Annotated in this window: 103 protein-coding genes and 4 tRNA genes (2 of these 107 only partly in view); 57 read left to right on the forward strand and 50 right to left on the reverse strand. The window is 50.6% G+C overall.

The annotated features are described in order from the left end of the window. From CVV30_10320 to CVV30_10330, 3 genes are all read left to right on the forward strand, one after another. Positions 1 to 762: the 3' portion of an adenylosuccinate lyase gene (locus CVV30_10320; protein ID PKL68311.1), read on the forward strand. Its footprint begins 579 nt before the window's first position; 762 of the gene's 1341 nt are visible here — the last part of the coding sequence; its start codon lies off the left edge, out of view; the stop codon is at positions 760 to 762. A 170-nt stretch (positions 763 to 932) separates the two neighbouring features. After that, positions 933 to 2195, forward strand: a complete 1263-nt coding sequence (locus CVV30_10325; GenBank protein ID PKL68312.1) for a hypothetical protein — start codon at positions 933 to 935, stop codon at positions 2193 to 2195. 731 nt (positions 2196 to 2926) lie between these two features. Next, positions 2927 to 4276, forward strand: coding sequence for a hypothetical protein (locus CVV30_10330; GenBank protein ID PKL68313.1), 1350 nt, complete (start codon positions 2927 to 2929; stop codon positions 4274 to 4276). 23 nt (positions 4277 to 4299) lie between these two features. On the opposite strand, the gene CVV30_10335 is transcribed toward CVV30_10330, so the two are convergent. Both CVV30_10335 and CVV30_10340 read right to left on the reverse strand, forming a co-directional pair. Beyond that, a complete protein-coding gene (locus CVV30_10335) occupies positions 4300 to 6465 on the reverse strand; it encodes a hypothetical protein (GenBank protein ID PKL68314.1) in 2166 nt (721 codons plus the stop codon). Continuing rightward, positions 6462 to 7706 carry a hypothetical protein gene (locus CVV30_10340; GenBank protein ID PKL68315.1) on the reverse strand — a complete coding sequence of 415 codons (1245 nt, stop codon included), beginning with the start codon at positions 7704 to 7706 and terminating at the stop codon, positions 6462 to 6464. Before CVV30_10340 ends, CVV30_10335 begins: the two co-directional genes overlap by 4 nt. A gap of 61 nt (positions 7707 to 7767) precedes the next feature. Here CVV30_10340 and CVV30_10345 point away from each other — a divergent pair, with 61 nt between their 5' ends. Beyond that, positions 7768 to 7956, forward strand: coding sequence for a hypothetical protein (locus CVV30_10345; GenBank protein ID PKL68316.1), 189 nt, complete (start codon positions 7768 to 7770; stop codon positions 7954 to 7956). A 43-nt stretch (positions 7957 to 7999) separates the two neighbouring features. On the opposite strand, the gene CVV30_10350 is transcribed toward CVV30_10345, so the two are convergent. The 6 genes from CVV30_10350 to CVV30_10375 form a co-directional block, all read right to left on the reverse strand. Next, positions 8000 to 8536, reverse strand: a complete 537-nt coding sequence (locus tag CVV30_10350; GenBank protein ID PKL68317.1) for a hypothetical protein — start codon at positions 8534 to 8536, stop codon at positions 8000 to 8002. Positions 8537 to 9086: 550 nt separating this feature from the next. Further along, positions 9087 to 10919, reverse strand: a complete 1833-nt coding sequence (locus CVV30_10355; GenBank protein PKL68318.1) for a threonine--tRNA ligase — start codon at positions 10917 to 10919, stop codon at positions 9087 to 9089. A gap of 169 nt (positions 10920 to 11088) precedes the next feature. Beyond that, positions 11089 to 11643, reverse strand: coding sequence for a dCTP deaminase (locus CVV30_10360; GenBank protein ID PKL68319.1), 555 nt, complete (start codon positions 11641 to 11643; stop codon positions 11089 to 11091). 27 nt (positions 11644 to 11670) lie between these two features. After that, a complete protein-coding gene (locus CVV30_10365; protein PKL68320.1) occupies positions 11671 to 11877 on the reverse strand; it encodes a hypothetical protein in 207 nt (68 codons plus the stop codon). A gap of 625 nt (positions 11878 to 12502) precedes the next feature. Further along, the gene (locus CVV30_10370) at positions 12503 to 13246 is read right to left on the reverse strand and encodes an RNA methyltransferase (protein ID PKL68321.1); all 744 of its coding nucleotides are present in this window, start codon (positions 13244 to 13246) and stop codon (positions 12503 to 12505) included. A gap of 7 nt (positions 13247 to 13253) precedes the next feature. Next, positions 13254 to 13940: a geranylgeranylglyceryl/heptaprenylglyceryl phosphate synthase gene (locus CVV30_10375; GenBank protein ID PKL68529.1), complete on the reverse strand. Its 687-nt coding sequence runs from the start codon at positions 13938 to 13940 to the stop codon at positions 13254 to 13256. A gap of 136 nt (positions 13941 to 14076) precedes the next feature. On the opposite strand from CVV30_10375, the gene CVV30_10380 reads away from it, so the two are divergent. Both CVV30_10380 and CVV30_10385 read left to right on the forward strand, forming a co-directional pair. After that, entirely contained in the window at positions 14077 to 16968 is a 2892-nt protein-coding gene (locus CVV30_10380) for a hypothetical protein (protein ID PKL68322.1), read from the forward strand. A gap of 61 nt (positions 16969 to 17029) precedes the next feature. Then, complete coding sequence (locus tag CVV30_10385; protein PKL68323.1) at positions 17030 to 17398, forward strand: response regulator; 369 nt, start codon at positions 17030 to 17032, stop codon at positions 17396 to 17398. Between the two features lie 9 nt (positions 17399 to 17407). On the opposite strand, the gene CVV30_10390 is transcribed toward CVV30_10385, so the two are convergent. From CVV30_10390 to CVV30_10410, 5 genes are read right to left on the reverse strand one after another with little or no spacing between them, the layout of a single operon-like run. Then, a complete protein-coding gene (locus CVV30_10390) occupies positions 17408 to 20236 on the reverse strand; it encodes a DNA topoisomerase I (protein ID PKL68324.1) in 2829 nt (942 codons plus the stop codon). A 5-nt stretch (positions 20237 to 20241) separates the two neighbouring features. Continuing rightward, complete coding sequence (locus CVV30_10395) at positions 20242 to 21690, reverse strand: Asp-tRNA(Asn)/Glu-tRNA(Gln) amidotransferase GatCAB subunit B (GenBank protein ID PKL68325.1); 1449 nt, start codon at positions 21688 to 21690, stop codon at positions 20242 to 20244. Further along, positions 21691 to 22992, reverse strand: coding sequence for an Asp-tRNA(Asn)/Glu-tRNA(Gln) amidotransferase GatCAB subunit A (gene gatA, locus CVV30_10400; protein PKL68326.1), 1302 nt, complete (start codon positions 22990 to 22992; stop codon positions 21691 to 21693). Beyond that, positions 22992 to 23261, reverse strand: coding sequence for an Asp-tRNA(Asn)/Glu-tRNA(Gln) amidotransferase subunit GatC (locus CVV30_10405; GenBank protein PKL68327.1), 270 nt, complete (start codon positions 23259 to 23261; stop codon positions 22992 to 22994). The genes gatA and CVV30_10405 overlap by 1 nt, the downstream gene beginning before the upstream one ends. After that, the gene (locus CVV30_10410; GenBank protein PKL68328.1) at positions 23251 to 24255 is read right to left on the reverse strand and encodes an asparagine synthase; all 1005 of its coding nucleotides are present in this window, start codon (positions 24253 to 24255) and stop codon (positions 23251 to 23253) included. Before CVV30_10410 ends, CVV30_10405 begins: the two co-directional genes overlap by 11 nt. 199 nt (positions 24256 to 24454) lie before the next feature. Here CVV30_10410 and CVV30_10415 point away from each other — a divergent pair. Beyond that, positions 24455 to 24539, forward strand: a tRNA-Leu gene (locus tag CVV30_10415). Positions 24540 to 24729: 190 nt separating this feature from the next. Here CVV30_10415 and CVV30_10420 read toward each other — a convergent pair. From CVV30_10420 to CVV30_10430, 3 genes are all read right to left on the reverse strand, one after another. Continuing rightward, positions 24730 to 25254 (reverse strand): hypothetical protein, encoded by a 525-nt coding sequence (locus tag CVV30_10420; protein PKL68329.1) that lies wholly within the window; start codon positions 25252 to 25254, stop codon positions 24730 to 24732. A 220-nt stretch (positions 25255 to 25474) separates the two neighbouring features. Further along, on the reverse strand, positions 25475 to 25702 hold the full coding sequence (locus CVV30_10425) for a hypothetical protein (protein ID PKL68530.1): 228 nt from the start codon (positions 25700 to 25702) through the stop codon (positions 25475 to 25477). Positions 25703 to 25778: 76 nt separating this feature from the next. Continuing rightward, a complete protein-coding gene (locus CVV30_10430) occupies positions 25779 to 26522 on the reverse strand; it encodes a hypothetical protein (protein ID PKL68330.1) in 744 nt (247 codons plus the stop codon). A gap of 197 nt (positions 26523 to 26719) precedes the next feature. On the opposite strand from CVV30_10430, the gene CVV30_10435 reads away from it, so the two are divergent. The 5 genes from CVV30_10435 (at position 26720) to CVV30_10455 (ending at position 31391) form a co-directional block, all read left to right on the forward strand. After that, a complete protein-coding gene (locus CVV30_10435; protein PKL68331.1) occupies positions 26720 to 27982 on the forward strand; it encodes a dihydroorotase in 1263 nt (420 codons plus the stop codon). 275 nt (positions 27983 to 28257) lie between these two features. Then, positions 28258 to 28575, forward strand: coding sequence for a hypothetical protein (locus CVV30_10440; GenBank protein ID PKL68332.1), 318 nt, complete (start codon positions 28258 to 28260; stop codon positions 28573 to 28575). 194 nt (positions 28576 to 28769) lie between these two features. Further along, on the forward strand, positions 28770 to 30002 hold the full coding sequence (locus tag CVV30_10445; protein ID PKL68333.1) for a DNA primase: 1233 nt from the start codon (positions 28770 to 28772) through the stop codon (positions 30000 to 30002). Positions 30003 to 30059: 57 nt separating this feature from the next. Then, complete coding sequence (locus tag CVV30_10450) at positions 30060 to 30341, forward strand: metal-binding protein (protein PKL68334.1); 282 nt, start codon at positions 30060 to 30062, stop codon at positions 30339 to 30341. A 114-nt stretch (positions 30342 to 30455) separates the two neighbouring features. Continuing rightward, positions 30456 to 31391: an ornithine cyclodeaminase family protein gene (locus CVV30_10455; protein PKL68335.1), complete on the forward strand. Its 936-nt coding sequence runs from the start codon at positions 30456 to 30458 to the stop codon at positions 31389 to 31391. 21 nt (positions 31392 to 31412) lie between these two features. On the opposite strand, the gene CVV30_10460 is transcribed toward CVV30_10455, so the two are convergent. Beyond that, positions 31413 to 32879, reverse strand: a complete 1467-nt coding sequence (locus tag CVV30_10460) for a radical SAM protein (GenBank protein ID PKL68336.1) — start codon at positions 32877 to 32879, stop codon at positions 31413 to 31415. A gap of 91 nt (positions 32880 to 32970) precedes the next feature. Between CVV30_10460 and CVV30_10465 the strand changes: the two genes are divergently transcribed. From CVV30_10465 to argF, 4 genes are read left to right on the forward strand one after another with little or no spacing between them, the layout of a single operon-like run. Then, positions 32971 to 33525, forward strand: coding sequence for a hypothetical protein (locus CVV30_10465; protein PKL68337.1), 555 nt, complete (start codon positions 32971 to 32973; stop codon positions 33523 to 33525). Continuing rightward, positions 33519 to 34046 (forward strand): orotate phosphoribosyltransferase, encoded by a 528-nt coding sequence (locus CVV30_10470; GenBank protein ID PKL68338.1) that lies wholly within the window; start codon positions 33519 to 33521, stop codon positions 34044 to 34046. The genes CVV30_10465 and CVV30_10470 overlap by 7 nt, the downstream gene beginning before the upstream one ends. Positions 34047 to 34059: 13 nt before the next feature. Then, positions 34060 to 35352, forward strand: coding sequence for a phosphoribosylamine--glycine ligase (locus tag CVV30_10475; GenBank protein ID PKL68339.1), 1293 nt, complete (start codon positions 34060 to 34062; stop codon positions 35350 to 35352). Continuing rightward, entirely contained in the window at positions 35349 to 36260 is a 912-nt protein-coding gene (argF, locus tag CVV30_10480) for an ornithine carbamoyltransferase (protein ID PKL68340.1), read from the forward strand. Before CVV30_10475 ends, argF begins: the two co-directional genes overlap by 4 nt. A gap of 22 nt (positions 36261 to 36282) precedes the next feature. Here the strand turns inward: argF and CVV30_10485 are convergent, their stop codons facing one another. The 6 genes from CVV30_10485 to CVV30_10510 all read right to left on the reverse strand — a co-directional run bounded on the left by CVV30_10485 (position 36283) and on the right by CVV30_10510 (position 44481). Then, the gene (locus tag CVV30_10485) at positions 36283 to 36522 is read right to left on the reverse strand and encodes a hypothetical protein (protein PKL68341.1); all 240 of its coding nucleotides are present in this window, start codon (positions 36520 to 36522) and stop codon (positions 36283 to 36285) included. Positions 36523 to 36536: 14 nt separating this feature from the next. Further along, a complete protein-coding gene (locus CVV30_10490; protein PKL68342.1) occupies positions 36537 to 38036 on the reverse strand; it encodes a methanogenesis marker 14 protein in 1500 nt (499 codons plus the stop codon). Positions 38037 to 38235: 199 nt separating this feature from the next. Further along, a complete protein-coding gene (locus CVV30_10495; protein PKL68343.1) occupies positions 38236 to 39444 on the reverse strand; it encodes an argininosuccinate synthase in 1209 nt (402 codons plus the stop codon). 177 nt (positions 39445 to 39621) lie between these two features. After that, positions 39622 to 40125 carry a hypothetical protein gene (locus CVV30_10500; protein PKL68344.1) on the reverse strand — a complete coding sequence of 168 codons (504 nt, stop codon included), beginning with the start codon at positions 40123 to 40125 and terminating at the stop codon, positions 39622 to 39624. Between the two features lie 139 nt (positions 40126 to 40264). Beyond that, entirely contained in the window at positions 40265 to 43426 is a 3162-nt protein-coding gene (locus tag CVV30_10505) for a carbamoyl-phosphate synthase large subunit (GenBank protein PKL68345.1), read from the reverse strand. Continuing rightward, the gene (locus tag CVV30_10510) at positions 43426 to 44481 is read right to left on the reverse strand and encodes a carbamoyl phosphate synthase small subunit (protein ID PKL68531.1); all 1056 of its coding nucleotides are present in this window, start codon (positions 44479 to 44481) and stop codon (positions 43426 to 43428) included. The genes CVV30_10505 and CVV30_10510 overlap by 1 nt, the downstream gene beginning before the upstream one ends. Before the next feature lie 268 nt (positions 44482 to 44749). On the opposite strand from CVV30_10510, the gene CVV30_10515 reads away from it, so the two are divergent. The 4 genes from CVV30_10515 (at position 44750) to CVV30_10530 (ending at position 46677) form a co-directional block, all read left to right on the forward strand. After that, positions 44750 to 45247, forward strand: coding sequence for a ferritin (locus CVV30_10515; GenBank protein PKL68346.1), 498 nt, complete (start codon positions 44750 to 44752; stop codon positions 45245 to 45247). 211 nt (positions 45248 to 45458) lie between these two features. Then, the gene (locus CVV30_10520) at positions 45459 to 45737 is read left to right on the forward strand and encodes a glutaredoxin family protein (GenBank protein ID PKL68347.1); all 279 of its coding nucleotides are present in this window, start codon (positions 45459 to 45461) and stop codon (positions 45735 to 45737) included. After that, the gene (locus tag CVV30_10525) at positions 45738 to 46259 is read left to right on the forward strand and encodes a ferredoxin:glutaredoxin reductase (GenBank protein ID PKL68348.1); all 522 of its coding nucleotides are present in this window, start codon (positions 45738 to 45740) and stop codon (positions 46257 to 46259) included. It abuts the gene before it with no gap. A gap of 79 nt (positions 46260 to 46338) precedes the next feature. Continuing rightward, on the forward strand, positions 46339 to 46677 hold the full coding sequence (locus CVV30_10530; protein ID PKL68349.1) for a hypothetical protein: 339 nt from the start codon (positions 46339 to 46341) through the stop codon (positions 46675 to 46677). Between the two features lie 3 nt (positions 46678 to 46680). On the opposite strand, the gene CVV30_10535 is transcribed toward CVV30_10530, so the two are convergent. Continuing rightward, on the reverse strand, positions 46681 to 47262 hold the full coding sequence (locus tag CVV30_10535) for a carbonic anhydrase (protein ID PKL68350.1): 582 nt from the start codon (positions 47260 to 47262) through the stop codon (positions 46681 to 46683). Positions 47263 to 47884: 622 nt separating this feature from the next. Here CVV30_10535 and CVV30_10540 point away from each other — a divergent pair. The 8 genes from CVV30_10540 (at position 47885) to CVV30_10575 (ending at position 56497) form a co-directional block, all read left to right on the forward strand. Next, on the forward strand, positions 47885 to 48349 hold the full coding sequence (locus tag CVV30_10540) for an N-acetyltransferase (GenBank protein ID PKL68532.1): 465 nt from the start codon (positions 47885 to 47887) through the stop codon (positions 48347 to 48349). Positions 48350 to 48469: 120 nt separating this feature from the next. Then, complete coding sequence (locus CVV30_10545; protein PKL68351.1) at positions 48470 to 50416, forward strand: hydrogenase membrane subunit; 1947 nt, start codon at positions 48470 to 48472, stop codon at positions 50414 to 50416. After that, entirely contained in the window at positions 50413 to 51354 is a 942-nt protein-coding gene (locus CVV30_10550; protein PKL68352.1) for a hydrogenase, read from the forward strand. Before CVV30_10545 ends, CVV30_10550 begins: the two co-directional genes overlap by 4 nt. Beyond that, positions 51351 to 52046: a hydrogenase subunit gene (locus CVV30_10555; GenBank protein PKL68353.1), complete on the forward strand. Its 696-nt coding sequence runs from the start codon at positions 51351 to 51353 to the stop codon at positions 52044 to 52046. The genes CVV30_10550 and CVV30_10555 overlap by 4 nt, the downstream gene beginning before the upstream one ends. Then, entirely contained in the window at positions 52043 to 53524 is a 1482-nt protein-coding gene (locus CVV30_10560; GenBank protein PKL68354.1) for a hydrogenase membrane subunit, read from the forward strand. The genes CVV30_10555 and CVV30_10560 overlap by 4 nt, the downstream gene beginning before the upstream one ends. Further along, on the forward strand, positions 53524 to 55104 hold the full coding sequence (locus CVV30_10565) for a hydrogenase (protein ID PKL68355.1): 1581 nt from the start codon (positions 53524 to 53526) through the stop codon (positions 55102 to 55104). Before CVV30_10560 ends, CVV30_10565 begins: the two co-directional genes overlap by 1 nt. Before the next feature lie 11 nt (positions 55105 to 55115). Continuing rightward, positions 55116 to 55631 (forward strand): formate hydrogenlyase, encoded by a 516-nt coding sequence (locus CVV30_10570; GenBank protein PKL68356.1) that lies wholly within the window; start codon positions 55116 to 55118, stop codon positions 55629 to 55631. A gap of 86 nt (positions 55632 to 55717) precedes the next feature. Then, the gene (locus tag CVV30_10575; protein PKL68357.1) at positions 55718 to 56497 is read left to right on the forward strand and encodes an alpha/beta hydrolase; all 780 of its coding nucleotides are present in this window, start codon (positions 55718 to 55720) and stop codon (positions 56495 to 56497) included. A gap of 477 nt (positions 56498 to 56974) precedes the next feature. Here the strand turns inward: CVV30_10575 and CVV30_10580 are convergent, their stop codons facing one another. Then, entirely contained in the window at positions 56975 to 57490 is a 516-nt protein-coding gene (locus CVV30_10580; GenBank protein PKL68358.1) for a hypothetical protein, read from the reverse strand. Then, entirely contained in the window at positions 57480 to 58493 is a 1014-nt protein-coding gene (gene amrS / locus CVV30_10585; GenBank protein PKL68359.1) for an AmmeMemoRadiSam system radical SAM enzyme, read from the reverse strand. The genes CVV30_10580 and amrS overlap by 11 nt, the downstream gene beginning before the upstream one ends. 236 nt (positions 58494 to 58729) lie before the next feature. Between amrS and pyrH the strand changes: the two genes are divergently transcribed. The 3 genes from pyrH to CVV30_10600 all read left to right on the forward strand — a co-directional run bounded on the left by pyrH (position 58730) and on the right by CVV30_10600 (position 60230). Continuing rightward, positions 58730 to 59434 carry a UMP kinase gene (gene pyrH, locus CVV30_10590; protein ID PKL68360.1) on the forward strand — a complete coding sequence of 235 codons (705 nt, stop codon included), beginning with the start codon at positions 58730 to 58732 and terminating at the stop codon, positions 59432 to 59434. Positions 59435 to 59485: 51 nt separating this feature from the next. Next, positions 59486 to 59560 (forward strand) — tRNA-Pro (locus tag CVV30_10595). Between the two features lie 7 nt (positions 59561 to 59567). Continuing rightward, entirely contained in the window at positions 59568 to 60230 is a 663-nt protein-coding gene (locus CVV30_10600; protein ID PKL68361.1) for an endonuclease III, read from the forward strand. Between the two features lie 24 nt (positions 60231 to 60254). Here the strand turns inward: CVV30_10600 and CVV30_10605 are convergent, their stop codons facing one another. From CVV30_10605 to CVV30_10660, 12 genes are all read right to left on the reverse strand, one after another. Then, the gene (locus CVV30_10605) at positions 60255 to 61283 is read right to left on the reverse strand and encodes an anion permease (protein PKL68362.1); all 1029 of its coding nucleotides are present in this window, start codon (positions 61281 to 61283) and stop codon (positions 60255 to 60257) included. A 28-nt stretch (positions 61284 to 61311) separates the two neighbouring features. Continuing rightward, positions 61312 to 61941, reverse strand: a complete 630-nt coding sequence (locus CVV30_10610; protein PKL68363.1) for a DUF47 domain-containing protein — start codon at positions 61939 to 61941, stop codon at positions 61312 to 61314. Between the two features lie 59 nt (positions 61942 to 62000). Next, entirely contained in the window at positions 62001 to 63182 is a 1182-nt protein-coding gene (locus CVV30_10615) for a phosphate transporter (protein PKL68533.1), read from the reverse strand. Between the two features lie 5 nt (positions 63183 to 63187). After that, complete coding sequence (locus CVV30_10620; GenBank protein PKL68364.1) at positions 63188 to 63817, reverse strand: DUF47 domain-containing protein; 630 nt, start codon at positions 63815 to 63817, stop codon at positions 63188 to 63190. Between the two features lie 108 nt (positions 63818 to 63925). Next, a complete protein-coding gene (locus CVV30_10625) occupies positions 63926 to 64369 on the reverse strand; it encodes an N-acetyltransferase (GenBank protein PKL68534.1) in 444 nt (147 codons plus the stop codon). 86 nt (positions 64370 to 64455) lie between these two features. Continuing rightward, positions 64456 to 65856 (reverse strand): histidine kinase, encoded by a 1401-nt coding sequence (locus CVV30_10630; protein ID PKL68365.1) that lies wholly within the window; start codon positions 65854 to 65856, stop codon positions 64456 to 64458. 190 nt (positions 65857 to 66046) lie between these two features. Further along, positions 66047 to 67372 (reverse strand): hybrid sensor histidine kinase/response regulator, encoded by a 1326-nt coding sequence (locus tag CVV30_10635; GenBank protein PKL68366.1) that lies wholly within the window; start codon positions 67370 to 67372, stop codon positions 66047 to 66049. Positions 67373 to 67414: 42 nt separating this feature from the next. Beyond that, complete coding sequence (locus tag CVV30_10640; GenBank protein ID PKL68367.1) at positions 67415 to 69823, reverse strand: hybrid sensor histidine kinase/response regulator; 2409 nt, start codon at positions 69821 to 69823, stop codon at positions 67415 to 67417. Positions 69824 to 69835: 12 nt separating this feature from the next. Continuing rightward, positions 69836 to 72220, reverse strand: a complete 2385-nt coding sequence (locus CVV30_10645) for a methyl-accepting chemotaxis protein (GenBank protein PKL68368.1) — start codon at positions 72218 to 72220, stop codon at positions 69836 to 69838. A 149-nt stretch (positions 72221 to 72369) separates the two neighbouring features. Next, positions 72370 to 73359: a chemotaxis protein CheW gene (locus tag CVV30_10650; protein PKL68369.1), complete on the reverse strand. Its 990-nt coding sequence runs from the start codon at positions 73357 to 73359 to the stop codon at positions 72370 to 72372. 252 nt (positions 73360 to 73611) lie between these two features. Continuing rightward, positions 73612 to 73683, reverse strand: a tRNA-Ala gene (locus CVV30_10655). A 77-nt stretch (positions 73684 to 73760) separates the two neighbouring features. Continuing rightward, the gene (locus tag CVV30_10660) at positions 73761 to 74891 is read right to left on the reverse strand and encodes a nicotinate phosphoribosyltransferase (protein PKL68370.1); all 1131 of its coding nucleotides are present in this window, start codon (positions 74889 to 74891) and stop codon (positions 73761 to 73763) included. 166 nt (positions 74892 to 75057) lie between these two features. On the opposite strand from CVV30_10660, the gene CVV30_10665 reads away from it, so the two are divergent. After that, positions 75058 to 75729 (forward strand): 5'-methylthioadenosine phosphorylase, encoded by a 672-nt coding sequence (locus tag CVV30_10665; GenBank protein PKL68371.1) that lies wholly within the window; start codon positions 75058 to 75060, stop codon positions 75727 to 75729. A 17-nt stretch (positions 75730 to 75746) separates the two neighbouring features. Further along, positions 75747 to 77057, forward strand: a complete 1311-nt coding sequence (locus tag CVV30_10670) for an S-adenosylhomocysteine deaminase (protein ID PKL68372.1) — start codon at positions 75747 to 75749, stop codon at positions 77055 to 77057. A gap of 375 nt (positions 77058 to 77432) precedes the next feature. On the opposite strand, the gene CVV30_10675 is transcribed toward CVV30_10670, so the two are convergent. Both CVV30_10675 and CVV30_10680 read right to left on the reverse strand, forming a co-directional pair. Beyond that, a complete protein-coding gene (locus CVV30_10675; GenBank protein ID PKL68373.1) occupies positions 77433 to 78401 on the reverse strand; it encodes an ion transporter in 969 nt (322 codons plus the stop codon). 166 nt (positions 78402 to 78567) lie between these two features. After that, the gene (locus tag CVV30_10680) at positions 78568 to 80268 is read right to left on the reverse strand and encodes an AMP-binding protein (protein PKL68535.1); all 1701 of its coding nucleotides are present in this window, start codon (positions 80266 to 80268) and stop codon (positions 78568 to 78570) included. A 282-nt stretch (positions 80269 to 80550) separates the two neighbouring features. On the opposite strand from CVV30_10680, the gene CVV30_10685 reads away from it, so the two are divergent. Together CVV30_10685 and CVV30_10690 are read left to right on the forward strand one after the other, a co-directional pair. Then, positions 80551 to 80718: transfer RNA gene (locus tag CVV30_10685), tRNA-Trp, on the forward strand. Between the two features lie 203 nt (positions 80719 to 80921). After that, positions 80922 to 81713 (forward strand): oxidoreductase, encoded by a 792-nt coding sequence (locus CVV30_10690; protein ID PKL68374.1) that lies wholly within the window; start codon positions 80922 to 80924, stop codon positions 81711 to 81713. Positions 81714 to 81779: 66 nt separating this feature from the next. Here CVV30_10690 and CVV30_10695 read toward each other — a convergent pair whose 3' ends face one another. Next, complete coding sequence (locus CVV30_10695) at positions 81780 to 82178, reverse strand: 4-carboxymuconolactone decarboxylase (GenBank protein PKL68536.1); 399 nt, start codon at positions 82176 to 82178, stop codon at positions 81780 to 81782. Between the two features lie 610 nt (positions 82179 to 82788). On the opposite strand from CVV30_10695, the gene CVV30_10700 reads away from it, so the two are divergent. From CVV30_10700 to CVV30_10745, 10 genes are all read left to right on the forward strand, one after another. Beyond that, positions 82789 to 83121, forward strand: a complete 333-nt coding sequence (locus CVV30_10700) for a hypothetical protein (GenBank protein ID PKL68375.1) — start codon at positions 82789 to 82791, stop codon at positions 83119 to 83121. Between the two features lie 253 nt (positions 83122 to 83374). After that, positions 83375 to 83935, forward strand: coding sequence for an NADPH-flavin oxidoreductase (locus CVV30_10705; GenBank protein PKL68537.1), 561 nt, complete (start codon positions 83375 to 83377; stop codon positions 83933 to 83935). A gap of 411 nt (positions 83936 to 84346) precedes the next feature. After that, a complete protein-coding gene (locus CVV30_10710) occupies positions 84347 to 85930 on the forward strand; it encodes a hypothetical protein (protein ID PKL68376.1) in 1584 nt (527 codons plus the stop codon). A gap of 246 nt (positions 85931 to 86176) precedes the next feature. Continuing rightward, on the forward strand, positions 86177 to 87358 hold the full coding sequence (fae, locus tag CVV30_10715; GenBank protein PKL68377.1) for a formaldehyde-activating enzyme: 1182 nt from the start codon (positions 86177 to 86179) through the stop codon (positions 87356 to 87358). 202 nt (positions 87359 to 87560) lie between these two features. Beyond that, complete coding sequence (locus CVV30_10720) at positions 87561 to 88325, forward strand: hypothetical protein (protein PKL68378.1); 765 nt, start codon at positions 87561 to 87563, stop codon at positions 88323 to 88325. A gap of 307 nt (positions 88326 to 88632) precedes the next feature. Then, positions 88633 to 89442: an acetyltransferase gene (locus CVV30_10725; protein ID PKL68538.1), complete on the forward strand. Its 810-nt coding sequence runs from the start codon at positions 88633 to 88635 to the stop codon at positions 89440 to 89442. A 196-nt stretch (positions 89443 to 89638) separates the two neighbouring features. Beyond that, positions 89639 to 91396 carry a hypothetical protein gene (locus CVV30_10730; GenBank protein PKL68379.1) on the forward strand — a complete coding sequence of 586 codons (1758 nt, stop codon included), beginning with the start codon at positions 89639 to 89641 and terminating at the stop codon, positions 91394 to 91396. 56 nt (positions 91397 to 91452) lie between these two features. Beyond that, complete coding sequence (locus CVV30_10735) at positions 91453 to 92334, forward strand: rubrerythrin family protein (protein PKL68380.1); 882 nt, start codon at positions 91453 to 91455, stop codon at positions 92332 to 92334. A gap of 86 nt (positions 92335 to 92420) precedes the next feature. Next, a complete protein-coding gene (locus CVV30_10740) occupies positions 92421 to 93860 on the forward strand; it encodes an MFS transporter (protein ID PKL68381.1) in 1440 nt (479 codons plus the stop codon). A 162-nt stretch (positions 93861 to 94022) separates the two neighbouring features. After that, the gene (locus CVV30_10745; GenBank protein ID PKL68382.1) at positions 94023 to 96152 is read left to right on the forward strand and encodes a serine/threonine protein phosphatase; all 2130 of its coding nucleotides are present in this window, start codon (positions 94023 to 94025) and stop codon (positions 96150 to 96152) included. A 94-nt stretch (positions 96153 to 96246) separates the two neighbouring features. On the opposite strand, the gene CVV30_10750 is transcribed toward CVV30_10745, so the two are convergent. Beyond that, complete coding sequence (locus tag CVV30_10750; protein ID PKL68383.1) at positions 96247 to 96849, reverse strand: hypothetical protein; 603 nt, start codon at positions 96847 to 96849, stop codon at positions 96247 to 96249. Positions 96850 to 97046: 197 nt separating this feature from the next. Here CVV30_10750 and CVV30_10755 point away from each other — a divergent pair, with 197 nt between their 5' ends. Next, the gene (locus tag CVV30_10755) at positions 97047 to 98003 is read left to right on the forward strand and encodes a cation transporter (protein ID PKL68384.1); all 957 of its coding nucleotides are present in this window, start codon (positions 97047 to 97049) and stop codon (positions 98001 to 98003) included. A gap of 146 nt (positions 98004 to 98149) precedes the next feature. Then, positions 98150 to 98944 (forward strand): 4Fe-4S ferredoxin, encoded by a 795-nt coding sequence (locus tag CVV30_10760; protein ID PKL68385.1) that lies wholly within the window; start codon positions 98150 to 98152, stop codon positions 98942 to 98944. A 37-nt stretch (positions 98945 to 98981) separates the two neighbouring features. On the opposite strand, the gene CVV30_10765 is transcribed toward CVV30_10760, so the two are convergent. After that, positions 98982 to 100904 (reverse strand): peptidyl-arginine deiminase, encoded by a 1923-nt coding sequence (locus CVV30_10765; GenBank protein PKL68386.1) that lies wholly within the window; start codon positions 100902 to 100904, stop codon positions 98982 to 98984. 219 nt (positions 100905 to 101123) lie between these two features. Here CVV30_10765 and CVV30_10770 point away from each other — a divergent pair, with 219 nt between their 5' ends. The 4 genes from CVV30_10770 to CVV30_10785 all read left to right on the forward strand — a co-directional run bounded on the left by CVV30_10770 (position 101124) and on the right by CVV30_10785 (position 103399). Further along, complete coding sequence (locus tag CVV30_10770) at positions 101124 to 101468, forward strand: hypothetical protein (protein ID PKL68387.1); 345 nt, start codon at positions 101124 to 101126, stop codon at positions 101466 to 101468. 126 nt (positions 101469 to 101594) lie between these two features. Further along, complete coding sequence (locus tag CVV30_10775) at positions 101595 to 101819, forward strand: transcriptional regulator (protein PKL68388.1); 225 nt, start codon at positions 101595 to 101597, stop codon at positions 101817 to 101819. 379 nt (positions 101820 to 102198) lie between these two features. Beyond that, on the forward strand, positions 102199 to 102789 hold the full coding sequence (locus tag CVV30_10780; GenBank protein ID PKL68389.1) for a hypothetical protein: 591 nt from the start codon (positions 102199 to 102201) through the stop codon (positions 102787 to 102789). A gap of 97 nt (positions 102790 to 102886) precedes the next feature. Further along, positions 102887 to 103399 carry a hypothetical protein gene (locus tag CVV30_10785; protein ID PKL68390.1) on the forward strand — a complete coding sequence of 171 codons (513 nt, stop codon included), beginning with the start codon at positions 102887 to 102889 and terminating at the stop codon, positions 103397 to 103399. Between the two features lie 44 nt (positions 103400 to 103443). Here the strand turns inward: CVV30_10785 and CVV30_10790 are convergent, their stop codons facing one another. After that, a complete protein-coding gene (locus CVV30_10790; protein PKL68391.1) occupies positions 103444 to 104250 on the reverse strand; it encodes an SAM-dependent methyltransferase in 807 nt (268 codons plus the stop codon). A gap of 105 nt (positions 104251 to 104355) precedes the next feature. Between CVV30_10790 and CVV30_10795 the strand changes: the two genes are divergently transcribed. From CVV30_10795 to CVV30_10805, 3 genes are all read left to right on the forward strand, one after another. After that, a complete protein-coding gene (locus tag CVV30_10795; GenBank protein PKL68392.1) occupies positions 104356 to 105237 on the forward strand; it encodes a hypothetical protein in 882 nt (293 codons plus the stop codon). Then, the gene (locus CVV30_10800; GenBank protein ID PKL68393.1) at positions 105234 to 105830 is read left to right on the forward strand and encodes an FkbM family methyltransferase; all 597 of its coding nucleotides are present in this window, start codon (positions 105234 to 105236) and stop codon (positions 105828 to 105830) included. The genes CVV30_10795 and CVV30_10800 overlap by 4 nt, the downstream gene beginning before the upstream one ends. A gap of 83 nt (positions 105831 to 105913) precedes the next feature. After that, entirely contained in the window at positions 105914 to 106579 is a 666-nt protein-coding gene (locus CVV30_10805) for a nitroreductase (GenBank protein ID PKL68394.1), read from the forward strand. Positions 106580 to 106684: 105 nt separating this feature from the next. Here the strand turns inward: CVV30_10805 and CVV30_10810 are convergent, their stop codons facing one another. The 3 genes from CVV30_10810 to CVV30_10820 form a co-directional block, all read right to left on the reverse strand. Continuing rightward, a complete protein-coding gene (locus CVV30_10810) occupies positions 106685 to 106894 on the reverse strand; it encodes a hypothetical protein (GenBank protein PKL68395.1) in 210 nt (69 codons plus the stop codon). A gap of 94 nt (positions 106895 to 106988) precedes the next feature. Beyond that, complete coding sequence (locus CVV30_10815) at positions 106989 to 107951, reverse strand: hypothetical protein (GenBank protein ID PKL68396.1); 963 nt, start codon at positions 107949 to 107951, stop codon at positions 106989 to 106991. A gap of 51 nt (positions 107952 to 108002) precedes the next feature. Beyond that, positions 108003 to 108341, reverse strand: a complete 339-nt coding sequence (locus CVV30_10820) for a QacE family quaternary ammonium compound efflux SMR transporter (protein PKL68539.1) — start codon at positions 108339 to 108341, stop codon at positions 108003 to 108005. A 122-nt stretch (positions 108342 to 108463) separates the two neighbouring features. Here CVV30_10820 and CVV30_10825 point away from each other — a divergent pair, with 122 nt between their 5' ends. Further along, complete coding sequence (locus CVV30_10825; GenBank protein PKL68397.1) at positions 108464 to 109120, forward strand: DUF1211 domain-containing protein; 657 nt, start codon at positions 108464 to 108466, stop codon at positions 109118 to 109120. 251 nt (positions 109121 to 109371) lie between these two features. On the opposite strand, the gene CVV30_10830 is transcribed toward CVV30_10825, so the two are convergent. Continuing rightward, a complete protein-coding gene (locus CVV30_10830; GenBank protein PKL68398.1) occupies positions 109372 to 110034 on the reverse strand; it encodes a metal-dependent hydrolase in 663 nt (220 codons plus the stop codon). Positions 110035 to 110143: 109 nt separating this feature from the next. Continuing rightward, positions 110144 to 110752: a response regulator receiver protein gene (locus CVV30_10835; GenBank protein PKL68399.1), complete on the reverse strand. Its 609-nt coding sequence runs from the start codon at positions 110750 to 110752 to the stop codon at positions 110144 to 110146. A gap of 328 nt (positions 110753 to 111080) precedes the next feature. Between CVV30_10835 and glyS the strand changes: the two genes are divergently transcribed. Further along, positions 111081 to 112802, forward strand: a complete 1722-nt coding sequence (glyS, locus tag CVV30_10840; protein ID PKL68400.1) for a glycine--tRNA ligase — start codon at positions 111081 to 111083, stop codon at positions 112800 to 112802. A 164-nt stretch (positions 112803 to 112966) separates the two neighbouring features. On the opposite strand, the gene CVV30_10845 is transcribed toward glyS, so the two are convergent. Further along, positions 112967 to 113185 carry a hypothetical protein gene (locus tag CVV30_10845; protein ID PKL68401.1) on the reverse strand — a complete coding sequence of 73 codons (219 nt, stop codon included), beginning with the start codon at positions 113183 to 113185 and terminating at the stop codon, positions 112967 to 112969. A gap of 514 nt (positions 113186 to 113699) precedes the next feature. Between CVV30_10845 and CVV30_10850 the strand changes: the two genes are divergently transcribed. Beyond that, positions 113700 to 115343, forward strand: partial view of a Hef nuclease gene (locus CVV30_10850; GenBank protein PKL68402.1) — the 5' portion only. The gene runs 603 nt beyond the window's last position; the window shows 1644 of its 2247 coding nt (coding positions 1-1644); the start codon lies at positions 113700 to 113702; the stop codon falls past the right edge of the window.

Consider the following 115343-nt stretch of genomic DNA (forward strand, 5'->3'; position numbering starts at 1 on the left):
GCAGCGCTCGGGCCCAAGGGGATGGAAGTGCAGGCAACCATGATGGAGTATCTTGGCATGAGTTCGGTGGACGTCTCAAGCCAGGTGATCTCCCGCGACCGGTATGCAGAGTTCTTCATGTTCTGTGCAGGTGTCGCTACAACGCTTGACAAGATCGGTATCGAGATTCGCTCTCTCCAGCGAACCGAGATTGGCGAAGTCGAAGAGGCGTTTGGGGCAAAACAGGTAGGCTCCTCCACGATGCCGCACAAACGTAACCCCATCAAGAGCGAGCAGGTGTGCGGCCTTGCCCGCATTATCCGCTCGGCAGTAGAACCCGCGCTCCAGAACAATACCCTCTGGGATGAACGGGACTTGACCAATTCCTCCTGCGAGCGGGTACTCTTCCCTGAGGCATCAATCCTTACCGATCACTGCCTGCGGCTCATGACGGTTGTTCTTGATGGCCTTGTGATCAACCGTGCGGGAATCCGCAGGAACCTTGCCTTCCTCCACGGGATCAACATGGCCGAATCGGTTATGATCGAGCTCACCAAAAAGGGCATGACCCGGCAGGACTCCCACGAGCGGATCCGGATGGCGAGCATGCAGGCGCTTGCCGAGAACCGGCCTCTCGCCGATGTGCTGGGAGCCGATCCTGAAATCGTGCGGTACTGTTCAAAAAATGATATTGCAGCACTTCTTAACCCGGACGCTTACATCGGCACATCAGTCAGTCAGGTGGAACGCGTTATAGAAAAGCTCTCTCCGCTCAGCCTGTGAGTGCAGATTTCTCCATCCTTTTTTACCGGTCAGGGCAAAGTCTTTGGCCATTCGCCGGAGATGGATTGGGCAGCGAAAAGGCAACGGCAGGTTTTATTTGGTTTTACGTGATTTAGCGTCACAGAATCTAGTATCTTTATCTTCTTATACAATCAACATCGAAAATATCCATGGATCGGTATGCCTCATTTTCTCGTATCAATGTCTCCCATACTGATCTTGTACGAATGATTGTCATCTTGTCCCTGACGATCAGTTGTATTGTTATCACTGCCGTATCCCTCCGCGCAAACATCGGAACAATCTATGCCCAGCTCTTTTACTTTCCGATCCTCTATGCCACCTATTTCTACCCGAGACGGGGCCTCATCCTTGCCGGAGTTTGTGCCGTTGCCTATGAGATACTGGCCTATGATTACCTTTTCCCCGATACCGGCCTTTTGATCTACACAACCGGGCAGGCCGTGCTTTTCATCTGTATTTCAGCAGTTGTTGCACACTTTACAGAAAAAGTGAACAGAAGCGAAGCACGTTACCGGAGTATCTTTGAGACCTCGCTCCTGGGGATTGTCCTGTTTGACCAGAACAGCTTTGCAATCCGCATGACCAACAATTACCTGTCGCAGATGCTGGGGTATACACCGGAAGAATTTATTGGCATGACGTTTCCCCAGTTGTTCGCATCCAAAGAAGAGCAGCGCAAATTCTTTGAGTACCTGGGTTCGAGCGAGGATGTGAATAATTTTGAAACCCAGTTCGTTGGCAGGAACAAAGAACCACTCTGGGTTAATCTGTCGTGGCGACGGGTCAGTGACAATCAGGTGAGCTGCTCGGTGATCGATCTCAACAAACGTAAACTGGCTGAGCAGGCTGCAGAAGAAAATTATGCCCGTTACCAGCAGGTTACCGAACTCTCTGTACTTGATGCAGGGAAGATCCCGTTGAATTACTCGATTTTCTCTCCCGGGGAAATGATCCAGTCGATCATTGATGCAGGAGGATATGCCACAAAAGCGGACATAACGATTGATATTCCTCGCAATATCACGTTCGATGCGGATGCCGGTAAAATATCGACGGTAATTGAGTCTATGCTCTCAAATGCGGTCAACTATTCAAAACCCCCAAGAAAGATCCGGGTTTCGTATCAGTCCAGTGCTTCAGACAAGATGCACCGGATAGCGATCCAGGATAATGGGATTGGAATTACCAATACCCAGCTTGATGAGATTTTTGAACCTTTCCAGCTTCCGGATTCCGGCACTATCGTCAGGAAATATGATCGGATTGGACTCTCGTTATCCATTGCAAAAAAATACATCCAGATGCATGGCGGTTATATCAGTGTGGATAGTATCGTGAACCTGGGGAGCACGTTTACTATTCATCTTCCAAAAACCCGCAGTGTGGCGGGGAAAGGAAACGATGGGTAACTTTTTTGTTATTTTGATGGCTTGTTTATCCTCGACAGTTCCTTGAAAACACTCATTATTTTACCTGATTTTCATCATAATACGGAAATGTGGGAGACGGAAAATAGCGACTGCCTTAAAATTTTCTCTTCTTTTAAGGGGAAATTAGTCCGGATTCACCAGAGTGACAATTATTGATGGGCATTTTAGTTGCCACGATTTCATATGAAATGTCCAAAACAGTGTGATCCTTGCGATTGGTGCCGCATGGCAGAATCCCACCATGTTCATGTCAATTGCCAGAATTAAATAGCAACGATTTAATATTGTAAAACTATTTTTATTTTGTACTGGATATTTGAGAAACCAGAAATCTGCTCATCCAAATCTTACGTTTCTCTGGAGATCCAATAACTGAGATTTTCTAAAATGATCTGATAAACACCCAATGTCAATTCCTCCTCGCATGAACCCTGAAATATCAATCATTTCCTCTAGGGGAACCAGCATATTAGTCGATTGGATTAGTGAGATATGATTCTGCCGGTGAATTTCCCAAAAAAACGGGTAGTTGCCACCAATAATGGGGTTGCATTCCGAAGACTATTCCCGATCATCCGGATATTCACAGTCTTTATGGATTTCATAATCCATCCAATAATTATCTTTAAACGTCAGTTTTCAATTCGGCCAATTCTTTGTATAAACACCGGTATATGTTGCTTCTCTGCTGACCGTAAAGGAGATTCCCTATGGACCATGTGACAATTCTTGTCGTTGAAGATGAAGTGATTGTCAGCATGGACCTTTTGCACATCCTTGAAACGATGCACTATTCTCCACTGTGTGCTGTCAGGACCGGTGATGAAGCTGTCGTAAAAGCACGTGAAAAAAAACCTGACGTTGTTTTAATGGATATTAACATTCCCGGCACGATGGATGGGCTTGATGCAGCCGGGATTATCAGAGAAGAGCTGGGTATTCCGGTAATATTCGTCACTTCTTATTCAGATGATGCAATCATAGAGCAAGCCAAACACGTCAACCCTTACGGATATGTGATCAAACCCTTTACCGAGCGGAACCTGAAAGTTGCAATCGAGATCGCGTTATCCCGAAAAGCTGCTGAGCTGCAGGACAGGCTGTCGGAACCGCCGGCAATTCCCGCAGGACTGGCAGAGACTCCTGTCAGGACCGGATGCCCCCACTCCAGTCTTTCAGATATCCGCACTTTGTTTGTGAAGGGTTTTTTTCATGACGTTGCCCTCCTGATCTATAGTAATTCTGAGATTAAGGAGCAGGTCTTCGCCTCCTTTATTGAACGGAACCTCAAAACCCGGGGGGACCTTTTTTTTGCCTATTCTTTCTCAAGGGCCCACAGGAATTTTCTCTCCGAGATCCAGAACGGGAAGATCCGTGTCTGCCGGATTAAAGCTGGCGAACTCGCACCCTTAAGAGAAATTCTGTCGGACGTTCAAGCCTCTTCGGGAAGCGCATACCCGGTTCCCCTGAAGCTCCTTATCGATTTTTCAGAACGGTATGAACCTGAAGATATCCTGGCGGTTGTTGATCAGGTTATCGCAGTCCGGAAATCCGGCGTGCCGGTCTCGGGAATTATCGCGCTCGATTCAGGGATGACTGACGATATTCTGATAAAAGAACTCTCGGAGAAAATACCCGGCGTGGTAGCAGCAACCAGCTATGGGACGCTCATATCGTGTGCGGACCAGTCGTTTCCCCTTGAATCGCTCTCATTTCTCCCCCAGACTGTTGTTGATGAAACGGTTAAGAAGATTCTGGAACCGGTTGTTCTCTCCCTTTTGGAAAAGCCGATATCCGGGTATAATATCCTCAAGGAGATCCGGGGACGCTACAACCTGTCGGTTCCCAAGGCCCGGGTCTATACGCAGTTGTACGATCTCCAGAAGAAGGGATATCTTTCGGTAAGTACCATCGGGAAATCAAAAGTGTATTCCCCAACCGAGACCGGAAAGTTGCATATCCGCCAGAAGCTGGATGAGTTCAGGTCGGTATTCTATCATATTCTTGCAGAGATGGCAGACCAAAATGGCAGTTCAGGTTTCCCGAAACGAAAAGAGTGAAGTGAATTTTATTATCGTCACACTCACTCTTTCTTTTTAAGTCTCTTCTTGATATCAGATTTACGGTCGTACAGGATTATTCCGACTCCAAGTGCCAGCATGATCGTGAGTATTCCGATGACCAGGATGAGGTTGTCGGCAACAAATTTCCCGATAACTTCTGCAAGGTTCTGGATGACCCCGGGAGGCTGCTGTTGGGATGCAGGTGCCGTGGAAGCCGGGACCGTAGCCGGTGTCTGTGCCGCTGCAGACTGGTCTTTCAGGCTGACCAGGCTGAATGCGGATAAGCCCTTTGGCGATGTTGCCCGGAAGATAATGTTGCCAGCCTCATCGATCCCGGAATAATCCGTAGCAAGCAACTCTGAAGTTCCGTCATCTGCAATGTGGGCGATACCTATCGATTTAGTCCCGCCGTGGGTCATCACCCAGTCAGGAGAGATAGTCAGCATGACCGTTGCAGGGCCGGTGGTGACAAGAGCAGTCTTTTCCACGATAACGTTGTAGGCAATGTCCCCAACCTGTTTGTTGTTGTTCAGGGCTGCGGCCTGATATGCACTCCGCATATCCGGGTTTATGGTTTCTGAGATAGTTGTCGTGATGGCCGCGTTGTCGGGAACTGCGGCAAGCGGTGTATCAAGCGAGAAGGCGACCGAACCCGTGCTTAATGTTGCAGATACAGGGGTTGTACGTAACCCGATGCTCTTTATGGTTCCGGTTATCGCCCCGTTCTCTCTGACCGGTGTATCGCGTGTCTCCATGATGAGGGTAAAGCCGGGATGTCTGATGGTGATCAGGTTGTTCGTGACGGAGATTGTTGCACCGGATTTTTCTGTAAGCGCAGTTGCGAGGCGGATTTTCTGGGTGCCTGCAGGACCGGGTATAACGGTCAATCCGTCAACCGAAATGGGCTGCTTTGTTACCCCCGACTTCTGGAATGGAGCCAGGAAGAACTTGTTGATCTCCTGAATAACCGGGGCTAGTGCCTGCTGAACAGGACTGGAACGGCTCGTCAGGCCGCTGTCACTCCCACTATCACTGAAACTGCCGGTATTCGTCCCACCGCCGTTATTCCCTCCGCCACTACTCGTGGAAGCAACGGCGGTCATGCCAAAGGTCGAGAGCCCGTGGGGAGAGACCGCCTTGAAATAAGTAGTGGAGCCTGAATGGTGATCATAAGTCGTGCTGAGGGGTTCTTTTCTCCCATCATCCCCGAACCGGAAGATCTTTACGTTTCCAGTGCCTCCATTGGCTTCAACCCAGTCATCGGAAACGCCCAGATAAAGAGTGACACCGGCGCTGCCCAGGTTGGCATTGAGGGCCGCAGTGTTTGTGAATTCAACCGTATAGGCAACCGACTTGATATTGAGATTGCTGCTGGTTGCAGCAACCTGGAAAGCATTGGCAGCCGACGTTGTTGCGCCCTGGATGATATTCTGCTGGACTGCGACACCGGAGACCGGTTTGGTCAGGGCGACATCAATCTGAGCGCTGGCAGTCCCGAGATTCCCGCCAAGGTCCGCAGTAACCGGGGTTGTCGTCATTACCACGCTCTGGATGTTGTTGACACTATAGGTATTCGTACTAGAATCCGTAACGACATCTGTCCCGATATATTTCATTGAATCCCAGCCGGTTGCCGGGTTTGTAATTGTCATCGTCGTAGCATCTGTTTTCTGGGCGGTTGCGGAACCCGAAAGGGAGGATGTGCTGATGTTTACCTGCTGTGCACCGCTGGCTGTTGTTGCTGTGGAAACACCTGATACCGTGGTATCTGCGGTTTTGGATTCGACGGTTGTGCCGGTGGGACGAGTGGTTTTGAAGATGGTGTCGGTACTTGTTGTGGAGAGTCCGTCACTTGTGGTTGATTTCACTCGGTAATGGTATGTCGTGAATGACGAGAGACCGTCCAGCTGGACTAGGTGGGAACTGGACATTGTTGTATTTGTTTTGGTTAGACTATAACTGGTATCAAGACTGTAGCTGACAATGCTGTTTGAATCGCCGTTGGTTTTCCATGTAATGTTAGCGGTGTCGGACCCGATTCCTGTGGCAGATATATTAAAAGCGTCAAGGGGAACAGATCCGGAGATCATTACGTTTGCCGCGTCAGCGGGTGTCCAGAAAAGACCTGAAGTTAACCCGATTGAAAAGCAGAGAATAAATAAAAATAAAATTTTTTTTTCAATCATTTCTTTTTCCCGGTATGATATCCGGCCGCCAACACTGCGATGGCAAGTGAGATGAGGATTACTGTCAGAGGAAGTGGGGAACCCTTAGCAGTTGTTGCCACTGGTGCACTCACTGAGGCCGGACTACCGGTTGTTGAGGATGAGACCATAACTGCCCAGACACTCAGGTGATTTGTTGTCGTTGTCAGGATCATACCGGTTGAATCTACCTGTGTGGGCAGGATGACCCATGCATTCTGGGCGGCATCATAATATGAGAGTTTTAACTTTGAGACATCTCCTCCCGCAGCTGTGAGATCGTCTGCCGAGTATTTGACCTTGACCGTGGCGTCCTTGCTGAGCAAACCGGAGAGCCCGGTGATCTCAAAACTGGTTGCCCCCAGTTTTGCATTTGCCGGAGCTGCATGAAGTTTTTCATTGGAGTACGGTTTCAAGGTAACAACGGCATCTCCGAGTACCGCACCTTGCGGGAACGATACCGAGTACCGGCTATCCGGGGAAGTCAGGGTTCCTGCGCTTCCCGGTGTGAGCGTGATATTGGACTCGGTAATCGGAGGTACATAATTTGATTTTACCGTGAATGGGGTCATCTTCTCATCGAGAACCTTGCCGCTTGCGAGAAGGATCTTTGAATCTATTGTATAGGATCCTTGCTGAAGAGTTTTTGCATCTGGCTTCAATACATACTGTACTGTGTTCCCCGGTATAACGGCATATCCCGAGGGTGCCGTTGAACTGTTAGCGATAATATTACCCTTTAAATCAAGGATTTTTACTTGGTTAATCGGAGAAACGGCATAATAATTTCCGGTGTTTTTAAAAGAAGTCGTCACGCTAATCGGCTGGCCGACAACCACTTCTCCAACATCCACGGAGGTTATACTTCCAGTAATTGTGGGGGTCGTTCCGGAAATCGTGATTGCAACGGGGACTATTGCTGCCGTCGTCATCGTTTGCCCGATTTGCCCTTGTGCAGGGACAGCATAGATGTAAATCGATGCATATCTTCCTCCAGAACCCACATCTTTAGGAAGTGTGATTGTGGCTGTTACTTTTTCGGGGATACCTGGTTTGAGGTGAATCAGGGTCTTGTCAAGGGATATAAATGTCCGGGCAGAATAGGGGGTTGTATCACTTCTAGGATCAATGGTTGTATACGTCTGATCCAGATCCTGCCCCAGCCCCATCACTTCCACAGACACATCTGTGGGATTTTCGTTTTGTCCAATCCCGATTGTCATTCCGTGAGTTCCCGTTCCCCCGGCAGGAATACTTCCTATATACCTTGTTCCGGTAACCGTGATGGCTGATGTCGGTATAACACAAAAAACCATCAAAATACTGAGAATTGCTATCCATTTTGCTATTGAAACTCTGTCGCTGCGATTTACCATACACTACCTCTTAATGAATAATATAAAAAGATGTATTCTTAAGATTGTCGAAGAAAGATTCTCAAACATTTATCTATCATTAGTTGATCTCCATTAAGATAGGTGATATTTCTCGAAATCAAAAAAAAGTTGGAATATAATCAGGAGAGACCTGCCCCGTACGTAAATGTTATGGTGGCTGTATAATCGGAATGGGCAACATCAGCAAGCTTAACCACCTGCTTAATACCTAAATCAATATTCGTTGATGCAATATATCCGGTCCCTGAAAACAGTATCGTACCTGGAGTACCTGTTATGCTTGCATATTCGGTAATTTCACTACCCCCAGTAAAACCTTGAGTGGTCATCTCTTTTACCATTAGAGGCCATGTCAGGGTATCAGATCCGGATTTCAACTTTCCACCATCGGACCCATAGACCTTAACATTCCATGCAGCATCATTTGTGGTAAACAATAACGTAGCGGGTGTATCAGAAGTACTGGGTTCGATCACATTCACAGTAGTATTTAATAGGGCGGCGGGAAATGTAATTGAAGTATTTGCAATAGAAACTGTACCCGTTGAATCCAGTTGCGCATGAATTATAGAATTATCTGCCGCCATCACCGGCACAGCCATCGCGGCCAACGCAATGATCAACACGCTAAACAGAATTAATGATTTTGTTTTCATACTTTTTGCACTCCATTGATCTTTTGATCAATTCATAAAATAATTTCACAACTATTAAACCCGGGTCTATGGTTCAATTTTTGAACCAAGCATATATTTGGGAAAAACAGGCAGATTTTCCTGCAATCAATGCATTGTCTCGCGAAACCTGAACACTATTTTTCCGGCCATGTATCTGTTTTTTTCAGAAATTTTTAGAAAATGGAGAATTCATCTGGTCCTGGTTAAAATAAAATAACATAAATACTAATTCCTGAAAATCCCGCGACCCGGAAAATCCGGCCCGCAAATCCTATCAGGAATTCTGGAAATTCCTCCTTTATTGTACCCTATTTCCCATGCGCGTTTGTCCGGGGAAGACCGGCAGCATTTCCTCTTTTTGTACTCTCAGGACACTACCCTCCCGACCTTGAGAAAAATGGCTTGTCCTGATGGTGCTGAGGAAGCAAATCCTGAACATTCCGTTAACAGAGTATGTGAGACAGATAATATCGGGATATGTTGAAATGCACTCCTCAAAGAAGTGTCCATAATGAAAAAAAAAAGATAATCAGATATACCGGGCTTTCAGGGAAAGCTTACGGGGAGTATACAACGGGCGGAATGGTTTTCCATCAGTATCCTTTTTCACCGCTGCAATCAGGGCTTCGACTGAGAGCTGCTCCTTGAACGGTTTGTTGGGCTGGGATTTTTTCCGGACGGTGACGGTCAGGTTCTTGGATGCGATTTCCTCGTCACCGACTACAATGACATAGGGGACCCAGTCCATACCGGCTTCTCTGACCTTCTTTCCCATCGTCTCGTTCCGGTCATCAATATCGCACCGGACCTGTGCGGCGTTGATCATTGTTACCAGTTCTTCAGCAAACGCGATGTGCTTTTCGGTCACGGGTATGACCCGGACCTGCGTTGGTGAGAGCCACGTGGGGAGGGCGGGGACTTCCTGCGTGGAGATGTTTTCCAGGATTGCGCAGATAACCCGCTCGACACTGCCTGTTGGGGAGCAGTGGAGAATGGGGGGGTAGACGGGGGTCCCGTCTTCCTTGTGGTACTTGATAGCAAACCGGGTTGAGGATTCGACATCGATCTGGACGGTCGGGTTCTCGATCGGGCGCTTCTGGCCGTCGATTGCGGCGAGGTCGATCTTTGCTATCCAGTAGTGGACCCGGTCGGAGAGGATCTCGATGAGCATCGGGCAGTTGGATTCCTTTACAATCTTCTTGACCCATGCCTCGTGCTCGTCATAGAATGCCTTCGTGCACCGGAATGCGGCAACGAGCTCTGTCTCGAAGTCCCTGCCGGTCTGCCAGCCCATGGCAAGCTGCTCTTCAAAGCACGTGAGTGCCTGCGGCATGTCAAGGCAGAGCGAGTGCATGTCGGGCATCGTGAAGCACCGGAGGCGCTTTAAGCCGATGACTTCTCCCTTCTGTTCGTGGCGGAAGGAGTAGGTGGAGAGCTCGTACATCTTCATCGGGAGGTGGTTGGGCGAGATGTGCATGTCGCGCATGATCGAGAACATGCCAAAGCAGGCCGCGAACCGGAGCATCATGTCCCGGTTGTTGGACTTGAAGCGGTACTGGCGCTCGCCAAACTTTGCGGCGTGCTCCCAGATTGCCTTGTCGCCAAGGTCGTACATGACCGGGGTCTCGACCGGTGAACCGCCATAGTCCAGCACGAGCCGGAGCACGTAATCGGCAAGCAGGTCGCGGACGATCTTGCCTTTGGGCAGCCAGCGGAGGCAGCCGACATCGCTTGCGGGCTCGTAGTCCACGAGCTCCTTTGAGCGCATCAGGTCGACGTGGGCCGGGTCGCCGCCGACCGGGACAGCAACCCCGAGTTCCTTCTTGACCATGCAGCCAAAGGGCGTGTCGTTGAGGTACTCCTTGTAGTCGTGCTGCTTCCCGTCCGGGGTCAGAACGAACCAGTCGTGGGTAACTTCCTTCTTCTCCTTCTTGACCGTTATCTCTCCGGGAACAATCGTCTTGGAGAGCTCGGAGAGCGGGTGGCCCTTGCAGGAGAGTTTGAAGGATTTATACCAGCCAAAGGGTGCACGCTTGACGGCAAATCCTTCGCCTTCAAGACCTGTCTTGAGGGCCTTGAGCACGGTAACCGCAGTTTCCGGTGAGGAGAGATCGCTGGAGAGGTGGGCGTACGGGTATACAACGATCTTAGTGACGTTGACCTGTCCCGCCGTTTTCTTTACTTCAGCAATGGCCTGGAGGACAACGCCATCAAGGTCTTCTTCATCGATCGATTCCACGGCGCAGAAAACAGTGAGTGCTTCTTCTTCCCTGTCGGAAAGGACCGTGCACTCTTCGGCGATCTTTGTCTTCTTTTTAGCTTCGTATTCGATATAGTCAGAATGAATGAGAAGAAGTCGCATTAATTCATCTCCGATCCGAAATGATCATTCGTATAAAATGAGTTTTTATCGTATTTATAGTGGTTAACCCGATGCAGTTTTACCGGGATATAAAAAAAGCATTTCCTGAATTAAGGTAGGATGGTATCGTTCCAGTCCATGAGTATTTTCTGCGATTGCGGAAAATGGTTTATTTTTTCAGGTTCTCGTGATACCGCGAGAGGGTTGCCTGTCGCTGGTCGAGATATTTCGCATCGTATTTTTTGAAGTACGGTCTCTCCGCCCGCTCCGTAGTGTAAAAGACGAGTTGCCCGATGGGCATTCCTGCATACACTTTCACCGGCCGGGCATTCACATTCGCCATCTCAAGGGTAATGGTGCCCCGGAACCCGGCATCGATCCAGCCTCCGGTCTGGTGGAGGGTGACCCCGAGCCGGGCGATACTTGACTTTCCTTCAATCGTTGCAACGATGTTGTCGGGAAGCTCGATGGTCTCCAGTGTATCAGCAAGAATGAACTGGCCGGGATTCAGGATAAACGAGTCCGCGTGCACCTCTTCCACTTCGGATGTAACGCTGTCCTGGTTATACGGGTCGATCACGGCCTTGCCCGGCTTGTACCAGACAAAATGGTTGCCGAGCCGGATATCGAGAGAGTTGGGCTGCACGAGGGCGGGGTCGTACGGTTCAATCCGGATAAAGCCCCTGCTTATGCGGTCAAGGAGCTGCCAGTCCACAAGGATCATTGTGCTGATAGGATGGGATTTGATCGCTCATAAGAGATTCTGCGCACCGGGGTACTGGTGTACATTGGTGATTCTTCCTGAGTATCCGCTCTGGAATTTTGAAAAAGCGACTGTGTCATACCCGGAGGCGTGTTTTTGAAACCGTGCATTGAAGATCACCCATGGGCTCTCAAATTTCTCAACACCCGATTCCTTCGGGTTCATCTGCACCACAAAAATATCATGGTGGTGCAAAACTGATGTGCAGGATTCTGAATATGGTGCGGGCGTTACAGACTCGCAGGTTTGTTGTTCGCATGAATATTCCCAAAATTGCTGCCATTTTCAATCAAAGTCTGCTGAAATATTTTTCACCAGGGTCTGCCCGGAAAATTTCAATCATGGTCTGATTGATCGGTTACAGGATTTCAAACGCGATCATGATCGCGATGAAAAATTTTTCAAAAATTCGGGATGCGTGATTTTTCCGGGAAAAACACGAATGGTCCGAAATGTTCTCACCGGAGAAAAAAATCCAGTGTCAGTTGTACATCCGCGCCGCGGATAATTATCCGTGCCACGGTTACTTAACTGACACCTTATGATCGCGATTGAAATTTTTCATGCGGGGGTCGTGGGTCGATTGAAAATAAAAAATCAAGGTTTGATTGAAAATTTCCAGGCAAAGTGTGGTTAAAATGGTTTGAACAGGGTCTGGTTGAAACGTGATCTGAAGGGGCTAAGTGGTGCAGTGAGTGGTGCAGTACACGCAAAATGACGTATTTTTGGCAAGTGAAAAAGGTACGCTGGATTCGTGCACCCGTTTTGAGCGTGATCGCCAAAACTGCTTTACCGGAGTGTTCCGGGTAACATATTCGTCCTACTCATCATCCTCAAGATTCTGCCTTCCCGTCTTATCCCGGTCCAGCAGCGACGGGTCGATATGCCACTCGCTCCTGCGCAACAGGCCATGCAGGGTGCTCGCCTCGCGGATCGTCAGGTTCGTCCGTCCCAGGATCCGCCGGATCAGGATCATCGTGTTCTCGCGCTTGAACTCCGGATGATGGATCTCGTCGAGATACCGGTCTATATGCTGGTACAGGTGCGCCATGTCATTTGCAGGACAGAGGGTTATACTGGGCAGCGGCATGTTTGCAAGTTCATAGCAGACGACCCCTACGGCATGTGAGAGATTCAGGATCGGGTACTCCTCCGCAGTCGGGATCGTGCAGATCATATCGCTGCGCTTTACCTCTTCGTTATTGAGACCCCAGTTCTCCCGCCCGAAGAGGATCGAAATGCGCCCATCGGTGTCCTTGATCCGCTCACGGATCTCTTTGGGCGAATAAAACGGCATCCGCATGGCACGACAGACCGATTTGCTCACCGTGCCGGTGGCGGCAATGACAATATTGCTCCGGGCAAACACATCTTCAATCGTACAGACTTCCGCACCGTGGAGTACGTCAAACGCGTGCGATGCCCGGGCATCGGCTTCATTTCCCATCTTGCAGGGATTGATAAGTACGAGCCGGTGAAACCCGAAGTTCTTCATCACCCGTGCCGCAAATCCCACGTTACCTTCATAGATAGGCTCGACAAGGACGATATCAATCTCGGGCATAAAAAAATTACTGGATCGCGTCCACGGTTGCTTTCAAAACCGCTGCGCCCTGATCATAGACCGCATTGCCGACAACAATCGTATCGGCATATTTGCTCATCTGTGCCGCCTTCTCGGCAGAGTTAATGCCTCCGCCATAGTAAAGGATGGAATTATCAAGCGCTTCCGATGCAGCCTTCACAATATTTGGATCCCCGAACATTCCACTGTACTCGATATAGATTATCGGAAAATGGAAGTAATTGTCAGCAACTGCCGCGTAGGCTGCGACTTCTTCTGCTTTCAGGTCACAGACCGCCTTTGTAACCTTGCCTACGGAGGAATTCGGGTTGAGCACAATGTACGCTTCGGGAATAACCGCGTCCCAGGGAATATTCCTCTTCTGCTGCTGCACCCATGCCCGGTGTTTGCCCACAATCCACTGCACATCCGTTGAATTCAATACGCTGGGAACAAAAACATAGTCGATTCCCTGCACAAGGACTGCCTCAGGCCCTGCCGGCTCCATAACAAGGGGGAGATCATATGCCTTTACCTGTTTTTGTAATGCGGCAAGGTTCTCTTTCGTTACGTTGAGGGTGCCCGAGAGCATGAGGGCATCGGTACCGCTGGCAGCGATTGCATCTATGTCGCCCGGCCTCAGCTGTTTGTCAGGATCCAGTTTGGTCACATGCACCCAGTCTTTCCACTTCATCATAATTCACACACTATTTGTTGTGCTTCCCCATAAACCGGATGGCATTCTTTTCATGGTTACTATCCGGTAATAACCAGTCCGTGCCCAGGTTTAATCACAGAAATTGCAGTTTCTCATCTCTCTCCTTTCTTGAATGGTATACTATTTAAGCCATAAACTGAAACGGAAAACATACCCGACGATTCTTATGAACCTCCAGCAGAAAACCGCGCTCATTTTTATTGCTCTCCTGATCGTACTCATGACGCTGGTCAGCATTTTTTCATCGTTTGTGATACTTTCCAGTTATACCGATCTTGAACAGCAGTACACGGTAAAGGATCTCCAGCAGGCGGTGATAAGAATCGATGAGGAGGCCAACACCCTCTCAACAATAGTCTCGGACTGGGGGCCCTGGGATGACACCTACAGCTTTGTAGGAGGAACGAAACCCGATTTCATTAGATCTAATCTCGCTCCGGATACGTACAATAATCTCCGGGTAAATACCATCATTATCACGAACCGGAAGGGGGAAGTCGTCTATTCCGGTGCATATAATTTCAGCAGTGGGACCATGGTGCCTGTTCCGGGGGAACTCATGGCTCAGCTTGGTCCGGAAAACCCTCTCATGGATTTTACGAATCCCCGGAAAGCAACCCACGGTATTATACTGCTTGCCGATCACCCGATGATCATCGCATCCCGTCCCATTGTCAGAACGGATTATTCCGGTGAACCGCAGGGCGTTGTGATTATGGGTCGCTATCTTGACCCCCCGGAAGTGAGCCGCCTGGCGCAGCTTACCCGCCCCTCGCTCGAATTATTCCGAATGGATGACCCCACCCTCCCCCCGGCCCTGTCACGCAGCCTTCAGGAAATAAAACCCGGTGATGGTTGGATAATCCAGCCACTTGACCGGGACACCATAGCGGGTTATGCACTTATCAGTGATATCTATGGAAAGGATACTCTTATCCTTGGCATCAGTGATCCCCGCAGCATTTACCAGCAGGGTTTAACAACGACGTTTAGGTTCATCGGCATTATCCTCATTACCGGGCTTGTCTTTGGCCTGGTTGTAATGTTCCTGCTCGACCGGCTGGTGCTCTCCCGGATGAGTGCTCTTATGCTGCAGGTGCACGGTATCGGGAACAAAACACGAACATCAAACCGGGTGGAAATTGGTGGAGATGATGAGTTCTCGGGTCTTGCCGGAGAAATTAACCGGATGCTGGAGACTACCGAACAGGCACAACAGAAGGTCCAGGCAAGCGAGACACGGTTCAGGGAGTTGGCAGAACAGCTGCCGATGATCATTTTTGAAATGGATACAACCGGGAATCTTACCTATGTCAATAAAGCCGGTGTTGACCTGTTCGGTGTTACCGGACAAATTATCGCCGGAGGTATAAATGTACGGCGTTATTTATCCCCGGACAATATCCAGCAGATGGAGCGCGGACTTGCTGCTATTTTGACAGGTTCATCCTCATTGGGAGAAGTTTACTCATTACAGCGTTCCGATGGCACATTTATGAAGGCTATTGTCTTGACATCCCTCATTAAAAAGGAAGGTAAGATTACCGGCTTCCGTGGGATTGTTGTTGATGTCACTGAACGAACAAGGCTCGGTGAAGAACTTGAGGAAACCACAAAACTGCTTACCGGCATTCTGCATGCATCACCTGTAGGTTTTTTCCGGATGGATTCAGCCGGCATTGTCACCTTTGTGAATGAGACATTCACAAAAATTACCGGGATTTGGTTGGAAAAGATCCAAGGTAAACACTGGGGAGATTTCCTCCCGCAGGAAGAACGGGGTCGTGTGATGAGTGAAATTGGTCCGGCAACCCGGGAACACAGAACGTCCGGAGCTGAAGCACGGTACATCCACCCGGATGGAAATGCCTACTGGCTTTTTGCCCAGATCATGCCTCTGATCGATAAGCAGGGGAATCTTGATGGCTGGGTCGGTACCATCACGGATATCACTGACCAGAAACTTATCGGAGAGGCACTCAAGGATAGTGAGGAAAAATATCGTGCACTCACGGAAAACACCGTAGACATTCTCTTCTCTACGGATATGGATGGGATAATTACCTATGTCTCGCCGCAGGTCAACAAATATGGTTTCCTTGTGGAAGAGGTGATCGGGAAATCACTCGGTATTCTCATTCATCCCGGTGATATCCGGCGAGTGGAGAGCACGATGTCTCAGGAACTGGAAAAAGGTGCCCAGTTTGTTTCCCAGTTCAGGATCGTGGACAAATGGGAAACAATCTACTGGTTCGAGGAAAAGAGTTCCCTGCGGCTCGATATATCGGGAAACCCGGTGGGAATTTATGGGATCCTGCGGGATATCACTGAACGAAAACGGGTTGAAGATGCTATCGATATTGCTAATAAAAAACTGAACCTGATGAACCAGATCACCCGGCATGATATTCTCAACACCATCACCGGATTACTGGGGTGTGTCGATATGGCAAAAGCAACGAACTCTCCTGAAGAGCGGGAACTGTTCCTCAATGACATCAAGGATCTCACCCGGGTCATCCAGCGCCATATCACGTTTACCCGGGAGTACCAGGAAGTTGGTGTCCACTTCCCGCAATGGCAGAATATTGATATCATTCTTCACAATGTCCTGCAGAATTTCCAGAAGTCCGGGATCATCTTTTGCATAGAGTTCGAAAAAATTGAGATTTATGCGGATCCTTTACTGGAAAAAGTGTTTTATAACCTCGTTGATAATGCAATCCGGTATGGAGTAACGATCACATCAATTTCGATATATCCCCAGATTTCCGATAAGGGCCTCTCCCTTGTTTTTGAGGATAATGGTGTTGGTGTTGACATCGGACAAAAACTCGAGATCTTTAAACGCGGCGTTGGAAAGAATACCGGCATGGGCCTGTTCCTGACTGCAGAAATTCTGGCTATAACCGGTATAACCATTGAAGAAAACGGAATTTTCGGGAAGGGTGCCCGGTTCGAAATCTGTATCCCGAACGGCACCTGGCGGTTTCCCCGGGATTAAAAAAGGCGGTAAGCATATTATGCAGATACATTCTTAATCATATACAGGGAGCGGGATGTAAATGTCTGGTGAAAAGATCCTTATTGTTGAAGATGATGATATCATTGCACGGGTTGAAGACTGGCGGTTAAAAAACCTTGGCTACATTGTCTGCGGTCGGGCAGTCACCGGTACAGAGGCCGTGGAACTTGTGGCGAAACACAAGCCCGATCTCGTCCTGATGGATATTAACATACAGGGCCCTATCGATGGTATCGAAACAACAAAACTGATTAAAAAAGATTTCAACATTCCCGTTGTTTATGTTACATCCCACTCGGATGGTGCCACGATCGAACGGGCGAAGGATACAAACCCAGAAGGATTTATTATCAAACCTTTCGAGGATAACGATCTTCGCGTCGCCATTTCACTCGCTTTAAAAAAATAAGTATTGCTATCAGATCTGGATAATTGCTGTATCCTTCTTTTTCTGGATCGCTGCCTGAAAATCCTTTACTTTCTGTACGGTGATTCCCGAAGCAGCTGCCACGGTTCCTGCATCCGCCACAAGCAGGGTTGCGGCAGTGGTGATTCCCGCATGGGAGAGTTTTTCAATAACCGTATCAGTGATACCTTTGATCGCAAGCAGTTCTTTTTTGCCTTTTACTATTCTGAGTTTCGGCACCTTTTTGGGTTGTGGTTTGTTGAGGTAGGTGCAGACCATCTCCACATGTCGTTGCACTGTAGCTGGTGAAACACCTGCGAGTTTACTCAAGGCTTCAGGAGTGCGTTCACAGAACATCTCCGGTGTCATTATTCCCGCAGCAAGGTATTTTTTCAGGCTGACTGCGGGAATGCCGATCTCTTTGAGCACCTGGCCATAATACATGAGTTTTGATTCGGTGAGGATCAGTTCAGCCTCGCCATCACTTACCCCTGCTTTTTTCAATGTTGCAGTATCGGTGTGTGCAAGCCCGAACAATTCAGTAATGCCGAGTTCCTTTAAAGACGTAAGGATCTTTGCCGAACTGCGTCCTTTCCGGGGGATAATGCGCTCACGCAGGAATTTGCGGCATTCGGATCGGCGGCGCAGTTTATCGAGTACGGAACTGGCATCGCTGATGAGCTGTTGTGCTGCATCACGAGAAATATCGAGTTTTTTTGCCATCTGTTCGGGTGTGCTGCGTGCAATCTCCGCCACGGTATACACGTGCTTTGCCAGGATTTTTGTCGCGAGCAGATCAGTCATGGATGCGATCTCGGCTAGCGATTCCCTGTTGGAGTTGATCTGGTGGCAGAGCGGACAACCTATATCCCAGGGGCGGGCACCTTTCCGGATAAGACGGACAAAGTTGAGCTGGTGCTTTTCACAGATCTCATCCGTGCGGACGGCAAAACCCCACTGCGCATTGGGAAGGCCGATATTGAAGGTGCATTCGGGATACCGGGAACAGCCGATAAACTGTGCATTGCCCCGCATGTGCTTGATCGCAATAGTGCCGCCGCAGGCCGGGCATTTCCCGAGATTCATCTCTTCGGCAGTCCTGTCGCGGATATCATCGCCGATGATCTGCTCGTTTGCCTCGAGTTGATCGAATGCCTGGTGGAGCATTTTCTGCGATTCCTTGATCACATCTTCCCGGGTCCGGTTGCTCTCCTTGATCTGCTGCATGTGCGATTCGAGCGTCTGGGTCATATCGGGTTTTGTGATCATGTCCGCATGCTGCTCTAAGGATTCGATGACCGCCCTGCCGACAAGTGTAGGGCGTAGCGGGGTGCCTTCCACGTACTTGCGCGACACGAGTTTTGCGATCACTTCATGGCGGGTACTTTTGGTGCCAAGGCCGAGTTCTTCCATCATCTGGATCAGCTTGCTCTGGGTGAACCGTGCCGGTGGCTGGGTCTCTTTCTCATCGAGAGTAATTTTTTTGATAGGAAGATGTTCCCCGGTAACAAATTCCGGCAGGATCATCTCTTTTGCTTCGCTGAACGGGTAGACTGTATGCCAGCCGGGTTCGATGAGCTGCCCTCCGGTTGCTGTGTACTCTTCGCCTCCTGCGACAAAGAGGACTTTTAACGTCTTCCATTGTGCATCGGGAGAGAGTGTGGCAAGGAAGCGGCGGAGCACCAGTTCATAGATCCTGAATGCGTCGTCACCGATCGCCTCGCGGGTAGCCGGGCCGGCCGGGTGGATTGGGGGGTGATCGGTGGAGGATTTCTTCCCCCGCGTTGGAACTGCCCGGCGGTTTGCCATGGTCCATTCCACGTCTTTTTTAAATGGGGAGTTCCGGATATCTTTTAATATTCCATCCAGGTCCAAGGATGGGGGATAGACCGTATTGTCCGTCCTTGGGTAGGAGATATACCCGTTCATGTACAGGTCTTCGGCAATCCGCATTGCATTGGCTGCGGAAAACCCAAGGCGTGCGGCAGCAACGATGTAACTGGTAGTATCAAATGGCGAAGGTGCCCTGTCCTGCTTTGTCCCGGTTTTTATATCGGTGACCACGAGTGGTGCTTTTGTCCGGTCATGGGCGAGTTGCGCTTCGCCTTTTTCATGGAAACGCCCGTGGGTATGCCGGGTTTCAATGGCTTCGCCGCTTTTTTCGGTCAGGAGCGAGATCTGCCAGTATTTCTCCGGGACAAAGGCTTCGATCTCTTTCTCCCTGTCCACGATCATGGTCAATGTTGGGCTCTGTACCCGGCCCACCGAAAGAATATTCTGCCCGCCACGCCGTGCGGCAAGCGAGATGAACCGGGTAAGTGCTGCGCCCCACATGAGATCAATAGACTGCCGGGCCTCTCCTGCTGCAGCAAGGGCAAAATCGAGTTCCGTAGTATGAGAGAAAGCGTGTGTGAGTTCTTGTGCGGTGATCGCAGAGAAACGTGCCCGGTCAACAATAACTTTCGAGTTGACCGCACGGACGAGTTCGTAGGCTTCCTTTCCGATCAATTCCCCTTCGGTATCAAAATCCGTTGCAATGGTGATACGGTCTGCTTTTCGTGCCAGTTTCTGGAGGAGAGAGACGATCTTTCGTTCGGTGGGGATCTTGATCGTTTTTGCATCGATAAGGCTACGAGGTTTGAATTCTTCACTGCGCCAGTTACTGTATCCTGGAACGAAATCGATCTCGACCACGTGCCCCCGTAAACCAACGGTTGTGGTATCGCCGAAACTATACGTCGAAACGCCGGCATCCTTGCTTTCGACTATCCTCTTTCCATGACCGAGGATCTCTGCGATGCGGCGTGCAGAAATGTTCTTTTCAGCAACAATCAGGTGCACGGTGATTACCCCTCCCGCTTTGCTAACGCTTCGGTGAGGAGCCGGTTTAATTCGCCGGGATCTGCTTTTCCTCTTGTCTTTTTCATGACCTGCCCGACAAGGAAGTTAAGTGCCCCTCCCTTTCCTGCCCGGTAATCCTCAAGTGCCTTGGGATTTTCTGTGATGGCTTCTTCGATGGCGGCGAGGATCGCGCTGTTGTCTCCGGTGGTCTTTGCCAGGTTCAGACGCGTGATGATAGCCGCGGGTGTCTCAGTCGGCTCGTCTTTCAGACGCTGGTCGAGCATAACCCGGAGCACTTCGATACCGCTCTTATCGGTGATTGTCCCCTGTTTCAGGATACCGACAAGTTCAGTAATTCCTGCTGCATCCACCCGCTCAAGGCTCATGCTGCGATAATTCAGTTCGCCGATCAGGGTATCTGCAATCCAGGTGGCGGCAAGAGTCGAGAGTCCTTTGGGATCTGCGGCAACAACTTTTTCAAAGAAGTTTGCCAGTTTGAGTTCTCCGGTTAAGGTGCGGGCATGGTTTAAGGAGCAGCCATATTGTGCTATGAACCGTTCCCGGCGTGCATCGGGAAGTTCCGGCAGCACAATACCTGCCACCCAGGACTGCACGTGGAGCGGGCGAAGGTCCGGTTCGGGGAAGTAACGGTAGTCGTGTTCCTGCTCTTTGGAACGGGAGGACTGGGTGATACCTGTAGATTCTATGAAGTGCCGGGTCTCGCGCTCGATCCGCTGGCCCCGCCGGATCATATTCTTCTGACGGGTGACTTCATAGGTAAGGGCCTTTTCCACCCCTTTATATGAACTGATATTCTTGACTTCTACCCGCTCATGGCCTTTGATCGAGATGTTTGCATCCACTCGCAGCGATCCCTCTTTGTCGCTGTCAAAGACGCTGAGGTACTCGAGGGTGGCGCGGAGTTTGTTGAGGAATTTTCGTGCTTCCTTAGGAGAGCGCATATCCGGTTCGGATACTATCTCGATTAACGGGATGCCGGCCCGGTTATAATCCACGAGCGAATACTTGCCCCGCTCGGCATTGCCCATGTGAACGAGCCTGCCCGGGTCCTCTTCGACATGGATACGGGTGAGCTGGATACGCCGTTCTCCGCCTTCGTCACTCTCGATCTCAAGGTAGCCGCCTTCGGCGAGCGGCTTGTCGTACTGGGTGATCTGGTATGCCTTGTCAAGGTCCGGGTAGAAATAATTTTTCCGGGAAAACTCAGATTCGTGGAGAACGGTGCAGTTCAGTGCTTTTGCCACTTTCATTGCATACTCAATTGAACGCTTGTTGAGCACGGGCATTGCGCCGGGAAGCCCGAGACAGACCGGGCAGACATGCGTGTTTGGGCCATCGTCACGGTAATCGGTGGAGCAACCGCAGAAGAGCTTGCTCTTTGTGTCCAGCTGGCAGTGCACTTCGAGCCCGACAATCACCTGGTCTTCTGCCATTTAGTTCACCGCCTGTTCATAAGCAAATGCTGCATCGATCACGCGCTCGTCTTCGAATGGACGTCCCATGATCTGGAGTCCTACGGGCATATTGTCAACTTTTCCGCAAGGAACTGAGATAGCAGGGATGCCGGCAAGATTGGCCGGGACGGTCAGGATATCGGACAGGTACATGGAGAGCGGGTCGCTCTTCTCGCCGAGTCTGAACGCGATGGAGGGCATCGTAGGCCCTGCAATCAGGTCGACTTCGGAAAAGATCCGGGTGAAATCGGCTTTCACATTCTCGCGGGCAACCTGTGCTTTTGCATAGTATTTTCCGTAATATCCTGATGAGAGGGCAAATGTTCCCAGCATGATCCTGCGGCGCACTTCGGTGCCGAAACCGGCCCTGCGGACTTCCTTGTAGGCCTCGTGCCATGACTTCTTGGAATCTGCAGCCGGGCCATACCGCACACCATCGAACCGTGCGAGGTTGGAACTGGCTTCGCAGGTACAGGTGACATAGTATGCGGCAAGCGCAAACTTCATGGAGGGGATACTGCACGGCACCGTTGTTGCACCGAGTTCTTCGAGCCGGCTGATGGCTGTTCTGACAACCCCGGCAACCTTCGGGTCAACACCCTCGCCAAAATATTCTCCGGGGATGCCGATCTTTAATCCTTTTATGTCCGCGACCGGTGTATGGGTGTATGGTCGGTCATAACTGGTAGAATCGTGGCGGTCTTTGCCGGCAATGACTCCCATAAGGGTGGAAACGTCGCTTACCGTTTTTGCCATAGGGCCAATCTGTTCTAAGGAATTTGAGTATGCGATCAGGCCGAAGCGTGAAACCCGACCATAGGTTGGTTTCAGGCCGGTAATCCCACAAAATGCGGCCGGACAGCGGATGGAACCACCGGTATCTGTCCCAAGTGCCATCGGCACCATATTGCTGGCAACCGCTGCGGCACTGCCCCCTGAGGATCCCCCGGGTACACGACCGGTATCGCAGGGGTTAAGGGTGGGGCCAAACGCTGAGTTTTCGGTAGTTGTTCCCATCCCGAACTCGTCCATATTCGTTTTGCCTACGATGGCTGCACCAGCATTCCGGAGCAGTTCAACCGCGTGAGCATCATACGGGGGAATATACCCTTTGAGGATCTTTGAAGCACAGGTAGTCTCGATGCCCCGTGTCGATATATTGTCTTTCATTGCAACAGCAATTCCGGACAGTTTTCCTTTGCCGTAGGGTGCTTTTTTGCAGATCGTAAGAAACGCATGGTACCGGTCATCGGGTTCGAAGGTGAGTTCGTGAGATTCCACTACATCACCCGCGGTGCCTTGATGAACCCGTCTTCCTGTGCAGCTGCGTTTTTCAATACCTCATCCCGGGGAAGGGACGGCTCGACAACATCTTCGCGCATGATATTGGTGAGATCGCGCGTGATGGCGATGTCTCCTTTGACCAGATCGAGCACATCGAAATAGTCAAGAATTGCATTGAACTGGTGCGTAAAAGTGTCCAGTTCTCCGGTATTGATGCCGATATCGGCAAGTTCCGCAATATGTTCCACGTCTTTTTCAGTGACCATGTTCCACCCTGCTTATGTGGTTTATGTAATCTTGCACGGATGTTTTATAACCATTTTTTCGGGCAAGACTTGAGAGTTCCTTTGCAACCCCGCTCCCGTACTGCATGGCTTTCTTCTCGTACCAGGCGAGTTCCGGGCCGATGAAGCGTTCTGCAACCGTTCTTAAGGGAACCTTACGGCGAGTTCCCTGTACTTTTTCCGCAGCCGGGATCTTCCGTGCCGCGCGCACGACCCGCATATCCAGGTACGGCATGGAGAGGTACGTGCCATGCAGGGCAGCGATAGACTGGTCGCGCTCTGCCTGCTGTTCAAGACCGGCAAAGTCCCGGATAAGATCCGCTTCGAGAGTATTGGTCTCAAGATAGCGGGAATATCCTCCGAATATCTCATCCGCTGCCTGTCCGGTGATGATGCGATGGTAGCCGTGTTCGCCGGCCCAGCGCGTGATGAAATACTGGGTGAGGGCAATGCCGGTATTAACCGGGTCTTTCCTGGGAATGGTATCGATGACTAACGGAAGGGCTTCTGCGATCTCAGAACGTGGTATTTCTACCAGGGTGCAGGTCAGAATGAGCGTGTCTGCGGCATGCTGAGCCTGCCGGAGATCGTGCGATCCTGCAAGGCCGACTGCCACGCATTCGCGCCCGGCAAGGTGCGCAACAAGGGTCGAATCTACCCCTCCGGAAAGTGCGGTCACTCCTTCATCGCTGCGGAGTTTTACCGCAGTGACGATTGCATCTTCAAGTGGCATATCCTTAACGTCGGGAATAATCTGCCCGACCATCCCGCTCTCGCAGGTAAGTGTACCTTTGGGGCAGTTGCCCTGCATTACGCCGAAATGGTCCCGGGCCCGGCACCCGTACCCCTGGATAGAGAACTCCCCTCCACAACGGAGTATCTCGCGGGGGTGGTCCCGCAGGATTGTCTCAATATCGATGCGGCTGAGCCGGACTCCATTGAGTTCGATCCAACCGGCCAGTTCAGGTTCACTCATCGGTAACTCATCATTATATGGATGTTCACCTTCAAGAGCTCTTGCGTTTCTCCTCTCTATCTCCAGAGGTTTTTTTTCAGACCTAATCAGGATAAGGAAACATTGGACTATGGGGTATATTCGCCTGGCATGCCTTATGGACCTATAATACGGCAAACCTGCGATTCTTTTTTGACCTAGGCATCTAATACTATAAGGCGCGAGGGTAGCCAAGCTCGGCCAACGGCGCTGGACTTAAGATCCAGTCCCGCAGGGGTTCATGCGTTCGAATCGCATCCCTCGCATAAATTTAACTTTTCGTTATTCTTTTACACAAATCATATCCGTATTCAATCCGTTCTGTGAGCAAGGTGTTCAATGGGAATACCGGTCGTGTAAAAAGAGTGCTATGTTTTTGTAATGAAACAATCGGAGATACGGCTATCCAGAACAAGATGATCAAAAAGGTTAAGGAAAAATAACCCTTCTTCCTGTCTACCATTCCACAGAAGTAAGTGCCTTGACGATTGCATCGGCAAATGCCTGTGAAGCGGCTGGGCCGTTTGCGGTAATTATGCGCCCATCTTTGACTACGGGTGCGTTCGTCAGCACTGCGCCGCCAATCTTCATCTCCCTGAATGATGCGGGGCTTTCGTAATAGGTTGCCTTTTTCCCTTTCAGGATACCTGCACGCGCAAGCACTGCCGGTGCAAGGCATATGGCTGCAACAACCTTTCCGGACTGGTGGAAGAATTTCACAATTGGAGTGAGCAGATCATCATCCCAGAGATGTGTCTGGGAGCCAGATCCTCCGACAATCATCAGACCCTCATATCGTTTCGGATCTACCTCTTCAAAGGAAAGTGTTGCCGTGGTTTTCGCCCCCAGCATTCCTGTACAGGGTCCACGCCGTAGGGAAGCGATATCGAATTCGATACCAGCTTTCTGAAAACTGGCAACAGGAATGGTCAGTTCCTCATCTCTGAATTTTTCCGGTGCTATCGCAATGAGGATCTTCATAGTGTTCGAAATTACTTTTGTGCAGGTAACTGTATTAGCCCTTTGTTTTGCGAATGAACCGGATGTTGCAGGTTTGAAATAACCTGAAAAGGATTGAATTATCTTCCTTTGGAAAAATGCAATGCACCTGGAATAATAAAATCAGAAAATCAGGGTTTTAATCCCTTCGGGTGATCACGGAACCTTATGAACGGGCATCGGTAACCCCTTGCAGGGTGAATCAATCCAGGTTCTGCTCATTGGTTGTTATGATCGCAATGACCCGTCCGATACGACCATCTTTGATCCGCACTTTAATCCCGTGAGGATGCGTCAGGGAGTTGGTGAGGATGTCTTTAACAATGCCGCGGGTCTTCTTTCCACTTTGCTGATCTTCTTTTAAGATTATATCAACCACACAGCCGGGTTGAATAGCCTGACGGTTCCTTCCATTATTTTGGTTTGGCATTATCATGGCAGACTTTCTCTGACTTTTCAGGAATTTTGATGGGCGATTGGATTTATGGCGGAGATCAACAAAAAAATCATGGGGATGATGCTGGGACATTTTTCACGCCCAGGTTGCTTTGAAGCGTACCTTTCATTACTGTCCAGCCATGATTTTCACCAAACATCAGGACACTGATATCTGCATCATATTCATTGAATTGTGGCTCAAAGATCTTCCAGCTGTTCTTTCCGCTCAGGCTGGAAGCGATACTGACCGATGCATTCATCGGTGCCTGGTAATCTGCGTATACCGGAATTACGTACTGGTAACACAGGGGCTCTCCAACGGATTCGGTAGTAACAGCAGGGCAATTCACTTTCTTTATATCCTGAACCGGGCGGAACATCACTCCTCTTTCAACAGGTGTCTGGGTATCGATAACTGTTTTTGAATCCGTGGTTATTGAGAGCCTGATGGTATATGGATGGGAAGAACTGGTTTCTTTCGGGGGTATAATTGCCGGTGTTGTGATCTTTGCAAGTGTTGCTTTTCCGGTATCAAACAAGGTCACTTTCCAATCAGCGGGGCGACCATCAATCTCCTGTGCGCTGTATCGTGCCACAATAGGGGAATTTCCGGCAGGATCTGCCGGAACCGGAATGAAGAATGTCACATTGGTGAGGGGGGAATCTGTGGTGATTGTACAACTATAGTCATACGTGCTGGATAACGATGTCCGGTACGCCTGCTCCACAAATCCTGTATAGGACACACTGGCAACAAATGCTACCAGGAGAACGATAATCAATCCTAAGGTGATCCTGATGATTTTATCCATTTTTTACACAACCCTGTATCCGGCATGTGCACGGATATCTGCTTTTTAAGATCCTCTGAAGTGCTTCTGCCGGAATTATTCTAGGGGAGTATTGAGCTATTCAGATTGAATACCCTTCGCAGAAAAACCAATAAAAATGTGTCCTGTCAGGAGCAAAGATCATCATACCTTTATGGTTGTGAGAAAAAGTGAGTACTATGGCACCCCCTCCAACTCTTGTACTACAGAATGTCACCTTACCTTCAGGGCGTTTAGCGGATATTACCCTTGCCGGCGGGAAAGTTACCCATGTGGGGGCGTATAAGGGTTCTGCGGAACAGTGCGATTGTAAAGGATGTTTTGTGCTCCCTGCCGCTGTTGATATGCACGTGCATATGCGGGGTGGCGTGCAATCGGCCAAAGAGGACTGGGGGAGTGGAAGCATGAGCGCTATTGCAGGTGGAGTTACTGTTGTTGTTGACCAGCCCAATACCATCCCCTCCCTCACCTCGCCACATGCTCTGGCAGAGCGCGTTCAGGATGCAAAGAAACATTCTTACTGTAATTTTGCCATCAACAGCGGGGTAACTCCGGATACCCCTCTGGAAGCCATGTGGGATGCAGGAGCCATGGCATTTGGGGAGACCTTTCATGCCCCTTCCAGTTATGGCGATGCGATTGATGGAGTTGCACTGGAGTCGGCATTGGATCGCATTCAAAAACTGGGCGGGCTTGCAACCATCCATGCCGAACGTATCGGCGCTTCTCCCGATACCGATCTCATATCGCATGGTCTTGTTCGTTCTGCGTTGGGTGAAGCAGAAGCGGTTCATACTGTACAGTTCCTGAATCGCAGTGAATGCCGGCTTCATTTCTGCCATATGAGTTCCGTCCGTTCGATCGATGTAGTTACGGGTTCGGTTGAGGTAACTCCCCACCACCTGTTCCTTTCGCAGGAGCAGTTCGACAAAAATGATACCTTCGGGAAAGTTAATCCCCCTCTCCGAACGGAAATGGAACGAAAAGGGCTCTGGATTCGATGGGGACGAATCGATGTGATAGCATCCGATCATGCTCCCCACACGAAAGAAGATAAAATGCAGGATTTCTCCAGCGCCCCCTCAGGGATTCCGGGGGTCGAAACCATGGTGCCCCTGCTGCTCGCGCAGGTTGTTGCCAAAAAGATCGATCTGGCATCTGTTATTGACAAGACTTCGTATGCCCCCGCCCGGTTGCTGGGAATTCCCCGAGCAGGATTTGATGTCGGGGACCGGGCAGATTTTGCCATATACTCAAAAAAGCCTGAGCTGATACAGGGTGCATCACTGCACAGCAGGTGTGGGTGGACACCCTTTGAAGGACATAAGGCCCTTTTTCCCAAAATGGTGGTGATGAACGGTGCTGTTGCATATCTTGGAGGGGAATTCTTCCGTCAGGAACCAACATGGTTTGCGGGAAAAGGGTTCAATGGTACTCATTGACAAAAAATAGCTGATATCATTCATATCAATTATCAGATTTTATCTCATACCCAAGTGCTAAATATCATAAAACACGATGTATCTGATGCCGATACAGCGCAGCCATAGGTCCCCGGGTGATCGATTGACAAGCGTCTGGATGTGATCCATGGGACAACCCGGTTGCGCGACAGGCATACGCCCGGCAAGGGTTTAAACACAGGTGAAGAACGGCAGCAGCCACTGGTGATCCATGTGCGTTATTGCCGGGCAACATTCTTATCAGTAGTTTAACAATGCCCGATATTTCTGACGCTCTTTCATCAGAGCGAAACGGTACAATCATTTCTATCGATGTTACTGCGGGTGCCAGATCCGCATTGTTTCCTGCAGGTTATAATGAGTGGCGAAAAGCCATCGGCTGCCGGGTTACCGCTCCTGCATTGGAAGGAAAAGCGAACAAAGCCATCGTTACCCTGATTGCCGGATGCCTCGACTTGCCAGTATCTTCAATCAGTATCCAGTCCGGTGCAACGTCGTCACAGAAACGTGTGCTGGTTACTGGTATTGCCAAAAACGATCTTCTTTTACGGCTCACATCGGTCATCAAATGAGGCGACTGCCTTTTAAAAATGATCAATTGAAATTCGCTTTTTATTTACCCGGTCAGGCTGATCAACAGATGTACTGTTGACCAATTCTGGCAGTCGTTTAAAAGCATGCCCTTAAGTAATTTTACATGTTATATATATCTTATACCTATGATCAGGCATTTCATTTATCGCATGATACATGGGGGTGCGTTTACATGTATTCACCGGATACTACCAAGTACCTTATTCACATCAGCCTCACAGCAGAGGGGGTGGTCGAGAAACCCGATGTAGTTGGTGCCATTTTTGGGCAGACTGAAGGGTTACTCGGCGAAGACCTGGATCTGCGGGATCTTCAGAGAACAGGACGTGTCGGACGAATTGACGTCCAGATAACGAGCAAAAAAGGCGAGACAAAGGGAGAGATTCTGATCTCCTCCTCGCTCGACCGTGCGGAAACGGCAATCCTTGCCGCATCGTTAGAGACGATCGACCGCGTAGGTCCCTGCGTAGCGCATGTGGTTGTCGAATCCGTAGAGGATATTCGCGTCAGCAAGCGAAAGAAGATTGTCGAGCGGGCAAAAGTGCTGCTTATCGAGCGGTTTGATGATGGCACTATCGACAGTGATGAGTTGCTGGACGATGTCCGTGAATGTCTCCGTATGGAAAAGATTGGCTCTATTGGCGAAGAGAAAGTTCCTGCAGGTCCCAATGTGATGGAGTCAGATGCGATCATTGTCGTTGAAGGCCGGGCCGATGTATTGAATCTCCTTCGCTATGGTATAAAAAATGCCGTTGCTGTTGAAGGGACCAATATTCCCAAAACCGTTGTTGAGCTCTGCGAGAAAAAGACTGCTACTGCCTTTTTCGATGGAGACCGTGGCGGCGAATTAATCCTGCGGGAGCTCTTGCAGGTCGTTGACATAGATTTTGTTGCTTTCTCCCCCAAGGGAAAAAGTGTCGAGGATATGACCAGAAAAGAGGTCATCAAGACCCTGCGCAACAAGGTGCCGGTGGAATATGTGCGTGACCAGTACTTTGAAGATGCGGCTGAACTTCCGGCTGACCTCCGCATCACACGAGGGGGGGCGGATGAGACGGATGCTGCAGGTAAAAAGGCTCGTCATGCTTCCGCCTCAAAGCGCCCTTCTGACGGCACAAGTGGGCCTCTTACCCTGCGGGACCATATTGACGATGTTAAAGGTCATAGTCTTGCCCGGTTTCTTACCGATGATCTGACCGTTGTGAAAGAACTGCGCCCGGATGAAGTGGAAAAAGCGATAGAAACTCTTGATGGCACTGTCAGTGGTCTGGTTGTTGATCGCCCGGTGGACCAGAAACTGCTGGACCGGCTGGTCTGGAAAGGCCTTTCCTATGTGGCAGCAAAAGATTTCAAGGGTGTTATAAAACGGCCGTTATCAATCCAGTTAATGAAAATGGGTATGTAATGGCCACACAAATTTATTTATCCTGCACAAAACCATGTTACTGTCTGGAGTCATGGCATGCATAAAGAGGAACTGATCAATCTTCACAAAATGCTCGCTGAAGTCAAGGAGTATTTTGAAGAGATCAATCCTGAACTGAAATTTTCCCAATACACTTCATTAAAAATTACTCCTTCCCAGCAGCACAAGAGCAAAATGGAGCACAAGTACGCGATATTTGTACTAGGTACGGAAATTGCCAATGCGATGAAGGAAGTTGATTATACCTCCTCAAGCCGGATATCAGCACGCATGAAAGAACTTGCTGATAAGACGCTCAAAGAGATGGATGACGCTTAATTTTTAGTGCTTTTTTTACGTGCGATTTTATAGTGACCTGCGGAGACCATTCGCCATTTGTCGTTATCATACTGTGAAGAAATGTTAAAATCCCATCCCGGCGGATTATCGCACATGCAGTACTTCACGGATACCGAGAAATCTATCGATCTCAGGGAAGTAAACCAGGCGATTGAGACTGCATTTGCCGATCACGGGAGAGGTCGTGTCCAGATGCCCCCGAAAGTATACGTTACTCTTCCGGAAGGGGATTTCCGGACAATGCCTGCCTATCTCCCGTCTCTCTCTCTTGCCGGGGTAAAGATAGTCAATGTTCATACCGGAAATCCGTCACGCGGACTTCCGACTGTGATGGCCCTTACGGTGATTCTCGATATCGCAACCGGTGAGCCGGTCGCTATTCTCAATGCCACAAAACTCACCAATATGCGTACCGGTGCCGCGGGTGCAGTTGCAGCAAAATACCTGTCTCCCAAAAAGGAGATTGTCCTGGGTCTTATCGGTACCGGCAGGCAGGCTGAAGCACAATACCGTGCAATCTCCAAGGAGCTCGATATCAGTGAGATAAAATGCTGGAGCCGGAATTCCCTGCACGCGGAAAAATTTGCACAGTCAATCACTGATTATGCTGCACGCAGCGTATCGGTGGAAAAAGCCTGTGACTGTGATGTTCTTGTCACTACAACTCCCTCACGCGAACCGGTTATCAAGAGCGAGTGGGTGAAGGATGGAACCCATATCAATGCTATCGGTGCTGACGCACCGGGCAAACAGGAACTCGATCCTCTCCTGCTCAAACGAGGGCGGGTTTTTGTCGATGATATGGTCCAGGCCGTTCATTCCGGGGAAGTAAATGTTCCCATCAGCCGGGGAATTTTCTCTCCGGAAGAAATCGCAGGCACCCTGGGTGAAGTGGTTATCGGGAAGAAACAACGTGAGCGTCCGGACCAGATCACCCTATTCGATTCCACAGGTCTTGCAATCCAGGACCTTGCAATCGCGGCCATCGCAATGCGTAATGGAACGGTAATTGATCTCCCGTTTCTCTGATACTAAAAAAATAAGAAAATTTTATTCTTCAGGTTTTTTCGCGTATTTCTTCCAGACCTGTTCGCGATAGACCGGTCCACTGTTATAGGTGCAGAAGGGGATAAGTGTCCCATCGGGAGTTGCATAATGGATGCAGCACCGCTGGACCCGTTCGATATCATAATTGTACCGGTCCATAAAATGCATGGTACCGATGAACAGTGCGTTCCAGTGGAATTCCCGGAGTGCATCGAAGTTCTGCCCGATCAATGTCTTGCCGATAATCTTCCAGAACTCTGCCGTGCTGCCATTTTCTCCTTTCTGCACGGAGTCGTGCATGTTTTTGACCCCTTCGAGAAGTGCCTTGTATTTATTGATGGTACCGCCTTTCTTGATTGTCTCAGCCATCTGTCCGATGGATTCGAAAAAGCTTTCCACATCAACCATGCGGTTCACCGGAATAATGCCTGCTTCCTGCACAAAGACATAGGTTGCGGCACCACAGTGGGGGTGAGCAGTGAAACGTACCTGTGGTTTACCCGTGTACGCTTCAACCAGATCTGAAAACGGGAGCACACAGGGAATGGGATAAAAATCGTCTTTTTTGATGATACCCTGTGTCTGTTCTTCAATATCGGCCAGAACTTCAGGGATAGTAATGCGGGATTTCCTGATATCGTCATCACTTGCAGCACCGGTAAATGCAACCGGCTGGAAATTGACACCCCGGATAACCGATATGTTGTCAACAGCAAACCTGATAATATCGCCAATCTCATGATCGTTTTTGCCGCGTATAACCGTAGGTACCAGCACGATACCAAGTTTTACCCGCTTCAAATTCTCGACCGCTTTTAAATGAATTGCCAAAAATGGATTTGTTTTTTGGGTAACGCCGTCGAAATGCAGGTATACCGTGTTAAGCCCTGCATCCTTGAGTTCCTTTGCATATTCCGGTTCTTTCGCGAGTCGCACACCATTGGAAGCGATCTGGACCTGGGGAAAGCCAATCTCTCTTGCTTTCCTGATGATCTTCGCCAGATCATTTCTCATGGTTGGTTCTCCCCCGGAAAACTGGACTGCTGGGGCTGGGACCGGCTTCTGGTCTCTTAACATTACCAGCATCTTTACGATCTCATCAAAATCGGGTTCATAGATAAATCCGCAGGCGCGGGCATTTGCAAAACAGAATTCACAGTCCAGATTGCAACGGTTGGTGAGATCAATATTGGCCAGCAGGGTCTGGGAATGATGATTGTTACACAATCCACAGGATGATGGGCAGTTTTCAGAAGGTGCTGTATGCTGGGGATTTGCAACTCCGGTTCCTATGGCATTATACTTATCAAACCGGTGATACATCACAGGATCAGACCAGTAGATATTCCTGAACTTCCCGTGCTCCTTGCACGTTGAAACCAGCCAGATCTTTCCCTCATCTTCTACGATCTCTGCATCAACAACGATATTGCATATGGGGCAAAGACTTCGGGTCTTTTTTATTATCATTAATGTCCACCCGGTACTCACGTAACCAGATATCCCATTGTGAGTTACCTTAATGTTTTTATCTGCTCTTTATTAGAGGTATTGGGAGTGCATCACTATTAGCATCGATTTCTTCATAATACCGTTGCTTTCAGCGGTCTGGATTATGCTTCCTGCGTATATCCCTAATCCGATCGCCGCTCTTCTTGGAGGAGGCACTCCAGTTGATTTTGGAAGGAATTACTCTGATGGACGCAGGATATTTGGGGATGGTAAAACGTTCCGTGGCCTGTTTTTTGGCGTGCTTGCCGGTATAATCACGGGTTTGCTGCTCATGTGGCTCTCTGCGACATATCCCTTAACATTCCTGCCACAACACACCCTGGCATCGATATCACTTCTTGCTCTTGGGGCGTTGTTAGGTGATCTGGGTAAGAGTTTTCTCAAGCGCAGGATGGGAAAAGTGCGGGGTGAAAAGTGGCCGGTTGCAGATCAGCTTGACCTTGTTGCGGGTGCATTTATCTTAATGCTCCTGTTCGATCCCGGGTGGCTTTTTGCATACATTACCCTACCCATTCTTATCATCATCCTGATCCTAACCATTATTCTTCACCGGGCAGTCAATATTATCGGATATATAATGGGAGTCAAGGAGGTACCATGGTGAATTCTGTAGCAGATCTTCTCATACAGTACAAGGCAATTGAAATAGGAGATTTTACCCTTGCGAGCGGTGCAAAAAGCACCTACTATATTGATGTGAAAACTGCAGTTACGCATCCCGATCTGCTTACGATTATTGCAAAACTTATTGCACAATCGCATGAATTCGAGGTTGTTGCCGGCGTTGCTGTCGGGGGTGTTCCACTTGCGGTTGCAACGGCACTCTCAGCAAAAAAGCCCTATGCGATCATCCGGGCCGCAGAGAAAAGTCATGGAAAGAAAGAGATGATCATCGGGAACGTCCGGAATAAACGGGTCCTCCTGGTTGAAGATGTGACAACCTCCGGCGGGTCCGCGCTGTACGGTATTGAAACCCTTCGCGCAGCAGGGGCGCACGCGGACCGTGTCGTTACTGTTGTAGACCGGGAACAGGGGGCTGAAGCGATGCTCACTAAAAAAGGTATTGAGTTCCTGCCGCTCGTCCGGGTGAGCGAACTGTTAAAAGAGAAGCAATTTTTACCGTAAACGTACATTAGAGATGGATATGAAGATCCTTGTTGTGGGCGGGGGAGGAAGGGAGCATGCAATAGCATCTGCACTCGCCCGCAACCGAAAAACTGTAATATATTCTGTGATGGCAAAGAAAAATCCGGGGATCTCAAAACTCGCAGAAAAGGTCCTGCTCTGCAGGGAAACAGACATACCCCGCATTATAGCCTTCGCACTGGAGAACGGTATCGAATATGCTTTTATCGGTCCCGAAGCCCCGCTTGAGGCCGGTATTGTTGATGCATTGGAAGCTGCCGGTATAGCCTGTGTAGGTCCCTCCAGGGCCGCTGCACGGATTGAGACAGACAAAGGATTCTGCCGCGGGCTGATGGAACAGCACCAGATTGAGGGGTGCCCGAAGTATAGGCTCTGCCAGAACAGCAGCGAAGCGATCGCGTTTATCAATGGCCACGATGGCGATCTGGTCATAAAACCGGTCGGGCTCACCGGAGGAAAGGGCGTAAAGATCATGGGCGAACAGGTGGACCGGGCAGGTGCAATCGCCTATGCAGGGCAGATCAAGGGGGAGATCATTCTCGAAGAGCGTCTTATAGGGGAGGAATTCACGCTTCAGGCCTTTGTCGATGGAATCTCCCTTATACCTATGCCTCTTGTTCAGGATCACAAGCGGGCATTTGACGGGGACACCGGACCTAACACCGGTGGCATGGGTTCGTATACTATGCCTGACCATATGCTGCCCTTTGTAACAAACGCAGATTATAAAAAGGCGTTTAATATTATGCAGGCAACTGTTGAAGCACTGGCGAGAACCGGAACTTCCTATAAAGGCATCCTTTACGGTCAGTTCATGAACACTGCAAAAGGCCCGAAAGTGATAGAATTCAATGCCCGGTTCGGCGATCCCGAAGCAATGAATGTCCTGTCACTGCTCACCTCAGACCTGTCGGAAATCATGGTGAACATTGCACGCGGGACGCTCAGCCCTGCCCATGTCACGTTCGAAAAGAAAGCAACGGTCTGCAAATACCTGGTACCGGAAGGTTATCCCGATGCCCCTCATGCCGGGGACTTGCTCCATGTAGGTGATACAGACGGGGCAATCACCTATTATGCAAATGTCGAAGAACGTGATGGGTCGCTGGTCACCCTGACTTCCCGCACTCTGGCGTTTATAGGAATTGGCTCTACGTTGGAAGATGCCGAACGTATTGCAGAGCATGCAGCAGCATCCGTCAAGGGTTGTGTGAGATACCGGAAAGACATCGGAACAGAGAACTTACTCAGCCAGCGTATCGCACACATGAAGGAGTTACGATGAATAAGGATTTTCTATCAATTCTGGATATCAGCAAAACCGAGCTGGAGCAGATACTATCTGAAGCAAAACATCTCAAGACGTTGAAGAAACAGGGAGTGGTTCACGACGTCCTCCGCGGGAAAAATCTCGCTATGATCTTTGAGAAGTCATCTACCCGGACCCATATCTCGTTTGAAGTGGGTATGAACGAACTGGGTGGCCACGCATTGTTTTTGAATGCCCGGGATATGCAGATCTGGCGGGGCGAGGAGATACGGGACACTGCACGGGCAGCATCCCGTTATGTATCCGGCATAATGATCAGGGCCTATAAACACAGCACCATCGAAGAATTTGCCCGGTTTGCAACCATTCCTGTCATAAATGGTCTCTCTGATCTTGAGCATCCCTGCCAGTTACTTGCAGATATTATGACCATGGAGGAGCATTTCGGCTCAACGCAGGATCTGCGTGTAGCCTGGGTTGGCGATGGGAATAATGTCTGCAATTCACTGATCCTCTCCACGGTACTCACCGGGTATTCTGTTACCGTGGCGACTCCGGATGGGTACGAACCCTCAGCAGATATCGTGACAAAAGCACGCGCACTTGGCGGAAAAGTGAACCTGGTGAAAAGTCCCGAGCAGGCAGTAAAAGATGCACACATCATTGTTACGGATACATGGGTATCTATGGGTGATGACGCAGAACGGGAAGAACGCTTAAAGGTTTTTTCCCCCTATACCGTAGACGCCGGCCTCATGCGACATGCATCACCGGATGCACGGGTGCTGCACTGTCTTCCTGCACACCGGGGCGAGGAGATTGCTGATGAAGTGATGGAAGGCGGCCAGAGTCTGGTGTGGGATGAGGCCGAAAACCGGCTGCATGCACAGAAAGCATTGCTTGTGCGTCTGCTGAAAAAATAAAAAATAACTTTAAAAAAATCGTTTACTTTTCAGCAATGAATTTGTTAAGTTCATCGCGCATATAGGTCTCAACTTTTTGCAAGACCTCAAATTTACCCCGGAATGCGAGCAGATCGCGTTCTTCTCCATCCATATTGGCAAATTTGATCCTCTCTCTTCTGTCAACAACTTCCACGTCGAATTTGTTCGAGATATCCAGGATAATCTTCTGAGGTACACCCGGGGGAATAACGATATCGAATAATTGTTCTTCTTCGGACAAGTCTTTCACCTGATTCACTTTCCTATTTTGATTCGCCGGCTCATAATACATGGGCCCCCACGTACGCCCCCGATCGGGTTTTTGGGCTTTCCCAGCGAGTTCATACAACGGCCCATAAGTGCCGCGCCTCGTGCAAGACCGTCATCTACGAATACGAGGTGATCCCGGGGATCATCATAGAGATTACGTTCTGTGATCCCATCGAGAATATATTCCGGTTTTCTTCCGGAGATTGCTGCCCTGCCGGTAAATCCAATTGAGGAATTCCCTGGAACGAGTTTTTGTTCGACAGCTACGTCTATCAGGCGCAGAGCCATTTTTGCGCAGACCCGGTCAATGACTTCGTTGAGGGTTGCGAGGTTGTGGTTTTTATGGATCTCTTTTCCAATCTCCATCAGTTTATCGAGATCGCTGCTGTTTTCCCCACAGTCACAGCCTATCATGGCAATGCCGGACTCAAGTGCCAGCTTTGCATTGACCGGAACCCTGCCAAACCGGTCTCGTTCTGCTGGTACAATCCGGATGTCTATATGCTCGTGGCACCGGTTTACAAAATCATCGATGACCCTGCGGTTCCCACCGCCAAAGAGCCCTCCGGTAACACTGTGCTCGCCAAAAATATCAAGGGCCGTGCCGGTCCGCTGTTGCACAAGACCGGTTCCCCGGACAATTGCGTCAGGAATCGCGCCGGCAAGCCCGCAGAAGTTACCCACCGTTTTTGCAAACGGATTTGGATCATCTGCGCTCACATCACTGGTAATCCTGCCGTCAAGCGTTGTACCGAAATCCACTGAAACGCAGGGGTTACGGAAATCAACCGGTGTCCATTTTGCACCCTCTTTGATCCCCGCCATTGCCAGTTCGCCCTCCATCTCGTTTGCTACCATCTCCACACCGGTTGAGCCCACCGGGGGAATGACTCCTGCTACCGCCCCGACAAAGACAACCTTGTCTGCAAAACTGAACGGCTGGAGTTTCTGCGGCTGGTTCTCTTTTGACATGGGGGGTGTCATTTTGCGGGGCGGGACCCCTGCGACAAGACAGCCATTTGCGAGTGCAATGACAAAATCGCCAATCTGATCCGGCGACTCCATTTCCGCCACAACCCCGGTACTCCGGACAACGAAATCCAGTTCTTTGAGAATATCGAGATGGGCATCTTTATGGCACTGGATCAGGGTGTCCCGGACGAGTTCGGTTACTGCTTCCCGGGTCAGTTCGGTCCCGTCAAGGGTTGCCCCGAAGATGGTTTCCCCGGGTTTCGGGGGGCGGATGTCGCGGCTCATGCTGACTGTTTTGTGGATAACATAGGACATGCCGGTTTCGAGATTAACGCCAGTCAGGATACATTTTGTTGTTGTGTTTCCCATTTCTACGGAAGCAACAATAAAATAAGGCTTATTCTTGTATTCAGGAAATTGCATGCCTGCGCCGTGAGTTATTGAAGGTGGAGGCGGACTTTCAACGATATAGGGATTTGGTTTTATAAAGCGGGAAAAAAAACCGGCGCACATGGTGATCGAGTCTTCAATGCGTCAATCCTTATAATTTTCTATTTTGGTTCAGGTGTTCGACGCAGCTAGCCAGACACATGATTTCCGGAATTCAGGTACTTGATTGCATTGGACAAAAACCAATAACTGTCTAAAAATATTTTCAATTGACCCGTGTATCACAGTGTATGGAAGATACACTCCAGAGAATAAAAAAAAATTACTTTTTGGATTTTGTGTTCTTTCTTGTTTTTCTGGCATGGACCATGCGTGCCTGGATGCCAAAATACTGGGAGACCCCGATTGCATGGCACTGGTCGAGAGATGTACTGTCAAACGAAACTAAATCCTCTGAATAGATAGCATCCGGTGAGCTGCGCCCGAGTACCCGTACCGCACCCTTGTAAATTTCGAGGTCCACCTTGCCATTCACCCGTTCCTGGGTGGTATCAATAAATGCATTCAGTGCAGCATACAGGGGTTCATATACCAGACCTTTGTAGGCCAGTTCCGACCACTTGTCATCCACCATGCGCTTGAATACCAGTTCCTGCCGGGTGAGGACAAGCGCTTCAAGATCGTGGTGTGCAGTAAGAATTACCGTTGCAGCCGGGTGCTCATAATTCTCCCGGGCTTTAATCCCGAGGATGCGATCCTCAATCAGGTCATTGCGGCCGATCCCGTGTTTTCCTGCAAGGATATTCAGCCGCTGGATCAGGTCATAGCCCTGCATTTTTTTGCCGTTAATGGCAACCGGAATACCGCCTTTAAACTCCAGGGTGATTTTTTCCGGCTTATCCGGTGCATTTACCGGAGAAACCGTCCAGAGATAGATCTCTTCAGGCGGGTGGAATGCGGGATCTTCCAGTTTGCCGCCCTCAATACTCCGGCTCCAGCAGTTTTCATCCATGCTCCATGGTTTATCTTTTTTTACCGGCACCGGAATCTTATGCTTTTTTGCATAATCGATCTCCCAGTCCCGTGTCAGGTTGAGTTCACGGATGGGCGCGACGACTTCGAGACCCGCGCTGCGGATGATAAAGTCAAACCTGAGCTGGTCATTGCCTTTGCCGGTGCATCCATGCCCGATTGCTGTTGCACCTTCTTTGCGGGCAATCTTGACGACTTCCTCTGCGATCAGGGGCCGGGCAAGGGAAGTCCCCATCGGGTAGCCTTCATAGGAGCCATTCGCTTTAATCGCCGGGAAGATATGGTTATTCACAAATGCTTCGCGGGCATCAATGGTGTAATGTTTATCAGCGAGTTTCTTCCCTTTTTGCGTGGCGACATCGATCTCTTCATCCCGCTGCCCAACATTCACGGCAACGGTGATGACACGATCGTAATTATATCGTTCCTTTAACAGGGGGATACAGATGGAGGTGTCAAGCCCTCCGGAATATGCAAGAACAATAGAACCTTTTCCCATAATGAATACACCTTTTTTACTAATCGTAATATAGTGTTTTGATGTTTTTCCCTTATATGTTAAGGGCATAATGTCACGAAAACCTGATGTTCCAGAGAAAAAAATCCCTTTACAGCAGATTCAGAAACTAAAAAAAAGTTGTTCAGGTTTTTACCTGAACCTAGGTATCGTTGGGAATTAGGCCGTTACGTAAATGATTCCTGGTGTTTGAGGCTGGAAGTTAGTCGTGTAATCATACGCGCCTACTTTATCAAAGGTGACTTCGATGGTCTTGCCGTAAGGGATCGAAACCTCTTTCAGGCCATTTAACCATGCTCCGTCAGTGGGATCGGTTGCCAGTACACCATGAGGCCTGAGTGAATCCATGTTTGCCCAGAGAACTTTAGTGCCAACTTTTACATATATCGTTGTATCCGGGGTAATTGTCATATCCTGGTTAAAGGTGATTGTAAATGTTGGCACTGGGGTTGCGGTCGGGGTTACCGTTGGCGCTGCAGTCTTGTTTACAACAACAACTACAATTTCCTTGGTCGGTTCGGCGGTTGGGGGTACTGTGGTTACAACCGTGGTTGGGACTGCAGTCGGTACTGGGGTGGCTACAGGTGCCGCTGGCTGGGATGTGCATCCCGCGAGCAGGATTCCGATGAACAGAATCGCAAGTACAACAAGAAGTTTCTTCATGCATCTTTTTTTGTTATTTCGGTATATAAGGATATTCAATCATTTTGCATGATTATTGCATCTTACCCAACGAGATCTCTGGATCCGGTGTGCTGCGCAAAATCTTAAAAAAGGAAATATTTGCGTTTTTTCGTCGATATTACTTCAGATAATGGCTGATTGGCTCAAGTGTCATTTTCTCGCGCTTGATCGCATCAATGGCCAGTGCAGCTGCACGCGCTGCCTGAAGGGTGGTAATATAGGGTATTGAGTAATCCACTGCCGCACGCATGATCTGGTAATGATCCTCCCGTGACTGGCGGTCCTGTGGGGTGTTGATGATGAGACGTATCTCCCCGTGCCGCATCATATCCAGCACATTGGGAGAACCTTCCTGCACTTTTCTGACCAGATGCGCCTCAATACCCGCATCGTGGAGGTAATCCACCGTCCCTTCAGTGCCGTAGAGGGTGAGCCCGAGATCACGCAGCTGCCGTGCGATTGGTGTTGCCTCTTCTTTCTGCTCGATATTTACCGATATGAATATATTGCCTTTCAGGGGGAGTTCATTGTCGGCAGAGATACAGGCCTTGTAAAAAGCAAGTCCGAAATCATAATCAATACCCATCACTTCGCCGGTACTCTTCATTTCAGGGCCGAGGACTGTATCAACACCTGCGAGCTTGTTGAACGGCAGCAGGACCTCTTTGACTGCGACATGTTTGATCTCCCGTTCTTTATGGCCAAGATCGCGCAGTTTCCTGCCAACCATGACTTTTGCTGCAATTTTCGCTACCGGGAGCCCGGTGGCTTTTGAAACGAACGGTACGGTGCGGCTTGCCCGGGGGTTGGCCTCAAGGATATAGACCACGTTGTCTTTTACCGCAAGCTGGAGATTTACCAGCCCGATTACCCCAAGACCCAAGGCGATCTTGCGGGTGTAATCCCGGACGGTGTCAATAACGCTGGCTGGCAGTGACTGTGTCGGGATCACGCAGGCTGAATCACCTGAATGGATCCCTGCCTGTTCAATGTGTTCCATAATCCCGCCAATGAGCACTTCTTCTCCATCGCAGACAGCATCGACATCGAGTTCAATGGCATTCTGAAGGTAGGAATCGATGAGAACCGGATGGTTCTTTGCAACCCGGACCGCTTCTTTGATGTAGGATTCAAATTCAACGGCATTGTGGGCGATCTCCATTGCCCTGCCCCCAAGCACAAATGAAGGCCGGACAAGCACAGGAAAACCTATCTTTTCTGCTTTCTCGAGTGCTTCTGCTTCGGAATATGCAGACGCGTTAGCCGGGCTGGGGATTTTGAGTTTATTTAACAGGACACTGAACCGGTCGCGATCCTCGGCAATATCCATCGCATCCGGACTCGTACCCAGAATCCTGGTTTTAAGGCCGAGGCGTTTGATTTCCTGCTCAATAGGTACTGCAAGGTTGACAGCATTCTGCCCACCGAACTGTACCATAACGCCATAATAATTGTCTTTCCTGAGAATATTGACAACATCTTCGAGCTGCATCGGCTCAAAGAAGAGCCGGTCTGAGGTATCGAAATCCGTAGAGACGGTTTCTGGATTATTATTGACGATGTGGACTTCCACGCCTTCTTCCCGCAGGGACTGGACCGCATGCACCGTGCAGTAATCAAACTCGATTCCCTGGCCGATACGGATTGGCCCGGATCCAAGGATGAGCACTTTCTGGCGATCGCTGGGAACGATCTCGCAGTCACTTTCATACGTGGAGTAGAAATAGGGGGTGCTTGCCGGGAACTCGGCTGCACAGGTGTCTACCATCTTGTACGAAGGGAGGCCTGCAATCTTTTCAACCTGGTCCACATTCATCCCGGTAATTTTTGCGATCTCCGCATTCGAAAACCCGAGTATCTTTGCTGACCGGATATCTGCCGGTTCAGCATGAGCTGCGAGATGTTTTTCACAATCTATGATATTTTTGATCTTCTCTAAAAAGAACGGGATAATGGAGGTGAGTTGCGCGATCTCGTCAAGGGTAAAATCCAGTCGGAAGGCATCGAAGAGACAATGGAACCGCTCATCGGTCGGGCGTGACAGGATCATCCGGACCTCACTGGGGCTTGTATGGACTTGAACATCGGTGTCGATCGACCGCTTCGCTTTCATGAACGCTTCTTCCAGGGTGCGCCCGATTGCCATCACCTCTCCGGTGCTCTTCATGGAAGTGCCAAGTGTACGGTCAGCGCCTTTGAACTTGTCAAACGGCCAGCGGGGAACCTTGACTACGATATAATCAATAGTTGGTTCAAAAGATGCCGGGGTGCATCCGGTAACGGTGTTCATGATCTCGTCGAGCCGCATGCCAATGGCGATCTTTGCTGCCACCCGTGCAATGGGATAGCCGGTTGCTTTTGAGGCAAGGGCCGATGACCGGGAAACCCGCGGGTTCACTTCAATCACCCGGTAATCGCCCTCCCAGAATGCGAACTGGACATTGCAGCCACCCTGCACATCCAGCGCCCGGATGATGTGGATTGCTGCGCTTCGCATCATCTGGAATTCGTCATCGCGCAGGGTAAGGATCGGAGCAACAACCACACTCTCTCCTGTGTGGATGCCCATCGGGTCTACATTCTCCATCCCGCAGACAATAATGCAGGTGTCTGCGGCATCGCGCATCACCTCGAACTCGATCTCCTTCCAGCCCATCACGCTCTCTTCAATGAGCACCTGGTGGATGCGGGAGCGGGAGAGCCCTAGTTCAACGATCCGGGTCAGTTCCTCCCGGGTACGGGCGATACCTCCGCCTGCCCCTCCGAGGGTATATGCTGGCCGCACAACGGCCGGAAGACCGATCTCGGCGATGGCTTCCTCAATCTGCGTGAGGGTGTTGAGTACCATACTTTTCGGTACCGGCTCACCGATACTGATCATGAGATCGCGGAACTTCTGCCGGTCTTCCCCTTTGTAGATTGCTTCAAGCGGGGTTCCGAGAATTTCTACATCTTTGAGTGCGCCCATTTCGGCGAGTTCGACCGTGAGGTTCAGGCCGGTCTGGCCTCCCATCCCAGAAAGGATCCCGTCGGGTTTCTCTTTCTCTATGATCTTTGCGATAATGTCTGCCCTGAGTGGTTCGATATAAATCTCATCGGCCATATCCGGATCAGTCATGATCGTTGCCGGATTGGAGTTGACCAGTACGACTTTGACGCCCTCTTCCCGCAAAGAACGGCATGCCTGCGAGCCCGAGAAATCGAACTCCGCTGCCTGCCCGATCTGGATAGGTCCCGATCCTATCAGGAGCACCTTTTTGATATCTGTCCGCTTAGGCATCAGGAAATCCCCCGGTACAGTGCATCAAAGAAATGCGCCTCGGTATCGCGTGGTCCCCCGTGTGCCTCCGGGTGAAACTGGACGGTGGTCAGTTTGAGGTCCTTGTTCTCGAATCCTTCGACCGTCCCGTCGTTGACATTGGTGTAGGTAATTTTGCAGCCTTCAGGGAGCGAGTCTTCATCGACAGCAAATCCATGGTTCTGAGTGGTGATGAAGATCCTCCCGTCCTTAAACCTGACCGGCTGGTTTGCGCCGCGGTGACCGAACTTGAGCTTGTAGGTATCACCACCTATGGCGAGTGCCGAAACCTGGTTGCCCATGCAGATCCCAAAGATGGGGAGTTGCCCGAGCAGTTCCCGGATACAACGGATCGCATGCGTGGCCTGCTTGGGATCCCCGGGCCCGTTGCTCACAAAGAGCGCATCCGGCTTGCAGGCAAGCACCTGTTCCGATGTTACGTCATGGGGGAACACGTGGATGTCACCCCCGCGCTTTGCAAGGCTGGTGATCATATTCTTTTTTATCCCGAGATCGATCACTGCGATGCGTTTACCTTTCCCCTCGATGCGGTACGGTTGTTTGCAGGATACTTCGGGAATGGGAACAATATCGGTAATCTGGGGAGTCCGTTTTGCAAGGCTTACTGCATAGTCCCCATCATCGCTTCCGACAACGAGTGCAGCACGCATGGTTCCATGGACGCGGGTTTTGATCGTAAGGGCACGGGTGTCAACACCACTCATGCCGAGAAGGTGGTTCTCTTCAAAATAGGATCTGATGGACGGGCTGGCGGCGGGTTTTTCACAGATCTCTTTTGCAATGCAGCCAAGGGCACAGACTTTTTCATTCTGAAAATTCTGTGTATCAACACCGTAATTACCGATCTGCGGGAAGGTGAACATGAGGATCTGGCCAAAATAGCTCGGATCCGTGAGAGATTCCATGTACCCGGTCATCTGCGTATTGAACACGAGTTCCCCGGAACACTCTCCTTCAACACCAAACCCTTCCCCGATAAAAAACTGCCCGTCTTCGAGACCCAGAACCGCCTTCATGATTTCCATATATTATGCGCCTGAGTAGTTATTAACGATAGTGCAGATGACAACAGTCAGTCACCGAAACTTCTTTTGATAAGTGAATTTGTCATCGTGATCCATGCCCGGGGATCTATCTCCAGCATAATTATTCCGGATACCTGTCAGCCAGAAAACCAGGTTCATCTGGATACTCGGTTTACAATTTTCTGTGTCATCAACGATACAGATAAAAAGCACAAGTGTTGATATTCACTTGTCGCTAAAAAAACAGAGGTGAACAATCATGGGAACTCAAGGAAGGAAAATTGTTGATACCGATGTTGACGAGCTGGTTAAGCTCCTGAACAAGGCTTTTTCTGATGAATGGCTAGCATACTACCAGTACTGGGTTGGTTCTAAGGTAGTACGTGGTCCCAACAAGGAGGCAGTTATTGCTGAACTCACCCTCCACGCAACCGAAGAACTCGGGCATGCGGTCCTGCTCACGACCCGGATTATCCAACTCGGTGGAACTCCGGTTACCAATCCCCAGCAATGGTTCAAACTCACCAACTGCGGATATGATGCACCTGACGATCCGTTTATCATCAAGGTGCTGGAACAGAATATCAAGGGCGAGCAGTGCGCCATCAAGACTTACAACAGCCTGCTGAAAAAGACCCGGGACAAAGATCCGGTTACCTACAACATCGTTCTGGGCATCCTCCAGATGGAAGTCGAGCATGAAGAAGATCTTCAGGCACTGCTCGAAGATGTCAACATCATTATGAAAAACAAATAAATTTTACCTCTTTTTTAAGAAGTATTTTTTCGTAAAACTTCCGGAAACCTGATTCGGGGAGAATTTGAGGTAAAATTGCTTTTTTTATCTGATGGGGATCACCCGGAAAACAAGGTCTCCGTTATACACGTGATGAAGCCTGATCTCATCCCAACCTCATTTTTAAATACTATTTACCGCTATTTCCCTTTAGTGAATGGAGACTTTTTGTATGAGTATTGAACACGTGAGCGGGAAAAAGAAAGGAACGGTGATGCTCTACGCACTGAGCACCTGTGGGTGGTGCAATAAGACCAAGGAGCTCCTGCGTGAGCTTGGCATTGAATTCGATTACACGTATGTCGATCTCCTTGAAGGAAAAGAGCAGGATGAGGCCATGAATATTGTCGAGCGTTTTAATCCTTCAGGCTCGTTTCCTACCCTTGTTATCAATGAGAAAAAATGTATTGTAGGATTCAAAGAGCAGGAAATACGGCAGGAGTTCCGATAAATGCCACTTATTGAGATCAAACCAGAAGATGTGGAAGCGACCTACCAAATCCTGCAGAAAGAGGCAAAAGAGGGAGGTTACCTGCTGAATCCGGATGCAGAGTTCACCAAAAATCTCATTACCGGTCTTATGAAAAATGAGCGGCGGTACGGGTATCGTGCCTGCCCGTGCCGGCTCGCTTCCGGAAAAAAGGCAGAGGATCTCGACATCATCTGTCCCTGCGATTACCGGGATCCGGATCTCAATGCATTCGATACCTGTTACTGCGCTCTCTATGTAAGTGACGATATTGCAAACGGCAGGAAAAAAATACAACCCGTTCCCGAACGCCGCCCGCCACGCTCTGTCCGGGCAAAAACCGCTGCTACCCATACGGTCCCCCTCGCAAAAGTCCCTGCCCCCGTTCTTTCATTTCCGGTATGGCGCTGTAAAGTGTGCGGCTACCTTTGTGCGCGGGATCAACCCCCGGAGATCTGCCCGATCTGCAAAGTAACGAAAGACCGGTTCGAACGGTTCATGTAACCCCCATTTTTACAAAAATCCAGATCATTTTTTGCAGTTTCCCAATCCTCATATAATGCCGCTTCCCAATAGTACCCCTATGGCAGGCCCCATAACAATCGAGATTATTGGTCTGAAAGATTCTGAATGCTGCCCGTTTCCCTGCGATGAGAACCGGACCTGTGGACTTTCTGACTGTTATCCAACAGGCAAGCTTACCGCAGCATTCGATGCACTGGCAGCAGAACTCAAAAAAGAGTATGGCGACCGGGTGGAGCTGAAACTCACGCTGGTTGATGGCGGTGTACCGGATTATGTGAAGAAAATTGTCGAGACCGATTTCCCGCCATTACCCATCGTTATGGTGAATGGGAAACTCACCCGTATCGGGCGTATAGTTCTTGACCGGATAAAAAAAGAGATTGATGCTGTTTGCTGACGTTCAGGTAACCCGGGTCAGTGCTCCGTTTCCGAGATCATAGTAGAGCCCGTGTACCTGTATCCTCTTCTCATCAACCGCTTTTTTCAGCAGTGGGTAAGTATAGAGGTGTTCGATCTGGAGCCTCACGTTCTCTTGTTCAATCTGGCGGTACCTCTCCTCCTTTTCAAGCACGGTTGTCGGTGGCGTGATCTTTTTGTCCACCCGCTCTTTTGCCTCGCGGGCATTGTTCAGCCAGAGTGGTATGTACGAATCAGTACTCTCTTTGTCGAGTGCCCGGATTGCACCGCAGTTCGAGTGCCCGCAGATGACTACATCCTCAACCTTGAGGTGAACAACGGCATACTCAAGCACGGTAGCAAAATTCCAGTCATGGATCGGCACGATATTGCCGATATTTCTCTGGATGAACAGTTCTCCCGCCCGTGCCTGGGTGATATGCCCGGTCTGGAGCCGGGAGTCCGAGCACCCTATCCATAATGTTGTCGGATGCTGACTCGATGCCAGCTCGCGGTAGTAATCGATATTCGGGGTAAAATCAGATTCCCTGAACTTAAAATTTCCCAGCAATAATTTGTCTATCATTATCCTGCATTCACCTCATATGGGGCAACTCCCGCTTACACACCTCAGGGAGCGCCGTAATGCTCACTCTATGGGAAATCAGTTAAATTTTGTGTTTTATGTCCGTTACCCATAATTCTGGGTTGAGAAAATTATGTTCCCGTTTCATCATTTGCTGACGGGGTGTCCTGAAATGCAGTACGCGCATTATCGGAATTATCGCATTAAATCGCCCCAATCTCATATCGGGGCCCGAATAATGAGAAAATTTTCTCTTTCAATGCTTCCCCGGAATCGCAGGAACCGGAAAAATTAAAATGCAATTGTTTTATATTAAAAATACGCGATGCCTTTATCGTAGTGAAATGGTAACATAAAGAAATCGACATCCAAACGATGATCTGAATGGACAATTACCCTTATCATATCAATACCCGAATAACTGGTTTTATGGAGGTGCTGTATACCGATCGTTTCTCCGTATGCTGAACCGGAACCGTTCAGCGAGGATCAGACGCTTCTTACCCTGTATACGCTTGCCGGTGAAGAGAGCGGAGGGTTCGTAACATTCCGCCCTCATTTTTTTGTTGAGATTGGAAAAGCCCTGTTCTCTCCAGGTGCTGTGGCTTCGCCGGTGCAGTTTATCGGTGCGGTGAATGTCCGGGAGCTCTCCCCCGCAGAGCTCGTCCGTGCTGAACGTGAACTCTGGACCCACTATCACAATCAGACTGCCGACCGGAACAATGACCGGCTCTTTGCTGCCTTTGCGGGTACCAAACTTATTGGAGTGGCACGGTGTTCACGCCATCCGGATGGACTTGAAGTTGATGCGGTCTATGTCCTGGATGAATACCGGCGCCGCGGGTTTGCCCGTTCGGTTATGATCCTTCTTATAGAAGAGTGCGGCAGGCAGGAAACGCTCTTCATGCACTCGAAGACCGAACTGGTGGATTTCTATGGGAGCCTGGGTTTTTATCCCATCGCAGAAATTGATCTGCCAAAAACAATCCGGGACAGGTTTGATTTCTGCATGGGAAATCTCAAGGGAATTGATGTATGCCCGATGAAACGTGATCCTGCGTCTCTTCCGGCAAAATTGAATACCTGATGGTGCAGAGGATGAACGATCAATCCTTAATTAATCCGGAATCCGGGGAAAAAATGGGCATTCTTCCCGGTTTAACTCAGTTATCAGACCTGTGCAGAATCGGATCAGGGAGAGCGAAACATGATTGCTGAACTGTTCTCCCTAACCATCATCGTGCTTCTTGCCGGCACTATCTTTCCCCTTCTCTTAGCCTCGTCAGACCGGAGATCCGTACGCACGATTTCCCTGTCCTGCGTAATCATCGCATCCCTTCTGCTGGCGTGCTTTTCCCTTCTGACCCTGCTCTCCGGCAGAACAGAACATTTAACGCTCTACCAACCCCTCCCCGGGTTCTCCTTCTCGTTTGTTATCGATCGGCTCGCTTCATTTTTCCTGCTTATCATTGCGGTCGTATCGGCGTGTGTTTCCCTCTACTTTACTGAATATATCGAGCATATGGACGGGCAGTCCCGCAGGAACCTGCTCTGCGGTTGTACCAGTCTCTTTATTCTCGCAATGGTGCTTGTCGTTGCCTCGGCAAACACGCTCTCGTTCTTCTTTTCCTGGGAACTGATGGCGGTGAGTTCATTCTTCCTCGTCATGTACGAGTATTCGCAACCTGAATCAAGGAAAGCAGGGATCTTTTATTTTTTGCTGACCCAGTTGTCATCCCTGTTTATCCTGCTGGGAATAATTACGCTCTTCATCCAGACGGGTTCGTTTGCGATCACCCCTTTGTCAACAGCATCGACTCCTCTCATTACCGTTGCATTCCTTGCACTTTTCATTGGTTTTTCCATAAAGGCAGGAATCATCCCGTTCCACAAGTGGTTGCCGTATGCCCACCCGGCAAGCCCGTCACCGATTTCCGCTCTCATGTCCGCCGTGATGCTCAAGATCGCCGTCTATGGGCTGATTCGTTTCCTGCTGGATGTGTTCACGCCGGATCTCTGGTGGGGTGTGCTGATCCTTGCCGCGGGCACGGCATCGGCGGTTCTTGGCATTATCTATGCGTTAAAAGAGCATGATGTCAAGGGAATGCTCGCCTATTCGAGCATAGAAAATATCGGGATTATCTTCACCGGCATTGGGTTGTCCGTGATCTTTACTGCCCTTAATCTTCACGATCTCGCAACCCTCAGCCTGCTGGGTGCGCTTTTCCATTCGCTCAACCATTCCCTGTTTAAGAGCCTGCTTTTCCTCACCGCGGGTTCCGTCGTATCTGCAACCGGTACGCGGGATATCGAGCACATGGGAGGACTAGCCCAACGGATGCCGGTCACCTCTGCGCTCTTTTTTATCGGCGCAGTTTCGATAACTGCATTACCCCCCTTAAACGGGTTTGCCAGCGAGCTCCTGATCTTCATCTCGTTCTTCTCATCATCTTTTACGGTGCTCGAACCGCTGCTTAAAGTTCTCCTGTTTATCTGCCTTGCCCTGTTCGCACTGACCAGTGCTCTTTCCGCAGCATGTTTTGTCAAGGCATTCGGGTCGATCTTCCTTGCCCTACCCCGTTCCCCGGAGAGTGCCGCTGCCCGTGAAGTTCCCCGTGCCATGCTGATCGGACCCGGCATTCTTGCAGCTGCCTGCATACTCCTCGGCGTATGTGCTCTCCAGATCTTTGCATTCGTCGGCTTTGCAGTTCCCCTGCCGGATATGCTGCTGGTCAGCCTGCTTCTCGGGGGCATGGCGGTGTTTACCTATGCAGTACTGTATTTCACCGCCTCCCGCGAGGTACGGGTGAGTGAGACTTGGGGATGCGGGACACTCTCGCAGCAGGCATCGGCAGAATACAGCGGTCATGGGTTCTCAGAACCCCTCGACATCATCTTCTCGTCCATTTACCGCACGCGGACAACCAATGAACGGACGTTCTATGACCAGAAGAACTGCATATTCAAGGAAGGTAAAGGGGAGATCCGTCTCCTGAAGGTATTTGAAGAATATCTTTACCGTCCTCTCGCACAGCAATCCATGCGGGTTGCGGGCAGGGTATCGCGTTTCCAGAACGGGTGTCTTGACACGTATCTCCTCTATGTCTTTATCACCGTCATTGCTGTGATCCTGTTCCTTGGGTGGTTTGCATGAACGCCGATTTCTTCATCTATCTCGTGATCAATACGCTCATCGTTATCGCAGTCTCGCCCCTCTTTGTCAGCCTGATCAAAAAGGTGAAGGCCTGGACGCAGGGGCGGCAGGGCCCATCCATTTTTCAGACCTACTTTACGCTGATGAAACTGCTGAAAAAGGAAGTCATCTACTCTCCCAATTCATCGCGGATCATGCGGGTCACCCCGCTTGTCACGATGGCGGCGATCCTTGTTGCCGCACTTTTTGTCCCGCTGGTCTTCGTGCCTGAACCGGTGGGAGGTATCGGTAACATCATTCTCTTCCTGTACCTGCTTGTCCTTGCCCGCTTCTTTATGGCGCTCGCCGGCCTGGATGCCGGCAGTGCTTTCGGGGGTATGGGCAGTTCGCGGGAGATGAGTATATCTTCCATTATCGAACCCACTACCATCATCGTCTTTGCTGCGCTTGCGTTCGTCTTTAAGACTCTCAATATCTTTGATATGTTTACCCTCAATGTATCTGCCGGATCGCCCTCCCCATCAACACAAATCCTGATCGGTATCTCGTTATTTATTATCATTATCGTAGAGACCTCGCGGATACCGGTCGACAACCCTGAGACGCATCTTGAACTCACCATGATCCACGAGGGTATGATTCTCGAGCAGTCGGGCAGGAACTTAGCCCTGATGGAACTCTCCGCAGCCGTCAAGATGACCGTTCTCATGGCGCTCCTCATCAACCTGCTCGTGCCGTTTGGTCTCATGACCACCCTGACCCTTACCGGGCTCCTTATTGCGCTGGTCGTTTTCGTGGTAAAAGGATCGATCCTTGCCGGGATCATCGGGCTCTTTGAATCGTCAATGGCAAAGAAACGGTTCTTCCAGCTCCCCAGCCTGTTTGCCATGGCGTTCTTCTTCTCGACCCTGATCATCATCATCGAGGTGTTCTCATGATCGACACCGCAATCGTCGTCGGGATCATCAGGATCCTGTTTGTATGCATCATCATTACGGCAGCCTACATCATCTCGACACGTAACCTGCTCTCCGTAGTGTCCGTCTATGCCCTCCAGAGTCTCACTCTTGTCGGTATCGCGCTTGCGCTCTGGTCACTGGAGGGATCCCTGGTTCTCCTGGCGATTGCCGGGGTCACGTTTGTCAGCAAGGTTCTCATCATCCCGTACTTCATTGCCACCATCCAGGAAAAGATCCGGATCAAGCGGGATATCGAGTTCCATTACCTGAATCCCACAACCTCGCTGCTCATCTCGATGGCACTGATGCTGGTGATCTACATGGCGCTCGAAACAATCCTTAAAGATACACCCGCCTGGGACAACAGCCTCTTTTTCTTTGGCGCAGTGCTGGGGATCTCGCTGATGCTGATGGGCATGATGGTCACGTTCAGCCGCAAGAGGGCTATTACCAAGGTCTTAGGATTCCTCTCTATGGAAAACGGTGTGCTCCTCTTTGGTATGTTTGTCACCGAGCTCCCGTTCATCATCGAGTTTTTGATCGTCATTGACCTGATCATCGTCGTAATCCTGACGGCGATATTATCGGTAGGTATCGATTCGACCCTTGAAGATTACCATAAGCGTCTCCACCGTTTCCACCTCCTGGAAGAGGAGGAGGATGTCGCATGATCCTGATTGCCTTTGTCCTGGTATCGGTGCTCTCGCTGGTTATCATTGCAGCTACCCGGAACCACCGGCAGATGAACACCGTGTGCATCTCCCAGGCACTGATCTTTGCCGCGCTCGCTGTCTACATCGCACTCTTCGAGCAGGTGCCGGTGGTGTCGTTTCTTGTCGGAAGCCAGTATTTCTTTATCGATCACCTCGGGCTTTTTGAAGTGCTGATCGCAACAATCATCTTTGCCTGCGCTGCGGTCTATGCCCGGGGGTATATCGGAGGACTTCTTGAGAGCGGGGAACTGGAAAAAGGCAGTCTCAAGCTCTTCTATGCGGCATGGGTTTTGCTCCTTCTGGTCATTGTCCTTGCATTCTGTTCTGATAATCTCGCACTCTTCTGGATCTTTGCTGAAATGACCACCATCATCTCTGCAATGCTCATTGCCATCCTTTCTGCCCGCGAGAACATCGATGCAGCGATCAAGTATATCTTCGTGGCTTCGGTTTCCATGCTCTTTGCGTTTGTCGGGTTCATCTTCCTCTTCGAGATATCGCGGGTCTATATTGGCACCGGTACCCTGAACTGGACCGTGCTCATGCAGCATGCTGCTGGATTTTCCCCCGGCATGATGATCGCTTCCTTCGCGCTCGTCTTTATCGGGTTTGCTGCAAAGTCCGGTATATTCCCGTTCCATACCTGGCTGCCGGAAGCCCATGCGAAAGCCCCGTCAGCGGTGAGTGCTATTCTCTCCGGTGTACTGCTGAACGTGGGTATCTACGGGATTATCCGCATGTATGCGATTGTGCACCAGACAACCGCTGTTGCTACCATTGCGCCGATGATTGCGGTGTTTGGGATCCTTACGATTGGCATTGCCGCCTTCTCCATGATACCCCAGAAAAACTTAAAAAAACTGGTGGCATTCTCCAGCGTGGAGAACATGGGGATCATGCTCGTGGGTCTTGCCATCTCCACGCCGGTTGCGCTCTTCTGGGTGCTCTTCCACATCATGGCACATTCCCTGACCAAGGCCTCGCTCTTCTTCTCTTCCGGTATCCTGCACCGGCAGTACCGGAGCCGGTTCTCGAGTGATGCAGCGGATGAGATTAAGGATGTATTCCGGCTTCAGCCGCTGGCTGCATGGGGAATTATTCTGGGCGGGCTCGCGATCATTGGTATGCCCCCGTTTCCCATCTTCTTCTCAGAATTTTTCATCATGCTCCAGCTGGGTGCCATCTCCCTCTGGGTGCTTGCGGTGATACTTGTCCTGCTGTTCATCGCGGCGGCGGCGCTGGGATACTTCGTACTCACGACATTCACGCAGGTTTCTGAACCGGAATCACTGTCAGATATTATTCCCTACCAGACTCCCGCCAGCATGAAGATTCCCATCATCTTCCTGCTTGCACTCCTTCTCCTTGTCGGTATTGTTCTCCCTGCCGGTGGTATGGAGTTCCTCAACCAGATTGTAACGGAGCTGAAATTCTGATGACTCCAGACAATGATATCGGGATACGGGCAGTACAGGAATTTCTTGGTGAGGCTGCCCTCGGTGATCGGCTCAGCCACGGGCCCAATAATGAACAGTATGTACTCATCGAAGAAGCAGAATTCGAAACGGCGGTATCGCACCTTGCTGCCAACAAGTTCGTGTTGATCAGCCTCTTCTGCTGTGAAGGCTTTTCCAGCAACGCTGCGCACACCCTCTTTTACGTGTTTGAACGGCGAACCAGCATTCTGGTGCTGGTCCGTAATGTCAGCGGACGTGCAACCTCCATTGCCTGCATCTATCCGTCGGCTTGCTGGTTCGAACGGGAGTGTCGTGACGGGTTTGGTGTGGAGTTTGACGGAGCCTTTGATACCCGTCGGCTCTTCCTGCACGAGACCTATCCGGAAGGGTTCCACCCGCTGAAGAAATCGTTCAGGAATGCGCCTGTTGTCACCCGGGCGACTATTGATCCCTCTGAAGAATACCCGTTCCGGCAGGTGAGCGGTGAAGGGGTATACCAGGTGCCAGTCGGCCCGGTGCATGCAGGAATCATTGAGCCCGGGCACTTCCGGTTCAGCGTGATAGGCGAGACGATCTTCAACCTCGAGTGCCGGATGTTTTACAAGCACCGGGGTATCGAGAAACTGGCAGAAGGAAAACTACCCCGGGAATGTCTCGGGATTGCTGAGGCAGTGAGCGGTGATGAATCGGTGGCAAATGCAACCGCGTTCTGCATGGCAATCGAGCAGATATCCCGTATTCAGGTTCCTGAACGGGCATGGTACCTGCGGACAATCCTTCTTGAACTGGAGCGGATCCACTCGCACTTAGGGGACCAGGCAGGGATGCTCGTGGACGTGGCGTTCCCGCTGGGCGCCAACCAGTTTTCGGTGCTGCGTGAAGAATGTTTCCGCGAAAATGACCGCCTTACCGGTTCACGGTTCCTGCGAAATATGGTCTCTGTTGGCGGGTTGAGCCGGGATATTGCAAAACCAGATCTCGACGAACTCGCTGTATTTGTGCACCGGGCACGGAAAGGGTACAAGGTAGGGCTGAAGATTGTGCTCTCTACCGCATCGGTAATCGACCGGTTTGCAACTACCGGAGTGATCCGCCCGGCCCTGCTGCGCCCGCTCAATATTACCGGCCCGGCAGCACGTGCTTCCGGCGGGAAGGTAGATGTCCGGCTGAATCACCCGTACGGTATCTACGAACAGTTCGCTCCCAAGCCACAACGGCTCCGGGATGGGGATGTCCTCTCCCGGTTTACGGTCAAGGCATCGGAGATCATGGACTCGTTTGACCTGATCGAACGACTGATCGCAGCAATGCCTGAGGGAGAAATCGGCACAACGCCTGTGATCCATGACGGTTACACCCTAGCGCAGGTGGAATCTGCCCGGGGCCAGAACCTCTGCTGGGTCTGGATCAAGGGCGGCGTAATCGAGCGGTACAAGGTCCGGACTGCTTCGTTCTGCAACTGGCTGGCACTCGAACATGCAGTTCAGGGGAACATCGTCCCGGATTTCCCGGTGATCAACAAGAGCCTGAATCTCTCGTACGCGGGAACAGACCTGTGAGGTGAGGAAAAATGGTAAATGCATTAACCTGCCTGCTGAAAAAGAAAGTGACCGAAGAGGTGCCGGTACGGGATGAAGACTTAGAGATTCTTGGCCGTGCCATAAGGACGGAAATCGATGCAGTGTTCGGCCGGAGCCTTGCGATCCGGGAACTGGATACCGGCAGCGACAATGCCACGGAAATTGAGATCAACAATCTCAACAACCCGTTTTACGATGTGGAACGTTTCGGTATCTTCTTTGTTGCCTCTCCCCGTCATGCGGATGTCCTTCTCGTGACCGGTGCTGTCACGCACAATATGGCAATCGCAGCAAGAAAGACCTACGATGCCATGCCGTCTCCCAAGTTTGTAGTCGCCGTTGGCGATGATGCCTGTAATGGCGGGATCTTTGCCGGAACGTATGCAGTCCTTGGCGGCGCGGAAAAGATATTTCCGGTGGACCTGAAGATACCCGGAAACCCCCCCACGCCGATCCAGATTCTTTCGGGACTGCTTGCATTAATGAAGCAGGCCCGGGCGCACTGACTGCGTGAAATATAGCGCAAATACACTTTTTTTGTACGGTTTTCAGGGTTATCCTATTTATTCCCGTAAAATAACCTGATACCTGTATGAAACCGGTACGTAAATGGGGGCCCGGGCCGTATCCGGTTGCGGTCATTCATGGAGGTCCGGGTGCTCCGGGTGAGATGGCACACGTGGCACGGGAACTGTCCGGGATGAAAGGAGTCCTCGAACCTTTCCAGACCGAGAAATCCCTTGAAGGACAGATACAGGAACTTCGTTTGGCCCTGTCAGAATATGGCCAGGTACCAGTAACCCTTATCGGTTTTTCATGGGGAGCTTTTCTGTCGTGGATGGTGGCTGCACGGTATCCTGAGCTCGTCCGTAAGTTGATCCTGATTAGCAGCGCACCCTTCGAGGAGCGATATGCAACCTATATCACCAGGACCCGGCTGGACCGGCTTAAATCAAAGGAACGTGCGGAAGCGCAGACCCTCCTGAAACAGATAGAGGCACCAACAACTCCGGACAAAGACGCTCTCCTGGGAAGACTGGGGTGTCTCCTTGCCCACGCGGATGCATTCGATCCGATCAGTCTGGAAAACGAGTCCTTTCACTGCCAGTATGATGTTTTCAAGGGTGTCTGGGATGAGGCTGCAGAGCAGCGGCGGAATCTGGCCCTCCTCCGTCTGGCGCATTCGATCAAATGCCCGGTAGTTGCGATTCATGGTGACTATGATCCTCACCCTGCTGAAGGCGTTAAAGAGCCGCTTACCCGGGAACTGTCCGACTTTAAGTTCATCCTTCTGAAGAAGTGCGGCCACCGTCCGTGGATTGAGCGCAATGCGTCTGAGGACTTTTTCGGGATTCTTGCAAAGGAGATCTGAAATAAGGAGAACCGGGTTTTGTCGGTTCCTGCCCGGGACATTTCAGTGAATGCTTCTGATAACTGGCAATTGCACTTTTTTGATTAATTTTTATTAGCTTTCAAATGAATCCGAGTTGGGGGGAGTTGGGTCCCTCTTTGTCTGGATAGGGTACTACCCCTTCCCATTTGCCCGGAGGGGAACCCCCCCTCCAAAAAAAGAGGGGATGTGCTTGACCGCCCCGTCACTTGAAAATATTTTGACCCCTCCCCTCTTAGTGCAAAGGGGGACCTTACCCCCCTTTAAAAATGTGTGGGGGTCGGTTGTGAACTTTCAGTGGAGGGTTGAAATGATGAATGGTAAGGAGGGTTCCCCGCCTCAGGGCCTTTCCGAGGCACGGCGGGGTGGATGACTGTTTTGTTGTTAGGCATTTGAACCCCCGCAGGGGCGTCCCTTCGGGGACGGTGGTGTTCATCGCTATGTTTTGAAAGAACTAGCTTACTTCTCCCCAATCCCCCCAATCCTCTCTTCCAGCATTTTCCCGTGCGACCCGTTCCAGTACAGTTTCCTGCAGCTTTCGCACCAGAAGAACGACAATCCCCGCCAGTCCTTTGGCGCATAATCGGCACCCGCGATCTCGCACTCGAATGCTTCCCGGACCTGAGTGTTGCAGAGCGAGCACCGGCTCATCGTCACCCGCCGCTGGATCAAACCTAGTTCTATGAGTTGCTGCACCTGTTCCATCACATCTTCGGACCTGATCAGGATCGCCTTGTCTTTCCCGCGCCGTGCCAGCTCGGCATCCCGGGTGAGCAGGATGCGTTGTTCCTGAAGGCTGAGTTCCAGCAGGAGAGTATCTTCTTTTGCATTACCCTCGGCAAGCCCGTTTGCGCTCGTGGTATCATAGCCCATGAACCGCAGGTACCGGGTGAGGGTGCCAAGCATGCGGTCCGCGAGGAAACGTGGCTCGGAGGCCGGACACTGGTGAGCGGGGATTACGTGTTCAGGAGACATGGCGCACAATCTCGATCTTTTCACCACAGTTGGTACATTGGTTGCCGTCAAGCGCAACAAACCTGCTGGAAAACCCCTGCCGTTCGATCAGGGTTGTATTGCAGTGGGGACAGTACGTGTTTTCGTACGTATTTCGGGGCACATTGCCGAGATAGGGGAATCTCAGTCCCAGCGCTTTTGCTTTCTTGTAGATCTTTTCCAGGGTTGCGACAGGAGTTGCTCCCCGGTTGAGCATCTTGTAATCCGGGTGGAACGCGGAGAAGTGCATCGGGGTATCCGGGCCGAGGTGTTCTATCACCCAGCGGATCAGGTTCTCCTGCTCTTCCATGCTGTCATTGAGACCCGGTATCACCAGCGTGACCGTCTCGACATGCATGCCCAGTTCCTTTGCGAGCTGTGCCGAATCGAGCACCGGCTGGAGCTTTGCCCCGCAGATTTTTTTGTAGAAATCATCGGTGAATGCCTTGAGGTCCACCCGGAATGCCCCGAGCATCGGTGCGAGCTCGCGGAGCGCTTCTTCCGTGATGTACCCGTTTGTCACGTACACGGTGCCGAGCCCTTTTGCCTTTGCCAGCGTGCCCATATCCAGCGCATATTCGTGCCAGATCGTTGGCTCGTTATAGGTCCACGAGATGCTTGCACTGCCGCTCGCAAGTGCCCGCTTCACCCCTTCCTCCGGTGCCAGTGAACGGAGCATGGCACCATCCAGACCTGCGCGGGAGATGTGCCAGTTCTGGCAGTGCTCGCAGTGAAAGTTGCAACCGATACTGCCGAGTGAGTATGACAGGGTGCCGGGCAGGTAGTGGAAAAGAGGTTTTTTTTCGATCGGATCAACTGCTTCAGCGCTGATCCTGCCATAGGTCATCGCTTTGAGAGAGCCGTGTTCGTTCACCCGCACGCCACAGATGCCGTGTTTTCCGTCATTGATTGTACAGCGATGGCTGCACAGCGAGCATTTCACTGCATTGTTTTCCTGTTTAACGTACTGGCGTGCTTCGTGCATACCCTGCTCTTTTAACGAGTGATTAGGGATGTTCCTTATTCTCTTTTTCTATCTCTTTGAAAGCATCTGCACCATCGATCTCGAGGACAAACGAACCGCGATATCCGCAGTTCTTGCAGAGATAAATCTGTCCGACACACCCCCCGACAACGGGAAAAATATCCTGGCTCTTGCATTTCGGACAGTAATACATAGTAAACAACTCTATATGAGCATCAGGTACAAAAACTAGTGCAATGAGGAATATTGTCATCTCGCTGGGCGGTTCAATCCTGATACCATCCCTTGAGAAGAACCGGATCAGCAGCTATGTCCCGGTACTCAGGGCAATCGCGGAGCACCACCGGCTCTTTGTTGTTGTTGGCGGGGGCGGCGCAGCACGGGATTATATTGAAGCTGCCCGGAAACTTGGTGTGGACGAGGGGACTTCCGATGAGATCGGCATCCTGATCACCCGGCTTAATGCCACTCTCCTGATCGCTGCTCTTGGGGATTCGGCCTACCCGAAAGTTGCGGAGAGTCATGCAGAGGCAAAGAAATTTGCAGAAACCAACAAGATCGTAGTCATGGGCGGCATTACACCCGGCCAGACCACCGATGCGGTTGCAGCGGTACTTGCCGAACGCGTGAGGGCGTCTGTTTTCATCAACGCAACCTCGGTCAATGGCATCTATGACAAAGACCCGAAAAAGCACAAGGGTGCGAAGAGGTTCGAGACCCTCACCCCCGAGCAGCTGCTGGTAATTGTCAGCCAGATCGGACTTGGTGCCGGGTCCAATAATGTGCTTGACATCATCGCCGCCCGTATCGTCGAGCGCAGCCATATTCCTCTTGTAGTGCTTGACGGAACGGAACCGGAGAACCTGTCAAATGCGATCATCAGGGGAACTTTTACGGGAACGATTGTCTCCGAATCAGGCAAATCTCCTCTCCCGGTCTGATCGCAGATACCATTACCTATTTTTATCATCCCGGCACATCTATGATGTCGCGGGGTAGTAGGGTAGCCTGGTCCATCCTAGAGCGTTTGGGACGCTTTGACGGCGGTTCGAATCCGCCCTACCCCATTGGACCATGAAAAAACAGGACGCAGCGCTGATTTATTCTCTTCTTGTGGAGCGCTATCCAGATTCCCGCAATTATAATTCTCCCGCTCTCATTGCGAAAGGCTCTCCCTTTGAGGTGCTTGTCCTCACTATCCTGTCAGCGCAGACCACTGATCGGGCGGTATTGAAAGTAGGGGGACCTTTGTTCGAAAAATACCCGACACCGTCTGCTCTTGCGAAAGCAAAGACGGAAGATGTGGAAACGATCATCCACAGTCTCGGCTATTTCCATGCAAAGGCCCGCAATATCATCGCGGCTTCCCAGGCGCTGCTCTCGACCTTTGGGGGAAATGTCCCTGAATCGATGGACGAACTGCTCACACTTCCCGGGGTTGGGCGAAAAACGGCAAACATCGTGCTCTACCATGCGCTCGGCAGGAACGAAGGGATTGCTGTCGACACGCATGTCCGCAGGCTGGCCCAGCGGATCGGTTTTTCCAGTACCGATAACGTTGCGGTGATCGAACGCGATCTCATGGCACTCTTCCCGCAGGAGCAGTGGGGGGATCTTACCGATGTCCTGATCTCTCATGGGCGGGCATGCTGCGATGCGAAGAAGCCGCATTGTGAAGTATGCCCGATTCGTGCACGGTGCCGGTATTATGCAACAACGGTAAAAAAGAATAAATGAATTTCCGGTTTTTCCGGTCTGTTTTTATCCGACAATCAGTCGGATCGTGAGAAATGAAACAAACCCTATAAGGGCACTGATCGGGATTGTAAGTATCCATGCAACCGCGATGCTCCGGGCAACACCCCATTTTACCGTACTTGCGCCCATCGTAGTGCCAACGCCCATGATCGATGTGCAGATGACATGTGTAGTACTCACGGGGATACCTGCAACAGACGCCCCGAGAATTGTTGCTGCACCGGCAGTCTCTGCTGCAAAGCCATGAACCGGACGGAGTTTGGTAATTTTATAACCCATGGTTTTTACTATCCGCCAGCCGCCGGAAAGAGTGCCCAGGGCAATAGCACCATAGGATACCAGGATCACCCATAAGGGGACCGGAAGATGGTTGGGATCAATGGTTGCCCCGAAATACCCGATAGAAAAGAGCAGGGGAAGGATGATACCCATTGTTTTCTGGGCATCATTGGTGCCGTGGCTGAAACTGTAGGCTGCCGCAGAACAGAGCTGGAGTTTTCTGAAATGGGATTCTGCTGTTGATTTATGGGCATTCTTGGTGATGTTGAGAACGAGTGCCATGAACAAAAATCCGATTGCAAAACCAATAAGGGGGGAGAGGATCATAAAGGTCGCGACAAGTTCGACCGTGGACCACTTGATTGCCGCAATACCCGCCGCTGAGATGCCGGCTCCGACAAGGCCCCCGATCAGGGCATGGGATGATGATGTCGGGAGACCGAAGAACCAGGTGATGAGGTTCCAGACAATGGCGCCCGTGAGTGCAGCGAGAATAATATAGGGGACCATAACGGTATCGACAATCTCCAGCTGGATGATTTTGGAGATCGTACTTGCAACCGCAACCCCGAATCCGAATGCAGCAACAAAGTTAAAAAATGCGGCAAAGACCACTGCATTTCTCGGCGAAAGAACTTTTGTGGAGACGACCGTTGAGATTGAATTGGCTGAATCGTGAAACCCGTTGGTAAAATCAAAGATCAGCGCGATGACGATGATGGCAATAATCAGGATGAACGGTGCCTCGATCATGCAGACTCCTTACTTCTAATTGCGTCCCTCATGAGTGCCGGATCGCGATATCGGACAGCACATTTGCAACATCTTCGCAGTTGTCCGTGGCGGTCTCCAGGTGCTCGTAAATGTCTTTTAATTTGATGATGGTGATCGCATCGGTTGTTTTGAACAGGTCGGTCACCGCGTGAGCAAGTGCATCATCCGCGAGATTTTCAAGACGGTTCACTTCAATACACCGTTCTTCGATATAGCGGGGGTCCTTAATGGAACGGATGCCTTTTACCGCACTCTCGATCTCGACCGTTGACATATGGATCAGTTTTGCCAGCTCGATCATGTGGGAGTCCGTGCCCTCGATGCCGTAATAGTACATCTTCTCGGTTGCACCATCGATATAGTCCAGCACTTCGTCAAGAGCTGAGGCCAGTTTTGAGATCTCTTCCGGATCAATCGGTGTAATGAACGAACTGTTCAGTTGTTCGTAAATATCATGGGTGATCTGGTCTCCCTTGTGTTCAAGTTTCTCGATCGCGTGGCGTTTCTCCTTGACATTGGTGAAATCCTCGGTCAGGGCAACAAGCTGCCATGCCGCCTCCTTTACTACCCCCGCCTGCTTTTCGAACAGGTCGAAAAAAACTTTATCTTTCGGTATCAGCAACTCACGAAGACCCATAACAAACCTACTGGTAATCGGTGGCAGAACCTAAAAAATATAGCGGAATTGTCTGGGCACTAAATGCTTGTCAAAGCGAAGCTGACGATCTGGTAACCAACCCATGAGACCCCCAGCCCAAGCGGGATAGTGATGACCCATGCCGTCATCATCTCGCGCACAACCTTCCACTGCACAGCATTCCTGCCCCGCGTGGCTCCTACTCCGATAATTGCTCCGTTGATCGCGTGGGTGGATGAAACGGGTATACCCTGCTGGGTGACCATTACGAGAATGGCACTGCTGGCAGTTGCTGCACAGAATCCCTGGTACGGCCGGATTTTTGTGATCTCTTTTGCCATCTTATCGATAACCTTCCACCCGCCAAAACAGGTGCCCAGTCCTATTGCAATGGCTGATGCAAGAATTACCCATGTGGGCACATCGAAGGTTACGAGAAGTCCGGATGAGACCAGCAGTGCGGTAATCACGCCCACTGCGTGCTGGCCATCATTGGCACCATGGGCGGTTGCCTGCCCGAGGCAGGCGAGTACATGCAGGGGCTGGAAGATACGTTTCGCCCTGCTCTGCCGCGAGTGTTTGATGAGCTGGGAGACCAGGATGTTAAACAGGAATGCACCCGAAATGCCGAGGAGAGGCGAGATGAAGATGAAGAGCACGATTGCAAGGAGACCCTGGATCTGGATTACTCCGGCAATCATCAGGAACGGGATGATTATTCCTGCTCCGCAGATTGCTCCTATCTGGATACCCAGCCGGATATCCCCTTCAAACAGTGCACAGATAACGGCAAGTACCAGGGCCCCGAGAATCGCACCCATTATCGCGAAGAAAAAAACCTGCAATACGGTGTCCATACCAGGAAGGATTATGGCGGAAAATCCAACCGCCCCGATTCCTGCTCCCAGTAATCCTCCCACCAGTGCATGACTGCTGGAGAGCGGGATTCCCATGCGGGTGGCAACAAAAACCAGAAGGATCGAAGCTCCCATTGCGACCACAATCGAGAGCGGGGTAAGTGCACTCTGGGTAACGATCGCCGTACCAATGGTCGCTGCAACCGCTGTCGATAAGACAAATGGCCCGATCATGTTGCAGATCGCAGTGGAGAATACCGCCTTAATCGGTGAGAGCGCTTTTGTAGCTACAACGGTTGCAATCGAATGTGAGGCGTCGTTGAGACCATTGACAAAGTTGAGAGCCAGCGCAAGGATGATGCCAAACAGGACAATGGGTTCCATGCCGATCATGCGTGGCTCATCGCGATGTCATTGAGTGCGTGCCCGACATCATTGCACTTCTCCATCACCCGTCCGAGCCCTTCGTAGATATCCTTAAGTTTGATGATCAGGAGCAGATCTTTTTTCTTGAAAAGATCGAGCACCGCTTTTGCCTGCAACTCTATTGAAAGGTTATATATCCGGTTGATCTCGATTGAATGGCTTTTCACCTCATCCGTCTTTTTGAAGCTCTCAAGTGCCGTTACCGCATCCCGGATCTCGGTAGCAGACATGATGATCAGGTAGGAAAATTCCTTTAATGTCTCATTACTCTCGGCGAGTTCGTAATTGCAGATCTGCTGGGTGACTCGATCAATGCGGTCCATGACATCGTCCATGACGGGTGCAAGCCGGGAGATCTCATCGGGTTCGAGCGGTGTGATCAGTGATTCGTTCAGATGTTCGAACACCTGGCGGGTGATCTCATCACCTTTGTGTTCAAGCTGCCGCACTTTGTGCGATTTTTCTATGCCATTCGGAAGTTCGTGGGTGATCTCGTTTAAGGTTGTGGACGCTTCATAAATCTTCTCGGTCATTTCTTTAAACAGGGTAAAAAAGATCTTTTCTTCGGGAAGGATCAGGTCACGGATACGCATGGTATGATAGTCCCTCTGACAGCCAAGTATAAAAAACGTGGGCTACGGGCTGTGCAAATCTCGTGATCCGGGACGAATGGTGGAGTAATTCCGCCTTTTTTTCTATTGTCAATATAAGAATAACCCGGCTTTCCGGTACATCGGCTGAACCTCCGCTCCTTCAAGGTTTCCCCCGGCCCAGAGGTAGCGCTCGCGTATGGTCGGCGGCAACTCCTTTTCATCGATGGGTATAAACCCCATTGTTGCATAAAATCCGACCAGGTGCCGGACAGCATGCATATACAAGCCGTCATTATGGCAGGCTTCCACCAGTGCACCGACCGCGAGTCGTGAATAACCGTTCCTGCGATATTCTTCCGGGGTAAAAATGCCATCAACATCCATCCCGTCCGGATGACGCCGGCAGCGGGCTAAGGAGACGATCAGTTCTCCTGAAAAAGCAGCAAAAATCCTGTCTGTAGCGGGTTCGCCGGTCGTTTCATGGTATTCCACCCATATTTTATCTGCTGCCGGAAACTCGTTTGCCCTGAGTTCACGCACGATTATTTTCATATCCGGATTGTATCCATCCCTATGCAGGGTTTCCCGGGTGGCTGGCAGGCTGTTTTTTCCGATAGCGGTGCTTTCATCCTGTGCGATCATAGTATCCGGTATCCTTCGGGAGGAATCATGATCTCAAACCGTGTGCCTTTTCCGAAAATTCCCGTTTCTTTGATCGTCATATCACTTATCGAACAAATTTCGTGGGCAAGGAATAACCCGTGTCCGAATCGCTCATCTCTCTGGGTTAAGAGCGATTCTTTACTGTTTGCTTCAATGCCCTCGCCATCCGTTTCCATAATAATCATACAGCCATTTTCCTGTATATGGTACGTGACAACAACCGTAGTCACACCATTAGTTTCTCTGATTGTTGTGTCAAAAATATGGAAAAAAACCGCTGGCAGGTGGGGATCGGCAAAAATCTCCAGCCGTTCAGTCCATGTTCTGAACGATACCCTGCCCGCCCCGACACGCTTTACAGCCTCAAGCACTGCGTCCTGTACCGGAATCCATGATGGGGGAGATGTACCAATGTCCTTAAATTCGCGGGAAATATCGATCTGGTGCTGGATCCCCTGGGCTGAATCCTTCAGCGCTTCTATAAAGAACAGGACATCAGGATCATCGAATTTCATGACACCAATTGAAAGAATCCCATAAAGAGCTGCAAGTTTTCTTGAAATGTCGTGGCGTACAATCCCTGCAATGGTATTGAGCCTGCTGCTGGTATTCTGGAGTGCCGATTCGGTCATTACCTGCTCGGTGATATCCCGGATCGACTCAATCGCTCCGGTGGTATTTCCGCTGCCATCGACAAGGGCGGTTGCAGCAATCCTGAGATACACGCCTTTACCCCCCTTAAAGCGGGGGATATACACTTCAGAAACCAGTTTTTTCCCCTCTCTTCTTATCTGGGGATACCAGGTTTCTGTTTCTGGATTGGGGGTTAGAATGAGATCCAGGAGGGCAGGGCGTTTTGTACCGTAGATTGCATGGGAATAGGCATATTCCCCTTTATTGAGGATCTCTGCTTTTTTTACACCGGTCAGATCTTCAACTGCCTGGTTCCATGCAATCACCACTCCTTCCCGGTTTACAGCAAACGTCGGGTAGGGAAGAAATTCAATAATTTCGTGAAGCTGCTGTTCTGACTCCCAGAGTTTCGTGGAAAGAAATGAAACGACACCCCCTACAAGGATAAAGAAGATCATGCGGAAGAGGGTGGATATGATGAGAAGGAGATCGAGGGGCATGAGAAGCAGGATCAGTGCACCATAAATACCTGCAATAAGCGCAGAAAGAAGAAGTCCCCGCCGGGGGAACCAGTACGCGGCAAGGATGATGGGGATATAGATGACATGCGAAAGCAGGACCGTGATTCCTGTGAACATGCCGACAATATTTACAAGCAATGCAATAGCAGTAGCAATGCCAAGGGTAACGATACGCGTACGGGTGAACGGAGATGAAGAACTGAATAACTGAAAGGTCTTCATTCCAAAAGCCACCTGCATTTTCCCGGTTCGCTCTGGTGAGGCAAAAAGATTGTCTTTAGCAGGGTCCGGGCATTCTTGTGCCTGTCACGGACATGATCCTGTTTGGAAAATGCAGTAACCCCCAGGGTCTTTACGGTGCAATCTGTTTTTAGTGGCCCCGTGATCTGGGGGTAAATATTCCGGGAAATTTTTAGTTCTGCCCGGATAAACGAATCTTTTCCGGCGGGCAGGTAATTTCAAACCGTGCACCCTTATGGAGTTCTCCGGTCTCCTTTATGGTGATCCCGGTAATATTGAGAATTTCCCGGGAAAGGAATAGACCCAGTCCAGTATTTTTACCAAATCCGTAGGTAAAAATCTTCTCCTTTTCATCTGCTGGTACTCCCGTTCCATCGTCTTCGCAGATGATGACGCAGCTATTGTTTTTGCATTCATAGCTGAACCGGATCGTAGTTGTCGATATACCCCCATAGCGGATGGCATTTTCAATAAGATTGGAAAAGACTTTCTCGATTAACGGGTCTGCGCACACTTCCAACCCTGCAGGAATGGTATTTTCCAGTTTTACCATGCCCAGCGAGGTGTGTTTCAGTGAATTGTCCACAAGATTACTGACATTATGCCATATTGCCGATTTGATACCTATTTTCTGGTAGTCTCCCGTAAACTGGACCGTATTGATCGTCTGGCTGACAATGCCATCTGCAGTGACGATCTGTTTCCATGCTTTTTCTGGATCTGTTGATTTTGTCATCAGGGCAAGTTCAATGTATTCGTGCAGGGCCATAAGCTGGTTGAGCAGATCATGGCGGGTGATACTTGCCATCAGCTGAAGTTTTTTGTTGGCTTTTTCCAGCGCATCTTCAACCTTTCTTCGTTCAGTATTCTCCTTAAACAGGTCATCATTTGCCTGTTTGAGTTTTTCTACCGTGACCTGCAGTTCCTCATTCACTGCATTGAGCCGCTCGTGGGTTTCGAGCAGCTCAGTGTTTTTCTTTACCGCAAGATCATAGGTGGAGAGCAGGATGGTGAGAATCTGCAGCCTGCTGGCACTGATGGTATGGTTGCTGCTTGCAAATGAGACTTCGATGCCGGTGTCGGACCGGCAGTCCGGGTCAGGGTGGACGAGCATCTCGAGTACGCTGTGAATACGTGAATAAACGTGCTGGGGCTCGAAGGGTTTGATGATGAAGTTGTCAGCACCTGCTTCAAGCCCCTTGATCACATCTACAGGGTCGAACAGCTGGGTGACAAGAATAACCGGAATGGCAGCCAGCGCAGCATCGGCGCGGATCCTGCGGCAGAGTTCATATCCATCCATTTCCGGCATAATAATGTCTGATAAAACCAGTGCCGGGCGGTCGATTCGGATCTGATCGAGTGCTTCGATACCATTTGCTGCAAGAACGACCCGGTACCCTTCATTTTCCAAAATATGGCGCAGGTATTCTGCCTGTGTCCTGCTGTCTTCAACCACAAGAAGTTTCATCGGATTTTTGGGAATAGTGCCGTTCATGGAAAAGCAGCCTCCATAAATATACTATATCCTTCATGCATTTTAGTAATCCCCATGCAGCAGTTCATTGATAATGGATAAAAAAAGCTCCTTTTCAAAACCCCTTTTTTCCATGTACACATCGGCCCCTACGGCAATCCCATGTGCACGGTCTTCTTTGGTATCAAGTGAAGTGACCAGCACGATCGGCAGGTAGGTAAGCCGGGTGTCGGCACGGATCTTTTCTGTGAGAGTAAAGCCGTTCATGCGGGGCATGTCCACATCTGATACAACCAAATCAAACTTATCTTCTTTAAGCATGGCGAAGGCTTCCATACCATCGCGTGCCGTGGTCACCCGGTGACCCCCCAGTTCAAGGATGTTTGCCAGGAACATCCGGGACGTCACGGAATCCTCAACAACCATTACACGTCGGGAAATTGATTCATGCTGCTCCTCACGGGTTACGGGAAGATCTGTTTTAATCGCTTCCTGGATAAGTTCAATCGGGTCAAGCACAATGGCAACGGTCCCATCCCCAAGAATTGCAGCTCCTGTTATGCGTTTTACCCTGCGCAACTGGCTGCCGAGAGGGCGCACGACGATCTCCTGGACCTGAAGGACCTCGTCCACCATACAGGCAATTTGTCCTGCGCTATAGGCAATGATGATAATCGGTACCTGTGCAGGTATCTCAGAAGTACGGTGATATTTGGTTACGCCCAGGGCATCGGTAAGCCGGATGACACTGATAACTTCTCCATTGAGAGAAATTCTCGGCCGTTTGTCATGGAAGAAGATTGAATCCGGTTTTGCCCGGAAGACCTGCCGGACCTGCTGCATGGGAAGGACATAGCGGTGACTGCCGGACCGGACTACGACGCCGCGGAATGTGGCAAGCCTGACCGGGACTCTCAGGGTAATACTGGTGCCTTTCCCTAACTGGGATGAAAGAATCACGCTTCCGCCAAGGCGCGTTACTGTGTCTTCGACAATAGCAAGACCCAGGCCCCTTCCGGAGATATCCGTGACTTCAGGATTTACGGAAAGCCCGGAGCGGAAGATGAGCCAGATTACTTCTTCATCAGTCAGCCTGCCGGCCTCTGTTGCTGTGATGATCCCGTTTTTTACTGCCGCGTTCCGCACATTATTACAGTCTATCCCTGCACCATCGTCTGATACTTCTATACCGACTTTGCTGCCCGAATGGGTGACAATACGGATCCTGACAATACCCCGTTCCGGTTTGTGTTGTTCCGCCCTGATATCAGGATACTCAATTCCATGATCAATGCTGTTATTGATCAGGTGCATGATGGGATTTTTTAAGGATTCAAGGATACGGCGGTCCATCTCAATTTCTTCGCCTTCTATGACGAGATCCACTTTTTTGCCGGTGCTGCGCGAATATTCCCGCACAAACCCGGAAAAGGGTAACAGGATATCAGCGATTGGCACCAGTACCGCATCGTGGATCAGGTCAGATATCTCTGAGGTGCTCGTTTCAAGGGCAGACCGGTCAAGTTCCGTTGCCCTGATATGAGCTCCCAGGTCGTGCCTGAGATATGTCATGAATTCCCGGTCATACTCAAGAAATTCGAGCATGTGGTGGAGCGGGACGATAAGATCCGGAGGGAGCGTGGTCTTTTTGGTACCGGCAACCGCTTCCCTGAGTAAATAGAGATCGGATGAGATCATTGCATGGTTCCAGCGCCACTGTGAAAAACGGGTCATCATCTCTTCAAGTTCCCGCATCCTGTGCGTAATGAAGAGCCGGGTGGTGAGGAGATCATCGGAACCGGCGATCAGCCGGTCGAGTTTATGTGCAGCAATCCTTACCGTGGCGCTGCTTTCAGTTTTTTGATGAATCCCTCCTTTCTGGTTTGCCGGTTGGACTGGGAACAACGCTGGTGCGCCGGGCCATTTTTCCTCCGAAAAACTGGCTGATATAGTGCCTTTTTTGAAAGCATCAGCATCCGGTTCGGCAGGGGCAACAACGCGTATCACCGGTGATGTGTTGGGGTAGGCACTACCGTCGGTCCGTTTATTGTCTTCCGGTGATTCGCCCGGACTTTTCTTCTGTATGAGCAGCCCCCGTATCGCAGTAATGATCTCAGCAGAATTTGACAGTGAAGCCGGAAAATCCTGTAATTGTACCCGGATTACCTTGAGGGCATTATGAAATACATCAAATGCATCGGCGTCAGGCAGATACTCTCCTTTTTTGAGAGCAGCAAAGACATTTTCAAGGTTCTGGCAGATCAGTTCAATTTCTTTTAAGTTCACTGCACGTGCAGCACCCTTGAGGCTGTGAATTGTCCGGAAAACCCTCTCGATTACCGGGCTTCCGGTTTCGGTCCCGTCCCGCTCCAGCTCCAGAAGCCCTTCGGTGATGGTGTTGGTATATTCCTCTGCTTCTTCTTTGAATGTGGCGAGGAGTTTTTTATTGAATTCATCGTCCGGACCGGTCATAGGCAGGGCATTTCAGACATGGTACTGGACAGTGAGTTTCTTTAAGCGCACGCCAAGTTCATGCAGGTCTTCTGCTGTTTTTTCCACTTTCCGGGTAATTTCAAGGTTTTTCTGTGCAGCATCGCGGATCTTTTCCATGGCAAGCGAGATCTGGTCCACACCGGCAGCCTGTTCCTGGATGGAAGTGGTGATTTCAATAGCTTCTCTGGAGGAGTCAGCAATCGACCGGGTAAGGACCTCGATTGCTTCCCGTGCATCGGAAGTCAGCCGGACTGCATCTGCCACAGACCGGGTCCCCTGCTCGGTTGATACCACGGTTGAAGAGACACCCCGCTGGATATCCGTCAGGATAGTGCGGATGTTTGCCGTTGCCTGTTTTGATTGTTCGGCAAGGTTGTGAATCTCATGGGCAACGACTGCAAAACCTTTGCCGAAATCACCGGCTTTTGCTGCTTCTATAGACGCGTTGACGGCAAGCAGGTTGGATTGTTCTGAAATATCGGTCACCGTTGCAATGATCTCTCCTATGGCCTGGCTCTGCTCCGAGAGCTTGACGACACTCATGCCGATGGTGTCCATCTGCCGCTGGATATGATTCATCCCGTCGAGAATTTCCTGCACGGATTTCTGGCCTTCACCTGAGACAGCAATGGCTTTCATTGCTTTTTCCGATACGGATTTTGACTTGAGTATCACTATGTCGGTCTTTTTGCGGACACTTTCTACGGTATCTGAGGTGTCATTGACGGTGCTTGCAGTCTGGGAACTGGCAGTCGCAAGCTGGGTAGTGACGGTCAGGATCTCGCTCGATGCTGATGAAAGAACCGATACACCTTCGTAGAGTTCCTCATTGATCAGCTTCATTAAGCGCTGGAGTTCGATACCGATCGTGTTGAGTGCATCCCGGTATGCGACAAACTCGCCGGCAACCGGAATCTTCTCGTCAAAACGGGCGGTAAAATCACCGGATGCATAGAACCGGGCAAGCCGCATGGCCTCGTTCACGGGCTCGGTGATCGTTTCGAGGGTCTTGTTGAACCCGGCGATGATCATCTTGTACCCGCCCCGGAAGGCGTTCTCATTCCCGCGAACCGATAGGTCCCCGGCCCGGGCTGCATCCGTGAGTTTGATTGTTTCCTTATGCAGGTGATCCAAAGACTCCACCATCATCTGCAGGGCAGGACGGATCTCGTCGCGTTCATCGACCGGCTCTGCGAACGCTGATATATAATCCCCTTTGGCAATTTTTTTGATATTTCCCACAACGTTTGTCTGCAGATCATCGGCAAACTCGTCCATGGTTGCGGCCATGATCCCAATTTCATCCTGCCTTTTGATATTGAGGCGTGCAGAAAGGTGGCCGTTCCTGAGTTCCTTGATCATAACTACCACTGACTGCAGGGGTCCGGATATTGAGCGGCCAAAGAGAATTGCAATGGCTGCACCAATGGCCATCGATGCAATCATCAGGGCAAAGATGGTATTTCGTATGGTATCGATGGGGCCGGTGAAATCTGAGAGTTCTGCGCGTGATACGATATACCAGTCAAGTGGTTCATAATACGTGTAGGCATCAAGGACATTTGTACCGTCAACGACATGGGGAACTGCACCTTCCTTGTTCATGAACATCTGCTGGATGTAATCCTTATCTGCCCAGTTCTGCCCTTGGGAGCTTGGATGGACAAGCACATTTCCCGCGCTGTCGATGACGTACATATAACCGTTCTTGCCTACGGTTGTCTCCCGTATACTTTTTTTGACCACATCGAGGGTCTGTCCTTCTTCTGTTCCAACAAAAAGAACGCCAATTATCTTTCCGCTGGGATCTTCAATTGGCTCATAGGCTGTGACGTAGTTTTTCCCAAAAAGATCACGTCTTCCATAGTACGTCACGCGGTCGTTTACGGTCACTTTGTAGACATCGTCAGTCAGGCGTGTTCCGACTGCCCGCTTCCCGTTTGCGTCCTGAACATTGGTCGAAACGCGAACCGCGTAACTGTCATTGTACACCTGAAAAACGGTTGCAGCCCCGCCAACCATTGCCTGCACCTGGTCGACAATCTCGAAATTATCGTTGACCACATAGCGATTGCCACTCTTGTCAATAAGGGTCATTTCGTTGTTAATGACTTCCGGTGTGCCCTTGCCATAGAAATTCTGTTTTGCTACGTTGAGGTCACTGTTGACCTTGTTGCGAGTGAGTTTGTAGACATCATTGGTCCACCCTTTCATGTCCCCGACCTGAGTCTCTAACAACGCCTGGGTCTGTTCACTGATAACGCTACTGGAACTGGTATAAGCGACCAGTCCGAGTAACAGTGTCGGGATGATTGCCAAGAAAAGACAGATAACGAGAATCTTGGTCCCGACTTTCATGTTTGAAAAAAATTGCATATTATCCCGCACCCTTCCAGCTCCTGATCATTTTCTGGTAATGAATACACTGATCGCTTATTGTTTAAAATTACTGATATTATTTGCTGGCACGTTTATTTGGTCTCGGTTATGAGGAACAAGGCAGGTAGTGCGCATATGGGGCTGTATCATGCAGCGGTTTCATCTATCAGCATACGTGAATCCGCCAGAAGAGCCGCGCCATCCAGTACCATGATTCCTTCAACAACTCCTAACAGGTAGGGAGCAGCACCTGCGGGGGGAACCGGTGTTGGTACCTCCGGCAGACTGGCCGGGATTGTGGCAATACCGGTGATATAGTCGGCAAGAATGCCAAAAGTCATTGTTCCGTCCGTGAGAACAATGACCCGGTTCAAGTCCGTGAGGCCTTTGCCGCTGATAGAGAAAAGCGCCCGGAGGTCTACGAGCGATATGATCTCACCGCGTATTGCGCAGATACCGGATATGTAATCCGGTGTGCCGGGAACCGGCGTGATCCCTCCGGTAAGGACTACTTCGCGGACATATTTCATTGCAACTGCATATTCCTGGTAGGCAAGCCGGAATTTCAGTATCTCGATGCGGACAATACCCCGGGAACGTACGGCTGGTTGCGAGAGTTTTTGTGCCCGTTCCGCGAGGATCGCAGTTATCCTTCCCGGATCCTCTCCCGTATCCTCGCGAGGGATACCCTTCCTTGTATGAAGTTCGGTGTGGATCTGTTCCGGATTTGCATTCATGAGAAAATCCGACAGGTCACTGATTATGACAAGCCCCTCGGCAGTGATAGTCACACCTGGCACCGCAGGCTCATCTGCAAGAGTGGATGCATCTTCCAGAGTGAGACTGGTATCCTGAGTGATCCCGGATGTCTCATCGACCCAGAGAGCAACACAATCGGGACCGGCCTTTGTGACAATAATGACGTCTGAAAGGCGGGGATTGCGTTCAGGAAACCCAAGGAGCGTCCGGACCTGGTAAACGGGGACTATCCGGCCATGAAGATTGATCCTACCGGCAATCCCGAATTCTGTTGCGGAGGCGGGAGTCACCTGGACCATCCGCTCGACAAAAACGGTCTTTCCCACCTTGATTGCACAGGATATGCCTTCCACCGAAAACTGCAACAGGGTCGTCATACCGCTTCACCTTAATAATCCCTCATTGGTGCTGATGCGATAAAAGTGTAGAGGAATTACTCCCGGAAAACAATCTGTTGAAGATACGACACTTGCTCCTTGGTGAAAAAAGGTTTGTTTTCATTTGCATATTATCCGGTGATACCCGGCGATTGTAAACCGGCTGCAAATATAAATCCAATTTACATCTGAATGTGTGACTAACCTTATAAAAAGACACCAAAGCCATTCTGGCACTGGGTTAAAAACGAATGGACTGGGCGGGAATTGAACCCGCGGCCTCTCCCATGCCAAGGGAGCGATCTACCACTGATCTACCAGCCCGCTCCTATCCAGTAGGATGCCATAGGTTAAAAGAATTGGCTTAAATGGCGGGGATAATACAAGGTTTTGAAAAAAATTTAAGTCTCTGGTGCGGCAACGGATTTGAGCCAGGAAAGCACCCGGGTCCGCGCATTTTCCATTTCCACCTTTTTTGCTATTGTGCCGTTTTTTATATGCTGCTCCATCAGCGGAATTGCTCCCTCCGGCATTTTTTCTCCCACGGGCAGTACCGTGTGTTTTCCCGATGCCAGCCCGTACACCTGTTTCACCCCGCTCCGCTTACCGCGCTTTGCCTTTGCCACTCCTTCAATCTCTACGATATCCAGCGCAAAGTCAATCACGGGGGCATTTGCGATTGTGCCCCCGATACCGAATGCATCTACAATATCGCGGTACGCGATCACCTCTTCACGGGTGACTCCTCCGGATAAGAATATTTTGACAGATCCATAGCCATGAGTATCCAGTTCCCAGCGAACTTCTTCGATGATCGAACGCATGTTGCCCCTGCGCGAGCGGGGGGTGTCAAGCCTGACTGCGGTTGCGCCACATTTCGCAGCCCGCAGGGATTCAGATTTTTCATCACAGTACGTATCGGAAAGCATGATTCGCGGTACTTCTTTCGGTGCGTGTTTGTCAAACGATCGCCATGCAGTTTCGGGCTTGTCGTAACACATCACAAATGCATGCGGCATGGTACCGACAACCGGCATCCCCTCCGGCGCACAGGTATTGGAAACTCCGTCAACCCCGCCGATCCAGGCCGCCCGCTCGATCATACGTGCAATCGATGGGTGCTGCCGGCGTGAACCAAAAGAATAGATCTGCCGGTCATGGGCTGCGAGCTTGACATGGGCAGCAGCAGTTGCAATGCCGGAAGCATGGCAGAGAAAACCGAGGATTGCGGTCTCGAAACGGCAGAAGTCACGATATTTGCCGGAAATGCGCAGCACGGGCTCATTTTTATAAAAGATGGTACCTTCGGGTAGTGCATCAACCGTGACCGGCACTCCTTCGAGCAGCGCGAGCACATCGGAAAGTCCGCAGAAGACCGACCATGAGTCGGGAAGTGCGGATGCCGTCACTTCCATTACCACTTCAGGGTTGATCCCTTCTGCCTTTAGCGTCTCTTCCGTGCGCTCGAAATAGATGTCCGTGCATTCCCCGCGGTGGATCATCTCATCGCTGACCGTATCGAACATACCCATACCAGATGATAGTACGTTGAAGGAATTTACGCTTGCGTAATGCTCCTGATAATTCGCTAAATATTAGTGTCTCCCGCGACAATCATTCTTCAGCGCAGGTAGTCATGCAGTTTGTATCAAATATGTTTGCGGATAATCGTTCGAATCTGGCCCGGGTGTGGCACTGATGCTCGGCATTATCGGGGGCACGAGCCTCCTGTTCTCTGAGCTGCCGAAGCTCCAGAAGCGCCGGGTAAACACGCCGTTTGGCAATGCCGAACTTCTCTGCGGGGATATCGTGATGCTGATGCGCCACCAGCAGGGCCTCCCGCCTCACCGGATCAATTACCGGGCAAACATGGCTGCGCTCGCTATCGAAGGCGTGGACCGGATTGTTGCATTTGGATCCACGGGATCCTTAAACCGCGAGATCACGCCCGGTTCACTCGTGATCCCGACCGATTACGTAAGTATGACCGATATCCCTTCTATCCACGACCATGCGATCGAACATGTGCTCCCTGTAATGGATAAGGGCCTGTCAAAAAAGCTCGGTTCTCATATTCCCGAAGCCCGGTATGGCGGGGTTTACGTGCAGACAAAAGGTCCCCGTTTTGAGACCGTTGCCGAGATACTTGCCCTGTCGCGGGTAGCGGATCTCGTTGGAATGACTCTTGCTTCTGAGGCTACCCTTGCCTGCGAACTGGGCATGGATTTTACCGCGCTATGCACGGTAGATAATTATGCAAACGGGCTTGCGGATGGTGTGCTGACTTTTGATGAGATTCTTGAGATCTCGCGGTCATACCGGCACCGTACCGGAGAACTGGTAAAAACGATAATTACGCATATGACCTGATAAGGCAGGATAATACCATGGACGATATTTTCAACCGACGGCAATCGATTCTTATCGCAAATGTGATGATCGATGGAAAACAGGCAGATATTTTTGTGAACGACGTAGGCATCATCGCTGCTGCCGGTGAAGGAGTACGGGGGCAGTACAAAAATGAAGCAGATCTGGTGATTGACGGTGATGGTGCCATTGCCCTACCCGGTCTTGCCAACACCCACACCCACGCGGCCATGTCGCTGCTCCGTGGTTATGCCGACGATATGATCCTGCAGGACTGGCTCAGCCAGAAGATCTGGCCTCTCGAAGCCCACCTGACCGGCAATGATGTGTACTGGGGAACGAAGCTGGCCTGTCTAGAGATGATAAAGAGCGGTACTACTGCATTCAACGACATGTACTTCATGATGGATGAGGCTGCTCGTGCGGTAGACGAGGCCGGCATCCGTGCGGTTCTCTGTTACGGTTTTATCGACCTCTTCAATGCAGAAAAACGGGAGGCCGAATGTAAGGCCACCGAAAAGCTTGCTGCACAGATCCGTTCGATGAACAATCCGCGAATCAAGGCTGCTGTCGGACCCCATGCGATCTACACCGTATCTCCTGAAGGCCTGAAGTGGTGTGCAGAGTTTGCCGGAGAGCAGAATATCGGTATCCACATCCACTTGTCCGAAACAGAAAAGGAAGTTACTGATTGTGTTGCCCAGCACGGCAAACGCCCGGCGGCACTACTGGACGACTGCGGCATGCTCACGCCAAAAACCATTGCCGCTCACTGCTGCTGGCTCGATGATGCCGAGTGCGCCCTGCTCGGGAAACAGGGAGTTGCGGCTTCCCATAATCCGGCGAGCAACATGAAACTTGCTACCCACCGGGCCATGCCAACCCGCCAGCTCATGGATGCAGGAGCAAATGTCTGTCTCGGTACCGATGGCTGTGCAAGCAACAATAACCTCGATATGTTCGAGGAGATGAAGACTGCGGCCCTGCTCCAGAAATTCTTCTGGAACGATCCGACTGTTCTTCCGGCACCAGCAGCGCTTGCGATGGCAACGACCAACGGTGCCCGGGCACTGGGCTTTGGCACGGGAACGTTATCGGTGGGCTCTCCTGCAGATATCGTGCTCGTGTCCGCACGCACCGCATGTAACACACCGTTGCATAATGTCCCCTCCAATCTGGTGTACTCGTGCAATGGTTCAGCGGTTGAGACAACCATCTGCGATGGCAGGATCCTGATGCTGAACCGGGAGATCCCGGGCGAAGACAAGATCCTTGCCGGGGCTGCCCAGGCCGCCCATGAACTTGTCAGCCGTTCACAATCCGAATAAAACCGGTTAAATCCCTCTGAAAAAATCGGGTACTGTGCGGTTAGTACCCTAAGTTTTTTTAATAAATCCTTTTCTCATGGTGTAGTCAGTCATGCCGGATGGGGTATGGCAGGATCTCAACCCCGGTAATTTATTTCGGTATGTTTTTTCCCTCGCACGATCAATGTGGAAGATATGACACATCACCAAGAATTTGAGCGCCACGATCATGCCGGACACACATGTCGTCTTTGCTCATCATCCCATGATCCCGATCACAAGGCATCCGTAGGTGGCATCTGCCACCATTGCGTGTACAAGATCCTCATTATCATTTTTGTTGTGATGATTGCGATCTCGTATGTCGCATGGTTTGGTATTCTGTAAAGAATCAATTTATTTTTTAATTTCCCCTTCTTCAGGATCACGTAACCGTGGCAGGATAAGGGCCTTAAAATCATTAAATTCTTCTTCGGTAATCAACCCGCGCTCTTTTAAGGTTCCTAAGCGCTCCAGCAGTAAAATCCCCGTTTCAGTTTCAAGAGGTTCATGGGATTTCTGCTCTTTCTGCCGCTCCTCCATAAAACCTGAAGCAAGGATTGCTGAAGGGAGGGCAAGAAGCAAGACTCCCCCGATAGTCACCATGCTGGTGATGGTCTGGCCTAATGGTGTAATGGGGTAGATGTCACCATACCCGACGGTAGTCATGGTCATTGCTGCCCACCACATAGCTGCCGGGATACTGGAAAACTTATCCGGCTGGGCAGCGTTCTCGACAAGATACATGATCGTCGAGGAGAACAGGATCTCAAATACCAGAAAAATTACAAGGATTGAGATGATCTCCCTTTTCTTGAAAATGACACGGCTCAGGAGTTGCAGTGCATCATTGTGGCGGGTGTAGCGCACCAGCTTGAAGATCGAAAGGAGCCGGAATATGTGGAGCAGGGCATAATCCTGAGGGAATACGAAAGGAAAGATGATGGGAATGATCGATATGAAATCGATTATCATGTAGATCCCTGTTGCATAATGCAGGCGATCCTTTACCCTGCCCAGAAATGTGGGGCTGTCAGTACATGACCAGAGCCGCAGGACATACTCTATTGTAAAAATCGTAAGACTGATTGAAATAATTGCAAAAATCAGGTTGTGGATCGATAGTGGAAGATCCGATATTGTGGAGAGAACCACCGCGATAGTGTTAGCCAGGATAAATATGGCGAGGAAATACTTTACTCTCCGTGCTGCCCGGTCCTCGTTTGGATAGGTGTTGAGGATTAAATTGACACGGGTTTTAACCCTGTCATAGCAGGATGGGTCTTTGCAAATTTCCTGTGTATCCTGTGCCGGATTTTCTGTCATCATTGCTCCTTTGTGGATGGATATTTTTGCAGGATCATACGGTTAATCCCGATTCTTGTATTGTTATATGACGAAATCCGGGTGGATGGTATTTAAAGAGTTCGAGATGAATGAGATTCATCTGTTCTGTCAGGCCTTGACGATAAATAAAAAATATCGGACCGTATCACGCGGTCTCGATTTTATCTGCTTCCTGTAAGCCCAGTACCCGTACGGATTCTTCGCGCATCCGGAATTTCTGGATCTTGCCGGTGACTCCCATGGGGAAATCGTTCACAAACATCACATACCGGGGAATCTTGTAATGGGCGATCTTTCCTTTGCAGAAATCCTTTACCTCCTGTTCAGTCATGGTGAGGCCGGGTTTCATCTTCACCCATGCACAGAGTTCTTCGCCATACTTGACATCCGGTACCCCGACAATGTAAACATCCGCAATCTTCTCATTGTGGTGCAGGAACTCTTCGATCTCCCGTGGGTAGATATTTTCACCACCGCGGATGACCATGTCTTTTAACCGCCCGACAATCCTGAAGTAACCTTCCTCGTCCATGGTGCCGAGGTCACCGGTATGGTTCCAGTGGTCCTTGTCAAGGGTGGCATGCGTGGCCGAGGGATTGTTGTAGTAACACTTCATGACACAGTAGCCCCGGGCGCAGATCTCCCCAATCTCACCAAGCGGGACGATCTTTCCTGTCTTGGAATCAATGATTTTGAGTTCGGTGTGGGGGAATGAACGCCCGATCGTGGATACCCGACGGTCAACCGGATCCTTTGTTGTCGTCATGGTAACCCCGGGACTGGTCTCGGTCTGCCCGTAGACGATGACAATCTCGCTCATGTGCATCAGCGTATTGACCTGTTTCATGACCTCGATGGGGCAGGGAGAACCGGCCATGATACCGGTGCGGAGTGTCCGCAGATCATATTTTGCAAAGTTCGGGTGGGTGAGCTCTGCGATGAACATCGTGGGAACACCGTGGACGGCAGTGCAGTGCTCCTTTTCAATCGTTTTTAAGACTTCTTCAGCATCGAATGAAGGGGCTGGCAGCACCATCGTTGAACCGTGGGTGACGCAGGCAAGGTTCGAAAGTACCATGCCGAAACAGTGGTAGAAAGGGACGGGAATGCAGAGCCGGTCTTTTTCCGTAAAGCCCATGCCTTCGCCGATAATATAGCCATTATTGAGGATGCCGTGGTGGGTGAGGACAACGCCCTTGGGAAACCCGGTAGTCCCGCTCGTGTACTGGATGTTGATCGCATCATCGAACGTGAGCACTTCGCCCCGCTCAATGAGTTCATCCATCGTGATCTCATCGGCTTTCTTGAGGAGATCATCCCACGTGTACATGCCGTTATAGGGAATATCCCCAAGGAATACGGCATTTTTTAAGAACGGGAATTTTTCACTGGATATCTTGCCGGGTTTGGATTCGAATGCTTCGGGGCATGCCTCGTAGAACATTCCTACGTAATCGGAAGTCTTGAACCGGCCCTGGATGATGAGTGTCTGTATCTCGGCCTGCTTGAGCACGTATTCGAGTTCGTAGGTGCGGTACGCCGGGTTGATGTTGACCATGATCGCCCCGATCTTTGCCGTGGCAAACTGTACAACTACCCATTCTGCGTAATTCATTGCCCAGATACCGACACGGGCGCCTTTTTCCACCCCAAGACCCATGAGGCTGCGGGCTACCTGGTTTACCTGCGCGATAAACTCGCGGTACGTCCAGCGGATATCCTGGTGGGCAGATACCACCGCTTCCGTGTCCGGATATTTTGCCGCAATGCTGTCTACCATTTCACCGATTGTCATTCCCAGTAAAGGAACGGTCGATGTCCCGCTTGCATAACTCCCCTCAACCATTGATAAAATATGGGTCAGGAATGACATATATTGATACTGATTTTATGCGGGCTGTGGTGCAATTTGATAAAAGAGTGGTGCACTATATAAATCCCTTACCGGTACTTATGGATTAATCTCTCTTTTACTTTCCTGCATTTTCGCTGGGCCGTCACGCATGCAGTACTTTGATCTTGTTTACGATGCGATTCGTGCTAGAGAACGCAGATAACCAAACTCTTAAGTTTGTGTACTGCGAATTTATTGAGTCAGCGGCAGGAAAATCCTGTACGCAGGCAGCATGGGGTTGTGGCCTAGCTCGGAATGGCGACGGGCTCCAGCGGTCTTTGCGTTCTTTGTGCTCGCAGATGATGAACAATGGGTCTACTGATGAAAAGATGATGACCCGTTGGAGCACTGATGCATGTCGGAGAGACCCGTCGATCGTGAGTTCAAATCTCACCAACCCCACATTTTCTTATTCCTTCTTCTACCGTTCGTTTGCGGATCACGATAATTAACCGTACGGTTTTCGTTCCCGCTAATTCACTTATGTACTTTGTACGAGTCAGGAACGCCGGAACGGGTTGTTCTTCTGAAGTTTTTTTAAGAATCAAATCATCTGTTCCCGGTACCCGATCAGCTATAAGCATCCGGAATGCCATCTCACTATCATGAGTCCTGAGCTGCATCTGGTAGATGCCTTTACCGGTACCCCGTTCCGCGGAAACACAGCGGCGGTCTGCATCCTGGATGGGCCGGCCGACCCGGTCTGGATGCAGCAGGTTGCCAGTGAGATGAAACATTCCGAGACTGCGTTCCTGCATCCCGGCCCGGGCAACTGGAACCTGCGGTGGTTTACTCCGGAACGTGAGGTGGATCTCTGCGGACATGCAACAATCGCGGCAGCCTTTACCCTCTGGACAACCGGTCGCGAGAGTCCGGGATCAGCGATCGCGTTTGAGACCCTGTCAGGAACACTCACCGCCAAAAAAGACGGGGACTGGATTACCATTGATTTTCCAGCCGAGCCAGTCACATCTTCAGCATCGGTCCCCGGGCTTGAGCAGGCACTGGGGGTCTCCCCTACCTTTGTGGGGCGGAACCGGTTCGATATCCTTGCCGAGCTTCCGTCAGCAGCCGAACTCTGCACCCTTGAACCCGATATGGTTGCACTCGCGGCAATTCCAACGCGGGGGTTCATCGTAACCGCAGCCTCCGATCTCCCGCATTTTGATTTTGTCTCCCGGTTCTTTGCCCCTTCTGTCGGTGTCCCGGAAGATCCGGTCACCGGTTCAGCCCACTGCTGTCTTGGGCCATACTGGGGAGAGAAACTCAAAAAATCCGAGCTTGACGGGTTTCAGTGCTCAGTGCGGGGCGGGACGGTGAGGGTTACTCTGAATGGCGATCGGGTCATTCTCTGGGGGCATGCAGTTCACATATTTTCCGGCAAGCTGCTTGTCTGACCCGCATCAACGGGCTTATTCCCGGTCCTTTGGCAATAGTAAAAGGGATGATGATTTTTCCGCACGTTACCGTTTTACGGGTTTCTTTGCGGGCTTTGGCTTCTTCGCCGCTGAGCGTGACATTGGGATTTTGCTTTTCATTTTCGTTGCCTCTTCGACTCCTTCAAGCGCAGCTGGCAGGCATTCAAGCACGATGACAAGCCCGGTCAGGTGCAGGTTCATGACAACGGCCCCGATAATCTCGTCTTTTGTCGCACCGGCCTGATATGCCATAATTGCATGGAATTTCACGCCCCGTGAGTTCTTTGTCGAGGTCTGGATTGCAATATTGATCAGTTGTTTTGTTTTTGGGTCAAGGCCTTTTAACGAACGTTGCACCTCGACTAAGTTGTTGAACCGTTCGGCAAGTTCGGGGCATTCCTTCTGGAAGATCTCGTACGGGTTTATCTCTGTCATGATTGTCATCTTCAGGTTTTGCATTGAGCAGGGGATGTGATATATTTTTCATCACCGGATGTTGCTGGTAATCTTTCTCACGTTCCATTGGGATCGTTTTTTCTTACCGATATCCATGCAACAGACCCGGATGGGTCCGGAAACCGCCGGACATTTCAAATGTACCCACGCGACCCCCCTTCTCCCATTTTACCTGCGCACGTGTAATTCTCCGGTGTGAATTCTGCCAAAATCTGCCAGGATCCTGATGATGCCGGGAGGGGGTCGCATGGGTACAAAAGATAATTGCTGCATGGGCGTCATGCTGCTCCGGGGAATTAATTTAACCAGACTCTATGAGGTGAATATGCCGGAAATGAGTGCCCATATTCTTTGTGCCGGGCAGGGTCGTGGCTGGGCTTTTGTACCCGCATGACCCCCCCTGCACGGATATAATGTGGAATAAAGCGTATCCTGTCGGGCCGGCTAACTAGAAAAAAACAGAAGCGGTAAAATGGGTATCTCCCAACGGGAATGAGAACGTACGGCGATGATATTTTTTTTGATCTGCCAACGGGAGCAGCGAATAACTATTGCCTGATTGAATTACCTGATATGGTTGTATGGATAACCGGAATGTATGAAAGAAAAATCCGGCATCCTCTACACACTGGCCCTCTTCAAGCAGCGGTACACAAGAGGGACTTCATGGACCCAGATCCTCTTAAATTTCGGTATCATCACTGCCAACGCCAAACTGTTCGAGGACTTCTTCCTCATCCACTTCGGTCTGACAATCACAATGGTTATCGCACTGGCGGTCCCCTTCTACATCCTCTTCTGCTATATCCTAGGCCATATCGATGAAAAGAGCGGGTTCTGGCAGATCGAAAATGATCTCGGGTACCGGGTGACCCCGTTATCCGATGAGATGCTCCAGACCATACGGGAAATCAAAAAGAAACTCGATTAATTTGCTGGGCTAAAAAAAACCAATCCCCCTTTTTTTGGTCACAGGGACTATCAAGACCGGTGAATCGTCCCGTTTTAAAAAAATTCATCCTCTCTATCGTTATATCAATGATTGATGGATGATTCATGTTCCATATCCCGATGAATAGTTGCCTGGACAATCCTCGGGTTCGTCTTAAAGCCCATCACTTGAATGCCATGCAAAGAAACTCTTAATGTCCTCCCTTACAAACATCATCCCGGAGAAAACCAACATGGAAAAAATTACCCTCGGCTCGATGCCGTACATGAGTGTCATGCCCACCCTGCTCGTTGGGGCAAACGTGAACGGAAAAGCAAACTACATGACCGCTGCGTGGTCTACCGTTGCGTGTATGGCGCCACCCATGGTCTGCGTTGCAATCAATAAAGCCCGGTACACCGTAAAGGGAATCGAGGAGAACCAGACGTTCAGCCTGAACATACCCTCTGCAAAACACGCAGTCGAGACTGATCACTGCGGGCTCGTCTCCGGTGCACAGGAAGACAAATCAAAGGTATTCACATCCTTTTACGGCAAGCTGAAGACTGCTCCCCTTGCTGCGGAGTGCCCGGTCAATATCGAATGCCGGCTCTTTAAGTCTGTTGACTGCGGGAGTCACCTGCTGTACATTGGCGAGGTCATTGAAATCCATGCTGACAAGGCATGTGTCACTGATGGAAAACCGGATGTTGCCAAGTTTGACCCGATTGTGTACGCACAGGCAACCTACTGGCAGATCGGGAAGACCGTTGATAAGGCATTCTCCGCAGGCAGGAAATACCAGAAGAAGTAGGGTGACTGTGGTCAGGAAATCCCTGTCCCCCCTTTTACGTATCCGAAATTTTCTGTGAATTTTACCGGAAATGGACGGTTTATTCCCCTGGCGGTGTCTTTTGGGAACCACGATCCGGTGCTACCCGCAATTGTATCTCCTCCCGCTGATCTCAAGATCTCCGCAAGGGATCAGATTTGTTTATTGTCGTAAACGATCATATAAACTTTTATATTTTTAATTTTTATAATAAAAGAAATTTAACTATTTTCTGGATTATTATAACCCCGGATACTATTTTTTCCCAAAATTAAACCAAAGGAGTTATAAGGGGGATTTCCCACCACTATATACGGAGATGTCAGGAAATCTGAACCAAATCACAGTCTCTATTCAATAATCGGCTGAAATTGAGGAGAAATCCGGGTTCTTATGTATTCCGTTCTTTATGTTGACGATGAAGAAGCACTTCTTGGACTCAACAAGATCTATCTTGAAAAGACCGGGGATTTCTCTGTTGATACGGTTAATTCTGCACAAAAAGCCCTGAGAAAAATCCCGGGACAGTGCTACGATGCAGTCGTCTCGGATTACGATATGCCCCACATGGATGGGATCGCTTTTTTGAAACAAGTCCGTTCACAGCATGGCAACCTGCCCTTCCTCCTCTTCACGGGAAAAGGCCGGGAGGAGGTGGTCATCGAAGCCGTAGACAATGGCGTAGACTATTATATCCAGAAAGGGCAGGACATGCAAAGCATGATCGCCGAGCTCCAGTACAAGATCAAGCGGGCCATTGAACGGCGCAGGGTCAACGATGAACTGGAACGTTCCCGGCAGCAGATGAATGATATCATCAATTTTTTACCGGATGCAACCTTTGTCCGGGATATCAGCGGGCGGGTTATTGCCTGGAATCTTGCCATGGAGAGAATGACCGGCGTCAGCAGTGATGAGATGCTTGGGAAATGCGATCACGAGTATGCCCTGCCATTTCATAATAAGAAATGCCCTCTCCTTGCAGACATGGTTCTTGAAATGAGCCCCTCTTCTGACTCGCGGTACCAGTATTTCAAGCGGTCCGGTGACCGGATAAGTTCCGAGATCTTTATCCCCCATTTCAAAGAGGGTGCCGGGGCAAACCTGTGGAGTACCGCAAGCCCCCTGTATGATACCCACGGGACGGTCACCGGCGCCATCGAATCGTTCCGGGATATCTCTGATCACTATGCCGTAAAGCGGGACCTCAATATTTCGCAGGAGATGATCCAGGGTTTTGCCGACATTTTCCCGGTCGTGATCTACGAGATGGACCTGGATTATGTCCTCACCTTCTGCAACTGTGTGGCTTTTGACTGGTTCGGCATTTCCCGGGATGACTTCGAGAAAGAGATCTCTATCCTTGATCACATCGCACCCCAAGACCGGGAGCGGGCGATGGCTGACCTGAAAAATTCTGTAGGTGGTAGACCAAGTTCTGGTCATGAGTATCTCCTTACAAGGAAGGACAAGAGCACCTTCCCTGCGCTGATCTATGGAGCGAAGATTGTTGATCCCGATACCGGCAAACCTGCCGGTGTACGGGGCGTGATTATCGACCTTACGGAGCGGAAGAAACAGGCGCAGGAACTCTATGAGAGCCGGGAAAAACTGTATCTTGCCATAAAAGCAGGAGATATCGGGATCTGGGATGTGGATTTGCGAACCGATAAAGTGCATAACATCCATCAATGGGCCTACCACACGCTGGGATACCAGCCGGGCGATCTTCCTCCCCTAACAGCAAACGCATGTAAAAGCTTTGTTCATCCTCTCGATCTTCCCCGTCTTCTCTTTGCATATTTCAAGCACCTGTCAGGAAAAGAACCCCTGTTCGAATCGGAATTCCGTCTGCTCCGTAAAGATGGAGACTGGAAGTGGGTGGCTATCCGGGGAAAAGTGCTTGAACGGGATCCTGACAACAAACCCGTCCGGATAACCGGTACGATCAACGCGATCACCTACCCGAAAAAATAAGTTTACTGCGAGGATGAAACTGTTTTTTAGTCCTTACTGAATTTTTTTTAAATAAGGCACACCGGAATTATAACAGGCAATATCCTGTTCAAGTTGTCTGGCGAATCCAAAACCAGTATTTTCTGATGTGCTTGCAGATACTCTCTCTGCAAATAGCTCTTTTATCCGGACTTTGCCTTAAGCTCATGATTTGATATATTTATCATCACTCAGCGTCACATACTATCAGGATTAAGGAGAGTTCCAATGTATTTAGTCGGAGAAGCACTTGTTGGCGATGGCGCGGAACTCGCGCACATCGATCTGCTGATGGGCGATAAGGAAGGCCCGATCGGTACGGCGTTTGCAAACGCGATCTCACAGCTTTCAGCCGGGCACACCCCGCTGCTCGCAGTCGTCCGCCCGAACCTGCTCACAAAACCTGTTACGCTTGTCATCCCGAAGGTAACCCTGAAGGATATGGCGCAGGTAAACGAGATGTTCGGTCCTGTACAGGCCGCGGTTGCAAAGGCTGTTGCAGACTGTGTTGAAGAAGGCCTTTTTAATGGTATTGACCTCGAGAAGGTAGCGATTCTCGCATCCGTTTTTGTCCACCCGGATGCCAAGGACTACAACCGGCTTTACCGGTATAATTACGGTGCAACAAAGCTTGCGCTCAACCGTGCGCTTGCGGCGTTCCCCGATGCAAAGACCCTTGTGTTCGAGAAGGATCGCGCAGCCCATGCAGTCATGGGATTCAAAGTACAGCGCCTCTGGGATGCTCCGTACCTGCAGGTCGCAATGGACCTTGTGGATATGGGCAAGGTAGCACAAGTGTTAAAGGAGCTTCCTGAGAACGACCACCTCATAATCGAGGCAGGTACCCCGCTTATCAAGAAGTTTGGCCTCGGTGTCATTTCCGAGATTCGCAAACTCCGCCCCAATGCGTTCATCATCGCGGATATGAAAATCCTCGACACCGGGAATCTTGAAGCCCGCATGGCCGCTGATGCAACTGCCGACGCGGTTGTTGTCTCGGGTCTTGCGCCCGCATCAACGATGGAAAAGGCGATTTCCGAAGCCCGCAAGGTTGGCATCTACTCGATTGTGGACATGCTCAATGTGCAGAACCCGGCCAAGGTTATTGCGAGCCTGAAAGTCAAGCCTGATATCGTGGAACTCCACCGTGCGATTGACACCGAAGAGACCGCTCATGCATGGGGGGACATCCAGGCGATCAAGAAGGCAGCAGGCGGCAAGCTCCTTGTGGCTACCGCCGGTGGCGTTCGGGTCAATGTTGTCAAGGATGCCCTCAAGGCTGGTGCAGATATTCTCGTAGTCGGCCGTGCTATTACCGCAAGCAAAGACATCGGTCATGCGGCAGATGAGTTCCTTGAACAACTCGACCGCGAAGAGATTGACCAGTTCCGTATTATGACGGATTTCTGAAATACTATTTTTTTTTAATTTTCAAAATTCTCTGACACCGTTGTCAATGGCCATTGAGTTGGTAATGTTTTACTTTGCTTTATTGGCGCTGCCTGCCCGACTGATAATCAATAGCAGTAAACTTTCATCATCCGTAACGCAAGGCAAACCCTTTTTACGTTTTTACAGCTTATGACCTTGATATAAGGTAAATACGTTCATTATGGCGTCGTCTCCCCGGATTCTTATTGTTGATGATGACAGTGTTATCACGCATCTCATCACCCTGATGCTGCAAAAAAAGGGCTATAATATTATTGGAAAATTTTCCACCGGCGAAGAAGCGCTTTTAAAATCCGCGGAACTGAACCCGGATCTCGTGATCATGGATATCCGGTTAACCGGACATCTGGATGGCATAGCGACTGCACGATATATTTTCAAGATTTTCCAGTTCCCCGTTATTTTTATTGCCGGTAAGGAAGATGAAAATCTCCTTGATAATGCCCTGTACTCAGAACCGTATGGGATTCTCTTTAAGCCGTTTATGGATCTTGAGCTGAAATCCAATGTAGATCTTGCCATCTACAACCATAGTATCAGGAAAAAATCTCTTGGCAGTTATCTTTTGGGAGAACCGAACAAGGTCGTAGAAGTAAATGAAGTCATCATTGTCATGGATCCAAAAGGCAGGATCATTTTTTTCAATCATTATGCTGCCTGGTTTATCGATCTTCCGGGACCAGAAATCCTGATGAGTTACTGGAGAGATGTCCTCATGCTCATCGACGACCTGACCGGTGAAGAACTAAAAGATCCAATCAATGATGTTGCAAAGCATGGTGCGGTGGTTATACACGATACTAATACTGCCATTGTTACAAAATCCGGCAAGCGCCGGAAAATCAGTATTCTGGTGCAGCCCCTCCTGGACGAACGGGGGAAGCTTCTGGTGCTTACCATGAAAATCAGAGAAAAAAAACTCTGATTATTCCTCTCTTTTGCGATTCAGTTCTTCATGTGACCCCTGACATTTTTTGCACGTCCAAACCGGTGCAGCAGGTGAGTTATTGAGATTGCCTGGGCGTGAGCACTCACTTCCCCCATTTTAAAAATCATCTGGAAATCTGCGGCTGATATATCCATTTGGTAAAAACCGGCATTGCTGCTGGAGGAACATACGCTCCCCTGTTCCTCCTTCCCCCTTCCCGCAAGTTAATATCCTGCTCCTTTCTCTTCTGTGACCTGATTAATGATCGCAGAACCTATCGTATATGGGTGCCAACCATTCTGTAATGAATAGTGAACCGTACCCGGTTATCCTTGTTCATGGATGGAACAGCCATCCCGGGATCTGGAACCGTCTCGTACCCCGGCTTTCTGATGCGGCAATTCCTTTCTGGAAGTTCGATCACGCCGGGATGAATGGTGCGGATATACCGGAGCTGGCAGCAGTACTGGCATCCTTTATTGGTGAGATGCGGGATGAGAATGGATATACAGGACCCGTAGACATTGTCTGCCATTCGATAGGCACCTGTATAGCCCGGTTCCTTCTCGAAGTGATGGACGGGACTGACCGACACCAGAAGGTCAGGCAGCTGATCGGTCTTGGCCCGCCCAACAATGGTTCAGCGCTTGCAGAACTGTTCCATGATCCGCTGATGGGAGGAGAGATCATCAACCAACTCACGGGTGTTTTTGTCCCCCGGGGATTCGATCCTTCTGCCGATCCCCTCGTGCAGGATGTCCGTCCCGCCAGCCCGGCCATGCATACCCTTCGTTCAGCAGGAATCCGCTCCGATATCACCTATCGTATCATCGTAACGGCAAATCCCGGTGGCAGACCAGATTTCTTCCCCTTGTTCAAGGGAAATACCTGGGATCTTGATCCTGACGGAAAGTGGCAGCAGACCTGGGAAGGTGACGGGATTGTCTCGCACAGTGAATCCCGGCTCCCGGGAATCTCCCTTGATATTTTACCATCGGATATGGATGATGCAGTGCCATTCCTTCCTCCAGACCAGTACTGCCACATCAACCTGCCGAGAAACCCGGTTGTCATCGAACGGATCATGCAGTACCTGACACATCCTGCTCTGTAATCAGGGGGCATGAGGGGAAAGGATTCACTTTTCACACCCCATGGTTCAATAAAAAAGTACCTTTGATGATCCTGCCCTGCATCTTACGAAGATCAATTCCCCGAAGTCCGTTGGTAAAGTGAGTCAAAACCGCACCAACTATTAAAAGGAACCGGATAAACACTGTGTACGTAAAAAATAAAGAGGGACTTACGTCATGGATTATTTATATTTTGATCAGGTATACAAACGCCCCCTCCTGATCCCGGTGCTCATTGGAATCAGTGCAGCAGTGACACTTTTCCTCAATATATTTGGGCTGCTCCATGGTTTTACCAATGTTCTTCCCCATCTTCTCTACGTTCCGATTATCCTTGCAGCATATTACTATCCCCGTCGGGGCGTGCCGTTTACCCTCGTGCTTTCGGCACTTTATTCAGCCGCAGTCTTTGTCCTGTATCCTGCAAATATGGATGCACTGGCAGCAGCTCTTGCACGGGTTGTTGTCTTCATAACAATTGCTGCCGTTATTTCCTACCTGAGTGCAAGGATGCACCATGACACCCAGATGTGCCGGCGACTGGTTTCCATCGTAGCATCATCAAGCGATGCAATAGTTGCAGAAACCTTTGACGGAATTATCACCGACTTAAATACCAGTGCTGAGAATCTCTTCGGGTATACATCAAAAGAGATTAAAGGAAAATCAGCTGCTCTTCTCCTTCCTCCTGATAAGCTGGATGAATCCAAAAATCTCTTAAAAAGTATCAAGAATGGTACACCGGTTGACCGGTATGAGACCGAGCGACTGACCAAAACCGGCAAAAGGATCCAGGTATCCCTGTCGCTCTCCCCGATAAAAAATGCAAAAGGGGAACTGGTTGGTGCCTCAGTCAGTGCGCATGATATATCTGATAAAAAGCAGCTGCAGGACGAGATCCTGCGGGCAAAAGTAGAATGGGAACGCACCTTTGATGCAGTTCCCGATATGATTGCAATTATCGGACGGGATTTCCGGATTATCCGCGTGAATATGGCAATGGCCGACCGGTTGGGAATAAGCCCGGAAGATGCGGTGGGAAAACCGTGTTATAATCTGTATCACCGCAGTAATAATCCTCCAGGTTACTGTCCGCTTACCCGCCTGCTGGAAGATGGCCAGGAGCATGCACAGGAATTTCATGAAGATACCCTGAATGCAGATTTCCTTGCAACCGTTTCACCTCTCTATAATGAAGAGGGAGATATTATCGCCAGCGTCCATGTGATGCGGGACATAACTGAGCGTAAAAACGTAGAAAATGCGCTGATAATAGCGAATAAAAAACTGACAATGCTTTCGTCCATTACCCGGCATGATATCTTAAATAAACTCACCGGACTGAAGATGTACCTTGAACTCTCGAGAGAGAGTGTGAAAGACCCGGTCTTCCTTGATTATATTGCAAAGGAGATAGATGTTGCAGGGGCGATCGAACGCCAGATCGAATTCACACGATATTACGAAAGTATTGGAGTGAATGCCCCGCAATGGCAGGATCTGATTGAGCGGATACGTTCCTCGGCATCGCAACTCTCGCTCGAAGGGATCACCTTCGATATTCTGCTGCCGCCTGTCTTTGTATATGCCGATGCACTAATAGAAAAAGTGTTTTATAACCTTATAGAGAACTCACTTCGCCATGGGGGCGGGGTAACCAGCATATCCTTCACTTTCGAAGAAACGGATGATGGTGCAGTGATCACGTACCGCGATAACGGTGCCGGAATTCCCCTTGCAGACAAGGACAAACTGTTCCGGCGCGGTTTTGGCAAACATACCGGTCTCGGTCTTTTCCTGTCCCGGGAAATCCTCTCCATTACCGGAATCACGATAACAGAAAACGGTACCCCGGGAAAAGGCGTCCGGTTTGAGATCCGGGTGCCAAAAGCCAGTTACCGATTGAATTCAGCTCATCCGGTTAATCCCGTGTAACAATCGCAGTGAATGGTGCAGGGAAATTTCCGGTAAAACTGCCAGAGTGATTGATTATGTCAGGAATTACCACCGATCAGAAAAATCTTGCCCTCATCTTCGCTATGCAAAAGGGCGAGATCACCGAATACCTGATCTATACAAAGATTGCAGCCACAACGAAAGATCCTCATAACCACGAAGTACTGGTAAGGATTGCAGCTGAAGAGCTCACTCACTACGGGATCTGGAAACGATACACAAAAAGAGATGTTGCTCCTGATATGCTGCGGGTCTGGTATTACTATCTGATCGCCCGGCTGCTGGGGATGACATTTGCTATAAAACTCATGGAGGGTATTGAGAAGCGGGCACAATCGGCCGACCGGGCCCTCCCATTTACGGTTCCGGAAATAGATGAGATCTTAAAAAATGAAGAAATTCATGAACGCGAGCTGATCGCCCTCATCGATGAAGAGCGCCTGAAGTATGTAGGTTCAGTAGTACTCGGGTTGAATGATGCGCTCGTGGAATTTACCGGAACCCTTGCCGGTCTTACGTTTGCTCTCCAGAACACCCAGATCATTGCGGTTGTCGGGCTCGTGATGGGTGTGGCTGCATCTCTCTCCATGGGAGCATCCGAGTACCTCTCGCAGCGTTCCGATGGGGGACCAACCGACCCGGTCAAGGCCTCGGTGTATACCGGTTTTACGTATATTGTAACCGTTGCCCTGCTGATCCTGCCGTTCCTGCTCTTCTCCAGTCCCTTTATTGCCCTGATGCTCACCTTGTTGGCCGCAGTAATGGTGATCTTTGTCTTTACCTTCTACGTTTCCGTGGCAAAAGATCTCCCGTTTTACCGGCGCTTTGTCGAGATGGCAGCCATCAGTCTGGGCATTGCAGCGATATCCTTCCTGATAGGAATTGCCATACGAACCGTTCTGAATGTAAACGTATGAACTGGAGTTCCGGTACTAAGATATTATTTTAGCCAGTTTTCCCCCTACAAAAAATAATATTGCCGATTACCTTCAATCCTCTGGTAATGACTGCCATAATTACAGATGCCCGTCAGCAGCGAATCGTTTTGTTTATTATCGCATTTGCTGCGTTCATGGCATCGCTGGATTCTACCATCGTTAACATTTCTTTACCGGTAATTTCGGAATACTATCATGTTGAGTTTTCGCTCGTCTCCTGGATCGTCATGGCATACCTGCTCGTTGAAGCGAGTTTTCTCCTTGTCTTTGGAAAGCTTGGGGATATTCACGGGTTCCGGCGGATATTTATCGCCGGGTTTGCTGTTTTTACACTGGGATCCCTTCTTTGCGGGCTTTCCGACACGATCTACCATCTCATTGCATTCCGTGTGCTCCAGGGCATTGGTGGTGCGGCACTGGTTGCTGTTGGTCCTGCGATGGTGGCCGTGTTCCTCCCTGCTGATAAACGGGGATGGGCGTTTGGCATTATCGCTACGGTTGTTTCGCTGGGCATTGCCGCCGGGCCGATTCTCGGGGGATTTTTAACAGAATACTTAAGCTGGCACTGGATCTTCTTTATCAACGTCCCGTTTGGCATAGCAGCAGTCTGTGCGGCATTTTATCTCTTTCCAAAAGACCGGATCGTCCGGTCAGGCAGTAAATTTGATATCGCCGGTTCAGTCCTGATCTGCGCAGCCCTTACAACCCTTTTGTATCCGCTCAACCAGGGACTCGCTCTTGGCTGGACGTCGCCGGCCATCCTTGGCCTGTTTGTCCTCTCACTTGTCCTTTGGATCAGTTTCTTTGTGCATGAGCGCCGCTGTCCTAACCCTCTCGTTGACCTGACGTTGTTTAACAACCGGAATTTCAATCTGGGAAATTGTGCCGGGTTATTACTGATGCTCTGTTACGCGGGTTCTGAATTTTTATTGCCGTTTTTCTTTGAAAATATCCACGGTTATACCCCATCCATTGCAGGTCTGTTACTTGCGGTCCCTGCAGTTGCTCTTATGGTTGTTGGCCCGGTTGCAGGAGCATTTTCTGACAAATATGGATCCCGTCTTATCACATCAATTGCTTCCCTTCTTGCCGTGATCAGTTTTATTCTTTTCAGCATGTTCACCGTAACGACGGGTGTTGGTTTCATAATTGCAGCGCTCATCCTTTTTGGGATCGCAGTTGGCCTGTTCTTCCCGCCGAATATGAGCCAGATACTCACGGATGGAGGAGCAGAAGGTGAAGGGGTTGTATCGAGCGTGATGATGACAATACGGAATACCGGCTCGGTTCTCGGCGTGGCCTTGTTCAGTACCATTGTTGTGCAGGTCATTCTCGGGTTATCTCCACACGCAGCGGATGCAACGGCTAATGCGATTCCCATGCAGGTATTCGTTGCCGGTTTCCATGCAGCCTTTATCGTTGCGATCGTTCTCAGTATCGTGACACTGGGGCTGTCTCTCCTGATTGTAAAACGGAAGAGGGTAACTCTCGGGGAGAAATCATAAACATCTCTCCTTATCCGGTCAACCTGCTGGTGAATCCTGCCATTTTAATATTCCCAAAAGAGAAAAGGTAGTATCCGGATATTCCTTATGCAAGGTTTGCTTATGATTCATAAGCGTGCATAACGGCCGCCACCATTACTATTGAACAAGCTGTCTGATACCATGACTCCTGCACATTCCTGTTTTAAATCGATGAGTGTCCGGCAGAAGATCCTTCTCATTTTCCTGATTCTGTCTGTGATCTCACTGCTCATCACGGGTATTGTGGCATTTGTTACGATATGGGGTATCGGTGATCTTGCAGAAAAGAGCAGTCTGACCCTCGGTGGGACTGCAATACACCAAAGCAAGGTCTCTCTCCAGCAAGAAGCAGAGAAAGATCTACAAAGGATTGCATCCGATCAGGCAGAGATCACTGATGTCATCTTTTTTGATACCAATAGTGAGATGGAGATCCTTGCAGCGCAGGCAGCATCCCTGCAGAATAATACTCCTCTGATACCCAGCGTACCTTCTTTTACAACAAGTGCCTCTCCCCGGGATCCCTTCAATAGTACCGTAATTCTCCTTGCTCCCGGGTCCACCGCGATACCCCCGTCTGATGAATACCGCACTCTTGCGGGAATGGATGATCTGCTGATGGCGGTGCAGCACGCAGATACGGATATGGCCTCCGTCTACGTAGCCACTGATTCAGGAATTCTGCGGTCAAATCCCTGGTGTACTTTTGAACCCGGTTATGATCCAAGGGACAGGGACTGGTTTACCCGGGCAAAATCATCTTCGTCTGTGGCCTGGTCCAAACCGTATGTAGATGCAAGCGGCAATGGACTGATGATTACGGGTTCGCATGCGGTGCCGACGAAATACGGAACATGGGTAATTGCTTCAGATATTACCATCGAAACCATTAAACAGGAGATTCTCAACCTCGCACTTAGAGGGACCGGCTATGCGTTGCTGATCGATAATGAGGGAAATGTGATCAGCAGCCCGAACCAGACTGCAGGAAATACGACCTGGGATGAGGCTTTTGCCTCTCATAATATTTTTGACAGTTCTGATCCGGACCTGGTGAAAACCGGCAGGAATATGGTTGCGGGAAAGACGGGGATGGAGCATATCTGGATCGATGGCCAGGAGACCTATATTGCCTATGCCCCGGTACCGTCCATGAACTGGAGTTTTGCCATAGCAAAGCCCGCATCACAGGTTATGGCCCCTTCGATGGAGACGGAAGGAGCGATCCTTTCAGCAACACAGAGTACCAGCAAAAATATCGATGCCCAGACCACTCGTATCCTGGGTATTTTTGTGGGGCTTTTCTGTATTCTGTTAATTATTGTGATAGTGCTCTCGGTCATGCTGTCGAAGATCATTACCCGGCCTGTTGAGATACTCAAACAGGGTACGGTGGCAATCGGTAACGGTGATCTGGATTATCACTTAACGATCGAGACAGGAGATGAATTCGAAGCACTTGCCCACTCGTTCAATACTATGGCCGGTGATCTCAAAAAGAATATTGAGCATCTCCGGCGCACCACTGCGGAGAAGGAACGCTATGCCAAGGAGATGGAGATTGCAAAGGAGATCCAGGATAATTTCCTGCCGGAGTCTGCCCCTGCAATTCCCGGTATTGAACTGGCTGCTGCAACCCTTCCAGCAATGGAAATTGGCGGCGACCTGTATGATTTTATCCCGGTAAAAGGCAATCGCTGGGGCATTGCCATTGCTGATGTGTCCGGCAAAGGGGTCAGTGCTGCGCTGTTCATGGCGCTCAGCCGCACCCTGATCCGGATTACCGGCAGTGCCGAGGCCGATCCGTCTGTTGTCCTGCAGCAGGCAAACCGTCTGATATTCGAAGACGGCCGGTCAAGCATGTTCATCACGGTATTCTACGGTGTTCTGGATCCGGAGAAGATGACGTTTACCTATGGGAATGCCGGTCACAATCTCCCCCTGCTCGTACGAGGAAACCCGCCGGAAATCCGGATTCTGGAAGATGGCCGGTGTATTGCACTGGGGGTTGTTCCTGAAGTAACAATCACCCCGGGGGAACTGGCACTTCAACCCGGTGATCTGATTGTGATGTATACCGACGGGGTAACCGAGGCGTTCAATCCCCGGGATGAGGAATTTGGTGAAGAGCGACTGGCTGACTTTATCAGGGATCACCGGGATGCACCTGTTCAGCAAATTATTGATGATCTCCTCGAAGAACTTAAAAGATTTTTCGACAATGCCCCGCAATCCGATGATATTACCCTTGTTGTGATACGGGTAAAATGAGCGGTTGTGTGGCCCGACTAAAAAAAATCCGGGTACGATGTCTGCTGGCTCTCTCACCAACACTAAAAAAAATGTTCGCAAATCCTGGAAAAAATCAGATCTGTCGTTTCGGGTCATTCTCCCCACAAACGGAGAACGGTTTTTTCCTGGTGATGGGTGCCATTATGCTTGGATGTGCAGGAACCTGCGATTTTTTTAAGCACGTCCCCTCGGTTGTCTCTTTCATGCGCAGAAATGATTCATCCAGTGCAGTTACGAGGATTTCAATATCCCTCGTGTCATAGTCACCATGCAACTCTGCGATCAATGCCCGGATTGCCTCCCGGTTAAATAAATCGTGATCGGATTCGAGCGTAATCATGTTCAGGTCTGCATAACAGAGTGCTGAATGATATGCGGCAACATAATTTTTCAGATCCGCATAGAGCATATCGCGGTAGATCTGACCTTTTGACGTAGTAAATGCAGCAAGTTTGCCGGAGATCCGATCGTATTCCTGCCAGAATGTTTCTTCCATGCCATTGCTGTTTTTTAACGCCTCGATAAGGTGGGGAATGCCGAATTTTTCATAACAGGGAGCACAGGCCCGGTAGCTGCCAAAACTTTCCAGATGGTCGAAATGGTCTTGTGTCTCCCTGATGCTCTCTTCATATCTCTGCAATCGGTGCCGGATGTAGTTTGCCTGATCGTTGTCCATGGGTATGCCCTGTATCAGTGATGGTGAGAAATCCACATCGGGATCGTTATAAAAATGCCTACCTTTATTGCCGTGATATCTTTAAATTTTTTTCTTTAATCATCATAAAAAATACAATCCGGAACATTCCCGCTATTGTACGGGAATTAATTCCTACGGTCTTTTTACCCGGAAAAACGCAGTACAGGATACATTTCATGTCGCATGCATTACCTGTCGAGAGTGGGGAGGGGCCGGGTTCCTATGCCACGAAACAACGGACCGTCCTGATCAGCCTGGTTATTGACTTCATCCTGTGGATCCCGGATATTATCGCCGCCATCCTCTCCGGCTCGATCGTCCTGTTTGCTGATGCTATCAAATGCGGCAACGAGATTATTGCAACCTTCTTTGCATACCTGACAATTCGCAAGATGGCAAAAGGCGGTGCCGGGGCGTATGATTATGGTATGGGCAAGTTTGAGACAATAACATCGGTCATCACTGGTGGTGTGATGTTTGTCTCGCTGGCAATCGTCTTTGTGATTGCCCTCTACCGTATCGCTGTTCCTGCAGAGCTTGTTCACGAGGGTGTGCTTCTTGGTATCATTCTTATGGTGATTGGTGTTAGCATGAATTCGTATCTCTGGCTGAAGAACTACCGGTTCAACCAGAAGGAGCCTTCACCTATCATGGACTCGCAGTGGCGGTTGTTCCGTGCAAAGGCATTTTCAGATTTCACGGTACTTGTTTCCCTGGTTGCATCCCTGGAGTTCTCCGCTTTCAGCTGGTCTCTCTATATCGACCCGCTTGCTTCGTTTGTCATCGCCGGGTTCCTCCTCTTCTCGGGATACCGGGTCATCACCTCATCCTTACCGGATCTGCTCGATAAAACCCTTGATGAAGAACTCCAGATGGTGATCGTCCGGCACCTTGCTGTTTTCTTCAATGATTATACCGCCCTGCATGGTGTGCGCTCACGCCGTTCAGGAAGCAACGTGTATATTGAGATTTTTTTGGAGTTTGATGGCGAGAAGAAGATGTGCGATGTGCAGGAGGTCATCAACCGGATCAAAGTGTCGCTTGAAACCCACATTCCCAAAAGTTCGGTGAGCGTGGTGCCGACCTGTCCGGCTTCAAGTGACGGAACTTCTCTCCCGCCCCCCGGTCCCTGATTTTTCATTGCCTGCCTTTTTTCATATTTTCCAGGATTTCCGGTAAACACGTGCATGATCAACACTGGTTTTTAACAATAACCGTACTTTTTTGTTCTTAAAATCCAATAACTGGATAGAATAATCTAAAAAAAGGAAAACCCGCAATGAAAACGATTATTTATTATTTTACCGGTACCGGAAACTCGCTGGCAACTGCAAAGACACTCTGTGCCCGTCTCGGGGACTGCGAACTCGTATCGATACCCACGCTTGCGGGATCAACCGCAGAGATCGTTCCGGTTGCAGATCGTGTTGGCATTGTTGGTCCAGTCTATGACTTTGGCCTCCCCTCCATTGTCGCAACGTTTGCAGAACGTCTCAATCTCTCCGGCACCGGCTATTGCTTTGCCGTGCTCACCATGGGTGGCATGGGTGGTTCTGCCCTCCACCAGCTGGATGGTATCATCCAGCACCATGGTGGCAGGCAGCTGGACGCAGCCTTTACCGTCAGGATGCCGGGCAACTTCGTCCCCCTCTACGCGCCGCCTCAGGGAAAAAAACAGGAGGATATGCTTGTGCAGGCCGAAGCACGTATCGGAGAAATTGCAGGAATGATCGATAAGGGATTAATAGTCCGGCCGGGAATGTCGCCCATGACGTCATTACTCAGGCATTTCATGTATCCGGGCTTTATTGGACAGGTACATGATGCTGACAGGAATTTCACGGTCAATGAAAAATGCACCTCCTGTGGGATCTGCTCCCAGGTATGTCCTGTCCAGAATATCGTCATGGAGAACGAAAAGCCATCCTGGAAACATCATTGCGAGCTCTGTTTAGCCTGCCTGCATTTCTGCCCGGTTGCCGCGATCCAGTGGGGGCCAAAGACTGCAAAACGGGGACGGTATAAAAATCCGGCCGTCACCATTGCAGATATGAAAAAACAGCGCGGCGAATAACCGGTTCATTATCTTTTTTATCGTGGCTATGCTCGGATTATAACCGTGGCTGCTGCTGGGTTCCGCAGTGGAAGGTACCGAATCCTTCGATCATTGCCCGGGCATTGATCCCCACCACTTTCCGATCGGGGAAAAGATCCTGGATGATCTGCAACGCTTCGGCATCATGTGGATCCTTGAAAACCGGAACGATTACCACCGAATTCCCGATATAGAAATTGGTATAACTTGCCGGGTATTGCTCGTCGCCATCCCGGACGGGAGCCGGCATGGGCAGTTTAATGACCGTGAGGGGTTTGCCGCTCTGGTCAGAGGACTGCCGGAGTATCTCATAATTGTCATGCAGGGTCGGGTAATTTGCATCGGTGATATCCGTTTCATAGGCGCAGACTACCGTTGACGGGCCGACAAACCGGGCAATATCATCGATATGCCCATCGGTATCGTCACCGACAACCCCTTCATTGAGCCATATCACCCTCTCGACCCCGAGATACTCTTTGAGCCGCTCTTCGATCTGGTCGGCTGATAAGCCGGGGTTACGATTGATGTTGAGGAGGCAGGCACGGGTTGTCAGTAACGTTCCCTTGCCATTTACATCAATCGAACCTCCCTCAAGCACAATCCCCGGGGTGAACAGTGGCAGGCTGAGCCGGCGGTTGATCGCGAGCGGGATCCTGCCATCCTGGATCTGGTCTTCGTATTTCCCTCCCCAGGCATTGAAGTCCCAGTGGACCATGGCGGTTTTCTGCAGGGTACGGTTCACCAGGAACGTAGGGCCGTAATCCCGGATCCAGACATCGGAATATTCGCTGGTATGGAGGGTGATGAGGGACAGGTCTGCTCCGGCCTCCCGGAGCCTTCCCCGGACTTTGCGGTGGATAACGGCAGAAGGGACAAAGAGTTCAACCTGTTCGGATGTATGGACTGCGAGGATAAACTCATAATATGCTTCTTCTACTGCACTGAGATGGGGAAATGTATTGGTGTTGTGCGGCCAGGAGAGCCAGACTGCATCATGGGGTTCCCATTCTGCTGGCATATGGAACCCGCGGTTCCGGGGAGTATCTCCCTGCCGCAGTGCGGGAAACACTCCGCTCTCCCCAGGAAAACCAACGCCGATCCGGCCATACGTTTCAGGACGGCGGTTCCTGAAAAATCCCCATGATTGCTGGACCGTCTGGTTCATGGAGAGATCGAGCGGAACTATCAACGTCTCCTCGCCGTCACCTGCTTTTACCATGACCTTACCGAAAGCATCGCAGACAAAGGATCCCCCGAAGAACCGGCAGGTCTCCTCCAAGCCTACCCTGTTCACTGCGGCAATATGGATGCTGTTTGCCACGGCATGGCTCCGCTGGATCAACTCCCATGCCTCCTGCCAGTCTCCTTCAACCGGCTCATCGCCACCGGGATGTCCGATGGCAGTCGGGTAAAAGATGATCTCTGCCCCGTCAAGTGCCACACACCGTGCTGCCTCCGGGAACCACTGGTCAAAACAGATCAGGACCGCAATACGTCCATACCGGGTATCAACAACCCGGTAACCCTCGCCGGGGTAGAAATATCCCTTCTCATAGAACCCGGGATCCTGGGGGATGTGTACCTTATGGTAGGGAGCCGAAACTGTGCCATCGGCATCGATCACGACCGCTGAATTATAGTAGTGGCCATCAGGTGCTTTTTCGTAGAGCGGGACGATGATCACGACATTATGTGCCCGGGCAATTCCTGAAAATAGTTGCGTGGATGCACCGGGAATGGTTTCGGCAGATGCTGCTGCATCGACACCGATATGCTGCGGGAAGTAGCGGGTTTTGAACAGTTCCGGAAGGCAGATGATCTGTGCACCAGCCTTTGCTGCCAGCTCTACTTTCTCCTGCGCCTTTTTTAGCATCTCATCCGGGTCATTTCCGACAGCCATCTGGATGAGCCCGATTATTACTGGTCCCTGCTGCATACTCTTTGTGGTATACGGGTTTTTCTTACTGGGATATCATGCTATCCAAATATCACGCACGAATACCGGTACACTATCAACCTTTTTTCCTGAACTCCAGGTGTTCCATTTTTTTTACTTTTTCCAAAATGAGTAAAATATATATTCCAAAAAGTTAAAGATACTTTTTAAAATGTAAAGTATTATTTACATTATTGATCATTTCCTGGAGTTGCGAGTATGATAAAGCGAATCTGTTCATCATCGGTTCACCTGTTCTCCCCGGATCATGAAAAAAAGGAACCGGGTATCAGTCACAATCTTGGAGACGGGAGAATACGTTTTGCCTTCACTGCGGGGGCCTGTCTTTTAGCCCTGGTAATCGTGTTGAAAAATATCCTTTATGTTCCTGAAAGCCGGCTGGTACCTGACATTATCGTCTACATCGGTATCTACACCGGTTTTTCCCTGGTGTATCCTTTGACGATTCACGAGCGGCATTCCCGGGCCCTCAACAACCCGGCGCTCTGGAGTGCCCTCATTGTAATCATGACGCTTGCAATCATTGTCTTCTACGCAATCTGAAATGAGTGGGATTACTGCAAACCCGAATCCTGTCATTATCACAGTACGGCATCGCCCGGAAACAATTCGCAACTCCATAATAGCGGTATCATCAGCGACAATCACTAACCCGAGGTACAGGAAAGGATGAAAAACCGGATCAAGGTCTACCGGGCATTACACGATCTCACGCAGGAAGCCCTGGCTGACAAACTGGCGGTAACCCGGCAGACCATCCTTGCCATAGAGAAAGGAAAATACGATCCTTCCCTTGACCTCGCATTCCGGATCTCGGAATTATTCGGTATTCCGGTAGAAAAATTATTTATCCGCAGTGCTGAGGGCGAGGATACACCGCAGTTTGAGGATTGACTGCGGTTTTTTTACCTATCTTCTTCGCATGCTGGTAAGAACAGATAAAATCTTTTTTTTTGAGTTGCCTTTGTCTGCTGATGAATTCCCTTTGATGCAACGGGGTTGTGGTGTAATAAATGCCCCTTTGTAACAGAATGTGGTGCATAATCTAGTGGCGACTTGAAAATTATGGTGCTAATTATTAATAATGTGCACCACAATTGTACCTAGTAGTACACGTTTTACCCGGATGTGTGCACCACATTGGCTGCTGTATCACCTCTTTCTGACGGTGCACTGGGAACCGTGGTTGCAGGATAATTCATTGCCGGCATCCATGTCCTGTGTGTAATCAGAAAATGGGATCTGCACCACAGAATTCAAAAGAGCTGATTCAATGGAACATATCGAAGAAAAAAGCAGGAATAATCTCTTCCTGATGGACAACTCGGCTAACCCGGCACCGCTGGGACTGTGTGCTTTTGGCATGACCACTATCTTACTCAGTCTCCACAATGCCGGGTTCACTCCTCTTGGCAGTCCCATCCTTGCGATGGCGATCTTCTACGGCGGGCTTGCACAGGTTATTGTCGGGCTTATGGAGTGGAAGAAGAACAACACATTTGGCATGCTCACGTTTGGCAGCTTCGGATTTTTCTGGATCTCGTTTGCCGCGCTCCTGATGCTTCCCGCACTGGGCCTCGCAAAAGCGCCCGGTCCGGTTGATCTCGCAGCATTCCTCGGGGTCTGGACGCTTCTTATCTTTGGCCTGTTTATCTGCACGTTAAAGATGCACCGCCTTCTCGCATTTACTCTCTTCATGGTCCTGCTCCTGGCTCTTTTGCTGGTTGCAGCACAACTCACGGGAAGCGAACTTGTCCTCCACCTTGGAGGATTTGCCGGTCTTATTGCCGGTTTACTTGCGCTTTACATGGGCGTAGGCCAGGTAATCAATGAAATTTATGGCAGCCGGGTCCTTCCGGTATAATTCTCTTTTTTATCCGACACTGTCCTCTCATCGATCAAGGATATTTCTTCTGACGTATGACAGGTGTTAAATTATCCTATGGCAAAAGATCCGTATCATGAGTCTTATGGAAATTCTCTGGCCGTTCCTCTTCCCGCTTCTGGGAGCTCTCGTTGCCCTTGTACAAATAAATCATGAGAAAAAAACCGCTGATACCCACCGCAAACTGGAAATTATCCTGATGTGGCAGCTTGCCATCGGGCTGGGGCTGTCCCTGCTCTGGGGTGGCATCGGACACCTGTTCTTTGCAGATCAGGTCGCTGAATCGATCGGGTGGCCAACCGGCAGTCCCTTCCAGCGCGAGGTCGGCATGTGGGATGCAGCAATCGGCATTGTGGGTCTCCTGTGCCTGAAGTACCGGGATCATTTCTGGCTTGCAACAATTATCGGCGGGGGACTGTTCCTGTTCGGTGCCGGTCTTGGCCATGTATACGAGTTCGTTGCGCATGGGGACATCTCGCCCAATAATATCGGCGGGGTACTGTGGGTTGATCTCCTGCTCCCGGTTTTCCTTGTTGTGCTGTACCTGCTCTATCATAAAGAGAAGGCGGATATTCACACCCTGAAATAAAACCATTTTTCTGATGATGGATACATGGCCCTGTTTACCCTGCATTACGGGCGGGGCGAATAAACCAGATCGAATACCCAGCGGCTTACGCCGGGTGCGACATTGCCGCAGGTATTGTAATAGGTGATCCCGAATCCTTTCTGTGTATATCCTTCGATGAGTGCAGGGATCTCGTTCCGGGTTTTGAAGGTATAGAAATGCAGCATTCCGCCTCGTTCCACGAACGGTAAAAGGAGGTCAAGAACCCTGTCCATGCCATAGGGTGCCGGAATAATGATCCGGTCGAACTTCTGGAGCGGGAGAAGACGGGTATCGCAGGCATCCCCGTGGATGGCCGTGAGATTTTTCCGTACCTTGTTGAGGCTGATATTTTCCTCAAGCCAGAAAAATGCATCCGGATTCTGTTCAACTGCAATGACCTGTGCACCTTTGGCTGCGGCAGGAATGGCAAACGGCCCCACGCCGCAGAACGGTACCAGGACCCGTTCACCATCCTCTACCTGGTCGATGACCCGCATCCGCTCATAGGCAAGACGGGTATTGAAAAATACCCGGCTCACATCAAGACGGTACTCAAAACCGAATTCATGGTGCAGTGTTACAGTTGTATCCCCGGCAAGAATCTCATAGCTCGCGGTTCTTTTATCCCCGGCTACCTTGGCCACTTTGTTGAGCACCGTGTAGATGTTCCTTCTCCGGGAGACAATCTCCTGTGCAATGACCGGCTTATAACCGGAGAGTTCCTGCGGGATTGAAATGACAGCGATATCCCCGATCACGTCAAAATGATCCGACAGGTGGGATAGTGCCTGTTCCGGAATGATCCCTCGCAGATGTTCTTTAAGTCCCATGATTTCCGGACTGTTTGCGTGCTGTATCAATAAACGCGATCGTTTTTTTGTTGTACTTTTATAAAAACCATAGATTAATGCTCCATCACTTCCAGTCTCTCTTTTATGACTAGGGTGCGGAAGGTTGAGAGGATCCTTTCAGCGTATGCAACCGTGGAAGGAGCGGGGGTCCGGCTACACCGGGCGTTCGGGTATTACGAAGTCCCGCAGTTTGACCCATTCCTGATGCTGGATGACTTCCGTTCGCCGCGCACTGAAGATTACCTTGCCGGGTTTCCCTCCCACCCGCACCGCGGCATTGAAACGGTCACCTATATGCTCAACGGCAGTATTGAACATGCGGACAGCATGGGAAATGCGGGCAGTGTCAACGCCGGCGATGTCCAGTGGATGACCGCGGGATCGGGGATCATCCATTCAGAGATGCCAATACCGGTTAATGGCCGGATGGGCGGGTTCCAGCTCTGGGTGAACCTGCCCCGGGCAAACAAGATGATGAAACCCCGGTACCAGGAAATAAAGAGTGAGGATATTCCCACGGTGTCCTCACACCGCGGTGTCAGCATTAAAGTGATCTGCGGGCAGGTTGACGGGGTAAAAGGGCCAGTGAAAGATATTGTGGCAGACCCCCAGTATCTTGATGTAACTCTTGCCCCGGACACTACCTTTATCCATCCGGTAAAGGAGGGTTACGCCGCCTTGGCGTACGTGATCGGTGGTGAAGGCACCTTTGATGCTGAAGAAGGATACCATATCGGCAATCGTGACCTGGTACTGTTCGGTGACGGGAGCTCGATCTGGGCCCGGTCCCTTGACAAAGGTTTCCGTTTTCTCTTCATAAGCGGAAAACCCATCCGTGAGCCGGTTGCCTGGCGTGGACCGATCGTGATGAATACGAAAGAGGAGCTCCGGCAGGCATTCAAAGACTATGAAGAAGGGACTTTTATCAAAAAGGCACGCGTACCATCAAAGACTAAAACGCGATGAGTCCCTCCCTGATTCTGCCTGAAGATGAACCGGTGACCTTTCTCTCACGGGACGCACCGTTCCGCCAGATCACCGATGTTTTTGAGTACCGGTTCAATGATATCTTACCTGATGATGTCGTGGTGGACATCGGAGCCAATGTCGGAGCGTTCTGCATCCGCGCTGCCCGCAGAGCCCGCAGGGTGATCGCTGTTGAGCCGGTGACTGCGGCCCTGCTCACCAATAATATCCGGGCAAATGATGTTTCCGTCAAGGTGATCGACGGGGCTCTTGGCGATGGAAAACCTGCGGAGATCTGCTGGGATGATCGTCGGGTTTTCGCGTCAACCCACACGCTCCGCACGATCAAGGAACTGGCTGGCGGCTGTGATTTTTTAAAATGCGATTGCGAGGGTGCCGAGTGGCTGATCAACCCTCCTGAACTCACGGGCATCAGGAGGTTAGAGATGGAACTGCACCAGCCTCCGATAGGGGGGCGCCCGAACCCGGTGCTTCTTGATTATATCGGGGAACACTATGATTTTGAGATTGAGAGAAAACCCGTGCATGCTGCGCTTGGCGTGATGGGCGTGCTCCATGCGGTGCTCCGATAAATGCAGGGCAGGAATCCCCCCGTGTTTCCTCATCGGCAACATTCAATAGCCCTCTCTGCAAACACCTTTGAAAGGAAATTTCCATGAGCGATGATATTTTCGAACAGAAAAACATGCATCTCGACCAGATCCTCGCTGATCGCCGGTCCTACCGGATGTTCAGGCCAGAGTTTCCAAAAGAGGATGACATCCGCCGAATCCTTCATGCAGGACTGCTTGCTCCCTATGCTGCAGCGGCTGTAGGGGGATCGAAGGATTACTTCCGGCGTTTCTTTGCGATGAAGAAGGGATCGGTAAGCCTGAATGCGGCAGTTCCCCTTGTCATGGAACAGGCAAACGTCATGGCGCAGGGACTGGAAAAGGAGATGGAAACAAACCCGGTGCTCCGGGAAAAGGCAGTCACCTTTGTCCAGCGCCTTGGCATGATCCGGAAGATGGGAAGAGTCCCCGGTGTAGGCAATGCCCCGTATTTCATCGTGGTTGCTGAGCGAAAGGGATTCCCTCCGGTAGAACTCCAGTCGCTTGCGCACTGCCTCGAGAATATGTGGCTGAAAGCAACCGCCCTCGAACTGGGATTCCAGATCGTCTCCATTACATCGCAGATGTCGGGCAATGCGGCGTTCTGCAACATACTGGGAATTCCTGTTGGAGAATGGGAACTGATGGGGTGCGCTGTCGGGTACCCGGCAGACGAACTCTCCCCCTCCATCCGCCCGCCGGTGGAAGATGTGACCCGGTGGCTGGAATAATCCACCTCTTTTTTTAAACAATTTTTGCCCTGAAAAATCGTTCATGTCTGGTAAAACAGAACATTCCTGCAAAAAAAGCAATGGAATTTTTTCTGGTAACCCGGTTCAAGCAAACATGTACCATGCCAGCCCGGCAATACACGCAGCAGAAAAAAAGAGCACCAGTCCAATATTGATGCTTTTTTCCTTTCGGGTCATGGCTGACCATTCACGTTTCTGTTGTCCTGCCACAAACCCGATGAACAGGCCAATTCCCGTCCCGAACAAAGCACCGAGCCCTACTGCCATCAGGATATCAAACAAACTCGCACTCATACAGACTCTCCATTCCGGTTGCCCATCCCCCAATATAAATTCCTGCATGCAAGGGACCCCGGTTCAACCTGTTTACCGGGGTATCCTGTGCACTCTATTTTCTGCGTATGTAATGTATGAGGAACAGGATCGCCACAAACCCTGCAACCAGGGGGGCAGTGGCCATTGCTGCGGCGGGTGTTGTTACGGTTGTCCGCAGGGGTACCGGCGAAAGTCCGATAGTGACCGGCAGGGTCTGGCCCGGGATGACTGCGACCGTCTGCTCTCCTGATAGGTAGCCATCCAAAGATACCGCGACGGTGTGATTCCCCCCGGTCAGGTTCACTGCCAGGACCGGCGCAGTTCCGGCAATCTGTCCATCCACCAGTACCGTTGCATTGGCAGGAACCGAGGAAATCGCTATTGCACCCGTATCCGGAGCCAGTGTTGCGGTCACTTCTGAGATCCTGCCCGCTTCCACCGGGACCCGGGTGGAAAATTTCTGGTACCCGAACTGCGAGAAGACCACATCATAGGTGCCGGGCGTGAGATCGGAAATGGTCATCGGGGTCTTTCCTTTGTATTGTTCACCCATCATCACGGAGGCGCCATCGGGAACAGAGCGGAGGTCCATGGAACCGGGCACCAGGGGAGTATCGATCGAGATTGAAGGTTTTCCCAGAGTAACCGATATCGTACTGAAATCAGCCTCGCTCAGCCGGGACCGGTCATTCGGGCCGTTTACCACCCAGATTGTATAGGTCCCTTCATCGAGCCGTCCCCCAAGACTCCCCGTTCCCCACTTGTAGCTCCAGTGGTCATCGCTGTCCACCTGAACAATGGTAAACCCTCCCTGGTCTGCACGTTTCGAAATATCATTCAGCGCAACCCCGTTGACCGGGAGATTTGGCCCGGTTAAGAAGAGATACACGTTATAACTTCCATAGGAATAACCCGAGAGCGGGACGATATCTCCGACGGATGCCTGTATTGACGGTGCAGCCGATGCCCCGGCAATGAGCAGGATACATGCAAGGGCAAGCAAGCAGGATCTGAAAGCGGGATGATGAGTCTGCATATGTACTGCCGTTTATGTCACGGAACCTCTTTTAGTCTTTGGGTTATGCTCCTATCCTGATGATTCCGGGCTTATAACCATGAGGCCGATAATACCGGAAACGATCAACAGGATGCACAATACCCTCAACACATCCCGCGACTCCCCGAGCACCAGTATACCGATAACTACCGTACCAACCGCCCCGATCCCTGTCCAGACCGCGTATGCAGTCCCGATGGGAAGATCTTCTAAAGATTTGGAGAGCAGGTAAAAACTCCCGGCCATGAAAAGGAGGGTTACTGCAGATGGCAGAATCTTTGTCCACCCTTCAGTGTATTTGAGCCCGACAGCCCATCCGGTCTCAAGCAGCCCGGCGATGAAAAGGATTACCCATGCAGTTGCGACCATGATTTTATCCTGCATTACTGTTTCTTTCAGGATGGCGATATTGGTTGTTGTTGCGGGAGTGATACCCAATCCTCACAGTTTATACCATCCGAAGTTCAAGCGCTGATAAGGAAAACCAAACTATGAGCGAACAAGAGGCAGATACTTCTCATTACCTGGGGAAGAACCGGATCGAGGCCCTGACCGACGGGGTCTTTGCGTTTGCCATGACCCTGCTCGTCACCAGCATGATCCTGCCCCGCGGCGCTGATTCGTCCGCTCTTACCGCGGCTGGAGCCTTGACCCTGCTGATCCCGGATTTCATTCACTACGTGATTGCGTTTTTTGTTCTTGCCGCATTCTGGACCGCTCACCATCTCCAGTTCAGCCAGATCCGGTTCATCACCCGTCCTTTTCTCCTGCTCAATATCATCGGCCTCTTTTTTGTCACGCTCGTCCCGTTCACTACCAGTTTTGTAGGGGATTACCCGGATGCCCTTGCATCCATTGTCTTTGAACTCAATCTCATGATGCTTGGCCTGATGATGGTTGTGCAATGGTACTATGCAGCCGGTAACTACCGGCTGATCTCGCCAAAATATCCCGAATTAAAAGTACAGGAATCACTGTTGCGGGCTCTTGTAATCCCATTTTTATCGTTTGTGGGAGTGATTCTCGCACTTTCAGGTTCACGGGACAGTACTCTGATCTACCTCCTGTCACCTCTCCTGTCGTACGCCGTGTCGAGATATAGTGCGGGAAAACAAAGCCGTAAGGGAACGAATGAAAAAACTAATTAAAAACTGGGATTTCTGTTACCGGCAGGACTAAAGTTTCTGCTCCCACGTATGCTTACAGTCATTGCAGATGCAGACAACAATCGTCTTATTCTCAACTGTCTTGCAGTCGGTCCACTCGGTATTTTTGGATCCACATTTCGGACAGTTTGACATGGTAATTCAAACCCTGATAAAAGACTGGTCAAATACTCTTTCTGAAAGTTAATAAAATTATCAGCGGAAATTTCCCCGGTAGTAAAAAGAATATAAAATCAGGAACTCACGTCCAGGCTCTCACCCGGCGTTAATATTTGAACTTTAATGTCAGTTGTCCGCTCAATTGCTGTTTTGAACTGCAGGGTATCGGCAGTGATTTTTTCCCAGGTATTGTAATGGATCGGGATGACGGTCTTTGCGCCGATAAAATTCGCCGCCATCATCGCTTCGGCTGTTCCCATGGTGTAGCGCCCGCCGATCGGGAGCAGAGCGATGTCCGGGTGATAGAGTTCCCCGATGAGTTTCATATCCGAAAAGAGTGCGGTATCCCCTGCATGGTAGATCTTCATGCCATCCATACCGATGACAAATCCCGCGGCAGCCCCGCCGGAAAAACCCGGTCCTGCCTCTTCAATTACATTCGAATGCACCGCGGCAGTCATGGTAAATGATACCCCATCGACCATCATTGTTCCACCGATATTCATGCTCTCTGTCGTCAGACCTTTTGCTTTGAGGTACTTGGCGATCTCGGTTATCGCAACCGTCTTCCGGTTGAGGGCTACGGTCTCTCCCATATGATCCGCATGACCATGTGTAACAGCGACAATATCCGGGTTCGTGCCCAGCACGCTGCCGCCTTCAATAAAGGGATCGATGAGCACTTTTTTTGTGCCGGTGAGCAGCACGCACGAATGTCCGAGCCAGGTAAGTTGCATATATGCAGATCTGCTGCTTATCGGATGAAATTTGCCATTGGCATATGGCAGGAAAGCGTGCGCACCATGGCTAAAAAAAAGGTCTGATGGGAGTAAAGGGGTGATTCCTTTACGTTACATCAATCAGTTCAGCTTCGGTGATATCGATGGAGTCGCCAAGACTGTCCGCAGTTGCGCTCCGGGTCATCTGTTCGGAAAGATCGCGGTCTTCCATGACATCCCGGATGCGGTCGATATACGGATCAATCGTCGGGTCTTCCTGCTCTTCGATCACATGGCGGTATTCGCGGAGCGTCGAGGGACTGACTCCCAGTTCCTCCGAAACCTCCTTCATGGTCTTGCCGGACGTGATCAGTTCTTCCATCTTCACTTTATCAAAGGGCATCTTGAAGTCAAGTTCGCGGAAGAGCTTGAGCCGGACCCTTGCCCGAGCCACTGTCTTTGACAGCTTCTCGTCACCCAGTTCCCTGGCAATCTCGGTGTCGTTCTTTCCTGCATAGAACAACGTGACGAGCTTGGCGAGCTGGATCGGCTTTAATGAGGTCTTGAAGATTCCCTGTTCTGTTATCTCTCTCATCACGAGAGCGACCTCGCGTTCGATCGCGTCGCTGTCTCTCAAGGTACCATGGATATTTTTCATCGGCTCGACGATCTTGGTCTTGCCTGACATGGAGCTGAAGAGTTTTAAGAGCTGTGCCTTGCGTTTGTCTTCGGTCATTGCATACCCCGTATTGGGATTAGGATATACAATACTTCGTGAACTATTTAATCCTATCTTAATGGGTTGTTTGACCAAAAGACCTTTAAATTGGTGTTTAAATGTGCATAATAGGAAGTGCCATTTCGCGTGCAAATCGTCCAAACTGGCGCGCATTTTTTTATTTGCTTTTTTCATATAAATCCGCAAAGCCGGGTAAGGCCTGCTGATTGCCTGCTTGGACCATCGTTCCTGCAGTGACCGGTCCTGCCCGGGAATGGGAGTAAATAATGAGAGTCTTTTTGTCGTCAGTTGTGCAATGCTAGTGAGATATTGATCAGGGATCACCATGAGCGACGTATTCGAAAAAGTGATGGATCTTGCCAAACGCCGCGGTTTTATCTGGCCTACGTCCGAATGCTACGGGGCAGTGGCGGGGTTCATCGATTATGGCCCGCTGGGCGCAATGATGAAGCGGCGGGTCGAGAATATCTGGCGGGATTTTTACGTTATCCAGGAAGGCTACTACGAGATCGAGTGCCCGACGATTGCCCAGGAATCTGTTTTTATCGCTTCCGGGCATGTGAAGGGATTTTCCGATAAGATGTGCCAGTGCCCGCACTGCAAGGAATTCCTCCGGGCAGATCACGTGGCAGAAGGCGGCGGTGTGAAGAACCCGTCCATCATGAAGAACGAGGAGCTGGCAGCGGCAATTGCGAGCTGCACATGCATGGCCTGCGAAGAAGTGCTCGGCACTGTCGAGGTCTTCAACTTCAACCTCATGTTCCAGACTACGATCGGTCCGGGGTCCCAGCGGGTCGGCTACCTGCGTCCTGAGACCGCACAGGGTATGTTTGTGGATTTCTCCCGGCTCCTCCGGTTCTACCGGGACAAGCTGCCGTTTGGTGCAGTCCAGATCGGTAAGTCCTACCGTAACGAGATCTCCCCCCGGCAGGGCATGATCCGGCTCCGCGAGTTCACCCAGGCAGAAGCCGAGATCTTTGTCCACCCGAACGAGAAGAACCATCACCCGTCGTTCAAGCGATACGCGGACTATACGATGCCGCTCCTCACCTACACCCAGCAGGAGAAGTGCGAGGATGCGGTCTCGATGTCTATGCGGGAGGCTGTGGATAAAGGGGTAATCGCCAATGAGTATCTCGCCTACTACGTGGCCCTCACCCACAAGCTCCTTGTCACCATCGGCATCAAGCCCGACCGGCTCCGCTTCCGGCAACACCTGCCCGATGAGCGGGCCCATTATGCCACCGACTGCTGGGATGCCGAGATCCGGTCCGACCGGTTCGGCTGGGTCGAGACCGTGGGTCTTGCCGACCGCACGGACTATGACCTGAACGCCCATGCCAAAGAGAGCGGCACGCCGATGACGGTCTTCATCCAGTACGAGGAGCCAAAGAAGGTCCCCCGCCGGCGGATCATCCCGAACATGAGCGTGCTGGGAAAGCAGTACCGCACGAAAGCCAAGGCGATCTTCGAGGCGCTGGCGGTTGCCACCCCGACCGCCGATGGCGCCGATGTGGAAGTCGATGGCGAGAAGATCCATATTCCCGCTGACCTGTTCGAGGTCCGCGACGAGATTGTCGACATCCGCGGCGAGGATATCGTTCCGCACGTGATCGAACCCTCGTATGGTATCGACCGCATGTGTTACGCGGTGCTCGAAGGAGCCTATGATGAGGACACTGCCGACGGGGAAGCCCGCACGGTGATGCGCTTCTCCCCCAACGTGGCCCCCATCCAGGTCGCCGTCTTCCCGCTCATGACCCGGGACGGCCTCGAGGAGATTGCCGACATGATCACCCGCTCACTCCACAAGGCCGGCATCCTTGCCGAGTACGATGACAGCGGGGCAATCGGCCGGCGCTACCGGCGGCAGGATGAGATCGGAACGCCGTTTGCGATCACGGTCGATTACGACACGAAAGAGAACCAGACCGTTACCCTCCGCGACCGGGACAGCATGAAGCAGGTCCGGATTGCGATCGACAAGGTCCCCGCCACGGTCTGCGCCCTTGTGGAAGGCAGCCTGAAGTTTGCAGAACTGGAATAACCGGTTCACTTTTTTTAAAATAATTCCCTGTTGACTGTGAAAATGCACGAATCGTGCAAGCGTGTTTCTGGTGTGGAGAACCGGATTATACGTCAGCGTCATCCACGTCTTAAAAATTCTATAATGAGAGTATAACTTGGAAAAAAAATGGGGGGTGTATCAGGTTAAAATATGAAGATACTGGGGAGGTCATGATTCATAGATTGATCTATATGTACAGGTGGAGCATCATTTTCCGGTGCCAGTTCTTCTTCTTCTTCCTGTGCAGGCAGATCCACTGCAAAGTAGTGTGCTCCTGCAACAACAGTTCCCGCAAGCGACAAACAGATCATAAACAGTACGAGCCAGGTAAGCGGTGATTTATCGGATTGTGATGATGTCATTTGTTCCAACCTCAAGAAAAACTCGAAGACCAATTATAATTACAAAATATTAACAGATAAACAATGGTTTTTTTATTCCGGGCAGCCATCAGGAGCAAGGACGAGAATCATGCATCTGCGTTCTTGATACAAGACGCTATTCATGGCGCTCCTTATGAGATGAATGCAAAAACAACGTCAACTGGCTTTTGCTTTTAGTTTTAAAAAAAAAATTGCTCTGTAAAAATTCTCTATATTAATAATGGGGGCTGATGCCCCCATACCCCCGCGAATGAGTGTGTGCCGCCGCCCCGAAGGGCGCCCCGCGGCGGCCTCAGGAACGTTTTTCATTTTTTATAAAACGGTAATCCGTCCCGCCGTGGCCCGTGAGGGGCCCTGAGGCGGGGGTGCTCGTTCGGGGTTTGGGGCGGAGCCTCATAATATCTTTTACAGAAAACAGTCGAGCCAGAGACGAACTTTCACACTCTCCCCCATCCCCTTATTACCCCCTGCAACCTAACCTCTCACCAACCAAATGAGCGAATACATCAGCCACCCCCTGGTCAGGCCGGACAGCATCGAGAAACGGGAGTACCAGCTCTCGATTGCGATGAAGGCACTGGATGCCAATACCATGGTCATCCTGCCCACCGGCCTTGGCAAGACGGCTGTTGCACTCCTTGTTGCCGCATCCCGGCTCTATAACGAGGGGGGCAGGATCCTGATGCTTGCCCCCACCAAGCCGCTCGTGGAGCAGCACCTCCGTTATTTTGAAAAATACCTGCTGGCAAAACCGCAGGAAGGCAGTTCCGCATCCCCGTTTGTTATGTTCACCGGGGAAGCCCCCCCATCCGAGCGCACCGAGGACTGGAACCGGGCCACCGTGATCCTTGCCACCCCGCAGGTGGTGAAAAACGATCTTCTTGCCGGCCGCTACACGCTTGCGGATGTCTCTTTGCTGATCGTGGACGAATGCCACCGGGCCGTGGGCAATTACGCGTATGTCTTTTTAGCCCAGCGCTACATGGGCACCGCGGACAAACCGCTGCTCCTCGCGATGACGGCATCGCCCGGCGGCGTGCAGGAGAAGGTGCAGGATGTCTGCTCGAATCTCGGCATTGCCCATATCGAGAACCGGACCGAGACCGACCCGGATGTCCGCCCGTACGTGTTCGAGCGCGAGCTGGAGTACGTCTCCGTTGACCTCCCCACCGATCTCAAGGCAGCGATCCACGCCCTCGATGCGCTTATCGGGGACCGGCTCGCCCTGCTCACCTCGCTGAACTTCACCGTGCCCAAGCGCGACAAGCTCTCGATGAAGGAGCTCAACGGGATCAATGCCCAGATCCAGCAGCGGATCCAGAACCAGGACCCGGCCGCCTACTCGGGAGCATCGCTCTATGCGGAACTGATGAAACTCCGGCACGCGATCACCCTTGCCGAATCGCAGGGCAGTGAGGTGCTCAAAGGGTACCTTGCAAAGCTTGTCGCTGAAGGCACCGGGTCCGGGGGAAGCAAGGCGAGCCAGCGCTTAGTAAAAGACCCGATCTTTCAGGAACTCTTCGAACGCACGCTCGGGTGGACAAGAGAACTGCACCCGAAACCCGATATCGCCCTGAAACTCGTGCAGGACCAGCTGGTCTCCCACCCCGACAGCCGGATCATTGTCTTTGCCACGTACCGCGACACCGTGCAACTTCTCGTGGATCACTTCACCAGTCACGGCATCTCCTGCGAACGCTTCGTGGGGCAGGCAACGAAGGACGCCGAGAAAGGGCTCTCGCAGAAGAAGCAGATCGCGGCCCTGACCCGGTTCCGCGAAGGTGAGTTCAAGGTGCTGATCGCAACATCGGTTGGCGAGGAAGGCCTAGACGTCCCGGCGACCGACATGGTGATCTTCTACGAGGCGGTTCCCTCCGAGATCCGGTCCATCCAGCGCCGGGGCCGGACGGGAAGGTCCGGGGCAGGAAAGATCGTGGTCATGGTCACGAAGGGAACCTCGGACGAGGTCTTCCGCCATGTCAGTGCATCGAAAGAGAAACAGATGCACAAGAGCATGCGGACGATGGGCGGCTATACCTCATCCGCCGCACCGCAGCAGCCCCTCGTTGTCGAACAGGAGACCCTCGATGAATTCACCCCGCAGGGACCCAAGATCATCATCGATGACCGCGAGACT

Source organism: Methanomicrobiales archaeon HGW-Methanomicrobiales-1 (assembly GCA_002839675.1).
Taxonomy (GTDB): domain Archaea; phylum Halobacteriota; class Methanomicrobia; order Methanomicrobiales; family Methanospirillaceae; genus Methanoregula.

What these genes read in the sequence shown, in the direction of transcription:
- CVV30_10325 (PKL68312.1), top strand. Translation starts at nt 933, where the DNA reads ATGGATCGGTATGCCTCATTTTCTCGTATCAATGTCTCCCATACTGAT.
- CVV30_10330 (PKL68313.1), top strand. Translation starts at nt 2,927, where the DNA reads ATGGACCATGTGACAATTCTTGTCGTTGAAGATGAAGTGATTGTCAGC.
- CVV30_10335 (PKL68314.1), bottom strand. Translation starts at nt 6,465, where the DNA reads ATGATTGAAAAAAAAATTTTATTTTTATTTATTCTCTGCTTTTCAATC.
- CVV30_10340 (PKL68315.1), bottom strand. Translation starts at nt 7,706, where the DNA reads ATGACAATCGGGATTGGACAAAACGAAAATCCCACAGATGTGTCTGTG.
- CVV30_10345 (PKL68316.1), top strand. Translation starts at nt 7,768, where the DNA reads ATGGCTGATGTCGGTATAACACAAAAAACCATCAAAATACTGAGAATT.
- CVV30_10350 (PKL68317.1), bottom strand. Translation starts at nt 8,536, where the DNA reads ATGAAAACAAAATCATTAATTCTGTTTAGCGTGTTGATCATTGCGTTG.
- CVV30_10355 (PKL68318.1), bottom strand. Translation starts at nt 10,919, where the DNA reads ATGCGACTTCTTCTCATTCATTCTGACTATATCGAATACGAAGCTAAA.
- CVV30_10360 (PKL68319.1), bottom strand. Translation starts at nt 11,643, where the DNA reads ATGATCCTTGTGGACTGGCAGCTCCTTGACCGCATAAGCAGGGGCTTT.
- CVV30_10370 (PKL68321.1), bottom strand. Translation starts at nt 13,246, where the DNA reads ATGCCCGAGATTGATATCGTCCTTGTCGAGCCTATCTATGAAGGTAAC.
- CVV30_10375 (PKL68529.1), bottom strand. Translation starts at nt 13,940, where the DNA reads ATGAAGTGGAAAGACTGGGTGCATGTGACCAAACTGGATCCTGACAAA.
- CVV30_10380 (PKL68322.1), top strand. Translation starts at nt 14,077, where the DNA reads ATGGTATACTATTTAAGCCATAAACTGAAACGGAAAACATACCCGACG.
- CVV30_10385 (PKL68323.1), top strand. Translation starts at nt 17,030, where the DNA reads ATGTCTGGTGAAAAGATCCTTATTGTTGAAGATGATGATATCATTGCA.
- CVV30_10395 (PKL68325.1), bottom strand. Translation starts at nt 21,690, where the DNA reads ATGGCAGAAGACCAGGTGATTGTCGGGCTCGAAGTGCACTGCCAGCTG.
- CVV30_10405 (PKL68327.1), bottom strand. Translation starts at nt 23,261, where the DNA reads ATGGTCACTGAAAAAGACGTGGAACATATTGCGGAACTTGCCGATATC.
- CVV30_10410 (PKL68328.1), bottom strand. Translation starts at nt 24,255, where the DNA reads ATGAGTGAACCTGAACTGGCCGGTTGGATCGAACTCAATGGAGTCCGG.
- CVV30_10420 (PKL68329.1), bottom strand. Translation starts at nt 25,254, where the DNA reads ATGAAGATCCTCATTGCGATAGCACCGGAAAAATTCAGAGATGAGGAA.
- CVV30_10425 (PKL68530.1), bottom strand. Translation starts at nt 25,702, where the DNA reads ATGCCAAACCAAAATAATGGAAGGAACCGTCAGGCTATTCAACCCGGC.
- CVV30_10430 (PKL68330.1), bottom strand. Translation starts at nt 26,522, where the DNA reads ATGGATAAAATCATCAGGATCACCTTAGGATTGATTATCGTTCTCCTG.
- CVV30_10435 (PKL68331.1), top strand. Translation starts at nt 26,720, where the DNA reads ATGGCACCCCCTCCAACTCTTGTACTACAGAATGTCACCTTACCTTCA.
- CVV30_10440 (PKL68332.1), top strand. Translation starts at nt 28,258, where the DNA reads ATGCCCGATATTTCTGACGCTCTTTCATCAGAGCGAAACGGTACAATC.
- CVV30_10445 (PKL68333.1), top strand. Translation starts at nt 28,770, where the DNA reads ATGTATTCACCGGATACTACCAAGTACCTTATTCACATCAGCCTCACA.
- CVV30_10450 (PKL68334.1), top strand. Translation starts at nt 30,060, where the DNA reads ATGCATAAAGAGGAACTGATCAATCTTCACAAAATGCTCGCTGAAGTC.
- CVV30_10455 (PKL68335.1), top strand. Translation starts at nt 30,456, where the DNA reads ATGCAGTACTTCACGGATACCGAGAAATCTATCGATCTCAGGGAAGTA.
- CVV30_10460 (PKL68336.1), bottom strand. Translation starts at nt 32,879, where the DNA reads ATGATAATAAAAAAGACCCGAAGTCTTTGCCCCATATGCAATATCGTT.
- CVV30_10470 (PKL68338.1), top strand. Translation starts at nt 33,519, where the DNA reads ATGGTGAATTCTGTAGCAGATCTTCTCATACAGTACAAGGCAATTGAA.
- CVV30_10475 (PKL68339.1), top strand. Translation starts at nt 34,060, where the DNA reads ATGGATATGAAGATCCTTGTTGTGGGCGGGGGAGGAAGGGAGCATGCA.
- argF (PKL68340.1), top strand. Translation starts at nt 35,349, where the DNA reads ATGAATAAGGATTTTCTATCAATTCTGGATATCAGCAAAACCGAGCTG.
- CVV30_10490 (PKL68342.1), bottom strand. Translation starts at nt 38,036, where the DNA reads ATGTGCGCCGGTTTTTTTTCCCGCTTTATAAAACCAAATCCCTATATC.
- CVV30_10495 (PKL68343.1), bottom strand. Translation starts at nt 39,444, where the DNA reads ATGGGAAAAGGTTCTATTGTTCTTGCATATTCCGGAGGGCTTGACACC.
- CVV30_10500 (PKL68344.1), bottom strand. Translation starts at nt 40,125, where the DNA reads ATGAAGAAACTTCTTGTTGTACTTGCGATTCTGTTCATCGGAATCCTG.
- CVV30_10505 (PKL68345.1), bottom strand. Translation starts at nt 43,426, where the DNA reads ATGCCTAAGCGGACAGATATCAAAAAGGTGCTCCTGATAGGATCGGGA.
- CVV30_10510 (PKL68531.1), bottom strand. Translation starts at nt 44,481, where the DNA reads ATGAAGGCGGTTCTGGGTCTCGAAGACGGGCAGTTTTTTATCGGGGAA.
- CVV30_10515 (PKL68346.1), top strand. Translation starts at nt 44,750, where the DNA reads ATGGGAACTCAAGGAAGGAAAATTGTTGATACCGATGTTGACGAGCTG.
- CVV30_10520 (PKL68347.1), top strand. Translation starts at nt 45,459, where the DNA reads ATGAGTATTGAACACGTGAGCGGGAAAAAGAAAGGAACGGTGATGCTC.
- CVV30_10525 (PKL68348.1), top strand. Translation starts at nt 45,738, where the DNA reads ATGCCACTTATTGAGATCAAACCAGAAGATGTGGAAGCGACCTACCAA.
- CVV30_10530 (PKL68349.1), top strand. Translation starts at nt 46,339, where the DNA reads ATGGCAGGCCCCATAACAATCGAGATTATTGGTCTGAAAGATTCTGAA.
- CVV30_10535 (PKL68350.1), bottom strand. Translation starts at nt 47,262, where the DNA reads ATGATAGACAAATTATTGCTGGGAAATTTTAAGTTCAGGGAATCTGAT.
- CVV30_10545 (PKL68351.1), top strand. Translation starts at nt 48,470, where the DNA reads ATGATTGCTGAACTGTTCTCCCTAACCATCATCGTGCTTCTTGCCGGC.
- CVV30_10550 (PKL68352.1), top strand. Translation starts at nt 50,413, where the DNA reads ATGAACGCCGATTTCTTCATCTATCTCGTGATCAATACGCTCATCGTT.
- CVV30_10555 (PKL68353.1), top strand. Translation starts at nt 51,351, where the DNA reads ATGATCGACACCGCAATCGTCGTCGGGATCATCAGGATCCTGTTTGTA.
- CVV30_10560 (PKL68354.1), top strand. Translation starts at nt 52,043, where the DNA reads ATGATCCTGATTGCCTTTGTCCTGGTATCGGTGCTCTCGCTGGTTATC.
- CVV30_10565 (PKL68355.1), top strand. Translation starts at nt 53,524, where the DNA reads ATGACTCCAGACAATGATATCGGGATACGGGCAGTACAGGAATTTCTT.
- CVV30_10570 (PKL68356.1), top strand. Translation starts at nt 55,116, where the DNA reads ATGGTAAATGCATTAACCTGCCTGCTGAAAAAGAAAGTGACCGAAGAG.
- CVV30_10575 (PKL68357.1), top strand. Translation starts at nt 55,718, where the DNA reads ATGAAACCGGTACGTAAATGGGGGCCCGGGCCGTATCCGGTTGCGGTC.
- CVV30_10580 (PKL68358.1), bottom strand. Translation starts at nt 57,490, where the DNA reads ATGTCTCCTGAACACGTAATCCCCGCTCACCAGTGTCCGGCCTCCGAG.
- amrS (PKL68359.1), bottom strand. Translation starts at nt 58,493, where the DNA reads ATGCACGAAGCACGCCAGTACGTTAAACAGGAAAACAATGCAGTGAAA.
- pyrH (PKL68360.1), top strand. Translation starts at nt 58,730, where the DNA reads ATGAGGAATATTGTCATCTCGCTGGGCGGTTCAATCCTGATACCATCC.
- CVV30_10600 (PKL68361.1), top strand. Translation starts at nt 59,568, where the DNA reads ATGAAAAAACAGGACGCAGCGCTGATTTATTCTCTTCTTGTGGAGCGC.
- CVV30_10605 (PKL68362.1), bottom strand. Translation starts at nt 61,283, where the DNA reads ATGATCGAGGCACCGTTCATCCTGATTATTGCCATCATCGTCATCGCG.
- CVV30_10610 (PKL68363.1), bottom strand. Translation starts at nt 61,941, where the DNA reads ATGGGTCTTCGTGAGTTGCTGATACCGAAAGATAAAGTTTTTTTCGAC.
- CVV30_10615 (PKL68533.1), bottom strand. Translation starts at nt 63,182, where the DNA reads ATGGAACCCATTGTCCTGTTTGGCATCATCCTTGCGCTGGCTCTCAAC.
- CVV30_10620 (PKL68364.1), bottom strand. Translation starts at nt 63,817, where the DNA reads ATGCGTATCCGTGACCTGATCCTTCCCGAAGAAAAGATCTTTTTTACC.
- CVV30_10625 (PKL68534.1), bottom strand. Translation starts at nt 64,369, where the DNA reads ATGAAAATAATCGTGCGTGAACTCAGGGCAAACGAGTTTCCGGCAGCA.
- CVV30_10630 (PKL68365.1), bottom strand. Translation starts at nt 65,856, where the DNA reads ATGAAGACCTTTCAGTTATTCAGTTCTTCATCTCCGTTCACCCGTACG.
- CVV30_10635 (PKL68366.1), bottom strand. Translation starts at nt 67,372, where the DNA reads ATGAACGGCACTATTCCCAAAAATCCGATGAAACTTCTTGTGGTTGAA.
- CVV30_10640 (PKL68367.1), bottom strand. Translation starts at nt 69,823, where the DNA reads ATGACCGGTCCGGACGATGAATTCAATAAAAAACTCCTCGCCACATTC.
- CVV30_10645 (PKL68368.1), bottom strand. Translation starts at nt 72,220, where the DNA reads ATGCAATTTTTTTCAAACATGAAAGTCGGGACCAAGATTCTCGTTATC.
- CVV30_10650 (PKL68369.1), bottom strand. Translation starts at nt 73,359, where the DNA reads ATGACGACCCTGTTGCAGTTTTCGGTGGAAGGCATATCCTGTGCAATC.
- CVV30_10660 (PKL68370.1), bottom strand. Translation starts at nt 74,891, where the DNA reads ATGGGTATGTTCGATACGGTCAGCGATGAGATGATCCACCGCGGGGAA.
- CVV30_10665 (PKL68371.1), top strand. Translation starts at nt 75,058, where the DNA reads ATGCTCGGCATTATCGGGGGCACGAGCCTCCTGTTCTCTGAGCTGCCG.
- CVV30_10670 (PKL68372.1), top strand. Translation starts at nt 75,747, where the DNA reads ATGGACGATATTTTCAACCGACGGCAATCGATTCTTATCGCAAATGTG.
- CVV30_10675 (PKL68373.1), bottom strand. Translation starts at nt 78,401, where the DNA reads ATGACAGAAAATCCGGCACAGGATACACAGGAAATTTGCAAAGACCCA.
- CVV30_10680 (PKL68535.1), bottom strand. Translation starts at nt 80,268, where the DNA reads ATGGTTGAGGGGAGTTATGCAAGCGGGACATCGACCGTTCCTTTACTG.
- CVV30_10690 (PKL68374.1), top strand. Translation starts at nt 80,922, where the DNA reads ATGAGTCCTGAGCTGCATCTGGTAGATGCCTTTACCGGTACCCCGTTC.
- CVV30_10695 (PKL68536.1), bottom strand. Translation starts at nt 82,178, where the DNA reads ATGACAATCATGACAGAGATAAACCCGTACGAGATCTTCCAGAAGGAA.
- CVV30_10700 (PKL68375.1), top strand. Translation starts at nt 82,789, where the DNA reads ATGAAAGAAAAATCCGGCATCCTCTACACACTGGCCCTCTTCAAGCAG.
- CVV30_10705 (PKL68537.1), top strand. Translation starts at nt 83,375, where the DNA reads ATGGAAAAAATTACCCTCGGCTCGATGCCGTACATGAGTGTCATGCCC.
- CVV30_10710 (PKL68376.1), top strand. Translation starts at nt 84,347, where the DNA reads ATGTATTCCGTTCTTTATGTTGACGATGAAGAAGCACTTCTTGGACTC.
- fae (PKL68377.1), top strand. Translation starts at nt 86,177, where the DNA reads ATGTATTTAGTCGGAGAAGCACTTGTTGGCGATGGCGCGGAACTCGCG.
- CVV30_10720 (PKL68378.1), top strand. Translation starts at nt 87,561, where the DNA reads ATGGCGTCGTCTCCCCGGATTCTTATTGTTGATGATGACAGTGTTATC.
- CVV30_10725 (PKL68538.1), top strand. Translation starts at nt 88,633, where the DNA reads ATGAATAGTGAACCGTACCCGGTTATCCTTGTTCATGGATGGAACAGC.
- CVV30_10730 (PKL68379.1), top strand. Translation starts at nt 89,639, where the DNA reads ATGGATTATTTATATTTTGATCAGGTATACAAACGCCCCCTCCTGATC.
- CVV30_10735 (PKL68380.1), top strand. Translation starts at nt 91,453, where the DNA reads ATGTCAGGAATTACCACCGATCAGAAAAATCTTGCCCTCATCTTCGCT.
- CVV30_10740 (PKL68381.1), top strand. Translation starts at nt 92,421, where the DNA reads ATGACTGCCATAATTACAGATGCCCGTCAGCAGCGAATCGTTTTGTTT.
- CVV30_10745 (PKL68382.1), top strand. Translation starts at nt 94,023, where the DNA reads ATGACTCCTGCACATTCCTGTTTTAAATCGATGAGTGTCCGGCAGAAG.
- CVV30_10750 (PKL68383.1), bottom strand. Translation starts at nt 96,849, where the DNA reads ATGGACAACGATCAGGCAAACTACATCCGGCACCGATTGCAGAGATAT.
- CVV30_10755 (PKL68384.1), top strand. Translation starts at nt 97,047, where the DNA reads ATGTCGCATGCATTACCTGTCGAGAGTGGGGAGGGGCCGGGTTCCTAT.
- CVV30_10760 (PKL68385.1), top strand. Translation starts at nt 98,150, where the DNA reads ATGAAAACGATTATTTATTATTTTACCGGTACCGGAAACTCGCTGGCA.
- CVV30_10765 (PKL68386.1), bottom strand. Translation starts at nt 100,904, where the DNA reads ATGCAGCAGGGACCAGTAATAATCGGGCTCATCCAGATGGCTGTCGGA.
- CVV30_10770 (PKL68387.1), top strand. Translation starts at nt 101,124, where the DNA reads ATGATAAAGCGAATCTGTTCATCATCGGTTCACCTGTTCTCCCCGGAT.
- CVV30_10775 (PKL68388.1), top strand. Translation starts at nt 101,595, where the DNA reads ATGAAAAACCGGATCAAGGTCTACCGGGCATTACACGATCTCACGCAG.
- CVV30_10780 (PKL68389.1), top strand. Translation starts at nt 102,199, where the DNA reads ATGGAACATATCGAAGAAAAAAGCAGGAATAATCTCTTCCTGATGGAC.
- CVV30_10785 (PKL68390.1), top strand. Translation starts at nt 102,887, where the DNA reads ATGAGTCTTATGGAAATTCTCTGGCCGTTCCTCTTCCCGCTTCTGGGA.
- CVV30_10790 (PKL68391.1), bottom strand. Translation starts at nt 104,250, where the DNA reads ATGGGACTTAAAGAACATCTGCGAGGGATCATTCCGGAACAGGCACTA.
- CVV30_10795 (PKL68392.1), top strand. Translation starts at nt 104,356, where the DNA reads ATGACTAGGGTGCGGAAGGTTGAGAGGATCCTTTCAGCGTATGCAACC.
- CVV30_10800 (PKL68393.1), top strand. Translation starts at nt 105,234, where the DNA reads ATGAGTCCCTCCCTGATTCTGCCTGAAGATGAACCGGTGACCTTTCTC.
- CVV30_10805 (PKL68394.1), top strand. Translation starts at nt 105,914, where the DNA reads ATGAGCGATGATATTTTCGAACAGAAAAACATGCATCTCGACCAGATC.
- CVV30_10810 (PKL68395.1), bottom strand. Translation starts at nt 106,894, where the DNA reads ATGAGTGCGAGTTTGTTTGATATCCTGATGGCAGTAGGGCTCGGTGCT.
- CVV30_10815 (PKL68396.1), bottom strand. Translation starts at nt 107,951, where the DNA reads ATGCAGACTCATCATCCCGCTTTCAGATCCTGCTTGCTTGCCCTTGCA.
- CVV30_10820 (PKL68539.1), bottom strand. Translation starts at nt 108,341, where the DNA reads ATGGTCGCAACTGCATGGGTAATCCTTTTCATCGCCGGGCTGCTTGAG.
- CVV30_10825 (PKL68397.1), top strand. Translation starts at nt 108,464, where the DNA reads ATGAGCGAACAAGAGGCAGATACTTCTCATTACCTGGGGAAGAACCGG.
- CVV30_10830 (PKL68398.1), bottom strand. Translation starts at nt 110,034, where the DNA reads ATGCAACTTACCTGGCTCGGACATTCGTGCGTGCTGCTCACCGGCACA.
- CVV30_10835 (PKL68399.1), bottom strand. Translation starts at nt 110,752, where the DNA reads ATGACCGAAGACAAACGCAAGGCACAGCTCTTAAAACTCTTCAGCTCC.
- glyS (PKL68400.1), top strand. Translation starts at nt 111,081, where the DNA reads ATGAGCGACGTATTCGAAAAAGTGATGGATCTTGCCAAACGCCGCGGT.
- CVV30_10845 (PKL68401.1), bottom strand. Translation starts at nt 113,185, where the DNA reads ATGACATCATCACAATCCGATAAATCACCGCTTACCTGGCTCGTACTG.